Here is a 112,625-nt window from a genome sequence, read left to right as displayed (position 1 = left end):
TCATCAGGTGCGCGGCGGGGGAGTCCTCCGGCAGCGCGCCGACCAGGTACCAGCGTCCGGCGGTGTTCGTCATGGAACTGTCCTCCCGATACAGGTGGTCCAGCTCGAGATTTCCTTCCACGGGACAGTGTCAAGCAGACACGCGGCGATAGCCGGTATTCGCCGCCGTTCGGCGTGTCAGTCTTGATTCAATCCTGGATGAATCGGAGGACGCGCAGCATTCCCCGCTCGTCGACGACCGCGGGATCGTCGGCGACGCACTCATTGAGGCGTGCGGTGACGGTCTCGGTGTCGATTCCTGAACCGATCAGCACCAGTTCGCTCCGCCGCGCCTGGCCCGACGGCCACGCCGACCGCTCCAGCTGGATGAACGAGCCCACGGTGTGCAGGCCGAACCGGGACCGCGGGCCGTTCGGGCCGAAATCGAGGAAACCCTTGATCCGGTAGAGCCCGCCGGGGCGCTGTTCGAGGAAGTCCATCAGCCGCCGCGGGTCCAGCGGCCGCTCGGCGGTGAAGGCGACGCTGTCGTAAGCCGTGTGGAAATGGTGCTCGTGGTCGTGCTCCTCCTCGCGGAGGTCGTCGAACGACAGCTGACCCACCCGGTCGCGTGGCCGGGCGTCGAAGAACAGCGTGGGGTCGATCCGGCCGTGTGAGGTCGCGATCACCGGGGTGCCGGGCGCGATCTCGTCGATCGTGCCGCGCAGCTTGGCCAGGGCTTCTTCGTCGGCCCGGTCGGTCTTGTTGAGCACGACCAAGTCGGCGAATCCGAGGTGCTCGTCCAGTTCCGGATGCCGCTTCCTGGTCGCCTCGAACTCGGCCGCGTCGACGAGTTCGACGAGACCGCCGTACGCGATGACGGGATTCTCACTGGCGATCATCAGGCGGATGAGGTCGCGTGGCTCGGCGAGCCCGCTGGCTTCGATCACGATGACGTCGATGCCGGCCTCGGCCTCGGAAAGCTTGGCGAGCATGGCGTCGAGGCCGCTCGCGTCGACGGCGCAGCACAGGCAGCCGTTGCCGAACGCCATCATGGTGTCGACCTGGCCGGAGACGGCCATCGCGTCGACCGCGATGCTCCCGAAGTCGTTGACCACGACACCGATCCGCGCACCTTGGCGGTTGGCCAGCAGATGATTCAGCAGTGTGGTCTTGCCGGAGCCGAGGAAGCCCGCGACCAGGATGACCGGAATCCGCCTGTCGACCACGATTTTCCTTTCCGCCGGGATGCCCGCACTCTAGCGATGGCCCCCGCGGGTCAATACACCGGCATGGGGAAAGAACAGAAGAGCAGGCGGATGAATACGCTCGAAAGAGTGACGAATGACGATCATAAAACTGATCTTGGGTAAGCGTGATCATTTTGCCCGGCGCAATTCGGTGAATATCACGCGAAGTGGTAATCGACTCCAAATATTGTCGTCGGCGAGCACGCTGCCTGCGGAAATGTCATCGAGGCGGTGGCTTCTGCCATTTGGAGGATAGTGCTCGTCTTTCCGTGAGGTATCCTCTTTCGTCTGGTCCGGACCCGGCCGTCTCGCCGATCAGGCATGATCCTCCGGGCATTCCCGAGTGCAGGAGGAATGGTGATCGTTCCCGCCGCCGGAGCCGGCGTCGAATTCGGAGAGTGGGAGGCGGAGGTATCGACGGCCTCCATGCAGGTGACGGATATCCCTCGCTTGCCTCCGGAGGTGGGGCCGCGGGAACGGAGCGTGGACGTGGCCGAGGCGGAGGACTTCCTCCGGCTCTTTCACGCCGAGGCGGACGGAGGCGCCGAACCACTACGCGAGCGGCTCGACCACGTTCGCGCCGAGATCCACGAGACCGGCACCTACCGGCACACCACGGCCGAGGTCGAGTTCGGCGCCCGGGTGGCCTGGCGGAACTCCGCGCGGTGCATCGGGAGGCTGTATTGGCAGGGGCTGAAGGTGCGGGATCGTCGTGACGTCGAAGGCGCGGAAGCCATCGCCGGCGAGTGCGTCACGCATCTGCGCGAGGCGACCCGGGACGGCCGGATCCGCTCGACCATCACCGTGTTCGCGCCGGACGGCCCGGCGGGGCCGGGGCCGAAGATCCACAACGACCAGCTCATCCGGTACGCCGGCTACCGGCTCGGCGACGGATCGGTACTGGGCGATCCACGCCACGCCGACTTCACCGAGACCGTCCAGGAGCACGGTTGGCGCCCGCCCGAACGCAAAGGCTCCTTCGACGTCCTCCCGCTGCTCATCGAGGCCGAACAAGGGGACCGGCGGCTGTTCGGGCTGCCCGCGGACGCCGTGCTGGAGGTCCCGTTGTCGCATCCCGACCACCGATGGTTCGCCGGGCTCGGGCTGCGCTGGCACGCGGTGCCGGCGATCAGCAACATGCGCCTGGTCATCGGCGGGATCACCTACCCCGCGGCGCCGTTCAACGGCTGGTATCTCGCCACCGAGGTCGGCGCGCGCAACCTGGCCGACGCCGACCGCTACGACCTGCTCCCGGTGATCGCGGACCTGATGGGGCTGTCGACGAAATCGGACCGCACCCTGTGGCGTGACCGCACGCTGGTCGAACTGACGCTGGCGGTCCAGCATTCCTTCGACGCGGCGGGCGTGACCGTCGCCGACCACCACACCGAATCGCGGCGGTTCCTCACGCACATCGCCAAGGAAGAGCGCGCCGGCCGCCGTTGCCAGGCGGAGTGGAGCTGGATCGTCCCGCCGTTGTCCGGTGGGCAGACGGCGGTGTTCCACCGCTACTACGACGAACCCGATCCGGCCGCGAGACCGGCGTTTCTGCCTCCCGGGTAGGGCACAGACGGGTGAAGAGGTGAGCGGAATGCGGCGTGTCGATAGGCCGGACGGTGGCGTGGGTTGCGGCCGCGCGGACAATGGGGGCATGACCGCAGTGCTCGTCGCCCACGCCGGCCGGTCCGGCGGGACAAGGGAGATCGCCGAGGTGATCGCCGCCGAACTGCGGGAAAGCGGGCTCACGACCGATCTGCTGGACGCCGCCGAGGTCGAGGACGTCGAACCGTATGGCGCGGTGATCGTCGGGAGCGCCCTGCACCACCGGCGATGGCGTCCGGAAGCGGTGCGCCTGCTCACCGAGCACGAGGAAGCACTGCGGAGCCGTCCGGTGTGGTTGTTCCACAGCGGGCCCTGCGGGCCGTCCGCCGCGGGCAAACGCGTCAGCCTGCCCGCCGGAGTCGCTTTGCTGGCAGCACGGATCGACGCCGAGCGCACGGCCACCTTCGGCGGCAGGCTCACCCCGGCCACCGCGCGCGGCCTGTACTGGAAGATCATGGCCCTCGGTCCCTGGGCGGGCGACTTCCGCGACTGGCCGTCGATCCGGGCCTGGGCGCGCGACGTCGGCCGCCGCGTCCGCATCCGCGTCGCCCTCTGAAGTCCCGGTTTCGTCGGTGCCCTGTCGTAGGGTGCCGGTATGGACAAACGGTTCACCGCGACGCTGCTCAAGAGCCCCGAGAAGGGCGGCTGGACGTATGTGGTCATGCCCGGCTCCGCCGAGTTCTTCGGCACGAAGGGGCTGGTGAAGGTGCGCGGGACCATCGACGGACATCCGTTCCGGAGTTCGTTCATGGCCCTCGGCGACGGCACCCACAAGCTCCCGGTGAAGGCCGACGTGCGCAAGGCGATCGGCAAGGAAGAGGGCGACACCGTGGACGTCGTCCTGCTCGAAAGGCTGGAGGGCTGAATGGCCGCGGACTGGAAGCCGTCGCCGGTCATCAAGATCTACGAGGCGCTCGGCGCGGTGGCCGACGGGCGGGTGGAGGTCGACGGTGACACGGCGCGCGTCGCGTCGTCGGACAAAGCGAAGACGTACGACGTCCGCCACGATCCCGCCGCGGGTTCGATCACGGCCAACGACAACGGGTCCTACTGGCAGGGGTACCTCGGTTACCCGGGCATCGCGTACCTGATGGCGCGGGGCGTGATCGGCTACGACAGCGGGCTCGCCGAAGAACTGGCGGGCGTGCCGTGGAAGGAACTCGCGACGAAGTACCGCAACGACTGGGCGAAGGTCGAGAAGCACGTCCGCGACGACCTGTCCGGCCGAGGCGTGGATCTGGACCGGTTCGACGCCGGGCTCGCGGAGATCGCGGGACAGCTGGAGAAACTGGGGCTCACGAAGCTTCCCCCGCGGTTGCGGCCGCCCAAGTGAGCGTGAAGGCCTCCTTGCCTACCCTGAAGGTAGTGAAGGAGGCCTTCACGGACACCGGATCGCCGACGCCTGTCCCGATCGCACCAGTAGTTACAGCGCCACCGAGCCTGTTTTCGCAACATCGCTTTCCCGTCAGGCCGCATCGGGCCGAGAGGGGCGTGTGAGGCAGGGCAAGGGTGTCGTGTTCGGGCGAGACGGGCGATCATTCGTGATCAGGCGGCGATCTCGCGTGATCAGAGACGGATCTCGCGTGATCAGACGACGTTCACCGCTCAGCCGCAGTGCCCGGACGGGCTGTCGTACTTGACCCCGCCCGCGGAACCGCCCCACTTCACGCACTTGTCCGCCGCGGCCGCCTTCACCGGTCCGGCGAACCACGAGTACGACCCGGAGTCGGTGAGCCGGGACGATCCCGCGACCTCGAGGTAGGCCGACGTCGCGGTCGCGGTGCCCGCCGACGCGCTCTTCATCGTGCTGACACAGTTCTGCCCGTTGGAAGCGTTGTAGGACAGGTAAACCGTGCCCGCGGTCCCGAGCGGAGCCGAGTCGATCACGCCGTAGCCGCTGCCGCAGACCGGGGCGCCGAGGGTCGTCTCGGTGACGGTCGAGAAGCGGATGGTCTCGTTGGCGTTCCCCGCCGGGCCGGCCTCGTACAGCACGCCGACCGAGCCCGAGGACAACTGGACCATGTCGGAGTAGGCGGCGTCACCGCTCCACACCAGCGTTCCGGCGGAGTTGCCCTGCCAGTTCGCGCCCTCGTCGAACGAAGACCGCACGACGAGCTCCTTGCGGCGGTCGCAGACCGACGGCGCGGCGAACAGGATCCGGTTGTACTTGCCCGCCTTGTCGGTCGCGGTCATCCGCGCGGTCGAGGCCTGCACCACCGGGGTGATCAGGTCCTCTTCGAAGGTGAACTTGGTGGAGAAGCTGGCCCCGCCGTCGGAACTGATGGCGAACGCGCGGTTCTTCGCGCCGCCGCTGAGGCATTTGTTGCCGTTGTTGGCCTGGTTGCGTGCCGCCACGTAGATCCGGCCGTCGAGCAGTTCGGTGACGCTGATCTCCTGCGGGTTCAGCGTGGCCGACGTCGCCCGGCTGTCGGTGGCGCCGCGCTTCCACGTGACACCTTGGTCGTCGCTGTAGACGAGCGCGCCGCTGTTCTCGCCATCGTCGGTGTAGCTCATCCCGGCGACGATGCGGCCGGCGTGCGCGCCGCGCGTCAGCACGATGCCGTGCGACGGGCCGGTCGCGAGCCAGCCCGGCGCGGCGTCGAACCCGAGCTGCGTGGTGAGCACCTTCGGCGCGGTCCAGGTCTTGCCGTGATCGTCGCTGATCGAAACGCGTGGAATCCGGTTGCAGCCGGGGTTCTTGACGCATTCCATCACCGACAGCAGCACGATCCGCCCGGTGGACGGGACGACGATCGGCGTCGGGTTTCCTTTGGTGTCCCCGAAACCTTCGATGACGATCTTCGGCGCGGTCCAGGTCTTGCCGTTGTCGGCCGAGCGCTTCACGACGAGATCGATGTCGCCGCTGTCGTTGCAGAAGCTGGCGCCGCCTCGGCGGCCTTCGGCGAAGGCGAGCAGTTCGCCGTTGTTCGCCTTGACGATGGCGGGGATTCTGAAGCAGTCGTAACCTTCTGTTTTCTCTTTGTACACCAACGTGTTCCCGACTGCGGCCGCCGAGATCTGGTCGCCGGTGGCCGGGGTGGCGAGGGAAGTGGCCGGGGATGCGCCGACCGCCGCGGTGGCGACGAGGGCCGCGAAAAGGCCCTGTGCGACGCGGGAGATCTTCACGGGATTGCTCCGTCCTGGATTCGGTTCCGGGTGACGGGGCATCAGAGTCCTTCCGGCTCGTACAGCCGTCGTACAAGGCGCGTACAACCCGGTTTCGTCTTTTGTGTCAGGTGACGCAGAACGCCGGCGTCATCCCTGCCAAGCTCGGTCCCGCCGGACACGGTGCGAGATCGGGAGGGGAGGGCCGATGAAGGTGATCGATCCGGAGGGGCGCGAATGGGCGGTCGATCGCCGGTTCGCACCGTGGCGCCGGTGGGTCCAGCCGTTCGCTGGACTCACCGGCGGTTACCGGCACTACAAGCTCACCGCTGACTGGCGGATCCACCTCGACGACGGGCCCGTGGCCCGTGACGGCGAACCGGAAGCCGGTGCCAGCGGACCGGTGGCCAAGGCCGCGATGGGTCTGGTCGGGGTGCTGTTCGCGGTGGAGGCGCTCGCGATGGTGCCGGTGTACCTGCTGCTGGGGCTCCTCCTGTTGCCGTGCCTGCTGCTGGAACTGCTGTGCCAGGGAGTCTCGGGATCCGTCTCCATGGCCGTCCGGCGGTTCCGGAGAGCGCCGGTGCGGGTGGACGTCCTCGGCTGGCACAAGCGACAGAGCGGCCTGGCCTCGCTGACGATCCTCAAGGTCCACGACGACCTGGCGGAGCCCTTGATGATCGAGTTGTGCGGCCTGCTCCGCGATCGCGTGATGTTCGACCCCGGTGACCCGGCCGTGCGCGAGGCGCTCGCCCGGTTCGGCGCGCGCGTGGAACGGCACCGGACCCTGCTTCGTCGGAGAGCTGTGTCAAGATCCGCTCACCGATGACGGGGGAACGCGATGCGGGTGACCGATGCCGACGGCGGCGAATGGCTGATCGTGCGCCGGTTCGCGCCATGGCTGCGCCGGGTCCGCCCGTTCGCCATCGTCGCCGAACGCGAGCGCTACCGGGAAGTGTCGTTCACCCGGCACCGAGGCCTTCCCGGCGGCAAGGAACGGCTGAGCTTCGAGGATCTGCTGGTGCTGGGGATCGTGGTCGCGTACACGGCCTGGCTGACGCTGCTCCTGTCTCCATTCCTCCTGACGGAACTCCTGGCCTGGACGGTGACCGGTGCCGTCCTCTGGCTGGCCAGGCTGACCGGACTGGCCCGTGCCCGGATCGACCTCGTAGCGCCGCCCCCGGTCGTGCGCAGCCTCGCGCCGGTGCGCGTCCTGCTGGTGCCGAGGGCGGCCGCGGCCAGGCTCACCCGCGAACTCGCGGCGCTGATCGAGACCACGCCCGGCTTCGATCCGGAGAACGAACCACGGGTGCGGAAACTGTTCTCCGCCACCGGAGCACGCGTGGAGCGGCACTTCGGCCTGCCGTGGCGGCTCAGTGGTCGTCGGGCGCGAGCTGTTTGAGGTCGCGCAGGCTCCGGACGACCAGCCGCTGGCGCCCGGTGCTGAGTAGCCCGTCGGAGCGCAGGGTCCGCAGGGTCCGCGCGACGGCTTCCCGTGACGCGGACGCGAGTCCCGCCAGATCGCGCTGGCTGATCCGCAGGGCGATCAGAGTGCCGTCGGGGACGGGCACGCCGTACCGTTCGGCGAGGTCGACCAGGATCGCGGCGATGCGTTCGGCGGCCGTGCTGTCCCCGAATTCGGTCCGCCGCGAGTTGGCGTAGCGCAGCCGCGAGGTGATGATCCGGAGCAGGACCACGGAGATGCCGGGCTGTTCGCGGAGCACGGTGTTGAACGACCGCGCGGACAGCCACAGGCCGGTGACCGGTTCGACGGCGATCGCCGTGGCCGAGCGCAGGCTGCCGTCCATCGACGCCATCTCGCCGATGATGTCGCCCGGATCGCGGACGGCCAGCACGGCGTCGTAGCCGCCGGTGGACACCGATGTGATCTTCACCCGTCCGGTCATCAGGATCAGCACCCAGTCCGACCGGTCACCCTCGCGGATTATCACCGTCCCGGCCGGGTACCGGCGCAGTTCGGCCTCGGCGCGCAGCGCCTTGCGCTGGCCGTCGTCGAGCAGCTCCCAAAGCCTGCCGGGTGAATCCTGCGGCTCGGCCGCCGGTTGTGTCATTCCTTTTCGTCGCCTCCGTGCGCGATGGTACGAGCAAACCGCGCCAGGGGTTAACCGGGGATCTCTTGGTACGCCTGGGAAAGGCGCCGGATGCCGTCCCGGAGCTGCGTGCCCGTCGCGGCGCTGACGTAGCTCAGGCGCAGATAGGGGCCCGGCGCCTCGGCCGCGAAGTAGAGCCTGCCGGGGGTGACCGCTACTCCGGCCCGGAAAGCAGCGCTGGTCAACGCGATTTCGTCGGCGAAGGCGGGGAGCGGCTGCCACAGGTGATACCCGCCGGTCGGGACCGGGACGGTGCTCCACGACGGCAGGAACTCCCGCAGCGCCGAGACGGCGACGTCGCGGCGCTCCCGCAGCGAGGCGGCGAGGGTCCGCAGATGACGTGCCCAGGCCGGGGAGCTCACCAGCTCGAGCGCGGTTTCCTGCAGCGGACGCGGGACGAAGAAGCTCTCGACGGCGTGGAGGCCGCGCAGCCGTTCCAGCGCCGGGCCGCGGGCGGCCAGCGCGCTGATCCGCAGGCTCGGCGACGCCGGTTTGGTGAGCGACCGGATGTGCACCACGACGCCGTCCGGATCGTCGGCCACGAGCGGCGGCGGGGGAGCCGGGCTGCCGGGATGCGCCATCAGCCGCGCGAAATCGTCCTCGATGACGAAAGCGCCCGCGTCGCGCGCGATCCGCAGGACCTCGGCCCGGCGTTCGGCGCACAGCACCGCGCCGGTCGGGTTCTGGAACGCCGGCTGGCAGACGAACAGCCGGGCGCCGGTGTCGCGGAAGGCGTCGGCGAGCAGTTCGGGCCGGACGCCGTCGCGGTCCATCGGCACCGGGACCGGGCGCAGCCCCGAAGCCCTCGCAATGGCCAGCATCCCCGGGTACGTCGGGGATTCCACCAGCACCGGCGCGCCGGGGGCGCCGAGCGCGCGCAACGCCGTGGTCAGCGCGCTCTGCCCACCGGAGGTGACCAGCACGTTCTCGACGTTCACCGGGCTGCCGATGTCGCGGGCGAACCAGGCCCGCAGTTCGGGCAGACCGCAGATCGGCGGCCGCGTCCACGCGCCGGGACGGCGGCCGGCGCGAGCCGAAGCCGCCGCCAGTTCCCGTTCCGGCTGCAGGCTCGGATGCGTGTAGCCGCCGTTGAGGTCGATGACACCCGACGGCGGGTCGCTCAATGCGGCGAGCACGCCGGTCGCGTCGATCGCGCGGGTGCCGGACTGCGAGCTCAGCGCCACCTCCTGCCAGGACACGTCGCCGTTCACCACGACCTCGCGCGGCGGCGGGGCACGGAAGACCCCGGCACCGGGACGGGTGATCACCAGGCCTTCGGCGACCAGCGCGGAGATGGCGCGCGAGACCGTCACCGGGCTCACCTTCAGCTGCCGGACGAGCTCCCGGCTGGACGGGAGCTTTCCTTCGATCGGATAGCGCTCAAGCTCGGACCGCAGCTGTGTTACCAGGCTGGTGACGCTGCTACCATCGGACATGAGACTGGATGATAGCGCTATCGCGGACCGCGCAGTAGCGGTCCGCTCCGGGACCTTGCTGGCGGCGCTGGGTGTCCTCGCCTTCTCGTTCACGTTCCCCGCCACCGTGTGGGCGCTCAAGGGCTTCGACGCCTGGACCGCCACAGGCCTGCGAAGCGTCCTCGCCGCGCTGGTCGCCGGCACCTGTCTTCGCGTCTTCCGGGTCCCGTTGCCGAGGCGTGACCAGTGGCGCGGCCTGGCCGTGGTCTCCCTCGGCTGTGTCCTCGCGTTCCCGATCCTGACCACGCTCGCGCTCAAGACGTCGTCGACGGCGCATTCCGCGGTCGTCATCGGGCTGCTGCCGATGGCCACCGCCGTCATCTCGTCCAGGCTCACCGGGCATCGTCCGGCCCGCCGGTTCTGGCTCGCCGCCGCGGTCGGCGCGAGCGCGGTGGTCGTGTTCACCGTCGGCCAGAGCGGCGGCGGACTGTCCACAGCGGACCTGTTCCTGTTCGGCGCGCTCGTGCTGTGCGCGTTCGGGTACGCCGAGGGCGGCAGGCTGGCCAGGGAGATGGCAGGCTGGCACGTCATCGGGTGGGCGCTGGTCATCGCCCTGCCGTTCACCGCCGGGTTCGCCGTCTTCGGGCTGGTGACCGAGCCGCTGCACGTCACCGGCGAGGGGATCGCCGGTCTGCTCTACGTCGCGCTCATCTCGCAGTTCGGCGGATTCTTCGCCTGGTACCGGGGAATGGCCGAGATCGGCGTCGCGCGGGCGAGTCAGCTGCAGCTCGCCCAGCCATTGCTGACCCTGGTCTGGGCGGTCGTGCTGCTCGGCGAACACCTCCCGGCGGCCGCGCCGGTGACCGCGCTGATCGTCGTCGCCTGCATCGTCGTGACCCAGCGGTCCAAGAGCTAGATCAACGTCGCGAATCCGCCAGACCGCGGTGTCCGCGTGGTGATGGGCTGAAGCACATGACCGCTTCGACCCTCGACACCTCCGCACGGACCCCGCTGAAGGGATGGCTCGCCGTCCTCGCGGTGACGCTCGGGATCTTCTCCCTCGTCACCACGGAGATCCTGCCGATCGGCCTCCTGACCCCGATCGGCGAGGACTTCCGGATCACGCCGGGGACGGCGGGCCTGACCATGACCCTGCCCGGTTTCCTCGCCGCGCTCGCCGCCCCGGCCGTCACCGTCGCCGCCGGGCGGCTCGACCGCCGGATCCTGCTGTGCGCGCTGATGGCGGTGCTGGCACTGGCCGACGTCGTCGCGGCGACCTCGCAGGCCTACTGGGTGATGCTGGTCTCGCGCGTCCTGGTCGGACTGGTGATCGGCGCTTTCTGGGCGATCGGCTCCGGGCTCGCCGCGCGGCTCGTCGGACCGGGGCACGCGGGCCGCGCGACCGCGGTGATCTTCTCCGCCGTTCCGCTCGGTTCGGTGCTGGGCGTTCCCGCCGGGACGTTCGTCGGTGAGCTGTTCGGCTGGCGGGCGGCCTTCGCCGCGATGGCGGTCTTCACGATCGGCGTGCTCGCCGCACTGGCGTGGACGCTGCCGACACTGCCGTCGGCGACCGAGACCCGGCTCGGCGTCCTTCGCGCGATGACCCGCGGTCGGGCGACGCGGCTCGGCCTGCTCGTCACGGTGCTGGTCGTCCTCGCCCACTTCGGGACCTACACCTACGTCACGCCGCTCCTGCGGCAGGTGACACAGGTGAGCCCGGAGCTGATCACCGTCTTCCTGCTGGTCTACGGCACGGCCGGGATCGCGGGCAACTTCGTCGCCGGAGCGGCCATCGCGCGCGACCTCCGGCTGACCTTCCTCACCGCCGCCGGGCTGATCGGCGTCGCCACGTGCGCGCTGCCGTTCCTCGGCGAGTCGGAAGCCGGAGCGCTCGCGCTGCTGGTGATCTGGGGTTTCGCCTACGGGGCCGTCCCGGTCTGCTCGGGGACGTGGTTCGCGCGGGCCGCGCCGCAGGCGCCCGAGGCGGCGTCGGTGCTGTTCACCTCGTCGTTCCAGGCGACCCTTTCGGCGGGCGCGCTGCTCGGCGGGTTCGTCGTCGACGCGACCTCCGTCTCGGTGGTGATGGTCGCGGGCGCCGTGCTCGCGGTGCTCGCGGCAGGCGTGCTCAGCCGAGCGCGGTCAGCGTGACCAGCGCGGTGGTCCCGACCAGCAGGGTGGAGAGCAGGCCGAGCAGCAGGGCGCGGCCGCCGGTGCGGACGAGGGTGCCGATCCGGACCGCGCAGCCCAGCCCGAACAGCGCCCCGGCCAGCAGCAGCGTGCAGGCGACCTTGGCGACGTCGAGCGCGAGTCCCGGCACGACCCCGGTGCTGCGCACGGCGGCCATCGCCAGGAAACCGAGCACGAACAGCGGGACCAGCGGCGGCCGCTTGCCGTCGGCGGGGCGGTGGCGTTCGGCCACGCCGACCGCGGCGACCATCGGGGCCAGCAGGACCACCCGGCTGAGCTTGATCACGATGGCGACCGCGATGGCGGCGCTTCCTGCCGGGGTGGCCGCGGCGACGACCTGCGCGACCTCGTGCACGGACAGGCCGGCCCATTCACCGATCCGGGCCGTGTCCAGGTGCAGCCAGCCGCCGATCAGCGGCACGGCCGCGATGGCGAGCCCGCCGTAGAAGGTGACCAGCGCGACCGCGGTCGCGACGTCGGAGTCCTCGCGTTTCACGACGCCTTCCATGGCGGCGATGGCGGACGCCCCGCAGATCGAGAACCCGGTCGCGACCAGCATCGCCAGGCCGCGCGGCACGCCGAGGAGCCTGCCGAGACCGATCGTCCCGAGGAACGTGATCCCGACCGTGAGCACGACGGCGAGCAGCGTCCCGGGCCCCAGCGCCAGGACCGACGGCAGCGAGAGCTGCAGGCCCAGCAGCACGACACCGGCGCGAAGCAGCTTCTTGGTGACCCCGGAGATCGCCTTCCGGGTCTCGTCCGACAACGACGGCAGCGAGCCGGTGAGGATGCCGAGCACCACGGCGATGGTGAGCGCGCTGACGACCGGGAACGCGGTGCCGACCAGGTACGCGGCGGCCACTCCGGCGCCGGTGACGGCCAAAGCGGTCAGGTAGGGCTTCGTCGGCCGCGCGTGCGTGGTGCTCATGGTTCGAGCCTCGCCCGGAAGGGGTGGCCTCGGTAGCCGGGAATACCAGGGGTAGGTCATACACTTGGGCTATGACCGCACCCGACCTGGACTCCCTGCGCCTGCTGGTACTCGTCGACGAGCTCGGCAGTATCGGACAGGCCGCGGCCAGCCTCGGGATCGCGCAGCCGTCGGCGAGCAAACGACTGTCCACAGTCGAGCGACGGCTCGGGCTCGTCCTGGTCGACCGTACGCGGCGCGGGTCCGCGCTCACCCCCGACGGCCGGGTCATCGCGGGCTGGGCGAACCGGGTGCTGTCCGAACTCGACGGTCTGCTCGACGGGGCCGAAGCGCTGCGCACCCAGCACGAGGCGCAGCTGCGGGTCGCCGCGAGCATGACGCTGGCCGAGTATCTGGTGCCGGGCTGGATCGGCGAGCTCAAACGCGGCGACCCCGGGCTGTATCTCGGCCTGGAGGTCACGAATTCCGATCAAGCGGCCGAACTGGCGCGGGAGGGCAAGGTCGACCTCGGGTTCGTCGAGTCGCCCGGCTCACTGCCCGGCCTTTCGACGAGGCGCGTGGCCACCGATCGCCTGGTCCTCGTCGTGCCCGGAAGCCATCCGTGGGCGCGCAAGCGCAGGCCCGTGACCGCGGCCGAACTGGCGATCACGCCGCTCGTGGTCCGCGAACCGGGTTCCGGGACCAGGGAGACCGTGGACGCCGCGCTGCGCAAGGCCGGGGTCGGACCGGCGAAACCATTGCTGGAACTGGGTTCCGCCTCCGCGGTCTGCAACGCGGTGATCGCGGGCGCCGGTCCGGCGGTGATCAGTGAACTCGCCATCGTCCGGGACGTCGCCGAAAGCAGGCTCGTCCCGGTCGCCGTCGAGGGTGTCGACTTCGGCCGGGAACTGCGCGCGGTGTGGCCCGCCGGGCGACGCCTCGCCGGACCGGCGGCGGCGTTGCTGGCCATCGCGGTCCGGAATGCGAAATCCCGCTGAGTCCTTTCACGTTCTTCTGTGAACGGGCCGTTAAGCGCGCGTGATACCGAAAGTCCCAGCGGCGTGGATACCGACGATAGGGCGAATCGGTCGCAATTCCCCGGAATGGGCGCGGACCACTATTTCCGGTGGTACTGGCGAAAGCGGATCGGCGAACCCCGGGTAACAGGCCGGATGGCGTATCGGCTGTTGGGACACCTGGTCGTTGACGACACTTCCCTGGTACTGCGGGAAAACACGACGTCTTCGATGTCCTCCGTGTATCCGGGACGCTAATTTTCCGAGCCGGTCCCCGCGTTTCGCAGGTCGGCGTACCGCCATCCGGTTCCTGTGACCGGAAACCCTACTGTCGAGTATTGACGGGAAGCCCCGCCTGCGTTTAAGTACGGCCGGTAACCAATTCACTCTTCCGTGTGCTCGGAGGCTTCCCGTGGGTAAGTCGCTTCGTGGCTCCGACACTTCTACCGCCTCATCGCTGACCGGTACGGCGGATCTGCTCATCGCGGTGCATCCCTTCGGTGTGCCTTCCGCGCGGTTCGCCGCGGCGGCGGCGCGGGCCGGCGCGCTCGGCGTCCTGGACCTGACCAGCGGAAATCGGGCCGCCCGTGAGGAACTCGACCTGGCGGGGGATTGGCTCGAAGCCGGCTTCGCCGTCCGCGTCGCGGGGCCCGTCGAGCTTCCTTCTGCGGTGCACACGGTACTGATTGCCGCGGGAACCCCAGTGTCCACTGTGGAATTCGCAGGGCGGAGGGTCCTCGCGGAGGTCACCAGCCGGGACGAAGCGGCCGAAGCCGTGGCCGCCGGTGCGGACGGCCTGATCGCGCGTGGCCACGAGTCGGGTGGCAGGGCAGGCGAACTCGGCACGTTCGTCTTCCTGCAACAGTTGCTGGCCGATCCGGTGATCGATATCCCGGTCTGGGCGTACGGCGGGATCGGCACGCATACGGCGGCCGCCGCGGTGGCCGGAGGCGCCGCCGGTGTCGTGCTCGACACGGCGTTCGCACTGCTCCCCGAGGCGGAACTGGCTTCGGACGTCACGATGGCGTTGGAAGGCCTCGACGGCTCCGAGACCATTGTGGACGGCGGTGTACGGGCGCTCCGGCGCCATCGGGCGGTGGAAGTGGGACAGGACGCGTTCCTGCCTCAGCGTTTCCGCGACACCTGGGGCACGCTCCCGGCCGCGATCCGGGGTATCCGCGCGTCGATCGCGGAAGGCCTCGGCGCTTCCGGTGACGCGTTGCCGCTCGCGCAGGGCCCGATGACCAGGGTCAGCGACCGGCCCGGGTTCGCCGTGGCCGTCGCCGCCGGGGGAGCGCTGCCGTTCCTGGCACTGGCGTTGTCCGGGCCCGCGCAGACCCGTGAGATGCTCGAAAAGACCAAGGCGGCGTTGGGAGACAGGCCCTGGGGCGTCGGGGTGCTCGGGTTCGCCGCCGAGGACGTCCGCGCCGCGCAGCTCGACGTGATCCGCGAGATCCGGCCGAGTCACGCGATCATCGCCGGTGGCCGTCCGGCGCAGGCGAAAGCGCTGGAGGACGTCGGCGTCTCGACGTTCCTGCATGTTCCGTCGCCGGGACTGCTGCGCCAGTTCCTCGAAGCGGGAGCGCGTAAATTCGTCTTCGAGGGCTCCGAATGCGGCGGTCACGTCGGCCCGAGGGCGAGTTTTCCGTTGTGGGAAGCGCAGATCGACGTGCTCCGGGACTACGCGGCCGACGTCGAGGTGTACTTCGCCGGGGGAGTGCACGACGAGCGATCGGCCGCGATGGTCACCGCCGCCGCGGCGCCGCTGACCCGGCTCGGCGCGACCGTCGGCCTGCTCATGGGCACCGCGTACCTGTTCACCGAGGAAGCCGTCCGCGCGGGCGCCGTCCTGCCGGTGTTCCAGCGCCAGGTCGTGGAAGCCACGCGCACCGACCTGCTGGAGACCGCGCCCGGGCACGCGACGCGGTGCGTGCGTTCGGCCTTCACGAGCGAGTACGCGGAGCTCAAACGCGTGCTGAAGGACCAGGAGGTCCCGGATCGCGAGGCCTGGGAGCGCTTGGAGAAGCTCAACGTCGGACGGCTTCGCCTGGCCAGCAAGGGAATCGAGCGGATCGGGGACGCGCTCAGCCAGGTCCCGGAGGACCGGCAGCTCCTCGAAGGCATGTTCATGGCGGGTGACGTCGCCGTCCTCCGGTCCGAGGTCACGACGATCGAGCGGCTGCACGAGGCCGTGGGGCCGGGAGCGAAGGCGTTCCTCGAAGCGCGCGCGGCCGACCTGCTGGAGTCACGGCCCGAGGAGCCCGCGCCGGAACCGCTCGACATCGCCATCGTGGGGATGGCGTGTGTCTTCCCGCAGGCGGGGGATCTCCCGGCGTTCTGGTCGAACATCCTGTCCGGAGCGGATTCCGTCACCGAGGTGCCGGAACGGCGCTGGGATCCGGCGCTCTACTACGCGCCCGACGGCGACGGCGAGAAGACACCGTCGCGCTGGGGCGGTTTCCTGCCCGAGATCCCGTTCGACCCGCTCGACCACGGGATCCCACCCGCGTCGCTCGCCAGTATCGAACCCGTCCAGCTGCTGGCTCTGGAGGTGTCGCGGCGGGCGCTCGCGGACGCCGGATACGCCGAACGCGCCTTCGACCGCTCCCGCACGTCGGTGGTCTTCGGCGCGGAAGCCGGGAGCGACCTGTCCAACGCGATGACCCTGCGGACCGTGCTCCCGTCCTACCTCGGCGAGCTCCCGGCCGAGCTCGACCGCCGGCTGCCGCGGCTGACCGAGGACTCGTTCCCCGGCGTGCTCGCCAACGTCATCGCCGGCCGGATCGCGAACCGGCTCGACCTCGGCGGCGCGAACTACACGGTCGACGCGGCGTGCGCGTCCTCGCTGACCGCCGTCGACGCGGCCTGCAAGGAACTCGTCACCGGCACCAGCGACCTCGTCCTGTGCGGCGGCGCCGACCTGCACAACGGCATCAACGACTACCTGCTGTTCTCCTCGGTCCACGCGCTCTCGCCGTCCGGCCGCTCGGCCACTTTCGACAACGACGCCGACGGGATCGCGCTGGGCGAGGGCGTCGCGTGCGTCGTCCTCAAGCGGCTGGCGGACGCCGAACGCGACGGCGACCGGGTGTACGCCGTCATCAAGGGCGTCGGCAGCGCCAGCGACGGGCGGGCGCTCGGGCTCACCGCGCCGCGGCCGGAAGGTCAGCACAGCGCGTTGACCAGGGCTTATCGCAACGCCGGGATCTCGCCGTCGCGGGTCGGGCTCGTCGAAGCGCACGGCACCGGCACCGTCGTCGGCGACCGCACCGAACTCGGCACCCTGACCCAGGTGTTCACCGAGGCGGGCGCCGAACCCGGCCGGTGCGTGCTCGGTTCGGTGAAATCCCAGATCGGGCACACGAAATGCGCCGCCGGGCTGGCCGGGTTGATCAAGGCGAGCCTCGCGCTGCACACCGGCGTCAAACCACCGACGCTGCACCTGAGCAAGCCGAATCCCGCGTGGGACCCGGAGACCAGCCCGTTCGCGTTCCATACCGAAGCCCGGCCGTGGGCCGAGGACGAACGGGTCGCCGGGGTGAGCGCGTTCGGCTTCGGCGGCACCAACTTCCACGTCGTCCTCACGTCCCACGAAGGCGCCGTCCCGCCCGCGCAGACTCTCGACGCATGGCCCGCCGAGCTCTTCCTGTTCGCGGGCAAGGACGACAGGGACGCCGAGGATCTGCTTTCCGCCACAGGACAGGGCCGGCGGCTGCGCGACCTGGCGCTGGCCGCGTCCCGCCGGGCGGAGGCGCGGGGCGGCCAGGTCAGGTTCGCGATCCTCGCGTCCACTGTGGACGAGCTCGCCGCCTTGCTCCGGCGGGCCATCGCGGGTGAGCGCGACGAGAACGCGGGCATCTTCGCCGCCGACGGCGAGCCGCTCGGCGAGGTCGCGTTCCTGTTCCCCGGACAAGGCAGCCAGCGGCCCGGGATGTTCGCGGACCTGTTCGTCGCGTTCCCCGAGTTGCGGCGCTACCTCGCGCGCGCCGGGAGCACCGTCGACGTCCTGTTCCCACCCGCCGCCTTCGACGAGGCCGGACGCGAAGGACAACTCGCCCGGCTGACCGACACCCGCGCCGCGCAACCCGCGCTCGGGATCGTGGGACTCGCCGCGCATCATCTGCTCGGGAAGGCCGGGATCCGGCCCGCGATGGTGGCGGGTCACAGCTACGGCGAGCTCGTCGCGCTGACCGCCGCCGGGGCGCTGAGCTCGGCTTCGCTGCTCGCCATCAGCCGGGCTCGGGCGGAGGCGATCCTCGGCGCGACGGGCTCCGGTGACCCGGGAAGGATGGCGGCCGTCGCCGCCAACGCCGCCGACGTCAGTGCCGCGCTCTCAGCCGAAGGGCTCGACGGGGCCGTCGTCACCGCCAACCGGAATTCGCCGAAGCAGACGGTGATCTCGGGGCCGACCGACGCCGTCGCCTTGGCGGTGGAACGGTTGCGGGGTCGCGGGCTCGGTGTGAAGACCATCCCGGTCGCCTGCGCGTTCCACAGTCCGCTGGTGGCCCCGGCGGAGGCGGAGTTCGCGCGCGTGCTCGACGACGTCCCGGTGCGCGAACCGGAGTTCCCGGTGTGGGCCAACCGGACCGCCGCGGCCTACCCGGCGGACCCGGACGAGATCCGCGCCGGACTGGCCGCGCAGATCGGCGCGCCGGTGCTGTTCGCGGACCAGATCGAAGCCATGTACGAGGCGGGTGCCCGGACGTTCGTCGAAGCGGGCCCGGGATCCGTCCTCACCCGGCTCGTCGGCGCCGTGCTCGACGGACGTCCACATCGGACGGTCACCTTCGAGAGCGGCCGCCGCGCCGGGATCCCCGGTTTCCTCGCCGCGTTGGCCAGGCTCGCGGTCGCGGGTGCGGACGTCCGCACCGGCCGCCTGTTCACCGGCCGCGCGTGCACGGACGCGCTGTCCGCGCGGCCGCCGAAGAAAGCGGGCTGGACCGTCGACGGCCAGCTCGTCCGCACCGCCGACGGCGAGATCCCCGCCGCCGCCCTGCACCCAGCCCAGCGAATCCCCACGGAGGCGATCGTGACATCCCGGCCCGGCACCGACGGCGGTGAGGCGCTCATCTCGGAGTTCCTCCGCACCAGCCGCGAGATGATCGCCGCGCAACGGGACGTCCTGCTCGGCTACTTCGGCACCGACCCCGGCGCTCGCCCGCCCGCGCCCGTCGTCCTTCCCCCGGTGCCCGAGCCGGTGTTCGAGCCCGAGCCGGTGCGTGCCGAGGTCGCCCCCGAACGTTCGGTGTTCGACGTCGTCGTCGAGGTGATCGGGGAGCGGACCGGCTATCCGGCCGACATGATCGAGCCCGATCTGGACCTGGAAGCGGATCTGAGCGTCGACTCGATCAAACGCGCCGAGATCGCGGGCGAGCTGGCGACCCGCTTGGGTATCACCGGAGGCGATCCCGAGGTGCTGGCCAAGGCCCGGACCGCGGCCGCGCTGGCGGATCTGATCACCGGCAGCGGAACCGAAGCCGAGCCCGCCGCCGACGAGACCGAGGCCGTCGTGGTGGCGCCGAAGCGGTACCTGATGCGGGAGTTCGACCTCGCCGACGCCGTCCCCACGGACGAGGAACTCGCCGGGCTCCGCTTCGCCGTCGTCGGCGAGGGCCAGGTCGCCGAGATGCTCGTCGCCCGGCTCGCCGAGTACGGTGCCGAAGCCGAGCTGGTCCAAGGAGTGCCGGGACGCGGCGCGGACGGCGTGTTCCACCTGTCGCCGTCGTTCCCCGACGATTTCCCGCTGTACCAGGCGGTTCTGGCGAGCGGCCCCCGCTGGCTCATCGCGAACGGCCCCGCCGACGGCGCCCGCGGCTTCTTCCGGACGGTGGCCAGGGAGTATCCGGACACGGTCGCCCGCGTCGTCGAGCAACACCCCGAATCCACCGTGGACGAACAGGTGGAGACGCTGCTCGCGGAGCTGTCCGCCGGGGACTGGGAGCCGGTCGTCGTCCGCCGCGACGGCGCGCGGCGAGGGCTGCGGATGACCGAGGAGAGCCTCGGCCTGCTCGGCACCACGGGTGCCGGTCCGGCCGGAGACGGGACCGCCGAGGCCGAAGCGCTCGGCCTGGACCGGGATTCGGTCGTCCTCCTGGTCGGCGGGGCGAAGGGCATCACCGCCCGGCTCGCCACCACGCTGGCGTCGGCGTCGCGCTGCCGCATCGAGCTGTTCGGCCGTACCGCCGTGCCCATCGACGGCGAGGAACCCGAGATCGCCACCGCGACGACGACGGCCGAACTGCGCGCGGCCCTCATCGAGAGCGGGCTGACCAAACCGGCCGAGATCGAGCGGACCCTCCGGCTCATCGAGGCCGAACGCGAGGTCCACGGCACGCTGCGGCGGATCAGCGCCCTCGGCAGCCCGGTGCGCTACCACTCGGTGGACATGCTCGACGCCGAGGCGGTGCACCGCGCCGTCAAGGAGATCCACGCCGAGCACGGCCGGATCGACGGCATCGTCTACGCGGCGGGTGTCATCGAGGACAAGCTGATCGCGGAGAAGGACCCGGTGTCGTTCGACCGCGTCTTCGCCACCAAGGTCGAAGGGGCGAGCACCCTGCTCGCGGCGGCGGGCGAACTGCCGGAGGCCCCGAGGTTCGCCGTCCTGTTCGGCAGCGTCGCGGCGACACTGGGCAACCGGGGACAGTCCGACTACGCGGCCGCGAACGACGCGCTGGAGGCGCTCGGCCACCGATGGTCCACCGTGTACGGTCGTCGCGGGCTCACCGTCCACTGGGGACCGTGGGCGCCGACCGGGGTCAACAACGGGATGGTCACCCCGGAACTGATGCGGGACTACGCCCGGCGCGGGATCGAACTGATCGATCCCGAAGAAGGCACGTTGAGCCTGCTGCGCGAGCTGGCGTGGGGCGACGAGGGCCTCGCGGCCGTCACCTACACCGCGTCGAGGTGGTGACCGGTGGCGGAAACACCCCCGATCGCGATCGTCGGGATGTCGGTGCTGTTCCCCGGCGCCCCCGACCTCGAAACCTACTGGCGCAACATCGTCGACGGGGTCGACGCGATCACCGAGGTCCCGGCGGACCGCTGGGATCCGGGCTTCTACCAGCCCGACGCGGAACCGCGGGCGGACCGGCTCTACTGCCGTCGCGGAGGTTTCGTCGGTGAACTGGCCGACGTGGACGTCACCGGCTTCGGCGTGATGCCGTCGTCGGTCCCGGGCACCGAACCCGATCAGCTGATCGCGCTGCGGGTGGCGGCGCAGGCCATCGCCGACGCCGGCGGCGAGCACCGGCTGCCCGCGACCGGCAGCGGACCGGCGTGATCCTCGGCCGCGGCGGGTATCTCACGCCCGGTCTGGTGCGGCTCGACCAGCGGGTCCGCACGGCCGCCCAGGTCGTCCGCACGCTCGGCGAACTGATGCCCGAACTCGGTGGCGAGCGGCTGGAGGAACTCCGCCAGGCCTTCACTGACCGGCTCGGACCCGAAGCCCCCGACGCCGCGATCGGGCTCGTGCCCAACCTCGCCGCTTCCCGGCTGGCGAACCGCCTCGACCTGCGCGGTCCCGCTTACACGGTGGACGCCGCCTGCGCCTCTTCGCTCGTCGCCGTCGACCACGCCGTACGCGAACTGGCGACCGGACGGTGCGACGTGGTGCTGGCCGGCGGTGTCCACCATTGCCACGACGTCACCTTCTGGAGTGTGTTCTCCCAGCTCGGCGCGCTGTCGCGGAGCCAGCGGATCCGGCCGTTCCACCAGGACGCGGACGGGGTGCTGATCGGCGAGGGCACCGGCGTCGTCGTGCTGAAGCGGCTGGAGGACGCCGAACGCGACGGCGACCGGGTCTACGCCGTCGTCACCGGGACCGGTGTGGCCAGCGACGGCCGGGCCGCCGGACTGTCCACTCCGGACACCGCCGGGCAGGTCCGCGCGGTCCGGCAGGCTTGGGACGTCGCAGGGGTCGACCCCGCCGCGATCGGGCTGCTCGAAGCGCACGGGACCGCGACACCGGCGGGCGACGCCGCCGAACTGGCGACGATCGCGGAGGTCTTCGGACACGCGGACTCGCCGACGGCGGTGCTCGGCTCGGTCAAGTCGATGATCGGGCACACCATGCCCGCGGCGGGCGTCGCCGGTCTGGTCAAGGCCGCTTTGGCCGTGTACCACGGGGTTCTCCCGCCGACCCTGCACTGCGACGAACCGCATCCGGCGCTGGCCGCGACCCGGTTCGAGACGCTCGCCACCGCGAAGGTCTGGGAGACCGACGACCGGCGTCCGGTGCGCCGCGCCGGGATCAACGCCTTCGGTTTCGGCGGGATCAACGCCCACGTCGTGCTGGAACAGGCCGCGACGCGCGGGCCGGTCGTGGTCTCCGAACCGGAACGCGTCCTGCGGCTGTCCGCGCCGACCGTCGCGGAGATGGGCTGCCTGCTCGACCGGGACGACCTGCTGAACGCCGGTGACACCGGTCGTGGCCGGATCCGGCTCGGTCTCGTCGATCCGACGCCCAAACGGCTCAACCTGGCCAGGAAGGTGGTCGCGAAGGGCCGAGCCTGGCGCGGCCGCAACGACCTCTGGTTCGTCCCGGAACCGTTGCTCGGCGCGGGCGGCGGCAAGCTCGCGTTCGTCTTCCCCGGGCTGGAGAACGAATTCGAGGCCCAGGCCGGCGACATCGCCCGGCACTTCGGTCTTCGCTGGGACTCGCCGGACGTCACCGTCGGCGATGTCGGCAGGCACGGCAAGGGCGTGTTCCAGCTCGGCAGGCTTCTCGACACGGCGTTGCGACGGCTTCGCGTGACCCCGGACGCGCTCGCCGGGCACAGCCTGGGGGAGTGGACCGCGATGGCCGTCGCCGGGATCCACGCCGACGCGGAGGTCGACGCGTTCCTGGCGGGCTTCGATCCCGACGCGCTCAAGGTGCCGGGGCTGGCTTTCGCGGTGGTCGGCGCGGACGCGTGCGCCGTCACGAAAGTCCTCCAAGGACAGTCCGAAGTGGTCCTCTCGCACGACAACGCGCCCAACCAGTCGATGATCTGCGGCCCCTCGGAAGCCGTCGACGACTTCGTGCGCGCGTTCCGCGCCGACGGCGTGATCTCGCAGGTGCTGCCGTTCCGGTCCGGGTTCCACACCCCGATGCTCGCGCCGTACCTCGGCCCGATCCGCGAAGCCGCCGAGCGCTACACCCTGCGTCCGGCGAAACTCCCGGTCTGGTCGGCCACGACCGGGATCCACTATCCGTCGTCGGCCGCGGAGGTCCGGGCGCTGTTCGTCCGGCATCTCCTGGAGCCGGTGCGGTTCCGCGGTCTCGTCGAGAACATGTACGCGGCCGGGTTCCGCGCGTTCGTGCAGACGGGCTCCGGTCAGCTCGGCTCCCTGATCGGGAACACCCTGCACGACCGCGAGCACCTCGTCGTCGCCGCGCATTCCGCGCATCGCCCGGGCCTTCCGCAACTGCTACGCGTCGCCACCGCTTTGTGGGCCGACGGCGGCGATCCGGCGTTCGAGCTCCTGCCGGGTCAGAGCGGCGGGAAGCGCGGCCGGTCGATCCGGCTCGATCTCGGCGGTCCGCTGGTGTCGCTCGACGAGAGCGTCTGGCGCGGCTTCCGTCCCCGCGCGGCCAGGACGTCCACTTTGGACCGGATCGGGGAGCGCAACCCGCTGGCCGCCGAACTTTCCGGGCTGCTGGCCGACACCGCCGGTCTGGCGGCTGAACTGTTCGCCGCCAGGCGGGCGCCCCGCCTGCAGCCGTTGCGCACCGAACTCCGGGTCTCCGTCGAGACGATGCCGTATCTGCTCGACCATTGCTTCTTCAAACAGCCGTCCGGCGCGGATCCCGCCGACGCGTGGCCGGTCGTGCCCGCGACGACGGTGATCGGGCACCTGATGGACTTCGCCGAACAGGCGGCGCCGGGCAGACGCGCGGTCGCGCTGGAGGACGTCCGGCTGAACCAGTGGATCGCCGCGACACCCGCGCTGGACGTGCCGGTGAACGTGGTGCCCCAGGGGCCGTCCCGGGCCGGGGTGTCGCTCGGCGACTACTCCCGGGCCGTCGTCGAACTGGAGGCCGGATTCCCCGCCGACAGGCCTCGGCCGTGGACGTTTCCGGCCGGGAGCGAACAGAAGCCGGACCTGCTCGCGGAGCAGCTCTACACCGAGCGCTGGATGTTCCACGGACCGAAGTTCCGGGGCGTCGAGGAACTGGTCGCGGTAGGGGAGCGGCACGTGCGCGGGGTGCTGCGGGCACCGGAGGCACCGGGGGCGCTGCTGGACAACGCCGGTCAGCTGCTCGGGTACTGGATCATGTCCCGGCTGACCGAGCGCACCACGGTGTTCCCGGTGGGGATGCGGCGGATCCGGTTCTACGGTGAGCATCCTTTGCCGGGGGAGCGGCTCGACTGTGTCGTCCGCGTCGTTTCGGTCACCGACAAGGAACTCGAAGCGGACGTCCAGCTGATCCACGGCGGCCGGGTCTGGGCGGCGATCGAAGGCTGGCGCGATCGCCGGTTCGACAGCAACCCGGTGATCCGCGCGGTGGATCGGCGGCCCGAACGCACCACGCTGTCCGAGGGACACCCGGGTCGCTGGGCCCTGGTCCGTGAGCAATGGCCGGATCTGGCGACCCGTGAGCTGATCATGCGGAACATGCTGGCGGGTGCGGAAAGACAGGCGTACGCCGATCAGCCGCCGCGCCGGAGACGGGCTTGGCTGCTCGGGCGGATCGCGGCGAAGGACGCCGTCCGCCGTCTCCTCTGGCGAGACGGCGAAGGCGACATCTTCCCGGCCGAACTCCGGATCGGGAACGAGGTTTCGGGTGCGCCGGCGGTCTCGGGCGCCTACGGGCGGGAGCTGCCCCGGCTCACCGTCTCGATCGCCCACCGGGACGCGCTCGGCGTCGCCATCGCCCGCCGGGGGCCGTGCGGAATCGACGTCGAAGCCGTCGAAGACCGTCCGGAGAGCACGCTCGCCGCCGCGCTCGGTGAAGCCGAACGAGCACTGCTCGGCGCTCCGGAAGCGTTGTGGTTCGCCAGGTTCTGGGCCGCGAAGGAGGCCGTCGCGAAACGGCTCCGCACCGGCCTGCGCGGTGACCCGCACGCTTTCACCGTCGTCGCGGCGGACGACGCGCGGCTCACCGTCGAGACGGGCGGTGTCCGGTATCCGGTGTGGCACACCACGATCACCACCCCCGCGAAGAAGTACGTCGTGGCTTGGACGGAGAACGAAGATGACCACTGAAACCGCATCCGCCGCGACGGTCCTGGCCGACATCGCCGTGATGCTGCGTGAACTGCTCGAGGAATACGGGCTGGACGACGCCGAGATCGGCCGGGGCACGAAGTTCCACGACGATCTGGAACTGGAGAGCGTCGACCTCGTGACGTTGTCCGGCCGGCTGCGCGACCACTACGGCGACAAGGTCAACTTCGCCGAGTTCATCGCGGAACGCGAACTGGACGAGATCATCGCGCTGACCGTCGGCGAGCTGGTCGACCACGTCGTCAAGTCCCTCGGGAAGGCCTGAGCATGGCGAGGATCCGAGTCGGCGACCTCGACGTCCACGTCCAGCGCCTCGGGCCGGCGGACGACGCCGCGCCGGTCGTGGTGTTCGTCCACGGCCTGCTCACCGACAGCCTGGCGAGCTACTACTTCACCCTCGGAACGGCCTTTGCCGAGCAGGGGATCGACGTCGTCATGTACGACCTTCGCGGACACGGGCGTACCACGCGGCCCGCCACCGGCTACCGGCTGGAGGAGTTCGTCGGCGACCTCGACGGCCTGCTCACGGAGCTCGGGATCGACCGGCCGGCGCACGTGGTCGGGAACTCGTTCGGCGGCTCGGTCGCCTTCGGTCTCGCGGCTTCGCGTCCCGAACGCGTCGCCAGCGTGATCGCCATCGAGGCGGAACCGCCGGTGCGGGCCTGGATCGGGCACATGGCCGAAGGACTGGCCGACGCGAAGAACCGGCTCGCGCACGACGAGGTGATCGGCTGGATCGCCGAGAACCACGGCGCGCACACCGCCCGGCTGTCGAAAGCGGCGTACCGGATCCTGGCGGCCACCACGCTGGCCGAGGACATCCCGCTGAGCCGGACCATCGACGACGACCTCGCGGCGGTGCGCTGCCCGGTGTTCGCGCTGTTCGGCGACCAGTCCGGGCTCGCGGCCCAGGTCCCGGACCTGGAGGCGAACCTGGTCCGCTGTCGCACGGTCGTCCTGCCGGACCAGGGACATTCCGTGCTCGTCGAGCGCACCGCGGAGACGTCGGAGCTGATCCTGGGCTGGGTCCGCGAACACCCGTGCGAAACGGCGGCTTAGGTGGGCAGATTCCTCTTCGTCACCCCGCCGCTGACCGGGCACGTGAACCCGGCGGTGGGGGTCGCGGCCGCCCTGACCGCGCGCGGGCACCAGATCGCCTGGGCCGGGCAGCCGGAGGTCATCCGGCGGCTCGCCGGCGACGGCGCCGACGTGTTCCCCTGCGCCGTGCCGCGCGACCTGCCCGAACGCGACGCGAGCCTCAAAGGACCGGCGGCGTTCCGGTTCCTGTGGGAGGAGTTCCTGATCCCGCTGGCCGAGGCGATGGCGCCCGGGATCCACGCGGCGATCGCCCGGTTCCGCCCGCAGGTGGTGGTCGCCGACCAGCAGGCCATCGCGGGCGGTCTCGTCGCCGACGGGCTCGGCCTGCCGTGGGTCACCTCCGCGACGACGTCCGCCGAGCTCGTCGACCCGCTGGCCGGGATGCCGAAGGTGGCGGCCTGGCTCGACGACCTCCTCGACGGCCTGCGCTCGCGGATCGACGGCGGTCCCGCCGACCCCAGGATGTCCCCGCACGGCGTGCTCGCGTTCACCACCCGGGAACTGCTCGGCCCGGCCTCGCTGCCGAAGCGGGTCCGGCTCGTCGGACCGTCGATCGGCGGTCGCGCGTCCACCGGTGACTTCCCGTGGGACCGGCTCGACCCGGAGGTCCCGACGGTGTTCGTCACCCTCGGGACGGCCAACGCCGACGCCGCCGGCGGCTTCCTCGGCGCGGCCGCCCGGGGACTGTCGCGGGTGGACGGGATCCGGACGGTCATCGCCGACCCGGGCGGTGCCGTGGGGCCGGTGGGGGACAGGGTGCTCGTGGTGCCGCGGGTGCCGCAGATGGCGTTGCTGGCGCGAGTCGACGCCGTCGTCTGCCACGGCGGGCACAACACCGTCTGCGAAAGCCTGTGGCACGGGGTGCCGCTCGTGGTCGCGCCGATCCGGGACGACCAGCCGATCGTCGCCGGGCAGGTCGTCGACGCGGGCGCCGGTGTCCGGCTGCGGTTCGGCCGCGCGAAACCCGACCGGATCGCGACCGCGGTGACCAAGGTGCTGGACGATCCGGCGTATCGCTCGGCGGCCGAAAAGGTGGGTGCCTCGTTCCGCGAAGCGGGCGGGGCCGCGACGGCGGCCGATCACCTGGAGGCTCTACTCTCCTAGCCCTTGAAAAGCCCACGTGTAGGGACTCTCCTGGAGGGGTACCAGCTTTCCGAAGGTGTGTCCTCGTGCTGGGAGTCGCCGTGACCACAGTGAAGACATCGCCCCGACCGGAGGCCGTTCGCTTGGGCGGGCGGCCCCGTGCCCCCAAAGGTTCCGCGTTCCTCGGTGTCGTCCGCACCACCGATCACAAGACGATCGGCCTGCTCTACCTCGGCACCTCGTTCGCGTTCTTCCTCGCCGGCGGGTTCATGGCGCTGCTGATGCGCGCCGAACTCGGCAGGCCGGGGTTGCAGTTCCTTTCGCAGGAGCAGTACAACCAGCTGTTCACCATGCACGGCACGATCATGCTGCTGCTGTACGCGACGCCGAATCTTTTCGCTTTCGCCAACTACATCCTCCCGCTGCAGATCGGGTCGCCCGACGTCGCGTTCCCCCGGCTGAACGCGTTCTCCTACTGGCTTTACCTTTTCGGCGGCACGATGACGCTGACGTCGTTCGTCACCCCGGGCGGCGCACCCGACTTCGGCTGGACGGCCTACACGCCGCTCTCGGAAGCCGCGCACGCGCCGGGCGTCGGCGCTGATCTGTGGATCATGGGCCTGATCGTTTCCGGGCTCGGCACCATCCTCGGCGCGGTCAACATGATCACGACGATCCTCTGCCTGCGCGGACCGGGGATGACCATGTTCCGGCTGCCGCTGTTCACCTGGAACATCCTCTTCACCACGATCCTGATCCTGATCGCGTTCCCGATCCTCACCGCCGCGCTGTTCGCGCTAGAAGCGGACAGACGGCTGGGCGCGCACGTCTTCGACCCGGCCAACGGCGGTGTGATCCTGTGGCAGCACCTGTTCTGGTTCTTCGGCCACCCCGAGGTCTACATCGTCGCGTTGCCGTATTTCGGCATCGTGACCGAGATCGTCCCGGTGTTCAGCCGGAAACCGTTGTTCGGCTACAAGACCATGGTGTTCGCGACGATCTCGATCACCGCGCTGTCGATCGCGGTGTGGGCGCACCACATGTTCGCGACCGGCGCGGTGCTGCTGCCGTTCTTCTCGATCATGACATTCCTCATCGCGGTGCCGACCGGGATCAAGTTCTTCACCTGGATCGGCACGATGTGGAAAGGGCAGCTGACCTTCGAGTCGCCGATGCTGTGGTCCGTCGGGTTCATGGTGACGTTCCTGCTCGGCGGGCTGACCGGGATCATCCTCGCCTCCCCGCCGCTCGATTTCCATGTGCACGACACCTATTTCGTGGTCGCGCACTTCCACTACGTGCTGTTCGGCACCATCGTGTTCGCCACCTTCGCCGGGATCTACTTCTGGTTCCCCAAGATGACCGGCCGGATGCTCGACGAGCGGCTCGCGAAATGGCATTTCTGGACCACGTTCATCGGCTTCCACACGACGTTCCTCGTCCAGCACTGGCTCGGCAACGAAGGCATGCCACGCCGCTACGCCGACTACCTGACCTCCGACGGATTCACCACGCTCAACACGATTTCCACGATCGGCGCGTTCCTGCTCGGCGCGTCGGTGCTGCCGTTCCTCTGGAACGTCGTCCGCAGCCATCGGTTCGGGGAGGTCGTCGAAGTCGACGACCCGTGGGGACACGGGAACTCCCTGGAATGGGCGACGACCTGCCCGCCTCCCCGGCACAACTTCTTCGATCTGCCGAAGATCCGGTCCGAACGACCGGCTTTCGAACTCCACTATCCGCACATGGTTCCCCGGCTGCGCGCCGAGGGACATTCCGGCCGACCGAAGGAATGAGGTACCGCACATGATCCCGATGGACGTCGAGGGGATGGCAGTCCTGGCTCCGGAAGCGGCACCGGTGATGCTGCTGCGGGAGCGCGAGGGCGAACGCCGCTGGCTGGCGATCACGATCGGCGGCCCCGAGGCGAGCGCGGTGGCGCTCGCGCAGGAGAAGATCCGGCTGCCCCGGCCCGGCACGATCGAACTGATCGGCAAGGTGGTCGAGTCGTTCGGGCACCGCGTCATCGGCGTGGAGGTCACCGCGCTGCGGGACGGCATCTTCTTCGCCGACCTGGTGCTCGATTCCGGCATCCGCATCTCGGCCCGGCCCAGCGACGCGGTCGCCATCGGGCTGCGCGCCGGCGTCGTGATCGAGGTGGCGGACTCGGTACTGGAGGTCGCTTCGGTGCGGGTCGAGATCGTGGGAACCGGGCCCGACGCGGAGCTTCCTTCGGTGCCGCGGGATCCGGCCGCGCAGGAGCGGGAGGTCGAGGAGTTCCGGGCGGCGCTGGACAAGATCGCGCCGGAGGACTTCGGGGACCTGCCGCCCGACTCGCCTGATCATTAGGTCTTATCCCGATGTCATGAAAGGGTCGTTCAGGACATTTTTCGTCCTGAACGACCCTTTCATGACATTCCGGCAGGGGAGGACTACTGCTTCGCCAGGCCCCGTTCGATCGCCTCGATGATGCGCGGCCGCATCTCGGCGGCGCCGATGATCGCGTCCACCGAACCGACCTTCACCGCACGCTCGATGCTGTGCACGCCGTCGAACTCCGAAGCGACCGCGCCCAGCTTCTCGGCCCGCACCGAGGACTGCACCTCGGCCAGTTCCGCGGCCAGCGCGGCACGTTCGGCACCGGTCGCCCCGCTGAGCTTCTCCGACAGCGACCGTACCCGCTGATCCGCCGCGGTCCGCGCGTTGACCTCACCGGAGAACACGACCGCCGCGGCGGGCGCGCCACCGAGCACGGAGGCGAACGAGCCTTCCAGCGCCAGCACGGTCATGTTCGGGTTCAGGGCCTTCGAGAAGACCACGAACGCGCCGCCGTGGTACCGCGAGATCACGGTGAACACGATCGGGCCCTCGAAGTTGACGATCGCGCGGCCGATCTCGGCGCCGTACTCCAGCTGGAGTTTCCGCATCGACTCCGGCGAGCCGTCGAAGCCGGACAGGTTCGCCAGCACCACCAGCGGCCGGTTGCCGCTGGCCGCGTTGATCGCCCGCGCCGCCTTCTTCGACGACCGCGGGAACAGTGTGCCCGCGGTGTAGGTGTCCGGACCGTCGGTGGGAGGGAAGCCGCGGCGCGGCACCGAACGCGACTCGATGCCGAGCAGGCACACCGGCCGCCCGCCGAGGTGCACGTCCTGCACGGCCGCGGTCTCCGCGTCGGCCATGCCCGGCCAGCGCTCCAGCACCGGGTGGTCCTGGTCGGACAGCGCGCGCATCACGGTGCGGATGTCGAACGGCTTCTTGCGGTCCGGGTTGGCTTCCCGCGAGAAGATCTGGCCGACCGTGGTGAAGTCGCTGTCGACGGCCGCGTGCGGGAACGGCGAGATGTCCCGGTCGATCGGGTCGTTCGTGACCGCCTTGCGCGGGCCGGTCTCCTCCGGCGCCACGTAAGTGTGGTCGTAGTGCGACATCAGCACGTCACGGGCCGCGGTGAGGTTCGGCGCCCAGTACTGCGCCTGGCCGTTCGGGCCCATGACGCGGTCGTAGCCGCCGATGCCGAAGTTGTCCTCGGCCGAGACACCACCGGAGAAGTCGAGCGACTGCTTGCCGGTCAGCACCATCGCGGAATCCGGCGTCATCACCAGGATTCCCTTGGTGTGCATGAGCATCGTCGCTTCGGCGTTCCAGTACGGCTGGGCGCCGACGTTGATCCCGGCGACGACGATGTTGATCTCGCCGCCGTCCTGGGTGAAGTGCACGATCCGCTTGAGCGCGGCCGCGACCCAGTCCATGTTCTCGGTACCGGACTCCATCGAGATCCGGGCGCCCGCCGAGAGCGCGTACCACTCCAGCGGGACCCGCAGCTCCTCGGCGAGGTCCAGCGCGGCGATCACCCGCGAGCACTCCGGCTCCGACAGCGCGCCGAGCGCCTTCGTCGGGTCGCCCAGCAGCACGACGCGCTTGACGCCCTCCGGGTGACGCTCGGTCGGCGTGGTGACCACACCGGCGACGATCGCCGCCTTGTTGCGCCCCTTCTTCCGCTCGACCGGGACGAGCTTGTTGGCGTCGTCCATGTCGTACTCGGTGAACGAGCCGAGCATCTCGGTCAGCTCATACGGGTACACCGTGTCGCGACGGCGAGCGCGCAGCACGTTCTGGCGGTAGTCGTCAAGCGGGAGGATCGGCTCGGTGATCGGCTCGGACAGCGACATCTGCACGCCGCCGCTGACGTCGTAGCCGATGCGCACGGCGACCTCGGCGACGTCGCCGGTCACCCGGTCGCGCTGCCTGCCGAGGAACTGGACCTCTTCGAGACCCGCACCCGCCGTCGACGGCTGCACGCGCTGCGCGACCGTGTTCAGCTCTTCGCCGGTGAGCTCACTGGTCGGCCAGACGTAGAGCATGACCCTGTTGGTGTCGAAGCGCTTCTTCGGCGGAAGCTTCGCCTGCACCTCGCGGATCGCGTCGAGACAGCCCGCCAGCGTGCCTTCGACGGCGGGCAGGGCCAGCAGCTTGCCGTCGTTGTCCCGCAACGGGGTCAGGTCACGGACCTGGGCGAGCGCGACCAGCCGCTGATCCGACGGGTTCATCGGCGAGACGCACTTGAACAGGTAGACGTCCTCGTCACCGGACGGCAGCCGGGTGAGGTCGAAGGTCGCCAGCCGCTGCAGCTGCATCCGCTGGGCGATCAGCGGGTGCAGACCGCGGATCAGCCGTTCCTCGCTGAAACCGGTCGAGGACGGGCGGAAGGTGAAGTGGTGGTGCATCACCGCGCCGCCGTGCCCGGCGACCGTGGTGGTGACGCGCCGGATCCGGCTCGGCAGCGACTCGGCCGTGAGGATCTCACGCAGGCCGGCCGCCATCGCGTCGTCGTCGGCCGACTCGTCGTCCCACGTCAGGTAGATGTCCGCCTCGACGTCGGTGTCGGCGGGCAGCTGGGCGGCGAGATCGGCGACCGCCTTGATCGCGCCGGGCAGCCCGGCGCGATCGACGGCGGTGGTGGCCATGTGGAACCGCTCGTTCTCGTCGGCGTAGTCACCGGCGACGAAGGTGCAGCCGCCGACGGTGACCTGCTCGACACCGGTGAGCGCGCGGTTGCCGTAGTAGCGGCGGCTCAGTACTTCGAGCAGCGGGGTGTGATCGGTGCCGGGGCGCCCGATCCGCTGTCCGAGCAGGCGCACCAGCGGTTGCGCGCTGGCCTGCATGCTCGCGATCCGCTCGGCGCGATCCGGCGAGTCCGGGTGCTGGTCGAGGTGACGCAGGTGTTTGCGGACCTCGCTGTACACCTCGGCGCGGGTACGGCGGAGCAGCGGCTGGGCGAACCAGCGGAACACCACGCTGCGGGCCAGGTCGCCGACCACCGGGAAACGGAGCTGGGTGGCGGCGATGAGCGCCTCCAGCGCCTTGCCCGCCGGCTCGCGCATCGACTCGAACGGCTGCGCCTCGGTGAGCCACTGCCGCAGCAGAGCGGTGACGACCGCTACGTCGGACGAGGTCCGCTGCTGGGCGAGGAAGATGCGGAAGACCGCCTCCTCCAGCTCCGGCGTCCGCTCCAGGTCGGTGATGCCGTAGTGCTCCAGGACCTTCGTGAGCTTGTTCTGGAACGACTCCGACAGCCCGGCGCGTTCGACGTCGAGGCTCTGCAGGTAGGTGTGGAAGAACTCGCGGGAGCTGTGCACCGGCGTGTCCGACTTGGCCTCTTCGCTCGCCGGCTTGTTGCGCATCAGCTCGGACAGGTCGGCGAACACGGTCAGCAGTTCGACCTCGCCCTCCAGCGGGCGATCGCCGTTGTCCTCCAGCTCGGCGCGGGCGGCCAGGTACGCGCTGAGCGTGCGGCGCTCGTCGTGCGGGTCGACGTCGAAGCCGAGCAGGAGGCTGCGCAGGTCCTGCTGTCCGCGCGCGATCCGCTGCGCCGCCGACGTGCCGTCCGGCTCCGCGGGCAGCTCGATCTCGACGCTGCCAGTGTCCTCGGCGGCCTCTTCGCCTTCCTCCGCCACCGGTTCGAGCCGCAGCAGGGGAGCGCCGGTCTCGACCTGGCTGCCGACCGAAACCACGCACTCACGCAGCTTCGCGCGGAACGGTGCGCGGAGCACCGTCTCCATCTTCATGCTTTCCAGCACCAGCACGGGCGCTCCGGCTTCGACCTCGGCGCCGACCTCCAGCGGCGTCGCGACGACGAGCGCGGGCGCGGGCGAGCGGACGACGCCGCCCTCGTCGCGGCTGATGCGGTGGGTGACGCCGTCGACCTCGACCAGGTGGATCGGCCCGTGCGTGCCGGTGACCAGGCGGAACCGGGTGCCGTTGACGGTGATCTGGCCGGTGTGCTCGTCGAACCGGTCGACCTCGACGTCGGCGGGGTGGATGTCGCCGCCGCCCGCGGAGACGCCGACGCGGAACCGGCGGTGGCCGATCCGGGCCACGCTCACGCGGTACGCGGCGCCGCGCAGTTTGAGGTCGAGCGGACGACCGCTCTCGTGCTGGACCTGCGGGCGGCCACCGTGCGCGGTGGACAGAAGCCGTTGGCGCTCGACGGCTTCCTCGTCCTCGTAGGCCTCGATCGCGGCGGCCGCGAGCGCGATCGCCGAATGGCGGTGGGTGACCAGCTTGCCTTCGCCGCGGACGCGGTCGATCCAGCCGGTGTCGGCGCTGCCGTCGATCACCTCGGGCTGGTCGAGCAGGTCGAGGACGAAGCTCTTGTTGGTCGCGCCGCCCTCGATGATGACGGTGGTCTGCGCCATCGCGCGGCGCAGACGGCCGAGCGCCTCGTCACGGTCGCGGCCGTAGGCGATGATCTTCGCGATCATCGAGTCGAAGTCGGCCGGGATCGTGTCGCCTTCGCTGACGCCGGTGTCGACCCGGATGCCGGGTCCGGCGGGCAGGTCCAGGCGGGCGATGCGGCCGGGCGACGGGGCGAAGTCGCGGTCCGGGTCCTCGGCGTTGAGCCGCGCCTCGACGGCGTGCCCGAACTCGGCGGGCTGAACGCCGTCGAGCTTGCCGCCGGAAGCGACGTGCAACTGGGCCTTGACCAGGTCCATGCCGGTGGTCAGCTCGGTGATCGGGTGCTCGACCTGCAAGCGGGTGTTGACCTCGAGGAAGGCGAACAGCTTGTCGCCCGGGTGGTAGAGGAACTCGACCGTGCCGGCGCCCCGGTAGTCGACCGCGAGCGCGAGCCGCTCGGCGGACCGCTTGAGCTCGTCGGCCTGCTCGGGGCTGAGCACCGGGGAGGCGGACTCCTCGATGATCTTCTGGTTGCGGCGCTGGACGGAACAGTCGCGGACGCCGAGCGCCCAGGCTGTGCCCTGGCCGTCGGCGATGACCTGGACCTCGACGTGCCGGGCGCCGGTGACCAGGCGCTCCAGGAACACGACGCCGCTGCCGAAGGCGCGCTCGGCCTCCAAGCTGGTGCGCTCGTAGGCGTCCTTGAGCTCGTCGGCGGAGGTGATGACGCGGATACCGCGACCGCCACCGCCGGCGGTGGCCTTGAGCATCAGCGGGTAGCCGATCTCGTCGGCCGCGCGGATGGCTTCGTCGAGGTCCGCGACGGCGCCGCGGCTCCACGGCGCCACGGGCACGCCGACCTCTTCGGCGATCAGCTTCGCGCCGATCTTGTCGCCGAGCTTGCGCATCGCGTCCGCGCTCGGACCGATGAAGGTGACACCGAGCCGTTCACACAGCTCGGCGAAGGCCGGGTCCTCGGCCACGAAGCCCCAACCGACCCAGGCCGCGTCGGCCCCGGTCTCGGTCAGCGCCCGCTCCAGCACGGCGAAGTCCAGATACGGACGAGCCGACGCGGGACCCAGGTTGTGGCTGATGTCGGCTTCCCGCACGAACGTCGCCGACCGGTCCGCGTCCGTGTAGAGAGCGACGGTCTCGATCCGCTGTCCGGTCTCCGCCGACAGCTCGCGGACGGCATGGATGAGCCGCATCGCGGCTTCTCCGCGGTTGACGATGGCGACACGACTGAACACCGACTGAGCCTCCCAAGTACGCAGCACAACAGGGTGGACATCCCGCCGGATCACACGCGGGACAGTCTCCTGTACCTGTCTAACAGCCTGCCTCTTACCGGCCGGTACGAGAATGTCGTCGGTGGCGCATGCCGAGGGCCGGGTCTTGTAGGAACCCGCCAAAAAGTGTCCTGGAACACCTAGTACAGGGCCCTGATGACGTGATGAAGTGGACAATCGGGGGCCGGACTTGCTAGCCGGGTTCGTGAGGTGTCACCAGGTGTTCACGCCGGTTTCATCGGGGTGGCAGGGTGACTGTTCCAGCGAGGCGGTGTGCCCGTTCTCGGCGGCGGCCACGTGGATCCCGTGTGGAGGTATCGACGCTACCGGCTTTCGATCATGGCTCAGAACGAGGGTGGCTCGTCGTCGGGGGATGTCGCGGGGCGGGGCTCGTGCAGGGGAGGCGGCTTGCTGTCGTAACTCTGACCGGTCGGGGTGGTGATGGTGAGGGTGCCGTCCGGGTCGAGGGTGTAGGTCCAGCCGGGTTCGTCTTTCAAACGATGGTCGCGACGGCAGAACGCGGCGAGGTCGGCGACGTCGGTGTGGCCGCCGAAGTGCCACGGCACCGAATGATCCAGGTCGCAGGCTTGGGCGACGCGGTGGCAGCCGGGTCTTCGGCATTCACGGTCCCGGACCCGGACGAATTCGTCGAGCCCGGCGGTGGGCCGATACCGTTCCCGTCCCAGATCCAGCACTTGTCCGGACAGCGGGTCGGTGATGATCCGCCGCAGCACCGTGTTCGCGCCGGTGGCGATCTCCCGTGCCAGCGGCGCCGGGATGTGACCATGCCCGGCCAGCTCCGCCGGATCCTCGTTGAGACCGAGGTAGGTGGTCAGGTCCATGTAGAGGAACACCTCCGACCGTTCCCGGGAACCACCCTGCCCGCCCAGCAAGAGATCGAGGGCGACATCGGCGCGGAGCTGGTCGAGGGTGCGGGTTTCGCCGCCGGCCTTGAGCGCCCGGGCCTCCCGGTCGATCCGCGCGTAGGCGGCCGTCACCTTCTCGACCGGGCCGTCCTCGACCTCGATCGAAGCGACGCCCGTGTCACCATGGCGCAGTCTCAGGCGACGACCGGCACGGTTGCGCTCGGCCCGCCGGGACGCGCCCTCGCGATCGATGGTCGTCGCCGCGTAGTTCGCCGCCCGCCGGATCTGAGTCGTGTTCCTTCCCACGAGTCTGTCCTCCAGCACGGCGTCGGCTGTGCGGGCGTTGTCATCGGACAGCCATGCGGTCGCGGCGGCGACCTTCATCGCCCCGGCGCCGGCGAGCAGTCCTCGGTCCATCAAGTCCAGCGTCCGGGGTAGCCGGGTGGTCAGCGCCTTCGCCGTGGAGACCAGTGCTCCGGCGTGACTGTCCATGACGGACAGCGCGAACGCTACTTCCTGCACGACGCTGGAGGCCCCGTCACGGTGCCGGGCCAACTGTGCGATCGCGCGGAACCGGATCGCTTCCAGCCGCGCGATATCCGCCGACGTCGCCTGCGCGAGCGCCACGCATGCCTCGGCGTCGAGGCTGCGATGATCGATGTTTTCCTTGGGGGAAGCCAAAAAGGCTGTGTTTGTGTCCACGAGCGAAACCGTACGGGCACCCACCGACAATTCCGTCCACGAAGACCGTGGCCGATTTCGGCAACGGCCCGTTCAGTGGTAATGACGCAAGTCGCCCACAGTGAAGACCAAGGCCGAGAAGTGCTGGTACACAAGGAAATCCTGACTCCTTGCTCGTTGTTCTCCAGCCCGAGCCCATTGTCGTGAACGGTAACCTCACGACATCCGGCGAACCACTCCGGAGAATACGGGCCCACCACCACGACGGGACCGACGGCGCTGTCCACAGGTGGTCCCCAATCCGCAGAGGACATATGGCCCGAGTGCACCGAAGGAAGCCCGTAATGCTCCAAGGCTCCCGCTTGCCCGTAGTTCCGCGTGAAGATCACCGGCGTTGCCGTGAGGGATCCGGTCCCAAACCCGGGTGACCGTGGAAGCGAACTCCGGCCAGCCCGCCTTGCTCCTTGTTGACCGCCAGACCAGGAGCCAGCGCGGACACCGGCAGCAGCGGCAGTCCGACGATCAAGGAGGACGCCGCGCCGAACACGGCCCAGATCACCGGCAGAACGCGGCGCGAGGTCCTGCCGAGCCAACGCAGACAGGGTTCCGCGCTCGCGGACGCGAGCAGCGACAAGAACGGCGCCGAGTAATACGGTTTTCCGCCCAGTGCCAGCAGGATCACGCACAACATTGGATAGGCCGGGGCGAACGAATGAGCCCAGCGCAGGTCCGGATCCCGCCAAAGCCGTAAACCCCGGCGATCCAGACCGGCACGAGCGCGGGGGACAGGTAGAGGAGTTGCATCGGCACGAAAAAGATCCGGTTCTCCGCGCCGCCGTCCTCGCTGATCCCGGAAGCCACGGTCAGCAAAGGGAAATCGTGGGTCGCCTGCCAGGTCAGCCCCGGCGCCGCCAGTGCCGGCGCGAGCAGGATCCCGGCGGGCAGCCACCAGGTGCGGAACACCGTCCGCGGGCCGGCGGTGAGCACCGCGACGCCGATGACGGCGCCGACCGCGAGTCACCAGCGTCTGTAATAGCCCTACGCGAGCCTTTTGCCCACCGCGAGGAAGTACAGCTCGTCCCGATGAAATCCGTGTCTTCCGGACGACAAGGTCAGGACCGAGACCTGTATCGCGACAACCAGACCGACCGGACCCCAAGCGAATCGCCTCTTCGTACCCCCCCCGGACGACGCGAAGCCTACTGCGCGGGAGGGGCCAGTTCGACGCGATTGCGACCGCCCTGCTTCGCCCGGTAGAGCGCGGTGTCGGTGGCGACGAGCAGGTCGTCGACGCTGGTGATGTTGGCGGCCGGGTACAACGCCCCGCCGATCGACACCGTCAGATCGGTCAGCACGGTGTCCCGATCGGGCAGCGCGACCGAGACCACCGCGACCTGATGCCGGATCCGCTCGGCCACCTGGCGCAGCGTCTCTTCGCCGTGGATGTCCGGGATGACGATCGCGAACTCCTCGCCGCCCCACCGCCCGCAGACGTCCTGCTCGCGGATCTCTGCGCGCAGCGCGTCACCGACCGCCCGCAGGACGAGGTCGCCGTTGGGATGCCCGTAGGTGTCGTTGATCGTCTTGAAGTTGTCGAGGTCCAGGAACAGCACGCCGAGTTTCCGCCCGGCCCGTGTCCGGCCCAGGAGTTCCTCGGCCAGCTGACGCCAGCGGCGTTTCGTGACGAGCCCGGTGGTGGCGTCGGTGTGCGCGTCGCGCCGGTACTGCGTCAGCAACAGCCCGCGGTGCAGCGCGACCAGCGCGATGACGACCCCGACCAGGACCAGCGGGTTGGCCTGCACGAGGACGACTGCGGTCACGAGGCCGAGGCCGAGCGCGCCCGCTTCGAGGATCTGGTCGCCGAACCCGGAGAACAGCTCGCCGATCGACTTCGGGGGCGACGAGAGCGCGATCGCGATCATCACCAGCACGGTGTTGATCGCCCAGCGCAGGGCCGCGGCCACGATGATGACGGCGAGGTCGCCCAGTCCCGCGAGCAGCCCGGAGTCGGGCGAACCGGGGTAATGACGCATGCCGAGGCTGAGGACGACGACGGCGGCCTGCGTGCCGCAGAGCACCGTCGCGGCGGAAAAGATCCACCGATGGGGGAGCACCGGCCGCTGGTGCGGCCAGATCCGCAGCCATGCGATGGTGTAGGTCACCACGACCATCGCGGCGGCGAGTACCGGCGGCAGCGCGATGACGGCGGCGACGCTCCACACCGCCTTGGTGTCGACGTAGGCGACCGACGGTGCTCGGTCGTACTCCCGTTGGCGTTCGATCTGCCGGGTGCCCTCGATCGCGATGGCCGCGCACAGCGTCAAGACGCCGAAGCGGACCAGGTCTGTTCCGGTCACCGGGACCAGCCAGGCCGTGGCGGCGGTCGAGAGGACCGCGATGAGATTCACGACCAGGACGTAGGTACGCACAGGTCGCGGCAGGCTCCACAGGTGCCAGGCCTTGAGCCGCCGCCGCGCGCCGCCGAGTCGTCCGTCCACGCACCCTCTTCCGTCGGTGATCTACACCGTAATCGAACCGGGACTGCGACGACCGTCGTTGTCCGGACGATAAGAAACGCGGCCTCGAATTCCCCCGGACAGCCCAACCGGAAAGAGGGAGGTGCACCGATGCAGGACAACAACTGGTGAATGTTTTGCCTGATGTATCGCTATTTCGAGGGAGGTGAACGACATGCGGGACAACAACTGGACCACTCGGCGTGACAACAACTGGACGTGAGTGATCTCGCCCACGAGCGTGCGGCTTCGCGAAGGGAGGTGAACGCGGTGCGTGACAATAACTGGACGACCCGTCGTGACAACAACTGGACGTGATGAACCGATCGAGTCAGGAACCATGTTCGCCAACGGGTGTCGTCCCGCCGGCCGGCCCCACGGGATCCCTGGGGTCGCGGTGGGACGACACCGCCCGTGACCAGCCCACCCCGGCGACGCAGGCGACCACGACGCCCGCGGCCGCGGCGACGGTGACCACGGTGGTCGGCGCGACGACCTGGACCAGCAGCCCGGCGGCCGCGATCCCCGCCGCCTGAGCCGCCCGCAGCGCCGCGATCGCGACCCCGATCACCTGGCCGCGATGCGCCGACGGTGCGGCCAGGCTGTACTGCGTCTGGGTGATCATGTCGTGCGCGGAGAACACACCCGAGAGTGTCCACAGCACGACGATCGTGACCAGGCCGGACGTCCAGCCGGTCGGGATCAGCGCCAGGCTGCTCGCCACCGTCAGCGCGCCCAGTACCCGGACCTGCCGTTCGCGCGGGATCCTGCTCAGCAGGATCCCGCCGAGCACCGAGCCGACCGGGTTCGCGGCCAGCAGCCATCCGAGCGCGCCCGCGCCGCCCAGTTCGGCGGCGACCGGGACGGCGAGACCCTCGGGTACGACGTAGAAACCGCAGCAGCAGGCGATGAGCAGCAGCCAGCGCAGCTTGCGGTCGCGGGCGACCAGACGGCAGCCCGCGAGCAGGGAAGGGCGCTTGTGGCGGCTCGGCGCCGAAGGCGGGTAGCGATCGAGCCCGAAGCGGAGCATGACGGCCGACAGCGCGAACGTTCCGGCGTCGATCAGCAGCGCCCCGGGAACGCCGAGACCGGCGACGACGGCTGCGCCCGCGCCGAAGCCCACCACGAGCCCGGCCTGATAGGTGGACGAGATGATCGCCTGGCCGACGACCAGCCGGTCCGGATCGAGCAGGTCCGGCAGCGTCGCCTGCCGGGCCGCTTGGAACGGCCCGGCCAGCAGTTGCACGACGAACAGCAGTGCCGCCGCGACGGGCAGCGGCAGGCCGGGCACCGCCATCAGCGCGATCAGGACCGCGCGGCCGAGGTCGGTCACCACCATCACGGTGCGGCGCGAGCACCGGTCCGCGATGCCGCCCAGCGCACCGCCGAGAAGGTCGGGGACGAAGGTGAGCGCGTACGCCGCCGCAGCCCAGCCCGCCGACGACGTCCGATCGAACACCAGCACCGTGAGCGCGACCCTGGCCAGCTGGTCACCGGCGACCGAGAGCAGATGCGCGAGCCAGATCCGGCGGAACCCGGCGACCGCGAACACGCTGCGGAACGACGCCGCTCGGGCTGGCATGCGCTTCAGGCTGTCGTGAAGCGACCACTTCGCGCAACCCCGAGGATCTTCGAAAAATATCCGCCGCCGTGTCGAACCGCCGAGGGCCCGTTCGACGTGTCAGTAAGAGAAGGAACGGAGAATCCGATGTCGCATTCACTGGGCCCGCTGGCGAACAACCTCGCCGCCTACGCCATCTACTCGACCGCGCAGACCGAGATGCGCCACGCCTACAAGCTGATCGAGGCCGGCGACTATCTCGGCGCCGCCGCGGAGATCGATTCCGCCGCGCACGCCGCCGAGGTCCTCGCCCGCGCCACCTCCGAACTGGACGCCGAGCGTTCGGAACGATGGCTCAGAGTGGTCGCCGCACGACGGCGGTTCGCCGAACAGGCCCGGGTGCGGGCCTCGGACACCGCCCTGTCGCTCGTCGCGTGACTCAGCCCGCCGGATAGGCCGAGCCGATCCAGGCCTCGTCCACCCGCAGCCGGTCGGTGCCCTGGCTGTCGACCTTCTCGACCCGCACATGCCGCGCTGTCGTCACGGGCAGGTCGATGAACTGCACACCCCGGTGGTTCGGCAGTGTGCGGTCTTCACCGGCGAACCCCAGTCCTTCCCGTCCGCGCTGACGTAGACCCGGTAGTTCTTGATCCGCGCCGAATTCGACGCCGGGTACGTGGTCGAGTCCTCACGCTGGTTGATCCCGATGTACTGGATCCGTTTCGGCGTTCCGAGGTCGAACCGCAGCGACACCGGCTTCGCGGACGTCGCGTCCCAAAAGGTCGAGTAGTCGCCGTCCGCCGCGGCCTGCGCCGGATGCCCGCTGCCGGAGGCACTGGCGCTCATCGTGTACGACGACGGCGGATAGACGCCTTCGCGTCCGCTGGTCTCCACCGCGAACACGGTGTCGTACTGGTCCCACGACGAGACGCCCGACAAGGTGAGCTTGCCACCCGATTGGCTGTGCGCGACCATGGCGCTGGTGCGCGGGTTCGTCACCCGCTTGACCTTGTAGCCGTTGTCCCGCAAAGAAAGCGTCCTTCCGGACGGGGGCGTGAGCACGTGGAGATAGTGCTTGTCCGGGTCCGTTTTGGACACCGTCGTGACGCCGTGCGCGCCGTCGTTCCAGAAGCCGGGAGCGAACCCGCCGTGGTCGTAACCGCCGCCGTAGGTGCCTTCGATGGACGGCCAGATCTTGTCGAAGTATCCGGCGGCGAAGTCGTTGAACGCCTCCTGGTTCGAGGGGAACCGCCCGTTGACCATGGCGGTTTCGGCCATCAGCGCCTTGACGTCCGAGCCCTTGTTGGCCAGGTATCGGCCGAGGGTGCGCTTGTAGTCGACAGCCGAGTTCGAGCCGCTGTACCACCACGCGCCGGACGTGGGGAGCTTGAAACACGCCTCGATCAGCCGCGGCGCGGCGGTGTAGACCGCCTGCGGGTAGTCGTAGGCCGGGGTCATGCCGGTCTTCTGCTCGTTGCTGATCGTGTCCATGATCGGCGTGTCTTCGTTGTTGTTGCTCAGCAGGTAGTCCGGTCGCTCCCGGCGCACGCGTTCGTAGAGGCCGTTGCGCTCCCAGTACGCGTTGTCGTTGTCGATCCAGAACCCGGCGAGATCGGGATAGCGCCGCATGATCTCGACGAAGTTGTCGTAGCCGAACTCGCCGAAACCGTCGCGGGTGCGCAGATCGACCTGCTTGCCCTTGTACTTCGAGTACGCGGACGAGTTCAGCCAGCTCTTGCCGGAGCCGAGACCTTCGTCCTACCACTGCGGATCGTCGGTCATGCAGGTGATGACCTTGACGCCGCCCGCCTTGCCCGCGGCGATCAGCTCGCCGAGGAAGTCCCTTTTGGTGGAACAACTTCCCGGGATCGTGGACGGCCACGCCCGGCCGTAGCCGAGCCTGCTGTGGAACGACGCCAGCACGACGTACTGCGCGTGCAGCTTCTTCGCTTCGCCGATCCAGTATTTCGCGTTCCAGCCGCCGTCGGTGACGGCCTTTTCCCAGTCGCCGCACTCGGTGTACCCCGGTGACGTGCGCATTCCCCAGTGCAGGAACAGCCCCGCGGTCGAGGCGCGCAGCCACTCCTGGCGGGGGTGCCGCACTTCCGCGTTCGCGGGTGTGATCCCGGTGAAAAGGAGAATGAGGGCGAGCAGGACGATCGGCTTCTTGCCCAGCACGAGCTTGCCTCCTGACGACGTCCCCTACGGCGGGCGAAGACGTGCTCGATGATGTGTAGGGCCATGGTCGCCGGGAAGCCGGGTTACCGGCAAGAGGCGTTCCCGCTCAACGGAAAGCGCGTCGATAGGTGACCGGGCTGACGCCGGTCGTGCGCTTGAACCGGTCGCGGAACGAGGTGGGCGAACCGAAACCGACTTCGGCGCCGATCCGTTCGACGGCGTACTGGGTGGTCTCCAGCAGATGCTGCGCCTGCCGGATCCGTGTCCGGTGCAGCCATTGCAACGGAGTCGTCCCGGTCTGTTCGCGGAAGTGCCGGATGAGCGTGCGGGTGCTCATCCCGGCGCGGGCGGCGATGTCGGCGAGGCTGAGGTCGCTCGCGAGGTTCTCCTGCATCCAGAGCAAGGTGGGTTCCAGCGCCGCGCCACGGGGAGCCGGGGGATGCCGCAACGCGATGAACTGCGCCTGGCCGCCCTCGCGTTCCAGCGCCATCACCGAAAGGCGGGCGGCGTCGGCCGCGATCGCGGCGCCGTGGTCGCGCCGGATCAGGTGCAGGCACAGGTCCATGCCCGCGGCGGCGCCCGCCGAGGTGAGGATCTGCCCGTTGTCGACGTAGAGGACGTCCGGGTCGACGTCGATCTCCGGGTATGCGGCGGCCAGCGCCTCCGCGGCGATCCAGTGCGTGGTGGCGCGGAGGCCGTCGAGCAGGCCCGCGGTGGCGAGGATGAACGTGCCGGAACAGATCGACGCGATCCGGGTGCCCTTCGCGGCGGCCGAGGTGAGCGCGTCGCGGACGATTTCCGGCAACGGCCCCGCCGGATCGGCCGTGCCCGGGACGATGATCGTGTCGGCCTCGCGCAGCGCCTCCAGCCCCCACGGTGCGCGCAGAGTGAAGTGCCCGGCGTCGACGTCCGGACGCTCGGCACAGATGAGAACCCGATAGCCGGCGCTCCCGTCGGCGAGCCGGGTCCTGGCGAAGACCTCGATCGGTGTCGAGAGGTCGAAGGGGATCACCTTGTCCAGCGCGAGGACGGCGACGGTGTGCATGACCGCAACCTACCTGCCGATGGCGAGATCCCGGTGGAAGACGGCATTCGCGCCACTGGGAGCGGACGCCGTCCGGTTCTAGCGTCGAGCCATGATGATCATCGCGCCGATTCTCGTCGGCCTCGTCTACGTCGTGCTGATGTCGCTGATCCGCGAGCCGCACCGCCGCCGCTTCAACGCGGTCATGGTGGCGGGCGCCGGCGCCGCGTACCTGAGCGGTGGCGGCCTCGGGATCTGGGAGTTCGCGTTCACCGCCGTCGTCACCTATGTGGCGTACCGCGGCTTGGAGTCCTGGACGTTCATCGGCGTCGCCTGGCTGCTGCACACCGGCTGGGACGTCGTGCACCATCTCAAGGGGGCCCCGATCATCCCGTTCGCGGAACACTCCTCGTTCGGCTGCGCGATCTGCGACCCGGTGATCGCGATCTGGTGTTTCACGGGCGGGCGATCAGTGGCGGATCTCTTCCGCGCGCGTGTTGGCCGCTCGGCCGTTTGATGCGAACATATGTTCTATGACGACCGAGGGTCCCATCCTGCACGCCGACCTGGACTCGTTCTACGCGTCGGTCGAGCAGCGTGACGACCCGAGCCTGCGCGGGCGGCCGGTCATCGTCGGCGGGGGCGTCGTGCTGGCGGCCAGTTACGAGGCCAAGGCGTACGGCGTCCGCACCGCGATGGGAGGCGGGCAGGCGCGGCGGTTGTGCCCGGACGCGATCGTCGTCCCGCCTCGGATGCACGCGTATTCGGAGGCGAGCAAGGCGGTCTTCGAGGTCTTCGGCAACACGACGCCGCTGGTGGAGGGCATCTCGATCGACGAGGCCTTTCTCGACGTCGGCGGCCTGCTGAAGATCGCGGGCACGCCGAGCCGGATCGCCGCGAACCTGCGGAAGGACGTCCTGGACCAGGTCGGTCTGCCGATCACGGTCGGCGTCGCCAGGACGAAGTTCCTCGCGAAGGTGGCCAGCGGGGTCGCGAAACCCGACGGTCTGCTCGTCGTGCCGCACGACAAGGAGATGGAGTTCCTGCACCCGCTGCCCGTCGAGCGGTTGTGGGGCGTGGGCAAGGTGACCGCGCAGAAGCTGCGCGAGCGCGGCGTGAGGACGGTCGGTCAGATGGAGGGATTCGGGGAAAAGGAACTCGTCCGGATGCTCGGCCGCGGCGTCGGCGCTCACCTGCACGCCCTCGCCCACAACGACGACCCGCGGCGGGTGCAGAGCGGCCGCCGTCGCCGTTCGATCGGGGCGCAGCGGGCGCTCGGCAGCAGACCGCGTACGCCCGCCGAACTCGACGCGATGCTGCTGACCCTGGCCGATCGCCTGGCCCGGAGGCTGCGCGCGGCGCACCGGGTGTGCCGGACGGTGGTGCTGCGCCTGCGGTTCGCCGACTTCACCAAGGCGACCCGCTCGCACACCCTGCTGGAGGCGACCGAGCGGACCGGCGCGATCGTGGCGGCGGCGCGCGAACTGCTCGCGGCGGCGAGACCCTTGATCGACGAACGCGGGCTCACGCTGATCGGCCTCGCGCTCACGAACCTGACGAAAGACGACTCGATCCAGCTGGCCCTGCCTTTCGACGCCAAGCCGAGGGACGCGCTCGACGCGACACTCGACACCGTCCGGGACCGCTTCGGCTCGAAGTCCATCACCCGGGCGGTGCACCTCGGCCAGACCGAGGAGCCGTGGGTGCCACTGCTGCCGGACTGACCTTGTTCATTAAGGTGTCCCGGTGGCGGAAGTCGAGATCTACACCGATGGCGCGTGCAGTGGCAACCCCGGCCCCGGCGGCTGGGGCGCGGTGCTGCGATACGGCACGGTCGAGAAGGAGATCTACGGCGGGGACGCCGGGCCGACCACGAACAACCGGATGGAGCTGACCGCGCCCATCGAAGCGCTGGAAAGCCTCAAGCGCCGGGTGACCGTGGACATCTACACCGACAGCACGTACGTCCGGAACGGCATCACCAGCTGGGTCCGGAACTGGAAGAACAACGGCTGGATGACCTCGGCCAAGACGCCGGTCAAGAACGCCGACCTGTGGCGCCGTCTCGACGAAGCCGCTTCACGGCACGAGGTCGAATGGCATTGGGTCAAGGGGCACGCCGGGCATCCGGAGAACGAGCGAGCGGACCGGCTCGCCGTCAAAGGCGTGGAAGAGGTCGTGGGACGACCGGTCGTCCAGCCCGGCGAGCGGTCCGCTCGGCGTCGTTAGAGGACATCGTCAGCAGCTGACGCTGACCTTCGCGCTCTTGGCGAAGGAGACGTGGACGTGGTCCATGTGGTTGGCGGTCGCGCCGCCGCGGTCCTCCATGGTGTCCCAGCCGCCGCCGTCGTTGTAGCGCTGGCGCCAGATGACGTAGGTGACGCCGAAGTCCTTCTGGTTGGCCAGGATGTAGTCGGCGATGGCGTTGCCGGTGGCGGTGTCCACCATGAAGTCCAGCGCGAGGCCGGAGGGGTGGTCGCTGGCGTTCGAACGGCCCGCGACGCCGCCGACGGTCTTGACGCCGAATTTCGCCTTGACGTGGTTGCCGACCTGGGCGACGTGCGGTTTGGTGCCGGCGAGGCTGGTCGAACACGCCGTCGTGGCGGGCACGGTCTTCTTGACCGGGGCGGGGGCCTTGGTCGACGTCGTCGGCTTCGGGGGAGCCGAGGAGGTCGACGGGGGCGGGGTGGTCGTCGTGCTGGAGGGCGGGGTGCTGCTGGGCGACGGCGGGGGAGTCACGCTGGAGACCGGGGGAGCCTGCAACGCGAGCGCGGCGCTGGCCGCTTCGACGTCAGGGGAACCTGCGGTGGTCAGCCACATCGACGCCGGGAGCGCCGTGGCGACCGCTGCCGCGATACCTGCGGGGAGCTTCCACTGCGGAGCCTTGTTCTTGCGATGTCTGCCGGCCATTTCTCTGATCACTCACCACTTCGGGGACGGGAACTCGCGTCGGGGGCCGCGAGCTCCGCGCAACATTACGAAAAGGACACGGCAATGTCACGCGCGAGTGTGCTCGCCCACAGTCACCTTGATTCGTGAACCAAAAGGGGCTCACGTCCGTACAGGTACAAGAAGTGCTTTTATGTGAGCACTGTGAGTGACGAATTCAGTCGGCTTTGCACGACTGGAAGTACACGTTCTCGTTCGGCGAGATCACGTTCACTCCCGGGGAGTGCAGGCTCCGCCCGTTGGCCGTCGAGGCCGCGATCACGGTGCAGATCAGCTGATTGATGGCCTGGTCGGACAATTTGTGCACCGAGAACGGCAGCGCGACGCTCGACGGGTCGCCCGGGTACACCGCGACCCGGCCGAGCCCCGGGGGCACGAACGTGGTGAGCCCCTGCGCGGCCTCCCGCTCCGTCGGCCCCTTCAACAGCAGCGTGACCGCGCCTTCGGGGGAGATGAAGCCTTCGCTGGGCCTGGTCACGGGGATGACACGCCCTTCGGAGACGAAGTACAGCGTCAGACCGCCGAGCACATAAGTCCCCTCGGTGTTGCGGATCGACGGTCCCGGACCGGCCGGGACGACACCGGTCGGCTGCACGCCGCAGGCCGCCACCAGTGTCGCGGCCGCGAGCGCGAGCAGAGCCCTGGTCCTCCTCATCGCGTCCCTCCTTCGGTCCGGTGCGGCAGGCGCAGGACGAACCGGGTGCCGTGCCCGGTGTTGGCGGCCGTGATGTCGCCACCGTGCAGCCTCGCGTTCTCCAGCGCGATCGCCAGGCCCAGGCCGCTGCCCTCCGAGCGGGCGCGGGACGTGTCGGCTTTGGTGAAGCGGTCGAACACGTGCGGCAGGACCCCGGGATCGATCCCGGGTCCGTGGTCGTCGACCACCAGCGTGACGCCGTCGACGGCGGAGCGCAGCCGGACTTCGACCGGGGGCGCGCCGTGCCGGAACGCGTTGCCGACGAGGTTGGCCACGATCAGGTCGAGCCGCCGCCGGTCGACGCGGGCGAGCACGCCCTCCGGCAGGTCGACGGTCAGGTCTTCGCCGTCGCGCCAGCCGCGGGCATCGAGACTGTCCCGGATCGCCGTCGCGAGATCCCACTCGTCGAGCACGAGTTCGGCGCGGCCCGCGTCGAACCGGGAGATCTCGACCAGATCCTGGACGAGCCGGGTCAGCCTGCGGGTCTCGCCCGAGACCAGCCGCGCCGCGACGGCGGTGTCCGGCGGCAGCTCCTCCGCGTCCTCGTCCAGGACGTCGGTGACCGCGTTCATCGCCGCGAGCGGTGTGCGGAGTTCGTGCGAGACGTCGGCGACGAACCGGCGAGCGTCGGCCTCCATGGCTCTCAGCTCGCCGACCGTGCGCTCCAGCTCGGCGGCGGTGTTGTTGAAGGTCGTGACCAGTTCGGCGAGTTCGTCTGACCCCTTCGCGGGCAGGCGGACGTCGAGCCTTCCTTCGCCGAGCTGGGCGGCGGCGGTGTTGAGCGCGCGGACGGGCCGCAGCACCTGTCTCGCCGCGAGCAGGGCGAGCGCGGCGGCCAGCGGCAGCGCGAGCGCGGCTGTCTGCCAGGCGTACTTCGCCAGTTCGTCGATGGCCTGTTGCTGCTGGACGAGCGACGTGAGCGAGTACACCTCGACGCCGCTGGACCGCATCGAGCCGTCCGGCTGCCGGGCCAGCACCGGCAGGCCGACCAGCAGTTCCGGGGTGGTGTCGCGATCCACGCGCTGGAACTGGATGCGGATGTCGTTCGCGACGGTCTGCCGCAGCTCGGGGGAGAACGTGGTCAGGTCCGGGCCGTTGACCGACCGCAGGTTCCGGTAGACCGCGACGGCGTTCAACCGCAGGCTGCCCGCGAAGTCGTTGAGCTGCTCCTGGGTCGGTGGCGTGGACAACGGACGGCCGTAGGCGCCGACCCGGTCCTTGAGCTGGTTCATCGCCGCGTCCTGGACCGCTTCGAGGATCGCGTTGCGGGCCGAGACGTAACTGGCCCCCGCCGCGGCCGCCGCGCCGATGATCGTCATCGCCGCGAACGCCAGGATGAGCCGGGGCCGCAGCCCGGAGAGCAGCCTCATGAACGGCCGAACCGGTACCCGAAGCCGCGGACGGTCTGGACGTGGTCGGGTTTCGCGGGAACGTCCTCGATCTTGGCGCGAAGCCGCTGGACACAGGCGTCGACCAGCCGGGAGTCGCCGAGGTAGTCGTGGTCCCAGACGGCGGAGAGGATCTGCTGGCGGCTGTAGACCTGACCGGGCGTGCGCGACAGCTCCAGCAGCAGTTTCAGCTCGGTCGGCGTGAGCGAGACCGGTTCGCCGTTCTTCGTGACCACCAGCCCGGCCCGGTCGATGACCAGGTGGCCGTGCCGCTCGACGGCCGGGTCTTCCTCGCTCGACGGCTTCTCGCTCACCGCGCGCCGCAGCACCGCCCGGATCCGGGCGTCGAGCACGCGGGGTTCGATCGGCTTGGTCACGTAGTCGTCGGCGCCCGCCTCCAGCCCGGCCACGATGTCGAAGTCGTCGCTGCGGGCGGTGAGCATGATGATCGGCACCTCGCCCGCCGCGCGGATGCGGCGGCAGGTCTCGAAGCCGTCGATCCCGGGCAGCATCAGGTCCAGCACGACGATGTCGGGCTGGAAGACCCGCAGTTTCTCCAGGCCGAGCTCACCGCTCTCGGCGGTGTGGACGGTGTGCGCCTGCCGGCGCAGCGCGAGTTCCAGTCCCTCCCGGACGGACGCGTCGTCTTCGATCACTAGGACACTTGCCACGTCGCCATTATTCGGATGTCGACGCGCGTGTGCGACTCGGCTCGATCTTGTAGCAGAACCATGACATTGTCCGGACCTCATGGCGAAACGGCCTGGGGACAGTGGGACCCATGGCCGTTCTCACCCCCGAAGCGAAACCGACCCCCGCCCACCGTCCGCTGCCCGGACGGCACGCCGAGACCAGGCGCACCCTGTCCAGGGCCGTGTTCCAGCTCGCCACCGGGCTGGGACTGGCCGCCGCGTTCGTCGTGACGTTCGTGCTCTTCGTGCACACGTCGGCGGGCCAGCTCGCGGAGAACGGCGTCGTCCGCAGCGCGCAGTCCGGCCAGTGGTCCACAATGGACTGGGCCGGGCCGCTGCGGGACCAGGACATGGTGCTCGTGATCGGCGCCGCCGGGATCGTGCTGATCGGCCTGGCGCTCCTTCGCCGCAAACCCGGCCTCATCGTCCCCGCGTTGATCGTCCTCGTGTTCCCGCTCGTCGCCGCGCAACTGCTCAAGCTGTACGTCCTCGAACGCCCCGACCTGCCCGACGGCGGTCGCGGACCGGGCCACAACAGCTTCCCGAGCGGGCACGTCAGCGCCGCCATGGCGATCCTGATGGCATTCGCTTTCGTTCTGCCCCAGCGGTTCCGTCCGGTGATCATCGGGCTGGGCGGTGTCGCCGTCGCCTGGGTCGCGTCGTCCACCATCGCGCTGGGCTGGCACCGGCTGAGCGACACGGCGGGCGCCTGCCTGCTGGGGGCGTCGTTCGCCTGCCTGCTCGCCGCCTGGCTGACCACGCGGCGCCGGGACCTGCGCCGCACGCCCGCCGCGCTGGTCGTGCTGGCCGCGGTGCTGCCCACCGCGATCGTGCTGATCGGGTTCGCGGTGCTGAGCACGGCGACCGACGGCGCCGCCCAGTTCGTCGCCGCGCTGGTGCTGGCCGCGCTGTCCGCGGTGGGGATCGTGCTGGTCACACTGTGGCCGTTGCGCGGTTCGATGTTCGAGCGGCGGGCCGGCGTCGAGACCCGGGTGGTCGACGACCTCCTCGAGACCCGCCTCGTGACCCGCCGCTGACGCGGGTCTTCGGAGGTGCTCCGGAATGTCACGTATGGGGCCGGGGTTGGGCCCCATACGTGACATCGTGCTCATGACACAACGCGGTCCCGGACCCCCGAGCGCATTCAGAGGACTGAACGCGTCAGTCCCGGCGTGCGTCCACGGCCCGGCTCAACGGCGACATCGGCGCCCGCGGCGAAGGAGGAACGGTGGAAGGCGCCAGGACCACCCGGTTCCGTCCGCTCCGCTTCGCTTGGTACATGGCCGTGTCCGCCGCGCGGAAGAGCTCGCCGTAGTCCGTCGAGTGCTCGGGCGAGAGCCCGACACCGATCGACACGGTGCAGCCGTGGATCGGCCCCACCGCGCGGGGTTCGTTGGTGGCGTGGCCGCTGGCGAGTTCGGTCAGCCCGGTGATGGCGGTCCTCGCGACGGCCTCCCGGATCCGCTCGGCGATCCGCATCGCCTCTTCGCGGGTCGTGTCCGGCAGCAGGACCGAGAACTCCTCGCCGCCCCACCGCCCGACGACGTCCGTCGCGCGAGTGTTCTGCCGGAGCACGGCGCTGACACAGCCGAGCACGATGTCGCCGCCGGAATGGCCGTACTTGTCGTTCCACTGCTTGAAGTGGTCGAGGTCCAGCATCAGGAACGCGGTCGGCCGCCGGTCGGTCTGGTCTTCGAGCAGCCGCAAGGCGGCCGGGGCGTGGAAGGAGTCCTCGGTCAGCAGCCCGGTCTTCCGGTCGCGCTGGCTGCGCGCGATCGTGTCCGCCAGCGTCTGCGACAGCCGGGTCGAGCGCAGCGCGACGCCGATCATCACCAGCGGCACGAGCGCGATGTTGACCGCGCCGAGGATCGTGGTGCACGCGGCGAGCTGCAGCGCGTAGACGAAGTCCGCGTTGTCGGCCCAGCTGCCGATCAGCTTCTGCCGTCGCCAGCCGCCCCACGCCAGGCCGCGCGCGATGCTGATCAGGAGCGTTTGGGACGCGAAGTACCAGAGCGCGGCGCCCACCAGGGCGACGGCGGCGATCGCGATGTCGCCGGCCCGCTGGGGGAGCGTTCCCGATTCGAGCCAGGTGTGCAGGGGCGTCAGCTGGGTGATCACGTGCACGCCGAGGATGGAGGCGGCGTGCGCGGCGGTCGTGAACAGGAACGTCGTCATGGCCTTGTGCGCGATGGAGTAGCGCTGCACGCGCACCATCAGCAACAGCGCCAGCGACAAGGCGGGCGGCAGGAGGACGGCCGCGCTGCCCAGCCAGACGGCGGTCTGGTCGATGTGCTCGCCCTGCCGGTCGTCGGCGCGGCGCTGCTCCTCGGGATGCTGCGTCTGGATGAGGTACCAGATCGCGCAGCCCGCGATCACGCCGAAGCGGACGAGGTCCGTGGTCGTGGCGGTGGCCTTGAAACCGCTGTACAGAGCCCAGAACGCGACCGCGATCTCGGTGCCGAGCATCCAGAAGACCGCCGCGGGCGGCAGTCGCCACAGTTCCCACCCCGCCGGATGCCGCAGGGTGTTCCAGGCGCGACCACGCAGCCGCCAGACGCGGGCGGCGGCGAGGCCGACGGTGTCGGCGAAACCCCGGAGCGAACCGGGCGGCCGCTCCGAAACCGCGTCACGGTCGTGCTTGCCGAACTCGCTGACGGGGTCCACCTCCATTCGTCACGCACCGCACCCGCTTCGATCTTGCTGGGTCACCGCAAGGGGGTGACAGGGGGACCGCGTTGACGATCGCGTGAGACACGGCAATACCTGCGTTCGCCGGATCCGGGGCCGCCCTCAGCTGGCAGGGTGGCCCGTATGCCTGATGCCGCATATGACGCCGCCGCGGTCCCTGTGATGTTCGGTCCGGAATTCGACAGAAATCCCTCTCCCGCTTACGAATGGCTTCGTACGAACGCTCCGGCGTTCCGGCTTCCGTTGCCCGGCGACACCTGGACCTGGCTGCTGACCCGGCACGCGGACGTCGTTTCCGCGATGGCCGACCCGCGGTTGTCCAAATGCCCGTCCATCGCCGCGGACCACTGGCGCAAGGCGAACCTCGGCCTGCCCGCCGACCACCGGCCGACACTCATCGGGCACATGAACAACGTCGAGGGCGAGGAGCACGCGCGGCTGCGCAAGGCCTGCGCCGGCGCGTTCGGCCCGCGCCGCCTGCAGCACATGCGGGACCGCACGCATCAGCTCGCGAACGAACTGCTGGACCCGATCCTGGACCGGGGCGAGGGCGACCTCGTCGAGGATTTCGCGTACCCGCTGGGAATCCGGTCGATCTGCGAGCTGATCGGCATCCCGGACAGCCTGCTGGACGAGGTCCGCCCGCCCGCGCTGGTGGTCGCCGCCGGCGACGTCACCGACATGGCGTCGATGCTCAAGGCGACCGACGACCTGGACGCGCTGCTCGCCGACGTCGTCGCGCGCAAACGCGCCGAACCCGGCGCGGACCTGATCAGCGACCTGCTCACCCAGGAGGCCGACGGCAGGCTGACCGACGACGAGGTCGCCGCGACGGCGTTCCTCTCCCTGATCGCCGGGCACGAGACGACGATCAGCCTCATCGCGTCCACCGCGCTGACCCTCATCACGCATCCGGAGGAAGCGGCCCGCGCCCGCGCCGACGGCTCGTACCTGACGCTCGTCGTCGAGGAGGTCCTGCGCCGCGACACCCCGCTGCAGAACACCAGCTGGCGGTTCGTCACCGAGCCGATGGAACTCGCCGGGCAGCGGATGGAGACGGGCGACCCGATCCTGTTGTCGTTGCTGGCGGCCAATCGCGATCCGGAGGTCCACCCGGAGCCGCTGGCTTTCCGGCCGGGCGAACGGCCGGTGCGGCACGTGGCGTTCGGCGTCGGCCCGCACATCTGCATCGGCGCCGCGCTCGCGCGGATGCAGGCGTCCGCGGCGCTGGAGACGCTGTTCGGCCGCGCGCCGTCGATGACGCTGACCGTGCCCGAGGACCGGCTCGTGTGGTGGCCGAGCGCGATCACCCGCGGCCTGCACAACCTCCCGGTGCGGCTCTAGACGGCGCCTTCGAGGCGGCCGCGCAGCACGTTCGCCTTGCGGTCGTCGAGATCCATGACGAGCTGGAGCGCGTCGCGCCAGACCGTCATGGCCTCTTCGGCGTGACCTTGCGCGGCCAGCGCGCAGCCGCGTTCGTCGAGCGCGTCGGCCTGTCCCCAGACGTCACCGCAGTTCCGGTAGGCGGTCAGCGCCTGCTCGCAGTATCCGAGCGCCTGCTCCGGATCGCCGAACCGGCGGCAGGTCCGGGCGAGCGGCACCAGCGCGAAGCCCATGCCGTGCTGGTCGGCGTCCTTCGCGTAGGCCTCGTAGGCGCGGCGACCGTGATCGAGGGCGAGGTCCCGTTCGCCGAGATCGCGGTAGGCGCGGCCGAGGTGGACCCGCGAGGTCGCTTCGCCGAGCTGGTACCCGATCCGCGTGTTCACCGCCACGCTCTCTTCGACGAGCCGCACGGCCTCGGGGTAGTCCTCGCGTTCGTGCGCGATGTTCCCGAGCCCCACCAGCGCCCAGCCGAGGCTCGGGTTCTCGCCGATCTCCTTCGAGATCTCGACGGCCCGGCCGAACAGTTCGTGTGCGCGGCCGAGGTCCCCGCGCCGCCGGTGCGCCTCGGCGAGATTGATCGCCGACCACGCCAGCCCGCCGAGGTCGCCGCCCGTCTCGGCGGATTCGATCGCGACCTCGTGGCTGGAGATCCACGTCTGCCACGGCCTGCCGAGCAGGTGGTAGTCGAACAGTTCGACCGGCAGCCGCCACCCGGTCTCGTACAGCCGGTAGTCCAGTGCCAGCCGCGCGATGCCGGTGATGCTCGGCATCTCCGACGCGCACCAGATGTAGGCCTCGTCGAACGTGGCGAAGCGGAGCGGCTCGACGCCTTCGGGCGCGGGACCCAGGTCGATGTGGTGGTCGCGGGCCGGGGTCAGCGTCCAGCTCGCCGCGTTGGCGCCGTAGAGGTACCACTGCGTCAGCCGGGTGACCGCCGCCTGCCGCTCGTCCCGCCATTGCTCGGCGGTGGCCTCCTCGGCGGCGTAGACGCGGAGCAGGTCGTGGAAGCGGTAGTACCGCGCGCCGACCTGCTGCACGAGATGCGCCTGCGCGAGCTTGTCGAGCAGCCGCCGCGCGTCGGGTTCGGGCAGTCCGGCGAGCGCCGCCGCCGCGCCGGCGGGGAAACGCGGGCCGGGGTGGAGACCGAGGAGCCGGAACATGCGGGCGGTGTCGGCTTCGAGCGCGCGGTAGGACCAGCTGAAGGCGGCCCGGACCCCGACGGCGTCGTCGTCGACCGCGAGCAGCTCCAGGCGCCGGCCCTCGGCGACGAGTTCGCGGGCGAGGTCGCCGACGCTCTGGTGCGGATGCGTGGCGACCCGTTCGGCGGCGATGTTCACCGCCAGCGGCAGCGCCGCGCACAACCGGACGAGCCTCCCGACGCCTTCGGGGTCGCCCGCCGCGCGTTCGTCGCCGATGAGCTCGGCCATGAGCCGCGTCGCTTCGAGATCTTCCAACGGTTCCACGGAAACCTGGACCGCGCCGCTGCCGACGACGAGTCCGGAGAGTCGCCGCCTGCTGGTGATCAGCACGGTGGTGTCCGGGGTGCCGGGCAGCACCGGCCGCACCTGGTGTGAGTCGAGCGCGTTGTCCAGCACCACGAGGGTGCGCTGGCCGCGCAACAGCCCGCGCAGGAGCGCGAGCCGCATGTGCTCCTCGGCGGGGACGCGGTCGGGGCGGACGCCGACGCACCGGAGAAGGTCGTCGAGGATGTCGGCGGGTTGCGCGGGGGAGCCCGCCGCGTACCCGCGCAGATCCGACCAGAGGACGGCGTCGAACTCCTCCTGGCGCCGGTTCGCCCAATTCAGCACGAGCGCGGTCTTCCCGACCCCGGGCGGCCCGGCCACGAACACCACTTTGTCCTGTCCGGTGAACACTTTTTCGTCGAGCAGGGCGAAGTGTTCTTCGCGGCCGACGAAATGGCTCGGTGGCGGGGGAAGGTGAACGTACGGTTCCGCGCGGGCGGCCTCGGCGAGGACGATCAGGGTCCCGCCCGCCTCCAGCGCGCGATCGCAGGATTCGGCGAATTCCGCGCTCGGCGGGGTGAGCCCGCGTTCGACCCGGCTGATGAGGCTTTTGTCGACATAGGCCAGTTTCTGGAGTTCGCGCAGCGCGAGGCCTTTGGCCTGCCGTCGCTGCCGCAGCGCGCGCCCGAACGCCAGCGCCGCCGTCGAAACCGGCCGAGGTTCCGCGCGTGCTTTCCCGGTTTCCCCGGAGCTGACCGAACCGGAATTCTCGGTCACCAGAAGCACCTTTCTTCCCGCACCGCGGCAGATCGTGCCACAACCTTCCCATTACCTGGGTCACAACACGGCCACTGGGTGTGCGGAGCCGTGAAGAGAGCCCCCAAACTGTGCGAGAACGCGCCCGTTCCCCACCGGTGCGCCGGGCGAAAGGGAGGTGGATCATGCGCGACCGCGAAATGTGAGCAGGCCCTGTTCCGCTTGCGAACAACCCGGCGAGTACTGATCTCCTCGGAAACCGGCCGTGGCCGCTCTACGCGGCGGCCACGGCCGGGACCCTTTCGGAACATGTAGGACCGCTTAACGTCGGTGTAGATCTTTTCACTTGTCCTGACGAATCGCGCGAGGCAGCTTGGAGAGGTATCGAGCGGCCCGGCGAAAGGAACGAAGTGAGCATCGGCGCACCGGGAACCCTGGCCCGGATGGGCGTTCTCGCCCTGTTGTGGGGATCGGGGTTCCTGTGGATCAAGCTGGCGCTGACCGGGCTGCCGCCCGTTCAGCTCACCGTCGTCCGCTGCGCTCTCGGCGCGGCGGTCCTTCTCGTGCTGAGCCGGCGGGCCGGGCAACGCCTGCCGCGCGGCCGCCGGATCTGGGGCAGGCTCCTCGTCGCCGCCTTCTTCTGCAACGCGTTGCCGTTCGCGTTGTTCGGCATCGGTGAGCTGACCGTCGATTCCGGTATCGCGGGGGTGATGAACGCGACGACCCCGCTGTGGTCGTTGCTGATCGGCATCGGGATCGGCGCCGAACGCCGGGTCACCGCTCTCCGGGTGGGCGGGCTGATCCTCGGGTTCGCCGGCATCCTGCTGATCTTCGCGCCCTGGCAGAAGAGTGGCCTGCTCGGCTGGGGGACGCTGGCCCTGCTCGGCGCTGGCCTCAGTTACGCCGTCGCTTTCGCTTACATGGGGCGGAAACTCGTCGGCCAGGGCGGGCCGATCGCGATCTCCGCCGCGCAGCTGCTGACCGCGACCGGGCTGAGCGCGCTCGCGCTGCCGTTCGACGCGGCGCCCGCCGGGCCGCTGAACCTGACCGCGGTGATCGCCGTCGTCGTCCTCGGGATCTTCGGCACCGGCGTCACCTTCTACCTCAACTACCGGCTCATCGCGGACGAAGGCGCGACCTCCGCGGCGACCGTCGGCTACCTGCTGCCCGTCGTCTCGGTCGCGCTGGGCGCGATCGTGCTCGGCGAGGACCTCGGTCCGCGGGTGCTCGCCGGGATGGCGGTCGTACTGCTCGGAGTCGCGCTGACGCGCTACGTGAGATCTTCGGCGAGCAAATCCATCAGCAGTCCGTCGTGCCAGCCGTCGCCCTCGGTGTCGCGTTCGTAGCGGCGCATCACCCCGACCTCGCGGAACCCGACGGCCTTGTAGCAGCGGACGGCGGCGTCGTTGTCGGCGGCGGGGTCGATCACCAGCCGGTGGTGCCCGCGATCGTGCAGGAGATGGCGCGCCATCGTGCGGACCGTGTCCGTCCCCAAGCCCCGGCCGTGCGCGGCCGGGTCGAGGAAGAGGTCGACCGACGCGTGCCGGTACATCGGGTCGTCCTCTTCGCCGTACTGCACGAAGCCGCGGACTACGCCGTCCTCCAGCACGGTGAAGCGGGCCGTCGAGGGATCGTCGAACGGCCAGGTGGGGGAGTCCTCGACCGAACCCCAGCGGGCTCTCACCCCGTCCGTGCCGCGGATCCGCCGCAGTTCCGGGACGTGGGCCTCGGTGACGGGGGTCAAGGTCACGATCTTCCCGCGCAACTCGGTGGTCAGGTCCTGCTCCGTCCGCTCGTCCGAATGAGACCAGTCTAGGGAGAAATCCGTGTGACCGCCGCCGGAACAGCAAGAAGGCAGGGGGCCTTCCCGGCCGGGATCGGGTATCAACGAAAGGGAACACGGAGGTGGGTCATGGGGAACCTGTTCGAGGAACTGCGTCCGGCCGGGGAGCTCGTCGACGGTGGGGCTACGACCGTGCGGGCGGCCGTGCTGCGCAAGGCGACCGAAGCGGTGGTCGCGAACGCCCGCGACGCGACGGACTGCCGGATGCTGCTGGAAATGCTGGGGCTGCATTCCGAGCGAGCCGCTCGCACCGGCGAGGCCGCTTAGCGGGTCGTGAGTGGTGAGGCTGGTGAGAACGGACTCGTATTCATCTGCCTGCGCCTGACCTGCGAGGGCGGATGTCCGGATCGACGGTGAAGGATGTGGGACGTCGAACGTCCCACATCCTGTCTTCACGGACTGGACCTGAGGCCAGCCGGCACCACTCACGAGTCTTCAGCGGCGTGGCAGCACGCAGAACTCGTTGTCCTCCGGGTCGCTCATGACCACCCACGGGTCCGACTCCGGATCTTCGACGACCTTGGCGCCGAGCGACACGAGCCTGGCGACTTCTTCGCGCTGCTCGAGTTCGATGGGGGCGACGTCGAGGTGCAGCCGGTTCTTGACCGACTTCCGCTCGGGCACCGGCTGGAAGAGCAGGCTCGGGGCGTCCGGGCCCTTCAACTCGACATAGGTCACGCCGTGACCGTCGGTCCACCGTTCGGTTTCGGGGTAGCCGAGCGCTTCCTTCCAGAACGCGGCCAGTGCCTCGGCCTCACGGCAGTCGACGGTGACGGCGAGCATCCGGGTTCGCATCCGTCCACGGTGGCACGGACCGGCGAGGTTTGCCGGACGCACGGTGCCCCGGTCGGCGCGAAGATCACCGAGAAGGCCGCCGTCGGCCGGCTCAGCGTCGTGTACGCGGCCATCGACTACGTCCGGCACTGGATCGACGACGTCATGCCGCTCATCACCGACAGCGCCGGCCTGCTGGAGATCTTCCAGAAGAAGCAGGACGGCGCGGTCAAGATCCGCGCTGGAGCCGTCGGCGGCCTGAGCCGCGGGGCATACTCACCGGGTGGCTTTCTTCGACATCGAGGGTTATGAACCCGTGTGGCTCTCCGGACTCGGGAAGATCCGGGGAGAACACGGCGATCGGCTCGTCTCCCTGGTGGGCAAACGGCTCCAACACGTCCACCTGACGTGGTTCGTCCAGTACGACGAATGGCTCGAGGACGCGCCTGTCGTGGTGGACTTCGGCGACGAGCGGCTGGAGATCACGCACTGGAAGTTCGACGAGGTCTCCCTGACCTGGAACACGATCGACCCGTACGGGAAGTCCGAATGGGACTGGGGCGACCCGGCGGAACCCAGCCCGCTGCGGTGGCGGCGGGACGTCTGCCCCGAACTGTCCGCTTTGGAGGGTCAGGTGCTCCAGGACGTGGAGCTTCTGCAATCCGTGAGCCACGACGTGGCGGGGCGCATGGTCGCACTCGGCTTCGTCTTCCCGAGTGGCCGCTTCACCGTCTTCAACGCCATGGACGAGAACGGGATCGAGTTCACCGAGCCGGACTCCTCGTACCGGGCGTATTCGCTGACGGCCTGAAAACGGGATGCGGCGGCCGTCGATCTTGGCGATACTTCCCGGCATGTCCCCGATCAAACTGGCCGAAGCGCTCGCACTGCGCGCCGACGCGACGAAGAAGGTGGAGGCACTGCGTTCCCGGATCGTCGACAACGCGCGGCACCAGGAAGGCGAGGAGCCGTCGGAAGACGCCGCCGCCCTGCTCGTCGACGTCGAAACCGCGCTGGGCGAACTGGAATCGTTGATCCAGCGGATCAACCGCACCAACGCCGCCACCCCGCTCGGGGAAGGCACGATCACCGACGCGATCGCGCGCCGCGACGTCCTCCGGCTCCGGCACGGCGTCCTCACCGCGGCCGCCGACGCCGCGGCCGGGCGCAACCAGGGTGGCTACGGCCGTCAGCTCCGCTCGGAACTCCGGTATCTGTCCGCGCTTCCGGTCGCGGAACTGCGATCCCGCGCGGATCGGGTCGCGGGGGAGATCCGGGTGGTCGACGTCGAGATCCAGCGCACCAACTGGGAGACCGATCTCCTGGACTGACCGTGGAAAGCAAGTAGCCCTCCGGGAAGCGGGCACGAGCCGAGGACCGGCGGTACTCCGGTCCACCTCCTGGCACGTGGCGGGCAGCGTGGGGTTCGACTCCCCGATCACAACTCCGCCCAGCACGATGCACAGGTGACGGCGCAGGCGGCACAGTTCATCACCAGGTGCCGGTCCTGGAAGGTGAGGGCGGGTACGGGGCCTTTCCACGGTCCGCGGTCACGCATTCCCTTTGGCGGAGTGGTGTTCCCGACACATCGAGGGATGGGCGAACCTGATCGACTCTGTGCCAAGGTGAAGAGCGGAACAACCCAAGAGCCCAGGTGGTGACCCCGGATGGCACTGAAGATCGGTTACAAGGCGTCGGCCGAGCAGTTCGGCCCGCGCGACCTCGTCGAGTACTCCGTGCTCGCCGAGCAGGTCGGGCTGGACAGTGTGATGGTCAGCGACCATTTCCAGCCCTGGCGGCACCAGGGCGGGCACGCGCCGTTCTCGTTCGCCTGGATGGCGGCGGTCGGCGAGCGCACCGAGCGGGTGGTTCTCGGCACCAGCGTGCTGACGGCGACCTTCCGCTACAACCCGGCCGTGGTCGCGCAGGCGTTCGGCACCCTCGGCAGCCTGTACCCCGGACGCGTGCTGCTCGGCGTCGGCAGCGGTGAGGCCCTCAACGAGGTCGCGGTCGCCCGGATCGAGTGGCCCGCGTTCAAGGAGCGGTTCGCCCGGCTGCGCGAGGCGATCGACCTGATGCGCAAGCTGTGGTCCGAAGAGCGCGTCACGTTCGAGGGCGAGTACTACCAGACCACCGACGCCACCGTGTACGACCGTCCCGAGGGCGGCGTCCCGATCTACATCGCGGCCGGCGGCCCGGTGATGGCGAAGTACGTCGGCAAGCAGGGCGACGGTTTCATCTGCACCAGCGGCAAGGGGATGGACCTCTACACCGAGAAGCTGCTGCCCGCGGTCGCGGAAGGCGCGGAGCAGGCCGGCCGCAGCACCGGCGACATCGACAAGATGATCGAGATCAAGCTGTCCTACGACCCGGATCCGGAGCAGGCGCTGGAGAACACCCGGTTCTGGGCGCCGCTGTCGCTGACGCCGGAGCAGAAGGCGGGCATCGAGGACCCGGCGGAGATGGAGAAGGCCGCGGACGCGCTGCCGATCGACCAGGTCGCGCGCCGCTGGATCGTCACCTCGGACCCGGCCGACGCCGTCGAGCAGATCAAGCCGTACGTCGAGGCGGGCTTCAACCACCTCGTGTTCCACGGCCCTGGCCACGACCAGGAGCGGTTCCTGCGCTCGTTCTCCGAGCAGGTCGTCCCGGGGCTCCGCGAACTCGGCTGACCCGGCGCGGGTGGTGGCGTCGCACGGCCGGTGCCGCCACCCGTCTTTCGCGTTTCGTCCTCTGAATGCGTTCCCGCGTCCGTCAGGACTCGGTGACGAGCTTGGCCATCTCCTGGTCGAAGTCGAACCACTCCTGCTCGGACCCGGCGGGAACCGCGTCGTACGTGCGGTCGAGGAACTCGGCCAGTTCCTGCGCCGAGGCTTCGAGGACCGCGCAGCCGTCGGGCGCGCTGAGCGCGAAGATCACGATCGAGGTGTCGTCGGCCGGGCTGATGATCACGTCGCCTTCACCCGATGGGGTGAGGAGGCCGTCCGCCAGGAGGTCACGGCCGAACATCCACCGGACCGTTCCGCCGCCCGAGTGGTAGGCCACTACGACGGCGTACGGGTCTTCGGGGTCGTATTCGAGATCGGCCTGGACGGGCAGGGGGTCCGCACCGAAAGTGCGCAGGCCGAAGACGATCGTCCCCCGGATGAGGTCGCTTTCCTTGTCCAACGGTTCAGCCCCTTACGTTCGGTTGCTGTTGATCTTCAATCATTGATAACGCAATGTGAAGCGTTTTCGTGACCCGAGACGACAACTTTCACACGTTCGGCTGAGAGCTGCGTCTCAGACGCTCACGCACGGTCCGCTTCGAGTACGCGCGGTGAGCGGTCCGGGAATGGCGATCATTCGTGCAAAGGAAAGAGATTCCGCACGTGCATATTCCGGTGAATGGAAATGGCCAACCATTCGGCGGAGTGAATCGATATTTCCCGCGGTTAGCATAATCGTTGCGTCGTTCAAGTGTTTCCAGGAGATCGGCGTGGCTCCGTCCTGGACCTCGGCGAGCTCGATCGTTGTGGATCTGGAGGGGAGCAGCAATGGGTGTGCGAATCACCATCGTCATTCCCAAGGAAGACCGAACGCGACGGGACGCGGGTTACGGACCGCGCAGACGGTGGGTCGAGACCCCGTCCCGGTTCGGATCCGGGACCGAGCCTGCCCGGTCGCGGGCCCAGGGGCGCCGCCGTGATTGAGCGGCTCCCGATGCGGGTCGGGCAGGCCGACATCGACCGGCTGGAGGGCGTCATCGCCGCGCTCCGGGCGCGTGACTATCGAGAGGGTGGCGGATCCTGCCGGGAACTGCTGCGCGTGCTGGAGCCATACGGCGCGGCACTGCGGCGGGGGATGATGTCCGAAGCGCAGGCCCGGCGGCTGGCGGGTGTGGTCGCGGATCTGCACAACCTCAAGGGCTGGACGGAATTCGACTCCGGCCGCCCGGTCAGGGCGGAGCGGCACTTCCGCCGCGCGCTCGATCTCGCGGGGCGGTCCGGCAACGACGATCTCGTCGCCAACATCCGCTACCGGCTCGGCCGGATGTATCTTCACCACCGTTCCCCGGCGGAGGCGCTGGAGCAGTTCGGTCGCGGCCAGCTCGCGGCGCGCCGGGCGGGAAGGCCGTTGTCGCAGGCGATCCTGTCGGCGAACGAGGCATGGGCCTACGCGCTGCTCGGTGAGGTCCGGCAGGCGCTGGACAAGATTTCCCTTGCCTCGGAACAGTTCGCCGGTTCGCTCGGGGACACTGTGCCGTCCTGGTCTGCTTTCTTCACCGTCAACGACATGGCCGCGATGATCGGCACGGTGCGCACCGAGCTCGCCAGAATCGTCGACGTCCGTCACAGTCGTGAGGCCATTCCCGCGCTTGTGGAGGCCATCGACGGCTACGGCCCGGACATGGTGCGCAGCCGGTCGCTGACGATGATCTGGCTGGCGGTGGACCACGCGCTGGAAGGCGATCTCGACCAGGCGGCGGAGGTCGGCCTCGCCGCGATGGAGATCGCGTACGGAATCCGTTCCGCGCGGACGCGGGATCGTTTGCGGCCGCTGTCGGAATGCGTGAGGAAGAGAGTGGGTGATATTAATGCGCGGGATCTTCTTGATCGGATCGCAACATTTCGTGCCGCTGCATGAGTATCGCGGAATGGGTGGAGCAATGACCGGATCAATTTCGTCGGGCGTAGGCTCGCAGGTATGAAACGGACTTCGTTCGCGCAGTGGCCGTGCTCGATCGCGCGCACCATGGACCTGCTCGGTGACTGGTGGACGCCGCTGGTCCTGCGGGAGGCGTTCTACGGGATCCGCAGGTTCGACGAGTTCCAGCAGGAACTCGGCATCGCGCGGAACACCCTCGCCGACCGGCTGCGCCGCCTCGTCGGTGAAGGGCTGCTGGAAAAGCGCGCCTACCAGGCCGAACCGGTCCGTTACGACTACGTGCTGACCGAGAAGGGCGCGGATTTCTACGGCGTGCTCGCCGCGATGTCGCGCTGGGGTGACCGCTGGCTCGCCGAAGAGGCCGGGCCGCCGATCACGCTTCATCACGACACGTGCGGCCACGACACGCACGCCGAGGTCGTCTGCGCGCACTGCGCCGGGCCGCTCACCGCCGGGAACACGCGGGCGCGGCTCGGGGCGGGCTACCCGCCGAAGCTCGCGAGCCGGCCCGACGTCCTGCGCCGCTTCGCCGCGCAGGACGGTTTGACAAGCTAAGTCTATCTACGAAACTATCGAGGTCACGAGCACGGGAGGCGGGATCACGATGGAGTGGACGGGCGCCAAGTACGCCGACAAACCGACGGTCGAGGTCCAGGCGTGGGTCGACGCGGATCCGGAGCGGGTCTGGGCGATCGTCTCCGACGTCCGGCTGATGCCGGAGATGAGCCAGGAACTCCAGGCGGCCGAATGGTGCGACGGCGCCGACGGCGGGGCCGCGGTCGGCAGGCGGTTCGTCGGCCGCAACAGGCACGACGCGCTCGGCGAGTGGGAAACCACCTCGCACGTCGTTGAATGCGACGAGCCGCGGGTCTTCACCTGGGCCGTGATGGATCCCGAAACCCCCACCGCCCTGTGGCGCTTCACGCTGGAGCCCGAGAACGGCGGGACGAAGCTGCGGCAATGGATGCAGCTGGGGCCCGGGCGGTCGGGACTCTCGCTGGCCATCGACCAGATGCCGGACAAGGAGGAGAAGATCGTCTTCGTCCGGCTGCGCGAGTTCGAAAAGGCGATGACCGGGACCCTCGCGGCGATCAAGGAGCGGGCCGAGGCGGGCCGCGCGTGATGCGGGCGGCGACCACGGTCGAGGCTTCGCGCGGCTGGCGGGAGACGCTGGATTTCGTGCTGGAGGCGGAAAAACTCGGTCTCGACGACTGCTGGGTCGCCGAGGCGTGGGGTTCCGACGCGCCGTCCGTGCTCGGCTATCTCGCCGCGCGCACCGAGCGCATCCGGCTCGGCTCGGGCATCATCCAGCTCGGCACGCGGACCCCGGTGGCGATCGCGCAGGCCGCGCTGACGCTTTCGGAGCTTTCCGGCGGCCGGTTCGCCCTCGGGCTCGGCGCCTCGGGGCCGCAGGTGATCGAGGGCCTGCACGGCGTTTCGTTCGCCCGGCCCCTGACGCGGATGCGGGAAACGGTCACGATCATCCGCCAGGCGTTCGCGGGCGAGAAGATCTCGTTCTCCGGCGCGGAGTTCGAGATCCCGCTGCCGGGTGAGAGCAGGCCGATGCGGCTGTCGACGACGCCGAATCCGGGCATCCCGATCCATCTGGCCACGCTGTCGCCGAAGTTGCTGGAGCTGACCGGGGAGATCGCGGACGGCTGGTTGGGCACGAGTTTCGTCCCGGAAGGGGCGCAAGCCTACTTCTCGCATCTCGACGCCGGCCTCGCGAAGGCGGGCCGGTCTCGGGCGGACCTCGAAGTCTGCCAAGGCGCGGAGGTCGCTTTCGCCCGGGACGAGGACGAGCTGCGCGGGATGGTCGCCGGCCGCAAGGCCGAACTCGCGTTCAGTCTCGGCGGGATGGGTTCGGCGAAGACGAACTTCTACAACAACGCCTACAGCCGGCAAGGCTGGGCGGAGGTCGCCGCGGCGGTGCGGGAGCGCTGGCAGGCGGGCGACCGCGAAGGCGCGGCCGGGCTGGTGACCGACGAGATGGTGCTCGGCACGACGCTGATCGGCACCGAACCGATGGTGGCCGAACGGCTGCGCGTCTGGCGTGCCGCCGGGGTCGGCACGGTCCGGCTGTACCCGGCGGGCGAGACGGTCGCCGATCGGCTCGCCACCCTCGGCCGCGCGCTGGACCTGGTTCGCGCGCAGGACTGAACGGTTCGCCCGAATGTCCGTGCCGGTTGAGGTGACCGGCCGAGCCCGACTGTCGGCGCCTGCTCCAAGCGGGTAGAACTTGTTTCACTTTGGCCTTCGTCCGGAGAACATGACCTCGCTCGATCGCCACGCGAGGAGGACTCATGGAGCCCGAGAACCGCTTGTCCCGGCGGCAGATCCTGCGTGGTACCGCAGCGGGCGCCGGAATCGCGCTCGCTGCGGGCCTGCCGTTCGCCGGGACGGCTTCGGCCGACGCCGCGGTGCTCGGCGAGTACGACGTCGTCGTGGTCGGCGCGGGCGCGGCGGGGATGACCGCGGCGCTGACGGCGGCCAAGCGCGGGCTCAGCTGCGTCGTGCTGGAGAAGGCGGCGAAGTTCGGTGGCTCGGCCGCCCGGTCGGGGGCGGGGATCTGGATTCCGTGCAACCCGGTGCTGGCCGAGGCCGGCGTCCGTGACACCCCGGAACAGGCCGCACGGTACTTGGCCGCCGTGGTCGGCCCGTCGATCCCCGCCTCGCGGCAGCAGGCGTTCCTCGCCAACGGCCCGGCGATGCTGTCGTTCGTGATGGCGAACAGCCCGCTGCGGTTCCGGTGGATGGAGGGCTACAGCGACTACTACCCGGAACTGCCCGGCGGGATGCCGGACGGCCGCTCGATCGAGCCCGATCAGCTCGATGGGAACGTCCTCGGCGCCGAACTGGCCAACCTGAACCCGCCTTATCTCGCGACGCCCGCGGGGATGGTCGTGTTCAGCGCCGACTACAAATGGCTCGCGCTGGCCGCGGTCAACCCGAAGGGCGCCGCGGTGGCCGCCGCCTGCCTCGCCCGCGGGACGGCGGCCGCGCTCGCCGGGCAGAAACCGCTCACCATGGGGCAGTCGCTGGCCGCCGGACTGCGGGCCGGGCTCCAGCGCGCCGGTGTCCCGGTCCGGCTGAACACGCCGTTGACCGATCTCGTCATCGAGAACGGGAAGGTCACCGGGGTGACCGTCGCCGCGGGCGTGGTGAAGGCCCGGCGCGGCGTCATCGTCGGGTCCGGCGGATTCGAGCACAACGCCGCCATGCGGGCGGAGTACCAGCGCCAGCCGATCGGTACACAATGGACTGTCGGCGCCCGGTCGAACACCGGGGACGCGATCCTCGCGGGCAAGCGCGCCGGAGCGGCGCTGGACCTGATGGACGACGCGTGGTGGGGACCGGCGATCCCGCTCCCGGGCGAGCCGTACTTCTGCCTCGCCGAGCGGACACTGCCCGGCGGGCTGATGGTCGACGCGGCGGGGAAGCGGTTCGTCAACGAAGCGGCGCCGTACAGCGACGTCGTGCACACGATGTACGACCGGAACCCGGCGTCGCCCACCATCCCGGCGTGGCTGGTCGTCGACCAGCACTACCGCAACCGATACCTCTTCCGCGACGTCGCGCCGCTGCTGCCGCTTCCCGATGAGTGGTACGCGGCGGGCGCGGTCAAGAAGGCGTGGACCGTGGAGGCGCTCGGCTCCGCGATCGGCGTGCCGCCGCAGGCGTTGCGCGCCACGGTCAACCGGTTCAACGGTCAGGCACTGTCCGGTGTGGACGGTGACTTTCATCGTGGTGCCAGCGTCTACGACCACTACTACACCGATCCGCACGTCCTGCCGAACTCGTGTCTCGCCGCGCTCTGGGAACCGCCGTTCTACGCGTTCAAGATCGTCCCTGGCGATCTCGGCACCAAGGGCGGGATGCGCACCGACGCGCGGGCGCGGGTCTTGCGGGCCGACGGGTCGGTCATCCCCGGCCTGTACGCGGCCGGGAACGCCAGCGCGGCGGTGATGGGCCCCAGTTACGCGGGCGCGGGATCGACGATCGGCCCGGCGATGACCTTCGGGTACGTCGCGGCGAACGACCTCGCGGATCATCCGGTGTCGTGAGTGATTCGGGTCGTTCTAGATACCCCGGCGGCCGTGTCGCGAAAGCCACCACGGACGTCGTGGCCGATCTGGCGAACACGTGACAGCGGTGATCGGATCTCCGGCTCCACCGGAGCGTTTCCTCCGCTAGGGTGAGGCGTTCGCGTGGCAGCAAGGGCTGGGGGGTCCGCCATGGTCGTCAAACGTTCCTATCACCACGGGGACCTTCGTCGTGCGCTCGTCATGGCCGCACGGGAGGTGCTCGTCGAGCGAGGTCCCGAGGGGGTGAGCCTGCGCGGTACGGTCGCGAAGGTGGGCGCGTCCACCGCGGCGCCGTACCGGCATTTCCGCGACAAGGACGCGTTGCTGGTGGCTGTCGCGCTGGAGGGGCACGCCGAATTGCACGATCGCCTGCGTGGCTGCGGCGCCGGGACGGTGACCGCGCTCGGGCATTCCTACCTCGGCTTCGCGCTGGAGAATCCCGCGCTGTACCGGCTGATGGTGGGCGCCGGGATCGGTGACCGTGCCGCGTATCCGGAGCTCGCCGAGGCACACCGCGAGACCTGTGCGCTGCTGGCGGACCGGGTGGGCGAGCGGAACGACCCGGGCGGTTTCGCCGTCACGCTGTGGTGCCTGCTACACGGGCTGGCCACGCTCGTGATCGACGGTCACGTCGAGCGCGACTGCGCAGTCGCGGAGGCCGAACGCAGCCTCGCCTACCTGGGCCACGCTCGTCCGTGAAGGCCTCCTTGAGGGACCCAGAGTCCCTCAAGGAGGCCTTCACGGACAGGGCTCAGCCGATGGACGGGATGAAGGCCGGGAGGCGACGGACCTTCGTGTCCTGCTCGAAGGCGTACGCGATGGCCAGCAGTGATGGTTCGCTGAACCGCCCGCCCATGATCGACAGCCCCAGCGGCAGCGGTCCGGAATACGCCATCGGGACGGTCATGTTGGCGTAGCCCGACACCGCCGCCGGGCCCGACGAATCGATGAGCAGCGCGCCGTCGCCGACACCGAGCTGTGTCTTCCACGCGGCGTTGTTGGTCGGCGCCACGATCGCGTCCAGCTTGTTGCCGCGCAGCGTCTCGTCGAGGCCACGCCGGGCCGCGTTCGTCGCCGCTTCACGCATCGCGCGGTAGGCCGGATCGTTCAGATCGCCGGTGGTGGCCTGCGACCGGTCCCACAGATTGTGCGTCCAGTACGGCATCTCGACCGCCGCGTGGTCCAGGTTGTACTGGATCAGCCCGGCCAGGTCGGCGGGGTGCTCGCCGCCGGTGGACGCGAGATAGGCGTTCATGTCGTGCTTGAACTCGGTCCTGATCGCGGGGAACTCGTTCGCCGCGATGACGTCCAGATAGGGGATGGTGATCTCCACCGTGGTCGCGCCGAGCTTCCGCAGCTTGCCCAGCGCCTGCTCGAACGCCGCCTTCGTCGTGTCGTCCGGGGTGAAGACCTCACGCCAGACGCCGATCCGCTTGCCGCGCAAGGCGTTGGGGCGCAGGAACTTCGTGTAGTCGTCGAGGGACTGCCGGGCAGCGTCGACGGTGATCGGGTCACGGCGGTCGGCGCCGTTGAGGGCCGCGAGGAGGATCGCGGCGTCGACCACGTTGCGCGCCATCGGGCCAGCGGTGTCCTGCTGCTTCGACACCGGCACGATCCCGCTGCGGCTGACCAGCCCGAGGCTCGGTTTGACGCCGACGATGCCGTTGGCGCCGGACGGGCAGCTGATCGAGCCGTCCGTTTCGGTCCCGACGGCGACGGTCGCCAGATGCGCCGCGACGGCGACCCCGGGACCGGACGACGAGCCGCACGGGTTGCGGTCGAGGACGTAGGGGTTGGCGGTCTGGCCCGCGAGCGGGCTCCAGCCGTTCGACGAACTGGTGGACCGGTAGCTCGACCATTCCGACAGATTGGCCTTGCCGAGGATGACCGCCCCGGCCTCGCGCAGGTTCTGGACGACGCCGGCGTCACGGTACGGACGGGATTTCAGCAGCGCCGTCGAGCCCGCCGTGGTCGGCTGCCGGTCCGCGGTGTCGATGTTGTCCTTGAGCAGCACCGGAATACCGTCCATCGGTCCCTTCGACCGGTGCCGGTGCCGCCTCGCGTCGCTTTCCGCGGCGAGCCGCAGCGCGTCCGGGTTCGTGGTGAGCACCGCGTGCAGCGTCGGATTCAGTTTGCGGATCCGCTGCAGGTAGAAGGTGGTCAGTTCGACCGAGGAGAGCCGTCCGGAGCGCATCGCCCGCTGCAGGTCCGGGATCGTCGCCCGCTCCAGGTCGATGCCCGCCACGACCGGGCGGCCGGAGAAGTCCGCTGCCTGCGCCGGGACGGCCGTGGCGGAGGAGGCCACGAACATCATGACGAGAAGAGCGGCGGCGCTCCGTTTTTTCGAAGAGCGCCTTTTCAGAAAGTGCCTTTTCAAGGAATTCCCTCCTTGGTCGAAAGAATTCCTGCACCGTACGTGCGGCGCTTCTGTCTGGAAAACGCCGAACGGGACGGAAAAACGGTGATTCAATTCCCGTTCGGACGGTCGCCGGGTAGGCGATCGGTCACGGAAACGTTCTGACGAGGGCGATCCGGTGCGGTTTCGGTACGCGGAGCTGTCGGGCGGGGACGCTGGGTGAGACGATTCCGGCGATTTTCGTCGGAAAAATTCCGTCCTATTTCGGCGGTGTGCCGGTTTTCGGGTTGTTCGGGGTTTGTTCGGGGTTCGTCGATCATCCGGCCCGTTTCGGCGGTGCGTGCTCGGCGAGCGCGGCGCCGAAGGAACGCGCGGTGCCCCGCCAGTCCGGCGACCACCAAAACCGGGTCGCGCCGGGCGGGCAGGACGGCGGCGAGGGCCGCGCCGATCCGGCCGTCCGGTGTCCTCACGCCGACGGCGGCGCAGCCGAGCCCCGCGGTGACGGTCTCCGACTCGGTCGCGTACCCGGTCGCGCGGATGTCCAGCGCGCCGGTGTCCGGTTCCGCCAGTGCGGGATGGTGGGCGGCGAGCAACCATCCGGCGGCGGTCCCCGGCGGCAGAGGGGTGCCCGGCCACACGGGGACGTCGTCGGCGGGCAGCACCGCTCCGGCCGCGACCAGCGCGTGGCCCTCTCGCGGCACCACGAGCACCAGGCTCGCGCGCATCCGCGCCGAAAGCACCGGCAGCCATTCCTTGGCCAGGTCCCGTAGCTCGGGCTGCCAGTGCCTGCCGAGCCGGAACACCCGCGAGCCGATCCGGTAGCCGCGCCCCGACCGCTCGACGGCGCCGAGGTCGGCCAGCTGGTCGAGGAGCCGGTGCACGGTGGTCTTCGGGAGCCCCGTGGCCCGCACGAGCTGTGCCAGCCCGGCCTGCCCGCCGTGCTCGTCGAGTGCGTCGAGCACCGTGAACGCGCCTTCGAGCACGCCGCGTCCGCCGATGGGTTCCCGCATCGCCGCCCTTTCCCGAAGTCAGGCCACATCGGAGGCGGGGTTCCGCTGAACGGTCCGATCACCGACGTGACCGACACCGCGTCGGAAACCACCGTGCCGGGTCCGGTGTCCCGGCGAGTTCCTGGCATGCTGGCAAGGTTCGCGCGAACACCACAGCTCCAGGGGGACGTCGACAATGGAGGAGATCCGCCGCCTCGCCGACCGGTTCGATCTCATCGAGCCCGTCGGCGGTGGCTCCATGGGCACCGTGTGGCGGGCGCGCGACGACAACCTGGAGCGCACGGTCGCGGTCAAGGAACTCCTGCTGCCGCACGGGCAGGGGGAGCAGAAGGCCGACGAGGCCAAGAACCGCGCGCTGCGCGAGGCCAGGATCGCCGCGCGGCTGGTGCATCCGCACGCCATCACCGTCTTCGGGGTGATCGACGAGCAGGACCGCCCGTGGATCATCATGGAGTACCTGCCCTCGACCAGCCTCGCGGACAAACTGCGTGACGGGCCGATGGAGGTCGACGACGTCATCCGGCTCGCCATCCAGCTGTGCTCGGCGCTGGCCGCCGCGCACCGGGCGGGCATCGTCCACCGCGACATCAAGCCCGGGAACGTCCTGCTCGGCGACGACGACACCGTCAAGATCACCGACTTCGGCATCTCGCGGGCGATGGGCGACGTCCAGCTCACCGCGACCGGCGAGATCTCCGGGACGCCGGCCTTCCTGGCGCCCGAGGTCGCTCGCGGCGAGGACGCCACGTCCGCTTCCGACGTGTTCTCGCTGGGCGCGACGCTGTACACCGCGCTCGAAGGCGGCACGCCGTACGGCACGGCGGAGAACCCGATCGCGCTGCTGTACCGCGCGTCGAGCGGTGAGATCACTCCGCCGACCAAGTCGGGGATCCTGACGCCGCTGCTGAACCGCCTTCTCGACGTCCGCCCGGACAGCAGGCCGACGATGAGCGAGACCGAACGCGAGCTGCGGGCTCTGGCGGCGGGGGAGCCGACGACGCTCGTCGCCGAGGAACCGCCGCCGAAGGCGCGCAAGGGGATGCTGGTCGGCGTCATCGTCGTGTTCCTCGTGCTCGCGGCGGCGGCCGCCGCGGCCGTGGTCGTGGTGCTCAACCGCGGTGAGGACACCCCGTCCGGCTCGGCGCCGCCGGCCTCGCAGTCGCAGAGCGCCACGCCGCCGCCGTCTTCGGAGTCGGCCGCCCCGCCGCCTTCGTCGTCTTCGGTGCCCCCGTCGTCACCACCGCCTACGACGCCGCCGTCCTCTTCCTCGCCTCCTCCGGCGCAGACGCCGGGGCAGGCACTGTCGGCTTACTACACGCTCATCCCGGGGAACCTGCAGGCCGGGTTCGCGGGGTTGTCCGACAATTTCAAGCGCACCAGGAACCAGAGCTTCGAACGGTATTCGAGCTACTGGAAGGGGTACCGCTCGGTGACCGTGGCGGACGTGTCCGAATCCGGCAACACCGTGTCGGCGAGGCTCACCTACGTCAAGGCGTCCGGCGAGACCACGTCCGGGCGGGAGACCTTCAACCTGGTCCAGCAGGACGGCCGCTGGCTCATCGACTCGCAGCGGGCAGGCTGAGCTTCCCGGCGAGGCGGCCGAGCCAGGCCTCGACCTCGTCGGGGGAGCGATCCGGGAGGCCGAAGATCGTCTCGGTGACGCCTGCAGCTTCGAGCTTCGCCAGGTTCTCCGGATCCGGGCGGACGCCGAGCGCCGAGATCTCCGGCTCGCCGGCACGCCCGGCTTCGTGCCAGATCTCGCGCAGCCGCCGGGCCTTGTCCTCGATGTCCGTGTCGCCGGGGGTGGTGAGCCAGCCGTCGGCCGACTTCGCGATCCAGCGGAACGTCTTCTCCGTCCCGCCCGCGCCGACGATCACCGGGATGTGGGCCTGAGCCGGTTTCGGCCACGCCCAGCTCGCGCCGAACGAGACGAACTCGCCCGCGTACGAGGCTTCGTCGTCCGTCCAGAGCGCGCGCATCGCCTCGACGTACTCGCGCAGGACCGTGCGCCGTTTGTTCGCCGGGACGCCGTGATCGGCCAGTTCGTCGACGTTCCAGCCGAAGCCGACGCCGAGGGTGACCCGCCCGGCCGAGAGATGATCGAGGCTGGCGATCGTCTTCGCCAGCGTGATCGGGTCGCTCTCGACCGGGAGGGCCACCGCCGTCGCGAGCCTGATCCGCGTGGTCACCGAGGCCGCCGTCGCCAGCGCGACCCACGGGTCCAGCGTGCGCAGGTAGCGGTCGTCGGGCAGCGACGAGTCGCCGGTGCGCGGATGCGGAGCCTCCCGTTTGACCGGGATGTGCGTGTGTTCGGGGACGTGGAAGGTGTCGAAGCCCGCGGCTTCCGCCGCCCGTGCGGCGGCCGCCGGGGTGATGCCCCGGTCACTGGTGAACAGTACGATCCCGTGTTTCACCGATCGCACATTATTAGAACGTGTTTCAGTTTGCAACCGTCGCGTGCAGCCTGACCGGCAGCGCGTTCAGCCGCCAGGTGCCCGGGTCCGGGATCCGCAGCAGGCCGTCGGCGAGCGCGAGATCGGGGAACCGGCGCAGCAGCGCGGTGAGCGCGACTTCGGTCTGCACCCTGGCCAGCGAGGCGCCGAGGCAGAAATGCGGGCCGTGGGCGAACGCCAGGTGCCAGGCGGGGCCCGCCGCACGGCGGATGTCGAGGACGTCCGGGTCTCCGAACGCCCTCGGGTCCCGGTTGGCCGCGGCGATCGCGACGGTAACGGGTTCTCCTTCTGGGATCGTGACGTCGCCGATCCGGACCTCTGTCGTGGTGATCCGGGGGACCGTCAGCAACTGCGGGCTGCACCAGCGCATCAGCTCCTCGACCGCCCCGGGCATCAGAGTGGGGTCTTCGCGGAGCTCGGCCAGCTGTCCGGGGTGGGAGAGCAGGACCTCGACGGCGTTGGCGATGAGGATGCCGGGCACCTGGCCGCCGAGGACGAGCTGCCAGACCAGTGAGACGAGTTCCGTTTCGCTGAGCCTGTCGCCGTCTTCGGCGTGGATCAGGAGCAGCTGGGAGACGATGTCGTCGCCCGCGCCGGCCTTCCGGTCCGCGATGGCGGCGAGTGAGTCTTCGACGATGCCCGGGACCGCGTTCGCGAGTCCCGCTCCGTCGCCGGCCGCGACCATCGCGCCGTACTCGCGCCAGCGCGGGCGGCCGGCTTCGGGGATGCCGACCAGTGCGCAGATCACGTCCATCGGCAACGGCCGCGCGAAGGCCGTGACCAGGTCGATCTCACTTCGCCCGGCGAAACCGTCGAGGAGGTCGTCCACGAGCCGCTCGATCCCCGGGCGGAGCGCGGCGGCCTTGCGCGGGGTGAACGCGGGGGTGACCAGGCGCCGGAGCCGGAGGTGCTCCGGACCCTCGACCGTCTGCATGGACCGCATGTACGGACGGCAGTGCTCGGGGATGTCCATCGGCTGGTAGCTGCTCGGGCTCAGCGCGAAGCGCGGGTCGCTCAGCATCTTCCGTGCCTCTTCGTGGCGCAGGACCGCCCACATCGAGAACCCCGGCGCGGCGAGCTTGGCGATCGGGGAGCGCTCGCGGGCCGGGCCGTACGCGGTGAACGGATCGCGCAGGACCTCGGGGTCGGTCAGCTGGATCTCGGGAACTTCGGACAAGGCGGCTCTCCCAGTTCGGATGTTCAAAACAGATGTTCTCATCATCTGAATGGCCAAGGTATCTTGAACTGGGTCCGAGGGCAATCGCGCGGGGTGACGGGAGGCCGATGGTCCGGCTGAGCAGGGCGGAGACGCAGGAGCGCAATCGCGCGAAGGTGCTGGCCGCCGCGCGTGACGAGTTCGCGGACCAGGGTTTCCGGGACGCCAAGATCGACGTCATCGCCGAACGCGCGGAGCTCACCCGCGGCGCGGTCTACTCGAACTTCCCCGGAAAACGCGCGCTGTACCTCGCCGTCCTGGCCGAGCTGGCGGAACAGTCGGCCGGAGCGCCGCACGCCACGCCGGGCAAGACGCTCCGGGACGCGCTGGGCGCGTTGGCCAGGGCGCGGGTCGCGGCGCTTCCCCTGGACGACGGGCAGGCGGGTCTCACACGCGACCTGATGCCGGAGGTGCTCGCGGACGAGCGGATCCGGCGCCCGTTCGCGCAGCTGGTGAAGCTCAACGGGCTGCTGCTCGGACTCGCGCTGGAGCGGCTCGACCCGCCGGATCGTCCCGCGGGAGCGCCGATCCCGCGCCGGGTCCGGCTCGCGGAGACCGTGCTGACCACGGTGCACGGGGCCGGTCAGCTGGCGGCCGTCGCTCCGGGGCTCGTCGAACCGTTCGACATCGTGAGCGCCTGCGAACGGCTGGCGGGGCTGGCCTTCAACGACTGGTGGGCGACACCGGTGATCGCTCCCGCCGCGCAGGCCGAGGACCGGCCGTGGTCACCGCCCGAGGCGCTGGATCTGCTGCGGGCCGAACCGTTCGTGCCCGCCGACGGGGTGGTCGTCGTCCTGGGCAGCCATCGGCTGGCCGCCGCGGAAGAGGCCGTGCGCGCGTTCGGTGGTGAGGTCACCGTCGTCGCGGTGACCAGCGAGCCCGACGAACTGGTGCCGTTGACCCGGCTGATCGTCGCGGAGCTCTGCGGCGGTCTGCGGCAGGCTTTCCCCGAGTCGTCGTGGCCGGGAGTACGGGTGGTGTGTGACGTGACCGGGACGCTGGCGGCGGCCGCGGGGGTGCTCGCGGTCAGCGACGAGACCGAGGCCGCGGTCCGGGTCGAGCGGGGACGGATCGTCGCCACGGCGGACGGGCGCGGCGCGGGGCACGCGGTCTCGACGACGGGCGAAGTGTCCCGAGTGGACTAGACGATGTCCGTGTGCCGGATCCGGTACACCTGCAGGCGAAGTCCGTAGTACTTCTCGGTTTCCCCGACCCAGACCATCCCGAGCCGTTTCGCGGTCGCGATCGCGCGTTCGTTGGCCGGCCGCGCGACGGCGAAGAGTTCGTCGGTGTCCTGGGTGAACGCCCAGCCGATCAGGGCGCGGGCGGCTTCGGACGCGTACCCCTCGCCCCAGGCGTCCGGATGCAGCTGCCAGCTGACTTCCAGGTCCTCTTCGTACGGTGGCAGCAGGTGGATGCCCAGCCCGCCGACGACCGCGCCGTCCGCCTTGCGCTGGATCGCCCATCTTCCGCGCGGTGGCACGAGATTGGGCTGCGCCTGTTGCCAGGCCTGCAGAACCGAACGCATGGCCGCGGCGTCGGTCACGCGGTCCATCGCCGGGGTGAGCCAGCGGGTCACGTCGGTGGTGCCGTAGATCGCCAGCGCGGCTTCGGCGTCGTCCTCGGACCAGGCACGGACGATGAGCCTTTCGGTGGTCAAGTCCATAACAGAACGTTACGCGCATTGGTGGGGTGATTGGGTGTCTGGATCATGACAACTCCGCAACCCGCGTACCTTGGCTTCATGCGCGCCGATGCCCTGACGACACCTGAGCAGGCCTGCCCGATCGCCCCGGTGGTCGACCTCGTCTTCAGTCGCTGGACCACGCCGATCCTGTGGACGCTCAACGAATTCGGCAGGCAGCGGTTCGTCGAACTCGAGCGGCGCATCGGCTCGATCACGCCGAAGGTGCTGACCCAGCGGCTCCGGCAACTGGAACGCGACGGTCTCCTCACACGGACCTATCACGCCGAGGTGCCGCCCCGGGTCGAGTACGAGATCAGTGAGCTGGGCCGGAGCCTGGCGCCGCTGTTCGCGACTCTCGCGGACTGGTCCGCGGAGAACCTGCCGAAGGTGGAAGAGGCCCGGTCGGCCTACGACTCCGGGTCCTGAAGGCTCTGCCCGGAAAGCGTTGCGAAAGCCGCTTTCGCAGCACCGGCTTCTCGTGAGGCCGCGCCAGGCCGCGTGCGCGTGTCGTCCATCCAGTCACGCGTGTCGTCCGCCGGATCACACGTGACGTCCGCCCAGTCACGCGAAACTTCCGTTCTCGCTTATTTGACCGATCGGTCCAGATGTGGCTAAGCTTCTGTCATGTCCCGGGTGAAGGAATTCGACGTCGACGCGGCCTGCGAAGCGGCGTTGGAGCTGTTCTGGCGGAAGGGGTACGAGGCCACCTCGGTCAGCGACCTCGTCGCCGAACTCGGCATCGGCAAGGCGAGTCTCTACGCGACGTTCGGCACCAAGCGCGAGCTGTACCTGACCGTGCTGAACCGCTACATCGCCCGGGGCAACGAGCGGTTCGTCGAAGACTTCGCCGGGCCGGGGCCCGCGGTCGCGGGGGTGCGAAGGCTCATCGACCGCTATCTCGCCGAAATCCTCGGCGAGTCAGGGCGGAAAGGCTGTTTCGTGGTCACCGCGGCCATGGAGATGATGCCGGGGGATCCCGAGGTCGTCCGCGCGGTCGAGCGCAGCTGGGACGCGCTCGAGATGGCCCTGCGGATGGCGTTGAGCCGGGCCAAGGCGCAGGGGGAGCTCGACGACGCCGTCGATCCGGAGGAGCTCGCCGGCTTCCTGCTCACCGTCCTCCAGGGGATGCGCGTGCTGAGCAAGGGGCCGGATCCCGCGGCGCGGGCCAAGGCGACGGCGAAGCAGGCCATCGCTGTCGTCGAAGCCGCTCGCAAACGTTGATAATGGAACGATCGGACTAGAAAGTTGAGTACAGTGTCCACTGTGGGGAAGCGATTCAGCGGCAAGGTCGTCCTGGTCACCGGGGGAGGTTCCGGGATCGGCCGCGCCACGGCGGCGGCCTTCGCAGGCGAAGGCGCTCAGGTCGTCGTTTCCGGCCGGGACGGCGAGAAACTGCGTCAGACGGTGAAGGAGATCGAGGCCGACGGCGGCGTGGCCGACGCGGTGACAGCGGACGTGAGCGTCGGCGCCGAAGTCGAGCGCCTGGTCGCCGAAACCGTGCGGCGGCACGGCAAACTCGACATCGCGTTCAACAACGCCGGGGTCCTCGGCAGTCCCGCACCGACCGCGGATCTCGACGAAGACGGTTTCACGGCCGTCGTGCAGACGAACCTCACGGGCACCTGGCTGTCCATGAAGCACGAGATCGCGCAGATGCGGACCGGTGGCGGGGGAGTCATCGTCAACATGTCGTCCAACATCGGCTCGCACAGCCGGCTTCCGGGAATGGCCGCGTACGCCGCTTCGAAGGCCGCCGTCGACGTGCTGACCCGGACCGCCGCGCGTGACCACATCGCCGAGGGGATCCGGATCAACGCGGTCAGCCCGGGCGCCACCGACACCGGTATGTCGTTCCGGCCCGGCGAGACCGAGGCCGACCGCGCCGAACGGCTCGGCGCGGTCATCCCGCTCGGCCGGATCGGCGCGGTCGAGGAGATCGCCGCGGCGGTGCTCTGGCTGGCTTCCGACGAGTCCGCGTACGTCGTGGGGCACGACATCGTCCTGGACGGCGGCGCGAGCGCCTGACCCTCGGCCGCGCCCGCCCTCCCTGACATCGCTACCGGCGTGAAGGCAGCGGCGGCGGGATCCGGTTGTACGGTTCGCCGGTGCTGTGGGGGAGTACCTCCACCATGGTCCCGGCGGAACGCACCCGCTCGGCCAGTTCCGACGACTCGTCCGGCACCGGGTCGATCAGCAGGACGTGCGACGCGGCGCCCGGATGACGTTCGGCCAGCCGCAGGGCGTCTCCGGCCGATTCACCGGCGGCCACGACGTCGCTCGGCGGGTCGCCGGCTTCCGTGTCCCCGAGCAGGTCGTCGGCCTGGCCGAGGGCGCCGTCGACCGGCAGCCTGCACCAGATGATCCGGCGCCGGGCCGCGAGCGGGCGCCAGGTCGCCGGGAGTTCGCCGTTCTTGCCCTCGCCCGCGGGGTCGAGGACCAGGAGCCTTCGCCCGTTCGTCCTCGCCGTCGTTCACCACCGGCGGGCCCTCGGCGCGGACGGGATCGGGTTCGGCGGGCATGGTCCCTCCTCAGCGGTACGTGCGCGGAAGTTCCGGGGAATCGGTGTCCAGCGGCACCGAAGCCGACCGGACGAGTCCTAATTGGACGGTCTGGCGTTTCGTGATCGCCTCCAGCGCCCAGTCGGTGACGGTGCGCACCCGGTTGCCCGGCATGGCCAGCAGATGGTAGCCGCGCGTGACCGCCTTGGCGGCGAGCCCGGAAAGCGGGATGTGCAAGGGATTCGCCGCCGCCTGATGGGCACCGAGGTCGACGACGAAGCCGAGATCGTTGTGCCGGTAGATGCGATGAGAGCCGTGCCCGAGAGACGCGGCCACGTTCCGTCCGGCGAGCTTGCCCTGGCGTTCGGCGTGCTGGGCGGTCATCGGCGTGTATTCGCCGGGCCTGGTCAGATCCGGGACGGCGGCCGCGTCCCCGCAGGCGTAGACGTCGCGTCGCCCCGGGACGTTCAGCTGCGCCGTCACGACGAGCCTGCCCTTGGCCGTCTTCAGCCCCAGGGCCTCGACCAGCGGATCCGGCCGGACCCCGACGCACCACACCAGCGTGTGCGTCGGCACGGATTCGCCGGAGGTCAGCGTGACCCCCTTCGCGCCGGCGTTGTCGATCGACGTCTTCATCAGCACCTCGACGCCGCGGGCCCGCAACACCTCGTCCGCGGTGGCGCCGAGCCGCTTGTCGAGCTCCGGCAGGACCCGGTCGGCGACGTCGAGCAGCAGCCAGCGGATCTTCTGGCCGTTCAGCTCGGGATGGCGGGCGGCGAGGGCGGCGGTGAACGCCGGACCCTGCGCGGCGACCTCGGTGCCGGTGTACCCGGCGCCGACCACGACGAACGTGCAGCGCGCGTCGCGTTCGGCCGGATCCTTCGCGGAGGCGGCGAGTTCAATCTGCCGGGTGACGTGGTCCCGCAGGTAGAGCGCCTCGGGCAGCCCCCGGAAGCCATGGGCGTACTCGGGCACGCCGGGGATCGGGAGCAGCTTGTTGACGCTGCCGGCGGCGAGCACGAGACGGTCGTAGCCGATCGAGTGCTCTCGGTCCTCGGGGTCGGTGTAGCTCACACTGCGGCCGCCGAAGTCCACCGCCGTCGCGGTGCCGAGCACCAGGCGCACCCCGCGCAACGTGGCGGGGATGGACACCGAGATCCGCCGCGGTTCGAGGATCCCGGCGGCCACTTCGGGCAGCAAGGGGAGATAGAGGAAGTAGTCGGTCGGATTCAGCACGACGATCTCGGTGTCTTCGCCCACCGACTTGAGCAGGGTCTTGGCGGCGTTGTAGCCGGCGAACCCGCCCCCGATGATCACTACGCGCATCGTCAGTCCTTTGTGGGCCAGTCGCCGGTCGCCTTGCGGTAGCCGACCGCGCCCGCCCGTTCGGTGGCCGCCTTCACCGCGCCGAAGATCGCGCCTTGTGCGGCCGCCGCGATGATCACCTGGGTCCAGGTGAAATCCCGGTCCGTGGCGTTCGGTGCGTCTTCCTCACCGCTCACGCGTTTCCAGATCTGCTTGAACGCGATCCCGGCGAGGACACCGCCCGCGGCGCTCACGGCCATGTTGAGCGGTTTGTAGAGAACCTTGTTCACGACGACCTCTTTCGCAGGATCAGCCGGATCGCCACCAGCAGGGCGAGCACTCCGGCGAAGACGGGAAGGGGATTCGCGCGGACGACTTCGGTGCCCTGACGGAACTTGTCCGCCGCGGGCTCGGAAACCTTCTCGGAGATCTTGGCGCTGGCTTCGTCCACTTTGGCGTCGAGGGTGTCGTTGACCCTCGACTTCACGTCCATTTTCTTGCCCAGCGCGTCGAGTGTTTCGGTGAGCTCCTCGCGGGTCACGTCGCGATCGGTCCGGGCTTCTTCGGCGTTCTTGGGGAAATCTGTCATGAGCGCACTCCTTGTTTGACGGTGTCCACATCCTCGCGGACGCCCTCGATGGCCTCCTCCGGCACCGGTGGCGTCGCGCTCGCGACTTCCTTCTTGCCGACGAGGGCCGCGAGGCCGCCGATCAGGAGCAGCGCCGCGCCGGTCACCACGGCCGCCAGCCACGCGGGCATGACCAGGGCGAGCGCCAGCACCACCGCGGCGATCAAGGTCGCCAGGCCGAAGAGCGCGAAGATCCCGGCCGCGCCGAACAGCCCGGCGCCGAGTCCCATCCGCTTCCCTTTGCCCCGCAGTTCGAACACAGCCAGCCGCATTTCGTCCCGCACCAGGCGTTTGACCTCGTCGCCCAGGTCGGAGACCAGTTCGCCGACCGACCGTTCCCCGGACGGCTTCCGGTGGGCTTCTTCGATCATGGAGCACCTCCTTGCAGCGTTCTGCCCGCCGTGTACCCGGCGGTGCGCGGGATCAATCACGGTGTGTTTTGCGGCGCCGAGCGTCGGGTAGCCGGGGATTGCCCGCCCGAAAAGCACCCAACCGACGGGAGGATGCATGAGCACGATCACCGAAATGGTGGACGTCGAAGTCCCGGTGAAGACCGCGTACAACCAGTGGACCCAGTTCGAGACCTTCCCGAACTTCATGGAGGGTGTCGAGGAGATTCGTCAGATCGACGCGACCCACACCCACTGGGTGACCAAGTTCGGTGGTGTGAGCCGGGAATTCGACGCGACCATCACCGAACAGCATCCCGAAGAACGGGTCGCGTGGACGTCGGACTCCGGTCCCGACCACGCGGGCGTCATCACTTTCCATCGCCTGGACGACAACAAGACCCGTGTCACGGCGCAGATGGACATCGATCCGGAGGGCTTCGCCGAGAACGTCGCCGACAAACTCGGCGTGCTCGACCGCCGGATCAAGGGAGACATGAAGCGGTTCAAGGAGTTCATCGAGAGCCGCGGCCACGAATCCGGCGCGTGGCGCGGTGACGTGGACCGCCCCGGCAGCTGACCCGGGTATCTCATGGGGTGAGGTCCACAACGAAGGGAGCGTTTCGGCATGACTACCAACGCGTACGTGGCCTTCCTCGTCATCGGGGTGGCCCTGGTCATGCTCGACGGTCTGATCATCTACCAGAGTGGCAAGCGCTACCTGCGGGGTTCCTACGGGGATCCCGCCGCCGGGGCGTCCATGACGTGGCTCGTGACGGTGCTGTTCCACCTCGCGACACTGGGCGTGCTGGCGCTGCTGTCGACCATCGACCTCGGAGGCAGCGACCTTCCGGGTGTGGTGGGCAGGCTGGGTGTGCTGCTGCTGGTCCTGGCCATCGCGCACGCGATCACGCTCAGCGTGCTTTCGCGGATCCGCGGCGAGCAGGAGGCCGAAGCGGTCATCAACCGCCCCAAGCAGCGTGTCGAGCCCGAACAGCAGGGCACGACGGTGACGCCGGTACCCGGTCAGGAAGGCCGTTACCCGGCCGCGAGCCCGTCGATCGAGCAGCAGGCGCCGTACACGACGCCGTAGGTGGCACCTTCCCGGATGCGGCTGCCGCCCGGGATGCGCGTGAAGGCCTCCTTTCCCTCCGCTGAGCCGAGGGAAAGGAGGCCTTCACATGCTTGGGGTCCGTAGTAGGCCTACTCGGAGAGCTTTCCCCGTAGCTGCTCCAGCGTCTGCGAGAGAAGCCGCGAAACGTGCATCTGCGAGATGCCGACCCGCTCCGCGATCTGCGTCTGCGTGTATCCGCCGAAGAACCGCATCACGAGGATCGCGCGTTCCCGTTTCGGGAGTTCCCGCAGCAGCGGCTGCAGCGCCTCGTGGTTCTCCACCAGGGCCATCTCGTGGTCTTCCTCGCCGATCGTGTCGGCGAGCGAGAGGGCTTCGGTGGCGTCGTCGTGCACCGGCTTGTCGACCGACAACGTCTGGTACGCCTGGCCGGCGAGCAGCCCTTCGCGTACTTCGTTGACCTCGAGTCCCAGGTACTCCGCGAGCTCGGTCGGTGTCGGAGCGCGGCCGAGCCGCTGAGACAGCGCCGCCGTGCCCTGGCTGAGCGAGACGTGCAGCTCCTTGAGCCGCCTCGGTACCCGGACCGACCATCCGGTGTCCCGGAAATGCCGCCGGACCTCGCCCATGATCGTGGGCACGGCGAACGAGAGGAAGTCGTGCCCACGGCCGGGATCGAAGCGGTCGACGGCGTTGATCAGGCCGATCCGGGCCACCTGCACCAGATCTTCGCGGGGCTCGCCCCGGCCGGAGAACCTGGTGGCGATGTGCTCGGCGAGCGGCAGCAGCTCGGTGACCAGGCGGGCCCGCAGGGCCGGGCGGCGCCGGGAGTCCTCTGGCAGGGAGACCATCTCTTGGAAGAGCGGCTCGCAGTGCGCGTAGTCGTCCGCTTGCCGGGTGGGAGTCTTGCGCCCGCCACTCACCCGTCGCTCGTTCCCGGGGCCAGGACGAGCTCGATCGTCGTCGTACCCCCCAGCTCCCCGGGGATCGGCTCGCAGTGCGCCGTCACCGAGCCGGTCAAGGTGGTCAGGACGTGCCAGCCGAACGTCGTCTCGCTCGGCAGGAAAGGCTTCGCCGTCCGTGTCGAGATCGAGACGGCTATCCCGTCCGATACCTCGTGAAAGACACAGCAGAGAACAGCTCCCAGTTCGGCGGGCTGGACGAGCTGGGAACAAGCCTCGTCGACAGCCATCTTCGCGTCCGAAATGGCGTCCAGGCCGAAGTCCGCACGCGAGACCACACCGTGGGTGAGCGTGCGGACGAGCGGGATCTGTTCCGCCTCGGCGGGCAGGCAAAGCTCGACCCGGTCGGACAGAGCGTCCGACAGGGGCCGGGTTTGAGGGGTCAGGCTTCCCCGTCCGTGTGCATCCATTACGAAACCTATCCGTCCGTGGCCGTGAAATATCCGCGGCGGGGTTCCGCCGCGGGAGGCGTGATCAACGGCCGAGGGCGCGCTGAAGCTCCTTCTTGGACATCTTCGACCTGCCCTTGACGTTGCGTTTCTTCGCTTCGTTGTAAAGCTGGTCTTTGGTAGGGCCATTCGGGCCCTGACGGTTGCCGGATCGTTTTCCTCCCCGCCGTTGCGGCGACATGTCCTGCGTGGACGTCCGGCTCGCCTCGCGGGACTCGCCCGCCTGCGCGCGGTTCTTGTTGACCGTGCGCGCGGCGATCTCCTCGGCCCGGTCGGTGCTCGCACCCCGGTCCTTCGCCGAATCCTTGATGTGTTCGTACTGACGTTCTCGTTTGTCGCTCCAACTCTGCTGGGGCATCGCGGCTCCTCTCTTCCCGGGTCAAGTACCCCGTTCGATTCGCCGGATAAACGTCCGGTTGATCCCGGGAGCGGCCGGGTATGCGGAGGTCAGACGCGAAGGAGGAGTCGATGCGCATCGGCTACACGCTCATGACCGAACAGGCCGGGCCGAAGAGCCTGGTGGAGTACGCCGCCGGAGCCGAGAGGGCCGGGTTCGACTTCGAGGTGATGAGCGACCATTACTCGCCGTGGCTGAATGAGCAGGGCCATTCGCCGTACGCGTGGAGCGTGCTGGGAGCGGTCACCCAGAGCACCGACCGGGTCGAGCTGATGACCTTCGTCACGTGCCCGACCATGCGCTATCACCCGGCGGTGGTGGCGCAGAAGGCGGCGACCGTCCAGGCGCTGTCGGACGGCCGGTTCACCCTCGGCCTCGGCGCGGGGGAGAACCTGAACGAGCACGTCGTCGGCCGCGGCTGGCCGCCGGCGAACGTCCGCCACGAGATGCTCGCCGAAGCGGTCCAGATCATCGGCGGACTGTTCGACGGCGGGTACTTCAACTACGCGGGTGACCACTTCCGGGTGGACTCGGCGAAACTCTGGGACCTCCCGGAACAGCGCGTCCCGATCGCCGTCGCGGTGTCCGGCTCGCAGTCGGTGACCCGGTTCGCGCCGCTCGCCGACGCGATGATCGCGGTGGAGGCGGACGCCTCACTGGGCCGCGAATGGGACGCCACCAAACTCGGCGGCGCGCCGTCCAGGAAGATCGCCCAGTTGCCGGTGTCCTGGGGCGAGGATCGCGACGCCGCGATCCGGCGGGCGCACGAGCAGTTCCGCTGGTTCGCCGGTGGCTGGAAGGTCAACGCCGAACTGCCTGGGCCCGCGGGATTCGCCGGCGCCACCCAGTTCGTCAAGCCGGAGGACGTCGCGGAGGCGATTCCCTGCGGACCGGACGTCGACCGGATCGTCAAGCAGGTCGGCGAGTTCGAGGCGGCCGGGTTCACCGACCTCGCCCTGATCCAGATCGGCGGCGACCAGCAGGAACCCTTCCTTCGGTTCGCTGAGGAGACGCTACTCCCGGCGTTGCGAGGCTGAATCACACGGACGGAGTAAGGCTGTTGTGTCTCTGTGCACCCGAACAGGGACACCTGTGTTCAACCCCGCGATCGCGGGTATCAGAAGGATACGTCGTCCTTTACACAAGGGGGAACCGATGAACAACGAACTGGGCTTGCACCCGGTGCCCGACCTGATGCCGGAAGGCCAGGACACGCCCGAGCAGGAGGCGGTACGCCGCAAAGCGGCCCTCGCCGTCGCTTCGCGGGCGACGAGCGCCGAGGACTGCGCGACGCTACTGGACATGCTCGGCCTGCACGACGGTGGCCGCAGTTCCGAGGTGGCCTGACTCAGCGATCGCGCGCTGCCACGAGATCCGCGACGAAGACCCGATATGCCTCGTCGCGGTCCGGCGCGCGCAGCACCGCCGATGGATGAACAGTGGCGACCGCGGTGGTGGAGAACTCGGCGAGGTCGATCCGCTCGCCACGGCTTCGGGTGATGCGGAAATCGTCTCCCAGCAGCGACTTCGCCGCCGTCGCGCCGAGGAAAATCAGCAGATCGGGGCGGACCGCCGTGCGTTCCGCGTGCAACCAGGGGCGGCACGCGACGATCTCGGTCTTCGACGGCGTCTTGTGGATGCGCCGCTTGCCGCGTTCGTCGCGCTGGAACTTGAAATGCTTGACCGCGTTGGTGACATAGATCTTCCGGCGGTCGAAACCCGCTTCCTCGAGAGCCCTGTCGAGCAACCGTCCGGCCGGCCCGACGAAAGGGGCGCCCGCACGATCCTCTTGATCGCCGGGCAGTCTCGCCGAGGCCATCGCGTCGGCCGGGCCGTCCGGCGAGCGCGCCAAGGAGGTCATCGCCGACCAGGTCGCGCATTGGCTCTTCGCCTTCGACGCCGCCGGGATCGTCACTTTCCGCGCGCTCGCGCTGCTCGCCACCCACCCCGTCGCCCTGGAGCGTGCCACCGAAGAGGTCGACGCCGCCGGCCCGGACGCGCCAAACCAGCTTCCGTACCTGCGGGCCTGCGCCCTCGAATCGGTCCGGCTGTGGCCGACCACGCCGGCGCTGCTGCGTGAGAGCACGGCCGAGACCGCCTGGGGCCCGGCGGGGACGACGGTCCTGATCTTCACCCCGTTCTTCCACTGCGACCCGGAACGCCTGCCTTACGCCGATCGCTTCGAGCCCGCGATCTGGCTGGACGGCAGCGCGGCGGCCAATCCCGCGCTGGTTCCTTTCAGCGCCGGCCCGGCCATCTGCCCGGGCCGGGATCTGGTGCTGTTCTGCGCGAGCACGATGCTGGCACACCTGATCCGTGATCGCCGCTTCGAGCTGGTTTCCGGCGCGGTCCCTCGCACCGGAGCGGCCATTGCCCGCGACGCTGGACAATTTCCGCCTGAAGTTCGCGGCACTCGCCTGAGCGGAGCGCGTTGGGGAAATCGCTCACCGCATTCGGTGAACGGGGTTGAATTTCCGATACGCGAAAGAATTCACCCGGCCGTAGTTCAGGCGTTGTCGCGCTCGGTGGTGTCTGCCAGGATGCTCGTGACCCCGAGCCGAAGGAGCGTTCAAGTGGCCACCCGCCTCAACCCTTACATCAGCTTCGCCGGTGACGCCCGGCAGGCCATGGAGTTCTACAAGTCGGTGTTCGGCGGAGAGCTGACGCTGAATACGTTCGGTGAGTCCGGTATGGCGGGTTCGCCGGTGGAGGACCAGATCATGCACAGCCAGCTCGAATCCCCGGGTGGCTACACGATCATGGCTTCGGACACGCCGCCGGGAATGGAACACAAGCCCGGTACGAACATTTCGGTCAGCCTCAGCGGTGATGACGGCGAGGAATTGCGCGGATACTGGGAGAAACTGTCCGCGGAAGGCACTGTTTCGGTACCGTTCGAAAAGCAGATGTGGGGCGACGAATTCGGCGCCTGTACCGACAAGTTCGGCATCTCGTGGATGGTGAACGTCACGCAGTCCTAGGGTATTCCGGCCCTGCCCGATCGGGGCCGAAGCTCCCGACTTCCAGGGACTTGCGGCTCCGATCGCGCGAAAGTTGTGATGCCGCCGGTGAAACCGCCGTTCTCCTCTCGTGAGGACACGGCGGTTCCATCGGGAGGCGAGAACATGAACAGGATGGTCGCGGCACTGCTGGCGTCGGCGGGTGCCGCCGCGGTACTGGGCGGCTGCGGGACGACGACCGCCGGGACACCGGTCACCGTCGTGCGGGAGGTCGTGCCGCCGTCGACGACCACCGCTGTCGTCGCGCCGCCCGCCACTTCGACGGTCGTGGTGGAACCACCGGTGACGGTCACGCGGGGGTCTTCGCTCACGTCGTGCCAGCGTCTGTTCGCCCAAGGGTTCTCGTACACGTACGCGTTCGACGCCTGGGTGAACGCCGGGCGCCCGCTCAGCTGGGACGCCGACCGCGACGGGTATCCCTGCGAGCAGTCCTACGGCAACCGGAACTAGACAAACCTCGTCAGTGGCCGAGGTTGACGTGTGCCCGGTGGTGCTCGCCCTTCTCGATCAGGTCTGCGGAACCGAGGGCGTGGTCCGGTGCGGAAGACCGCGCCGTCTTCCGGGTCGACCGCGACGTCGTCGCCGAGCCGGTACCGGCCGGGTTGCCCGCCGGGCCTCCGGGCGCCGAACCTGAGCGCCGGACTCACGAAAACCCAGTCGAGCGACGAGGGCGTGCCAGGAGATCTTCGAGAACGAGCGCCGGCTGGTCGATCGCGCGGAGCGTGCGCCAGGAGCCGCATACGGGTCGTGAGTGGCTTGAGGGACAAAGCAAATATGGCGTGGACGTCAAGGCCGTGGCCTTGACGATATGGTTCCGGACTGGCCGGTGAGGTCGATCCCGTCTGATGTCCGTATCGACGGTGAAGGATTCCGGACGTTCAACGTCCGGAATCCTCCCCGCTCGACCGCGCCGGCATCCGGCACAAGCGTCACACGAGTCCGCCAAAACCTCTTCGACCCTCACGATCGCATCCACAGATTCGCGCAAAGCGCCCAAAACGGGCGCATTGGCGAGGGTGGCTGTACCTTGTGGTCAGTCAAGACGCGGCTGACTACGGCATGTCAGTCCAGATCCGTACGCCGTGAAGGCTTCCCCTCTTGAAGCAGGGCGAAGAAGGTCCTTATGGCAGAGACCCGATCATGACAAGTTTGCCCTATCCCTCGATGGAAACGAACCTGCATTCACATACCCACGGGATCCTGCCCCCGTCGGTGCCTGTCTTCACCGTCGATCCCGACACCCGTCGAACCACCACCCACGCAGGTCAGGCGTAGGTACCTGAATACGAGTACGCCCCAACCCGAAACGCCACTCACGACCAACCCGTCCCTAGAGCGGCCGGAACCGGACATCGACGGACGCGAAAGGATCCTCGGTGCCGACCCCGCGCAGCCGGATCGGCGGCCCGCCCGGATTGGCGTACAGCCGGACGCCGTCGCCGAGCAGGACCGGCGCGACGTGCAGGTCGATCTCGTCGATCAACCCGAGTTCGAGCAGCTGGCGGCCGATGTCCGGCGAGAAGACCTCCAGGTTCTTCCCGCCCGCCGCTTCCAGTCCGATACGGACCGCTTCGGCCGGGCCGCAGTCCAGGAACGTGACGCCGTCCGTGGGCGTCGCGTCTTCGGGATGGTGCGTGAGGACGAACAACGGGCCCTTCCACGCGCCGCCGTAGATCCCGCTCGGATCGGGGTAGGCGTCCCAGCCGTCGCGTCCACCGAGGACGGCGCCGGTGGTCGAGGTGTACTCCTCGATCAGGCCCGGCCGGAACGTCGTGCCGGTCATCCAGTCCATGCTGTGCCCCGGTCCGGCGACGAAGCCGTCCAGGGACATCGTGAAGTGCCAGAGCACCTTCCCGCCGGCTGTCTGTGGTTCGAACATCCTGCCTCCTGTCGGTCTTGACGACGGAGCATCCCCATAACACCCGCGGCCCCGTCACGCATCTCGTTGATTGTTCTGCCCGAATCAAGGGTTCCGGTCAACCAATCCCCGGGATGTAGTAGCCCGCGACGAAGCGACGGGCTGGTGGGGAGAGGGAATGAGCTCAGCGGAGGGTGTTGTCCTGGTGATCGGCTGCGGGATGCGGCCGTACCGGGAGTACCTGTTGGCGTCGGCCGGGCACCGGCATCCCTTGTGGCTGTTCAACGGGACGGAGCCGACCTGGCAGGAGCGGTACGTCGTCGGCGGCACGGTGCTGGACCTGCAGGACCGCGACGCCGTACTGGCCGCGGCCCGCGCGGTCGACGCGAAGACGCCGGTGCTCGGCGTGGTGTCGTGGGACGAGGCGCTGATCGTGACCGCGGCGCACGTCGCGGACGAACTCGGTCTGCCGGGCGCGGGGATCTCCGCGATCGAGGGCTGCCGGGACAAGTGGCTCAACCGCCGGACGCTCACCGCGGCCGGGGTGGCGCAACCGGACTTCGGTTTCGTGCAGGACGAAGAGCAGGCGGTCCGCGTGGCCGACCGGATCGGGTACCCGGTCGTGGTCAAGCCGCGCGGGGGCGGGGCCAGCATCGGCGTCAGCTTCGCGGAGGACGCGGAGGCGGTCCGCAAGGCGTTCCGGACCGCGGAGGACGCCAGCTTCGGCGGCTCTCCCGCGTACCGGGGCGGCGCGCTGGTCGAGGAGTACCTGACCGGCCCCGAGATCAGTGTGGACGGTGCCGTCGTGGACGGTGAGTACACGCCGATGTTCGTGGCGCACAAGACGGTCGGCATGCACCCGTACTTCGAGGAGCTCGGCCATCTGGTCAGCTCCGCGGACGAGCTGCTCGCCGACCCGGCGCTCCGTTCGACGCTGGCCCGCGCGCACACCGCGATCGACTTCCGGTACGGCATCACCCACACCGAACTCAAGCTCACCGAGCGGGGGCCGGTGATCGTGGAGATCAACGGCAGGCTCGGCGGGGACCTGATCCCGTTGCTCGCCCGGTTCGCGACCGGGATCGACCCGGGCGCCGCCGCGGTCGACGTCGCGCTCGGCATGCGCCCCCACATCCCGCACGAGGCCGAGCCCCGGTGGGTCGGGGTGCGGTTCGGTTACCCCAAACAGGACTGTGTCGTCGAGTCGGTGTCCGTCCCGGGTTCCATGCGGGACAACGGGGTCCTCACCGCCGACGCGCTCGTCGAGCCGGGCGCGCGGATGCGGCTGCCGCCGGCGGAGTTCATCTCGCGGCACGCGTACGTGATCTGCGCGGGCAGCGACCCCGACGACTGTGAAGTGGTGCTGGACAAGGCCATGGCCCAGGTCCGGCTGACCGCGCACCCCCTGCTGCCCTCGGTGGCGGCCGGTGGCTGACCGCGCACGGACACCGCAGAACACCTTCCAAGCACTCACAACGATGGCGGAGCAAACAATGGCGAACCGTGATGTCGAGCTTCTCGCAGTCGGAGCAGGACCGTCCAACCTGGCACTCGCCGTGGCGCTGGAGGAACTCGCGCCCGGCCTGGCCCGCGAGTCGGTCCTGCTCGAACGCGACGAGGAGGTCTCCTGGCAGCGGGGCATGCTCCTGCCGGAGGCGCTGTCGCAGGTCTCGTTCCTCAAGGACCTGGTGACCCTGCGCAACCCGCGCAGCCGTTTCTCGTTCCTCAACTACCTGCACGCCACCAACCGGCTCAACGAGTTCGTGAACATGGGCAGCTTCGTCCCGTACCGGGTCGAACTCGCCGACTATCTCAAGTGGACGGCCGAATCGCTCGCCCTGGTGGACCTCCAGCGCGGCCGTGAATGCCTCGACATCACTCCCGTGTGGACGGACGGCGTGCTGACCGGCTGGGACACCCGCGTCGCCGACGGCGAGATCATCCGCAGCCGGTACCTGGTGGTCGGCGCCGGCCGGGACGCGCGGATCCCCGACCTGCTGCGGGCGGTGAACCAGGACCGCGTCATCCACAGCACGCAGTACCTGCCGAGGATCGCCAAGCTGCGCAAGGATCTCCCGTACCGGGTCGCGGTGATCGGCGCGGGCCAGAGCGCCGCGGAACTGTTCAGCACCGTCCAGCAGGACCTGCCCGAATGCAAGCCGACCATGGTGATGCGCTCGATCGGCCTGAACTACTACGAAAGCAGCAAGTTCAACAACGAACTGTTCTTTCCCGCCCAGGTGGACACGTTCTTCGGTGCCCGGCCCGAGGCGCGCCAGCAGATGCTCAAGGAGATGCACCACACGAACTACTCCGGGCTGGCGCCGGGCACGATGGACGCGCTCTACCGGTCGATCTACCTGGACCGCCTCTCCGGCCGGTCGCGGCTGAACATGATCACGATGAGCGACATCACCGACGCGCGCGACGAGGGCGACGAGATCGTACTGGAGCTGACCGACCGGCGGACCGGGATGACCCAGGAACTGCGTACCGACCTGGTCCTGCTCGGCACCGGTTTCTCCCCGGAGATGCCGAGGATGGTCCAGGAGATCGCGAAGGCGATCGGCCTCTCGGAGATCAAGGTGACCCGCGACTACCGGCTGGAGATCGACCAGCCCGCCACCGCGGCCGTCTACCTCCAAGGCGTCAACGAGGCGACGCACGGGATCGCGGACTCGCTGCTCAGCGTCCTCGCCCCGCGCGCCAACGACATCTTGCAGGACATCCTCGCCCATCGCGGGGAAACCCCCGAGGTGCCGCCGCAGCCGACGCAGGACACCGACACCGTCGTCGCCACCCGCTGATCATCGAGAAGAAAGAGAACGTCATGGAGATCCGGCCGCTGGAGCGGGAAAAGATGGTCTTCGAGAACGGCGCCTACGGCCAGCGGCTCCTGCCGTGGGCGGCGCTGAACGCGCCGTTCGAGGGCGCCTGGGTCACGGTGCCCGCGCACGGCGCGACGGGCGCGCACTCCCATCACGAGTACGAGCTCTTCATCGCCGTCAGCGGCGAGGCGGTCATCGAGTCCGGGGGAGAGCGCCGTCCCTTCCGCCCCGGCGACCTCGAGTTCCACAAGCCCGGCACCGAGCACCGGATCCTCAACGACGGCGCCGGGGACTTCGAGATGTACGCGATCTGGTGGGACACCGACATGACGGCGAAGTTCGCCGCCCGGCACGAGGAGCTGGCGTGACCATGGCCGACACGAGACCGGTGGTGATCATCGGCGGGCCCCCGACGTCCAACGGGGATCTGCACATCGGGCACATCGCGGGCCCGTACCTCGGCGCCGACGTGCACCGGCGGTATCTGCGCGCGGCGGGCCGCGAGGCCGTGTTCGCCTCCTGCACCGACGACAGTCAGACCTATCTCGTCACCAGCGCGGCCCGGGTCGGGCTGACGCCGCCCGAGCTGGTGGAGCAGTCGACCGAGAACATCCAGAGCACGTTCAAGGCGATGGGCGTCGAAGTCGACGGTTTCTCGCCGACCGACGACGGCTACAAGGCACTCGTCCACGACTACGTGAAGCGCCTGTACGACAAGGGAAAGCTTCGCCTGCGCAAGGTGCGGCTGCCCTACAGCGAGAGCAAGGGCGAGTTCCTGGTCGAGGGCTTCGTCGGCGGCGGCTGCCCGACCTGTCTCGCGGACAGCCGCGGCGGTTTCTGCGAGGGCTGCGGGCATCCGATCGACTTCGACGCGCTCATCGAGCCGTACTCGGTGCTCGATCCGGCCGACGAGGTGACCTACCGCGAGACGGAGATCATGGTCTTCCCCGTCTCGGAGTACCGCGAACAGCTCCTCGCCTACTACGAGGAACGCGGCCCCTCGTGGCGGCCGCACGTGCTCGGCCTGATGCGGGAACTGCTGGCCGGGCCGTTGCCGGACTTCGCGATCACGTACCCGGTCAAGTGGGGGCTGCCGGCACCGTTCCTGCAGACGCCGGGACAGCGGCTCAACGCGTGGGTCGAGGGAATGCCCGCCTCGATGTACTGCACCGAGTACGCGTTGCGGCGCAACGGGAAGCCGAAGGCGGGCGACGACGACGCCTGGCTGGCGGAGAACGACGCGCGGGTCGTCGTGTTCATGGGGTTCGACCCACTGTTCACCTGGGGCGTCGTCCACGTCGCCGAGCTGATCGCCCTGGGGGACCGCTACGTCCTCCCGGACACCCTGCTCGTCAACGAGTTCTACGAACTGGAGAACGAGAAGTTCTCCACCAGCAAGGGACACGTGGTCTGGGCCCGTGAGCTCGCGGCCGAGGTGCCCCGCGACATCGCGCGGTTCCACCTCAACCTCACCGCCCCCGAGTTCGCCCGCACCAACTTCTCCCGCGCGGCGCTGGAGAAGGTCGCGGGGGAGCGGCTCGTCGCGCCCTGGAACGAACTCGGCGAGACGCTGGCCAAACTCACCGCCGAAATCGGCGGCGAGAACGACTCGCTCCCGGTGTCGGCCGAGGCCACGGAACGCGCGGCGGCGATGGTCTCCCGGTTCGCCCTGAACTACGAACTCGAGGATTTCAGCCTCAGCCGGGCCGCCGACCTGATCGTGCAGCACGTCGGGCGCCTGCGCGCGGCGACGGAACGCACGCTGGCGGGCAACCTCGACCAGGAGGTGCTCCGCGGCGCGCTGGGTGACCTCTTCCTCGAACTGCGGGCCTTGATCGGCTGCGCCTCGCCGATCCTGATCGACCTCGCCGCGCGTGCCGCCGAAGCGGGCGGGTTCGACCTCCGGATCGACGCGGACGCCTTCGACGTCACGCACACCACGGCGTTCGCCGTGCCACCACTGGAATTCCCCCCGACGAGCGAGGTCTGAGACCCCATGTCACTCGACAGCACCCTTTCCCCCGACGTCGTCCGGAGTTCCCGGCTCGCCGAACGCCTGCTGGTCCCGGCGGGTTTCGTCACCACGGCGGGCAACGCGTTCCAGATCACCGCCGCCGCGATCCTGGTCTTCCATGCCGAGCAGACCACCCTCGCCGTCGGCTGGCTGTTCATCGCGGTGTCGATCCCGCAGGTCGCGCTCGCGCTGCTGTTCGGCAAGCTGGTCGACAAGGTCGACCGGCGGATGCTGTGCATCGCCGCGGACCTGGTCAGCGCGATGACCGCGTTCGCCCTGCCGGTCTGGCTGTGGATCGGGGGCCCGGCGAACCTGGGGTCCTACATAGCGAACTTCATGCTCGCCTGCACCGCCGCGTTGTTCATGCCCGCGAGCAACGGCCTGATCAAGGAACGCATCCGCGACGAGCGGCTCGGGAAGTTCAACTCGCACTTCGAGATGGCGAGCAACGCCGGCATGCTGATGGCGTCCTCGCTCGCCGGGTTCCTGGTGATCTGGTTCGGCGCCACCCCGCTGTTCGTGTTCAACTCGCTGAGCTTCATCCTCTCGGCCGTCCTCGTCTACGCGATCGGCCGCAAACCCGCCAAGCCCCAGGTGGTCGCGGAGACCGTGACGGCCGACCCGGCGGAGCCGGTCGAGGCGCCCGCGCACCAGCCGATCAAGCGGCTCGCGCTGTTGTACGCCAACGGGAACATCGGCCTGATGGTCGCCAACGTCATCCTGACGACACTCGTCCTGCAGACGTTCGGCCAGGGCGCGTGGATGATCGGTGTCGTCGACGCGCTGGCAGGCGTCGGGTTCATCGTCGGCGCCGCCGCGTACGGCAAGGTGAGCAAGCGGTTCAAGGGCATCCACCTGGCCGTGCTCGGCACGCTCGGGAACCTGATCTGCCTCGCGATCCAGCCGTTGCACTACATCGCGCTGATGGTGGCGATCCCGTTCGCCGGGTTCTGCTTCGCCCAGGGCCGGATCGCCGCGCGCACCCTGCTGATGCGGGCGAGCCCGGAAGACCGGGTCGGCCGGATCTTCGGTGGCACGCAGGCGGTCGGCCTCGGCCTCGGTGTCGGAGCGACGGTCGGGCTGTCCGCGCTGGCGGACGCGACCACCGTGCCCTACGCCTTCTGGGGGCTGGCGATCCTGCAGGGCGCGATCGTGATCGGCACCTACTTCAGTCTGGCGAAACCGCTGTCGGCGCAGGAGAAGAAGCAGCCGGCCGAGGTTCTCGAGGCGACCGCCGCCTGAGCGCGGCCGAAATTCGGAGGAAGCGAAAGTCATGACGGACAAGCCGATCAAGGGTGGCGTCGCCACCTGGGCCTGCCTGCCCGGGTTCCCGCCCGCGGTGATCTTCCCCTTCACCCCGGGCGAGCGCTTCGGCGTGCGGAGCCTCTACGAGTTCCAGATGCTGATGTACCGGCCGCTGTACTGGCTGGGCCGCGACGGCGCGCCGGAGATCGACTGGGACCTCAGCGTCGGCGAAGAGCCGGTGTGGGACGAGACGGGCCGCACCTGCACGGTCCGGATCAAACCGTGGAAGTGGTCCAACGGCGAGACGGTCTGCGCGGACAACGTCGTCTTCTGGATGAACATGCTGAAGGTGAAGGGGCCGAGGTTCGGCGCCTACTCCGAGGGCTACTTCCCGGACAACCTCGTGTCGTTCGAGAAGGTCGACGACGACAAGGTCAGCTTCACCTTCGACAAGGCGTACTCGAAGAACTGGGTGCTGCTGAACCAGCTCACCATGATCACGCCGATGCCGAAGGCGTGGGACCGCACCGCGGACGGCCCCGCCGACGCGACGCACGACATCGAGCAGGCCGAAGCGGTCTACGAGTTCCTGATGGCGGAGAACGGCGACGTCGTCGAGGAGGACAACTCGCACCGCACGCGCTGGGCCGACAGTCCTGTGTGGAGTGTCGTCAACGGCCCGTGGCGCCTCAAGAGTTACACCGAGGAAGGCGTCGTCACCTTCGTCCCGAACGAGCACTACAGCGGGCCCAACCCGGCGCATCTCGACGAGCTGCGCCAGGTCTCGACGACGTCGGACGAGCAGCAGTACGAGCTGCTGCGATCCGGCGACGTCCAGGTCGGCTTCCTGCCGCCGGGGATGGGCGTCCAGCCGGACGGCGACCCGACCAAGGGCGGGCCGAACCCGCTCGGCGACGGCTTCCAGCTGGAACCGCAGATCCTGTTCAACATCAACTTCATGGCCGTCAACTTCAGCAACCCGACGGTGGCCGGGCACATGATCCGGCAGCCGTACGTCCGGCAGGCGCTCCAGAGCTGCTTCGACCAGGAGTACGGCGCCCGCGAGGTCTACCAGGGCTACGGGTGGAGCCAGACCGGGTCGATCCCGGTGCTGCCGAAGAGCGACCTGGTCTCGCCGAAGATCGCCGAGCGCGGCGGGTTCTGGCCGTTCGACCTGGAGAAGGCGCGGCAGCTGCTCGCCGACAACGGCTGGGACGTCAGCGCGTCCCCGGCGGTCTGCGTGCGGCCCGAGTTGGCGGGCGAGGGCATCCCGGTCGGCACCGAGCTGAGTTTCTCCCTGCGCTACTGGGAAGGACGACCTTCGCTGGCGCGGCTCATGGCGCAGTTCCGGGACGACGCGGCCAAGGCCGGGATCGAGATCCGGCTCGAAGAGGTGATGGGTTCGGTCCTGGTGGCGGAGGACGGTCCGGGTGAGAAGCGGATGTGGCAGCTGTCCTGCTGGGGCGGCGGCTGGGTCTACAACTACCCGACCGGCGAGAACCTCTTCCAGAGCGGCGCCGCCTGCAACTTCAGCAACTGGCGCGACGCCAAGGCGGACGAGCTGATCGCGAAGACCGTCACCACCGACTCCCTCGAAGCGCTGTACGAGTACCAGGAGTACATCGCCGAGCAGGCGCCGGTGATCTTCATGCCGACGTTCCCGCGGCGGCTGTTCGAGGTCGCGGGCAACCTGCGCGGGTTCTCGCCGATCAACCCGTACGGCCTGATCAACCCCGAGAACTGGTACTACATCGACGACACAGCGGATGGTCAGTCATGACGCGCCCGGTGGTGCTGGTCGGGTTCGTGGCCGCCGCGCTGGGGTCGTCCATCAAGGACTTCCAGCCGGACGGTTCGATCATCTTCGTCGAGGAGCCCGACGTCGTCCGCAAGCGCAACGCGCGGGAGACGGTTTCCGGTTCGGCGCTGGTGCGGGAACTGATCGAATGGGAGTTCCACCTGCCCGGCAAGGCGGACGAGTTCTTCCACGTCCACCGCGACCTCGATCCGGCGGCGGTGGTGCCGCTGACCGAGTACGCGACGCCGTTCGCGGCCCGGCTCGCGGAGCGCTACGGCCTGCCGGGGGCGGGGTTCGGGGCGGCGCAGATCCTGCGGGACAAGGCGGTGCTGCGCCTGGTCAGCCGGGCGGCGGGGATCGCGAACCCGGCGTCGGCGCGCGTCGAAGGCCCGGAGCAGGTGCGCGAGTTCATGGCGCGGCATCCCGGGAAGATCGTGCTCAAGCCCGCGAACCGGCAGGCGTCGGTGGGGACGCAGGTGCTCACCGACCCGGCCGAGGCCGAGCAGGCGTGGGAGAACTGCGTCGTGCAGGACGAGGGCATCTTCGTCCCGGACCGCGCGATGGAACTGAAGATGCTCGCCGAGAGCTTCGTCGAGGGTGACGAGTACAGCGTCGAGATGCTGCTACGGGACGGCGAGCCGTTGTTCGCCAACGTGACCGGGAAGCGGCTGTTCCCCGGGCCGCGCCCGGTGGAGCTCGCGCACATCGTCCCCGCCGACATCCCGGACGAGCTCACCACGACGCTGAACGAGGAGACGCGGCGGCTCACCGGCGCGGCCGGTTTCCGCACCGGGATCGTCCACTGTGAATGGATCGTCTCCGACGGGGTCCCGTACCTGGTCGAATGCGCCGGCCGGTTCGCGGGCGACGGCATCATCGAGCTGATCCAGCGCGCCTACCCGGTGGAGCTGAACCGCGCCTACTTCTCGGTGATGAAGGACGAGCCGGTCGTGGACGTGCTGCCGCGGCGGGCCGAACGCGGGGCCGCGGTCCGGTTCGTGTCCATCGAGCCGGGTCGCATCGAGGACGTGCGCGGGGTGGAGAAGGCGTCGCAGGCGGAGGGTGTCTTCCTGTGCGACGTGAGCGTTTCGGCCGGTGACCGGTTCGACGGGCTGCGCAGTTCGTGGGACCGCGTCGGCGATCTGATGGTGACCGCGGACAGCCCGGCGGAGGCGCTGCGCCTCGCCGAGGAGGCGGTCGCGCTGATCGAGATCGACGTGCGGCCGGACGGCGAAGAGAGGGAGAAAGCCGCACGATGAGTATCGAAGCCGTCCAGCCCGCGCTCCCGGACACCGGTCTCGACGTGGTCGTCACCGGGCTCTCGTCCGACGCGCACACCTGGAACCTGGTGTACCTGGAGCTGCTGCTGGAGGAACTGGGCTGCCGGGTGACCAATCTCGGCGCCTGCGTCCCGGACGCGACGATCGTGCGCGAATGCGCGATCCGGCGGCCGGACCTGGTGGTGATCAGCAGCCTCAACGGGCACGGCCGTCAGGACGGCGTCCGGCTGATGGACACCTTCCGCGCGCACGCGGACCTGGTCACGACGCCGGTCGTCATCGGAGGGAAGCTCGACGTCGTCGGCGGCAGCAACGCGGCACGGCTGCTGGAGGCGGGTTTCGACGCGGTGTTCGAGGACTCGGGCGGGCTGACCCCGTTCCGCACCTTCCTCCGCACGTTGTCCGTGCGCGCCTCCGGTGTCCCGCTGGGTGCCGGATGAGCGTGCTCGCCCCCCGGCGGGGACTTTCGTTCGGCGAGGTGGTCGCGCGCCATCACGCCGAGGGGGATCTGGTCGTCCAGCCCCGGATGGGGTTCGCCGATCCGGGGCGGATGACCAGGGGGCTGCTGGCGACCAGGGCGGCGCGGGCGGCGACGGTCGGGACCATCACGATCGACAGCTACACCAGGGTCGGCGACCACGAGGCGGCCCGCGCGGCACTGGCGGCCGACGCGGATCTCAACGGCTACCCGCTCGTCGACCACGACCCCGTGACGACGACGGCGTTGCTCGACGGCGTGCTGACCAGGGACTTCCCGGTGCAGATCCGGCACGGTTCGGCGGACCCCCGCCGGATCGTGCGGACGCTGCTGGACTTCGGGCTGCACGCGACCGAGGGCGGGCCGGTGTCCTACTGCCTGCCCTACAGCCGGATGCCGCTGTCGGCGGCCGTCGACAACTGGCGGCGTTCGTGCGAAACGCTGGCCGAGGCCCGGGGACCCGAACTGGAGCCGCATCTGGAGACGTTCGGTGGCTGCATGATGGGCCAGCTGTGCCCGCCCGCGCTGCTGGTCGCGCTGAGCGTGCTGGAGGGGATGTTCTTCTGGCGGCACGGGATCCGCTGCCTGTCCTTCAGCTACGCGCAGCAGACCCACGCCGGGCAGGACGAGGAGGCGGTCGCCGCGCTGCACGCGCTGATCAGGGAATACGTGCCGCACGCGCGCACGCATGTGGTGATCTACGGCTACATGGGCGTCTACCCGAGGACTCCCGGCGGCGCGCTGGCGCTGCTCGCGGAGTCCGCGCGGCTGGCCGCCCGCACCGGGGCGAGCAGGCTGATCGTCAAGACCACCGCCGAGGCGCACCGGCTGCCGACCGTGGCGGAGAACGTGACCGCGCTGGAGCACGCCGCCGAGGCCGCCGGTGGTGTCTCGCGGATCGGCCACCTCGGTGACACCGGGATCCACGCGCAGGCGAAAGCGTTGGTGGACAACGTTCTTTCGCTCGACAGCGATCTCGGGCGGGCTTTGGTCACCGCGTTCGCGCGGGGGCAGCTGGACGTCCCGTTCTGCCTGCATCCGGACAACGCCGGCCGCGCGCGCGGGCGGCTGGACGCGAACGGACGCCTGGAATGGCAGCGGATCGGCGCGATGCCCCTCGGGGATCTCGTCGACCTGCCCGCGGACCGGCGGATGACCTCGGGCGACCTGCTGGACGCGCTCCGGTACGTCGAGCGGACGTTCGACGAGAAGCACGGGATGCCGGGAATCGAGACCACGCAACTGATACAGGGGAGTAGAGCATGACCGGAACATCGGAGGCGGCGCTGCCGCCGGGCACCCGCGAACACCTGACGTCGCCGGTGACGCAGGCGGCGTTGCGCATCCAGAACAGCATCACCGCGGGCACTCGCGAGTACCTCGGCATGAACGGGTTCGTGGAGCTCCAGCCGCCGCTGATCGGGCCGGTCACCGACCCGGGCTGCCGCGGTGCCAAACAGGTCGACGTCGACTACTACGGGCACAAGTACAAGATGATGACCAGCGTCATCCTGTACAAGCAGGCGTCGCTGCTCGCGTTCGACAAGATCTTCTACGTCGCGCCGAACGTGCGGCTGGAGCCGCTGGAGACCTCGACCACCGGACGGCATCTGGTGGAGTTCACCCAGATCGACGTCGAGGTCGCGCGGGCGAGCCGCGAGGACGTCCTCGACCTGGCGCAGGGCCTGCTCCGGCACGTGGTCACGTACACGCTGCGAGAGTCCAAAGTGGACCTCGCGACGCTCGGCCGGGACCAGGCGGCGTTCACCGCGTTGCTGGACGAGGACTTCGAGCGGATGACGCATCGCGAGGCGGTGTCGCGGCTGCAGGGGCTGCTGCACGGGCAGAGCGCCGACGCGGAGATCGACTGGCAGGGCGAGCGGATCATCTCCGAGCAGACGAACCGGCCGTTCTTCATCGTCGACTACCCCAAGGGGTCACGCGGGTTCACCGACGGCGAGTCGAGCACCGAACCGGGCGTGCTGCGGAACTTCGACCTCATCGCCGCGGAGGGGTTCGGCGAGCTCTGCAGCGGCGGTGAGCGCACGCACGAGTACCGGCGGCTGATCGAACGGATGCGGGAGACGGGGGAGAACCCGGCGAAGTACGCCTGGTACCTCGACCTCGCGCGCGAAGGCCTGCCGCCGAGCGCGGGCTTCGGGATGGGGCTGGAACGGGTGACGCGCTACCTCGCCGGGCTGGACGCGATCTGGCAGGCCAACGCGTACCCGAAGCTGCCCGGGATCGCGACGCCGTGATCACCGCGCGGCAGCTCCCCGAAGACGCGATCCGCGCCCGGGCGCGGGAAGGCAGCGCGGCGATCTTCCCCGACGTCGGAGGGTACGGCCGGTCGTTGTTCGGCGCGGACGTCGACTCGGGTGGTGACGAACTCGACCGCGCGCGGATCGTGCCGCCGGTGTTCGTCCCGCGGCGCCTGGAGAAGATGTTCGACCTCGCGCGCGAGCCGGTCTACGGCGATGTCGGTCTCTCGACGGTTCTGGGCGGCTTCACCGCGCCGTCGCCGGTGTTCCTGTGCGCGTTCGGGTCCACGCAGGTGGCGGGCAGCGGGCTCGGCATCGCCGCGAGCGAGCAGGCGGGCAGGCTCGGGATGCCGATGGTGATCGGCGAGAACGTCGTGCCCATGCACGGATACGGCCGGATGGGTGAGAGCGCCGAGGACGGCCTGCTCGGCCGGATCCGCGCGTACGCCGGCGCGGTGCCGGACGGGCTGGGCGGCGTCGTGGTGCAGCAAAGCACCGAAGACGCCGACGCGGAGGTCTGGAACCTCGTCTACAGCGACCCGTCCGCGACGAAACTGCTGGAAACCGGGCGGCTGGCGTTCGAGCTCAAGGTCGGTCAGGGCGCGAAGCCGGGCCTCGGCGGCATGACCGTGCTCTCACGCACGGCCGCCGGCGAGATCGCCGAACAGTACACAGTGGACGAAGCCTTCGGCACGGACACGGCCATGGTGCTGCGGTCGAGCAGCCCGGGCACGTTCACCGGCGAGATCCTGCGCCAGCAGATCCACTTGATGCGCAACAACTACCCGCGCGCCCGGGCCTGGGTGAAGCTGCATCCGGGTCGCGACGTCAGCGAAGCGGCGCGGGTCGCCTGGGCGGCCGGTGCGGACGCCGTCACGGTGGACGGCGCCGAGGGCGGCACCGGCTGGGCGCCCTCCGTCTTCCTCGACCAGGTCGGGTTGCCGCTGGTGGAGTGCCTGCGCCGGGTCGGCAAGCACGACGCGTCGCTGCTGGTGTCGGGGCGGGTCTGGGAAGGGGCCCGCGCGCTGAAGTGCCTGGCCATGGGCGCCTCCGCGGTCGGCCTCGGCCGGGCGGCGCTGCTCGCCGTCGACGAGGACGCGACCGAAGGGCTCGTGCGCCTGGTGCGGTGTCTCGAACTCGAACTGCGGCTGCTCGCCAGCGCGCTCGGGAAGTACGACCTCGCGGAACTCACCTCGGACGACCTCTGGTTCCCCGGCTCTCCCGGACGAATGGAGCAGGACGGATGATCAACTACGACGGCAAGCGGTTCCGCAAGGTCAGCACCGACCCGAACGCGCCGGTCACCCTGTACCGGCAGAAGGACGACCTGGTGTGGGCCGAGCTCACCGGCGGCGGCGTGCGGCTCGGGTCGCTGACCGGGAAGTGCGGCGAGGACGGCACGATCGACATGGCCTACACGATGGTGCTGGCCGGCGGCCAGGTGATCGCGGGACACAGCACGAACACCCCGGAGTTCCTGCCGGACGGGCGGATCCGGCTGAACGAGGTGTGGGAGCGGTACGGGCCCCATGGTTCTCGTGGTACTTCGGCGATCGAGGAGGTCGCCGAGTAGGCCCGCTCCCGAAGTACGTGAAGGCCCCCTTCACCGCGCTAGACGCGGTGAAGGGGGCCTTCACGTACTGCCCGTCGGTGGGCGTTCGGTCCGGATGGTCGTGACCGCTTGGGCCGACCCGGTGGTTTCGCGTGACCGGGCGGACGGCGCGTGTGATCAGACGGACGACACGCGTGACGGGATGGACGACACGCTCGCGGCTGGGTCCCGTCGCGTGTCGTCCATCGGATCACACGCGCCGTCCATCCCGTCACGGCCGGCCCTGACCCGAATCGCCACTCACGACACCTTGCCCCTGCGCGAACCCGCCAGCCTGACTTCACGGACTTCGAGCCGGCCGAGCGGCACACGAACTGTGGGAGCGGCACCGTATTTCTGCCCTTTTCGATCGCCCGAATGGGAATTCACGGGACCGAAAAGGGCAGTCCATGGGGCTGAACGGCGCACTCCGAAAGGAGTAGCTCAGTGCGGGTTCTTTTCCAGGTATTCCGTCCAGACCTTCTTCGGCACGCACATTCGCCACGAGTCGACGATCAGTTCCCGTAACTCCTCGTAATCGATCGCGGACAGCCGGACGCGGACCCACTGATAGCGCATATCGGACGGAATCGGCATCATGAACTTGTCCGGCTCGCCCGCCACCAGTGCTTCCCGCTCCTCTTTGGGATAGCCGAATCCCAGCACGGTTTCGTCGGGCGAGAGCGAAAGGAACACGATTCGGCCCACGCGGAACTTCGCCCGGTCTCGTACCAGCGCCTCGTACGCGCGCGGCAGCTCCGAAGCGATCCGTCTGACGTCATCCCCGGTTACCATTTTTCCACCATTCTCCGCTGTCTGTTCCCCAGTCACCCGTGGCGCCCATGGTGAAGGCGACGTAAAGGTATTCGTCGAGGATCTTCGCCAGTGACACGGGCCTGCCCACAAGGGCGGGGATCTTGTCCCCGTCGTTCCCCGCCTCCGCGATCACCGCGGCGGACCACTCGCGGCCGAACCGCAGATGCCTGCCGAACGCGTCGCCGTCGCGATCACCGTGGAGAGCGGCCGCGATGGCGGCGTCCCACGGCATGATCGTGTTGGGCCGCAACGCATACAGCGCCTTGGCCGCGGCGGTCGGGCCCAGCGTACGCCTGGTCCGTCCCGCTGAGACGACGACTCCCGAGAGATCCGCGTATGCCTTCGCGGCCGTTTCGATCCCCGCGTCCGTCAAGTGGACGAGATCGACTGCGGGCAGGGTGGAGCCCCAGGTCTCCCACCAGGCCCGCACCCCGTCGTCGAACGGGGCGGGCTCACCTTCCCGGGGATACCGGATACGGCATCCCCACGAGTTCAGCCAGCGCAGAAGAATCGTGCGGTGTGCGGCCTGTGACAGGTCGATCGCTGACTGCGTTTCTTTGATGAACCGGAGCCAAGAGGTGTCGGCATTCGCGAAGCCGTTGAACACTTCGGCGGCTCGCCGGAGTTCGGCGAGTGGGGGTAGGGGGCCACGCATGGGCGAACCCTATCCGGTGCCACCAAGGGGGTGAATTTCCGCGTCCAACTATTGGACTTTGTACATTGAGTCACCTATTTGTATCTGCTGCAGCGTTCATTGGTCCTTTAGGGTTGTGGCCAGGAAGGCTGCGAGGATGGCGGTCACGCAGAGCGATCGCGTTGCCTCATCCAGGGGAGGAGTAAGGCATGGGCAGACCCGAGCGACCGTTGGACGGCTCCACTGGTCCGATCGCCGCATTCGCTCATGATCTGCGCGTTTTGAGGAACCGGGCGGGAAACCCGAGTTACCGGGAACTCGCCAGGACGGCGCTGTTCGCACCTTCCGTACTGTCCAGCGCGGCGAGCGGCCACCGGCTGCCGACCCTCGCCGTGACACTGGCGTTCGTCTCCGCGTGCGGGGGAGACCGCGCGGCGTGGGAACGGCGGTGGCGGAGTCTCGCCGGTCAAACCGGTGGCGGCGTCGAGGTCCGGGAGGAGCGCGTGCCCGCGCCGGCGCAGGCGGAGATCCCGGCGGACGGCGCGCACGTGCTGGCATCCGGCGTCATCCATCTCGCCCGTCCGGCCCAGCTGCCCATGGGATCGAGGACTTTCGTCGGCAGGGAGGGGGATCTGGCCGACGCCGCCGAGATGATCGGGGCGACCGGTCCGATCAAGGTGCCGCTGCTCGTCAGTGGTCCGATCGGGGTGGGCAAGACCGCCTTCGCGTTGCGGCTGGCCGAAGAAGTGGCGGCGGACTTCCCGGACGGGCAGCTCTACGCCGACCTGAGCAACAGCGGAACCGGTGGCCGGTCGGCCAACGGGATCGTGCGCGGTTTCCTGCGCGCGCTCGGCGTGCCGGCGCATCTCGTGCCCGACGACCCGATGCAGCGGATCGGGTTGTACCGCTCCCTGCTGGCGGAACGCAGGTTGTTCGTTCTCCTGGCGGGCGTCAGCGACGAGGGACAGGTGCGGCCGTTGCTGGGCCAGGCCCCGCACAGTCAGGTCGTGGTGACCAGCCGCGCCCGGCTGCTCGGGCTGGAGGACACGAACCGTGTCGAGCTGGACACGTTCTCCCGTAAGGAATCGCTGGCGTTGATCGGCCGGATCGCCGGCCCCGGCCGGGTGCGGGCCGAACACGACGCCACCGACTCGATCGCCGAACTGTGCGGGGATCTCCCGCTGGCGGTCAACATCGTCGGCCGCAAGATCGCCGCGCGCCCGGAATGGGCGATCGCGTACACGGCGGGCCAGCTCGCCGATCGCGAACGGCTCATGGACAGCCTCAGCGTGGGGGACGTCAACGTCCGCGACCGGTTCACCGCGGCGTACGACCATCTGTCGCCCGCCGAACGCGAAGCCATTCACCACTTCGGGCAGAGCGGGGCGGGCTGGACGACGTCGATCGGCGTCGCCGCGGCGATGGGCGTCATGATCGAGACCGCCGACGAACTCCTCGAGTCCGTCGTGGACGCGGGACTTCTCCAGCGCGCCAACGTCGCCGGCCGGTACGCGGTCTCCCGGCTGGTCAGCGCGTTCGCCGCCGAGCGGCAACGGGACCCGGATTCGGTCGCCGCCGCCGTCCCGCTGGTCGGCCGCAGGGCACGGAAGAACGCGTTCGAATCGCTGCGCCACGACGCCGTGCGCACCCTGCCGGGTGGCTCGTCCGAAGGTTGATTGTTCTCCCCGCGCGGCGCTTCCGGTCAACGGGCCGCGCGGTTTGAATGAGTCGACGAATGAAGGCGAGCGAAATTCGGTGACACAATGCTGATTCTGTCGATGAAAGAGGGCCACGATGGCGGGATCGTGGCCATCGAGGACGGCAAGCTGCTGTTCGCGCTGGAGTCGGAAAAGGACAACTACCCGCGCTACGACCGGATCACCGGCGAGCTGATGGCCCGTGCGGCGGGCATGCTCGACAAGCAGCCCGACGTGGTCGCGCTCGGGGGCTGGGTCAAAGGCGAGTTCTCGGTGGAACCCCCGTCCCGCACGGGATACTTCGGTGTCGGCGAAGGCGCGATCTCCGACGAGGCGGGCAAGTTCTTCGGCAAGGACGTGCGCTACTTCTCCTCCACCCACGAGCGCTCGCACATCTACACCTCCCTCGGGATGGCCCCGGCGGCCCCCGGCCAGGCGTACTACTCGCTGGTGTGGGAAGGGAACATCGGGGACTTCTACCGGATCGACGAGCGCGGTGAGGCCACTCACCTGCAGCACGTGCTGACCGACCCGGGTGCGAAGTACGCGTATCTTTTCGCGCTGGCGGACCCGGGTTTCCCGCTGGGCAAGGGGAAGTTCCGGTTCAACGACGCCGGCAAGCAGATGGCGCTGACCGGATTCGCCGAACCGGGTCCGCTCACCCCCGACGAGCAGAAGACCATCGACTTCATCCTCGACCGCGACGGCATCATCCTCGGCCTGTCCAAAGAGGAGATGTCCTGGTCCCATCTGTACAACGCGGGCGTCTGGTCGCAGGAGTACCGCAACGCCGCGGCGAAGCACTCGCAGGCGATCTTCGACCGGTTCCACGATTACGCGGAGAAGAACCTGACCGAAGGCCTGCCGTTGCTGATCTCCGGCGGCTGCGGCCTGAACTGCGACTGGAACCGGTTGTGGCGTGAAAGCGGCCTGTTCTCCTCGGTGTTCGTGCCGCCGTGCCCCAACGACAGCGGTTCCGCGCTGGGCACGGCGATCGACGCGCAGTGGTTCTACACCGGACAGGCGACCATCGACTGGGACGTCTACGCGGGGGAGAACTTCGTCGAGGACGTCGTCCCCGACCCGGCCAAGTACGAGACCCGGCCGCTCGTGGCGAGCGAGGTCGCCAAGTACATCAAGGACGGCAACATCATCGGCTGGGCACGCGGCCGGTACGAAATGGGTCCGCGGGCGCTGGGCAACCGGTCCATCCTCGCCGCGCCGTTCACCGTGGACACCACCGTGCGGCTCAACAAGATCAAGCGCCGCGAGGACTACCGTCCGATCGCGCCGATCGCGCTGGAATCCGACGCGCCCCAGTGGTTCGTCGGCTCGGTGCAGGACCCGTACATGCTGTACTTCAACCACGTCACCTCCGACGAGCTGAAGGCCATCACGCACGTGGACGGGACGGCGCGCACGCAGACGGTGACGCGGGAACGCAACGCCGGCATCACCGACCTGCTCGAAGCGTTCCGCGAGCAGACCGGTTTCAGCGTGCTGTGCAACACCTCGCTGAACAACAACGGGCGCGGTTTCCTCAACCGCACCAGCGATCTCATCGAGTACGGGGAGACGTACGGCCTCGACGGCTACGTCATCAACGACACGTTCGTGACCCCGCGCAACTCCTGATTCCTTGCCCATCGGGGGTAAGGCCCGGATGCCACGTCCCCAGCCGTGGCGTCCGGGACCCCGTTGCGCCCACTCGAACTTTCGCCCGGAGGGGGAAGGCCATGCGAGTCGTGCTCGCGGGCGGCGGTGTCATCGCGCTGCTGACCGCCGTGGAGTGCGTGTCGGCCGGGCACGAAGTGGTGATCGCCGACCAGGCGGACATTCCCTTCACCGGTGCCACGTCGTTCGACCGGCATCGTGTGCTGCGCGCGTTGCACCCCGGTGATCCCGCCACGACGGCGGCCGCGGTCGGCGCGCATCACGCGTGGATCGAACTGGAGCACTTGCTGTCCACGGGGTTCTACGAGCAATCCGGCGCGCTCACCGCGGTCGGGGCGGGCGAGGCGACGGCCGCGCGGGACCTGCTGAACGCGGCCGGGTCCAAAGCGGAGGTGTTCGGCGCGGACGAGCTCGCCGCGGAATTCCCGCACGCCGGGTTCGTTCCCGGGACGGGCGCGGTCTTCGAGTCGCACGCCGGGGTCCTGCTCGCCGACCGGGTCTTGGCGGCGTGCGCGGGCTGGCTGCGCTGGAACGCGAGCGCGGAACTCCACCCGCACCGCAAGGTGGTCGGGGTCGACGCCGACCGGGCCGAGGTCTGGCTGGCCGACGGCGGGATCCTCCGCGGTGACGCGGTCCTGCTGGCGGCCGGCCCGTGGTCCCGGGACCTGCTGGCCCCCGAGCTGGCCAGGGAACTCGTGCTGCACCGGCAGACGATGCTGTACTGCGACGTCCCGCCCGAAGACGCCGCCGCCTGGGCCGCGACACCGGCGATCACCTCGCTCGGTTCCGCCGGTGGCGCGTGGCTGGTGCCGCCGGTCGCCGGGACGCCGTTGAAACTCAGTGCCGCGAGCGCCTGCCGGGTCGTCGACGAGATCGGCGGTGCCGTCACGCCTTCGTGGTGGCGTGAGCATCTGATCGACACGTTCGCCGAGCTGATCCCGGGCTTCCGCCGGGACTGGCTGATCGACACCCGGGACTGCCACTACCTGGCCCGGCGCTCCACCCTCGGCCCGATGCTCGCCGTCCTCGGCGACCGGGTCCTGTCCTACGCGGCGTGCGGCGGCTCGTCCTTCAAGTTCGCCCCGCTGATCGCCCGGTCGCTGACCGCGCGCCTGACCGGCGCCGATCCGGCCCCGACCGGACTCGAACCGCTCGACCGGCCGCTCGTCCGCGCGTCCGGCGTCCACCCAACCCGTCTTGCCCTGCGAGGTGTGTCGTGAAACTGCTCGCGCTGGAAGCCAGCCAGAACTCCTACTACTACCTGCCCCGGTATCAGCAGATCGAGGACTTCGGCGGGGTGCTGTACGTGCTCAACGGGGTCGGGACCGAGGATCTCTGGCCGTCCGAGCGCTACCGGATCGCCGGCAGCAACCGCCTCGACGACCTGATCGAGCACGCGAAGGCCTGGCACGCGGAGGAGTCGTTCGACGGCGTGCTCACCTTCTCCGAGTCCGGTGTCGTCCTGGTCGCGGCGGTGGCCGAGGCGCTCGGCCTGCCCGGCATCGGGGTGGACGCGGCCCGGACGAGCCGGAACAAGCTGATCATGCGGCAGGCGCATGAGAAGGGCGGCGCCGCGCATCCGGACTACCGGTTCGTCGAGGACCTCGATTCGGCTCTTCAAGCGGCCGAGGACTTCGGCTATCCGGTGATCCTGAAGCCGACGCTCGGCGCCGCCAGCAACTTCGTCTTCCGTGTCGACGACGAGGAGAAGATGCGGGAACGCTACGCGCAGGCACGCCAAGGCATCGACCGGATGACCTGGTACAACATGGAGGCCGAAGGGCTGGACCTCGGTCCGCACGGTCTGCTCGTCGAGTCCTTCCTGGACGGTCACGAACATCTCATCGAGGCGCTCGCCTGGGACGACGACGTCTACTTGGGGTCCATTGTGGACAGGGTGACGTCGGAAGGCGAGACCTTCGACGACGACGTGCACCACGCGCCGACGTCGCTGACCCCGGACCAGGTGGCCGAGGTGCACGCCGTGGTGACCGCGGGGGTGCGGGCACAGGGCATCACCCGCGGCGCGCTGCACGCCGAGGTCCGGTTCCACCAGGGCAAACCGTTCCTGCTGGAGATCGCCGTCCGCCCCGGCGGCGGGGGACTCGACCACATGGCGCGGCTTTCGGCGGGCTACGACCCGATCAGGGGACTGATGGACGTCTCCCGCGGCGTGCGGCCGGACGTCCACCACTTCAGCCCGACCGGGCTGCACACGGCCGCGATGTGCCTGATCTGTCCCGGCGGCGTCATCGCCTCGATCGAGGTCCCGCCGGCCGTGAGCGAGTCGGAAGCCTTGTACTACCTCAAGATCTTCGCGAAGCCAGGTGACCTGATCAAGCGCCCGCCGCTCGGCAACAACATCTTCGGCGGCATCGGAGCGCTCGGCGCGTCGTTCGACGAAGCCATGCGCAACGCGAACGACCTGGCAGGGAAGATCGAGGTCAAGCTCAGCGAAACCCAGAAGTAGCACCGGATCCTGGTGGAGGAAGCGTGTCACGGACAGCCACTCGACGGCATTACCTGATGGTCAGACCGACGTACTTCGACGTCGAGTACTCGATCAATCCCTGGATGGACCCGAAGAAGCCCACCTACACCGAGCTGGCGCTCGCCCAGTGGGAGTGGCTGCACGATCTCTATGTCGATCTGGGGCACCGGGTGGACCTTCTCGAACCGGTGCCGGGTCTGCCCGACATGGTGTTCGCGGCCAACGGCGCCACCGTGGTCAACGGGCAGGTCCTCGTCGCGCGCTTCCACCACATGCAGCGGGCCGGCGAGTCCGACGCGTACCTGGAGTGGTTCCGGGCCAACGGCTATCGCTACGTGCGGCAGGCGCAGTGGGTCAACGAGGGGGAGGGCGACTACCTCGTCGCCGGGAAGAAGATCCTCGCCGGGACCGGATTCCGTACCAATCCCGAGGCGCACAACGAATCCCGCGAGTTCTTCGGCTGCCCGGTGATCGGGCTGACCCTGATCGACCCGCGGTACTACCACCTCGACACCGCGCTCGCCGTCCTCGACGACGACACGGTGATGTACTACCCGGAGGCGTTCTCCGAGGACAGTCGCCTGGTGCTCAAGGAGATGTACCCCGACGCGATCCTGGCCTCGGAGCGCGACGCCGCCGTCTTCGGGCTCAACGCCGTGTCGGACGGCAAGCACGTCGTGCTCCCGCAAGCGGCCACCGGGCTGACCGCGCAATTGCGGGAACACGGTTTCGAACCCATCGGCGCCGATCTGTCCGAACTGCTGAAGGCGGGCGGCAGCGTCAAATGCTGCACGCTGGAATTGCGCGCCGGTTAAGGAGAACTCCATGGAGTCAGCTGTGCGGGAACGGGGCGGGCGCACCACGCTGCGCCGGATCCTCGTCGGGACGGTGCTGATCGCGGTACCGGCGGCGGTGGTCGTCGTGGTGCTCGGTCTCGGTTCGGCCTACGAACCGGTGACGGGCACGGCGGCCAAGGCGCCGGCCGGTGGTCCCGACACCTACGCGCGCCTGCTGGTCGCGCTGCCGTTGATCCTGGGCGCCTGTTATCTGGCCGGTGTGCTGGCCAAGCGTCTCGGCCAGCCCCCGGTGATCGGCGAGATCGTCGCGGGCATCCTCCTGGGACCGTCGCTGTTCGGGCTCGTCTGGCCCGGCGCGTTCGGGTGGCTGTTCCCCAGCGGGGTGGTCTCGGCGATCAACATCCTGTCGCAGCTGGGCCTGATCTTCTTCATGTACCTGGTCGGTTCCGAGATCGACCTCGACGCGGTGCGCAAACGCGGGTTCACCGCGGTGACGGTCAGCCAGGTCAGCATCGCGCTGCCGATGGTCTCCGGCATCGTGCTCGCGCTCGGCATGTACCCGGTCTTCGGCGGTGACGTCGGGTTCCTCGCGTTCGGGCTGTTCATCGCGGTCTCCATGAGCGTGACGGCCTTCCCGGTGCTGGCGCGGATCCTGACCGACCGCGGGATCTCGAAGACCCCGCTGGGCGCGCTCGCGCTCACCTGCGCCGCCGTCGACGACGTCGCCGCGTGGTGCCTGCTGGCCGTCGTGGTCGCCGTCAGCCAGGGCGGCACGCCGTCGGAGGTGTTCCTGACCGTCGGGCTCACCCTGGTCTTCGTCGCGGTCATGCTGTACGTCGTGCGGCCGCTGCTGGCCAAGGTGCTCGCCCGGGTGCCGGAGCCCGCGGTCCTCGCGATCCTGCTCGGCGGGATCATGCTGTCGGCCCTGGCCACCAACGAGATCGGCATCCACGCGCTGTTCGGCGCGTTCCTGTTCGGCGTGATCGCGCCGAGGAGGGACCCGGTCGTCGCCCGCGCCGCCGGGAAGCTCGGCAGCGTCACGCTGACCTTGCTGCTGCCGCTGTTCTTCGCCTACACCGGGCTGCACACCGAGTTCAGCCTGCTCGGCTCCGGATCGATGTGGCTGTGGACCCTGGCCGTCACGGCGGTGGCGGTGTTCGGGAAGTGGGCGGGCAGCACCACGGCGGCTCGCCTGACCGGTGTCGGCTGGCGTGAGTCGCTGTCGCTCGGGGCACTGATGAACTGCCGCGGGCTGACCGAACTGGTGGTGCTCAACGTCGGCCTCCAGCTGAAGGTGATCAGCCCGGCGGTGTTCGCGATGCTCGTGATCATGACGCTGATCTCGACGATCGCCACCGCCCCCGCGCTCACCCTGATCGCCAAATTCGGGAAGAAGTCCGAAAAGGACTCGGAGAAGACCGCCGGTCCAGCGGCGGCGGAAAGTAGATAGGACACCATGACCAGCAAGCAGGAAACTCTAGTCGGCACGTTCGCCGAGGTCGTGCTCCCCGACGAGGTCCGGGACATCATCGGGAACGACCTGCGGTCCTTCGCGAACCCCGTCGAGGACATCGACCGGTCGCTGGCGATGCTCCGGGTCACGTTCTCGAAGCTGCCCATCGACCAGTTGCAGACGATCCTGGACTTCGGCAGGCACGTCGACACTCCCGGCGTCGCGCTCGTGCGCAACCTGCCGGTGGACCCGGAGCTCCCGGAGACGCCGATCGACGGGGAACCCAGCAAGGACAAGGAGACTTTCGTTGCCGAGACCGTCCTTTTGGGACTGAGTCAGCTGCTCGGCGAGCCCGTCGGGTTCACCACCGAGAAGAGTGGCCGGCTCGTGCACGACGTCGTCCCGGTCTCGGCCGGCGCGCGGAGCCAGACCAACCAGAGCTCGCACGTGTTCCTGAACTTCCACAACGACATCGTGCACGATGCCCTCGGCCGCTACGACGTGTCCAATCCGGACTTCCTGGTGCTGAACTGCGTCCGCCAGGACGGGAACAAGGAAGCCGTCACCTATTACGCCGACGGCAGGGACATTTCCGCCGCCCTGGACCCGGAGGTGCTCGACGTCCTGCGCCGTCCGCTGTTCCGGCTCAACGCGCCCGGCAGCTACGTGCGCGACGTGGCCAAGGGGGCCGACGTGTTGTCCGACCTCGTGCCGGTGATCTCCGGTCCGGCGGACTCGCCTGAGGTGGCGGTCTCGGCCAACGGTGTGGTGGGGGAGACCGTCGAGGCGGAGCAGGCGCTGGAGGAGCTGCAGCGGGTCTGCCGCGAGGTCGCGCACCAGGTCAAGCTGGAGCCGGGGACGGCGCTGCTGATCAACAACCGGAAGGGACTGCACGCGCGGTCGCAGTTCTTCGCGCGGCACAACGGGCGTGACCGGTGGCTGCAGCGCACCTACATCCGGCGCAGCCTGTGGACGATCCGGTACCGCGGCACGGCCGAGGACCGGCGGGTGCACTGAGTTCCGCGGGTGCCCAGGTGGGTCGTGAGTGGCGAATCGTGTTCTAACCCGAATCGCCACACAACACCACCACCCCCCCCCACACCACCCACCACCACCCCCCACCCCCCCGCACGCCGGGGCCGGCGGGTGTTTTAATTATTT

At 69.5% G+C, this 112,625-nt stretch carries 104 protein-coding genes and 2 pseudogenes (1 of these 106 running past the window's edge); 65 read left to right on the top strand and 41 right to left on the bottom strand.

What is annotated here, in order from left to right:
- Both AB0N89_RS05095 and AB0N89_RS05090 read right to left on the bottom strand, forming a co-directional pair.
- On the bottom strand, positions 1–73 hold the start of the coding sequence (locus tag AB0N89_RS05095; protein ID WP_364200337.1) for a hypothetical protein. It extends 194 nt beyond the left edge of the window; only the first 73 of its 267 coding nucleotides appear in the window; it begins with the start codon at positions 71–73; its stop codon lies off the left edge, out of view.
- Positions 74–188: 115 nt separating this feature from the next.
- Positions 189–1,205, bottom strand: a complete 1,017-nt coding sequence (locus tag AB0N89_RS05090; RefSeq protein WP_364200335.1) for a GTP-binding protein — start codon at positions 1,203–1,205, stop codon at positions 189–191.
- 375 nt (positions 1,206–1,580) lie between these two features.
- On the opposite strand from AB0N89_RS05090, the gene AB0N89_RS05085 reads away from it, so the two are divergent.
- The 4 genes from AB0N89_RS05085 to AB0N89_RS05070 all read left to right on the top strand — a co-directional run bounded on the left by AB0N89_RS05085 (position 1,581) and on the right by AB0N89_RS05070 (position 4,161).
- Entirely contained in the window at positions 1,581–2,789 is a 1,209-nt protein-coding gene (locus AB0N89_RS05085) for a nitric oxide synthase oxygenase (protein ID WP_364200334.1), read from the top strand.
- A gap of 88 nt (positions 2,790–2,877) precedes the next feature.
- Positions 2,878–3,384: a flavodoxin domain-containing protein gene (locus tag AB0N89_RS05080; protein ID WP_364200332.1), complete on the top strand. Its 507-nt coding sequence runs from the start codon at positions 2,878–2,880 to the stop codon at positions 3,382–3,384.
- A 39-nt stretch (positions 3,385–3,423) separates the two neighbouring features.
- A complete protein-coding gene (locus tag AB0N89_RS05075; RefSeq protein WP_364200330.1) occupies positions 3,424–3,693 on the top strand; it encodes a DUF1905 domain-containing protein in 270 nt (89 codons plus the stop codon).
- Positions 3,694–4,161 (top strand): hypothetical protein, encoded by a 468-nt coding sequence (locus AB0N89_RS05070; RefSeq protein ID WP_364200328.1) that lies wholly within the window; start codon positions 3,694–3,696, stop codon positions 4,159–4,161.
- A gap of 272 nt (positions 4,162–4,433) precedes the next feature.
- Here the strand turns inward: AB0N89_RS05070 and AB0N89_RS05065 are convergent, their stop codons facing one another.
- Positions 4,434–5,954: a sialidase family protein gene (locus AB0N89_RS05065; protein ID WP_364200326.1), complete on the bottom strand. Its 1,521-nt coding sequence runs from the start codon at positions 5,952–5,954 to the stop codon at positions 4,434–4,436.
- Between the two features lie 187 nt (positions 5,955–6,141).
- Between AB0N89_RS05065 and AB0N89_RS05060 the strand changes: the two genes are divergently transcribed.
- Both AB0N89_RS05060 and AB0N89_RS05055 read left to right on the top strand, forming a co-directional pair.
- Positions 6,142–6,759 carry a hypothetical protein gene (locus AB0N89_RS05060; protein ID WP_364200324.1) on the top strand — a complete coding sequence of 206 codons (618 nt, stop codon included), beginning with the start codon at positions 6,142–6,144 and terminating at the stop codon, positions 6,757–6,759.
- Between the two features lie 12 nt (positions 6,760–6,771).
- Positions 6,772–7,332, top strand: coding sequence for a hypothetical protein (locus tag AB0N89_RS05055; protein WP_364200323.1), 561 nt, complete (start codon positions 6,772–6,774; stop codon positions 7,330–7,332).
- Here AB0N89_RS05055 and AB0N89_RS05050 read toward each other — a convergent pair.
- Entirely contained in the window at positions 7,304–8,002 is a 699-nt protein-coding gene (locus AB0N89_RS05050) for a Crp/Fnr family transcriptional regulator (protein ID WP_364200321.1), read from the bottom strand. The two genes, AB0N89_RS05055 and AB0N89_RS05050, sit on opposite strands and share 29 nt — an antisense overlap.
- A gap of 50 nt (positions 8,003–8,052) precedes the next feature.
- On the bottom strand, positions 8,053–9,477 hold the full coding sequence (locus AB0N89_RS05045; protein WP_364200320.1) for a PLP-dependent aminotransferase family protein: 1,425 nt from the start codon (positions 9,475–9,477) through the stop codon (positions 8,053–8,055).
- Between AB0N89_RS05045 and AB0N89_RS05040 the strand changes: the two genes are divergently transcribed.
- Positions 9,476–10,372 carry a DMT family transporter gene (locus AB0N89_RS05040; protein WP_364200318.1) on the top strand — a complete coding sequence of 299 codons (897 nt, stop codon included), beginning with the start codon at positions 9,476–9,478 and terminating at the stop codon, positions 10,370–10,372. The two genes, AB0N89_RS05045 and AB0N89_RS05040, sit on opposite strands and share 2 nt — an antisense overlap.
- 56 nt (positions 10,373–10,428) lie before the next feature.
- Positions 10,429–11,604 (top strand): MFS transporter, encoded by a 1,176-nt coding sequence (locus AB0N89_RS05035; RefSeq protein WP_364200316.1) that lies wholly within the window; start codon positions 10,429–10,431, stop codon positions 11,602–11,604.
- On the opposite strand, the gene AB0N89_RS05030 is transcribed toward AB0N89_RS05035, so the two are convergent.
- Positions 11,582–12,571 (bottom strand): putative sulfate exporter family transporter, encoded by a 990-nt coding sequence (locus AB0N89_RS05030; protein ID WP_364200314.1) that lies wholly within the window; start codon positions 12,569–12,571, stop codon positions 11,582–11,584. The two genes, AB0N89_RS05035 and AB0N89_RS05030, sit on opposite strands and share 23 nt — an antisense overlap.
- A gap of 71 nt (positions 12,572–12,642) precedes the next feature.
- Between AB0N89_RS05030 and AB0N89_RS05025 the strand changes: the two genes are divergently transcribed.
- The 8 genes and pseudogenes from AB0N89_RS05025 to AB0N89_RS04990 all read left to right on the top strand — a co-directional run bounded on the left by AB0N89_RS05025 (position 12,643) and on the right by AB0N89_RS04990 (position 29,310).
- On the top strand, positions 12,643–13,548 hold the full coding sequence (locus AB0N89_RS05025) for a LysR family transcriptional regulator (RefSeq protein WP_364200312.1): 906 nt from the start codon (positions 12,643–12,645) through the stop codon (positions 13,546–13,548).
- Between the two features lie 430 nt (positions 13,549–13,978).
- Entirely contained in the window at positions 13,979–20,482 is a 6,504-nt protein-coding gene (locus tag AB0N89_RS05020) for an SDR family NAD(P)-dependent oxidoreductase (protein WP_364200310.1), read from the top strand.
- A 36-nt stretch (positions 20,483–20,518) separates the two neighbouring features.
- A pseudogene (locus AB0N89_RS05015) lies at positions 20,519–24,759 on the top strand (beta-ketoacyl synthase N-terminal-like domain-containing protein).
- Positions 24,749–25,045, top strand: coding sequence for a phosphopantetheine-binding protein (locus tag AB0N89_RS05010; protein WP_364200308.1), 297 nt, complete (start codon positions 24,749–24,751; stop codon positions 25,043–25,045). Before AB0N89_RS05015 ends, AB0N89_RS05010 begins: the two are co-directional and overlap by 11 nt.
- Positions 25,046–25,047: 2 nt before the next feature.
- Complete coding sequence (locus AB0N89_RS05005) at positions 25,048–25,839, top strand: alpha/beta fold hydrolase (protein WP_364200306.1); 792 nt, start codon at positions 25,048–25,050, stop codon at positions 25,837–25,839.
- Positions 25,840–26,982, top strand: a complete 1,143-nt coding sequence (locus tag AB0N89_RS05000) for a glycosyltransferase (RefSeq protein ID WP_364200304.1) — start codon at positions 25,840–25,842, stop codon at positions 26,980–26,982. It begins immediately after the preceding gene.
- A gap of 89 nt (positions 26,983–27,071) precedes the next feature.
- Positions 27,072–28,757 (top strand): cytochrome c oxidase subunit I, encoded by a 1,686-nt coding sequence (gene ctaD / locus AB0N89_RS04995; RefSeq protein WP_364200465.1) that lies wholly within the window; start codon positions 27,072–27,074, stop codon positions 28,755–28,757.
- Positions 28,758–28,767: 10 nt separating this feature from the next.
- Entirely contained in the window at positions 28,768–29,310 is a 543-nt protein-coding gene (locus tag AB0N89_RS04990) for a bifunctional nuclease family protein (RefSeq protein ID WP_364200302.1), read from the top strand.
- 83 nt (positions 29,311–29,393) lie between these two features.
- On the opposite strand, the gene AB0N89_RS04985 is transcribed toward AB0N89_RS04990, so the two are convergent.
- The 6 genes from AB0N89_RS04985 to AB0N89_RS04960 form a co-directional block, all read right to left on the bottom strand.
- Complete coding sequence (locus AB0N89_RS04985; protein WP_364200300.1) at positions 29,394–34,883, bottom strand: carboxyl transferase domain-containing protein; 5,490 nt, start codon at positions 34,881–34,883, stop codon at positions 29,394–29,396.
- Between the two features lie 383 nt (positions 34,884–35,266).
- Complete coding sequence (locus tag AB0N89_RS04980; protein WP_364200298.1) at positions 35,267–36,490, bottom strand: DUF222 domain-containing protein; 1,224 nt, start codon at positions 36,488–36,490, stop codon at positions 35,267–35,269.
- 364 nt (positions 36,491–36,854) lie between these two features.
- Positions 36,855–37,151 (bottom strand): hypothetical protein, encoded by a 297-nt coding sequence (locus tag AB0N89_RS04975; RefSeq protein ID WP_364200296.1) that lies wholly within the window; start codon positions 37,149–37,151, stop codon positions 36,855–36,857.
- Entirely contained in the window at positions 37,148–37,456 is a 309-nt protein-coding gene (locus AB0N89_RS04970; protein WP_364200294.1) for a hypothetical protein, read from the bottom strand. The genes AB0N89_RS04975 and AB0N89_RS04970 overlap by 4 nt, the downstream gene beginning before the upstream one ends.
- Positions 37,457–37,668: 212 nt before the next feature.
- On the bottom strand, positions 37,669–38,898 hold the full coding sequence (locus AB0N89_RS04965) for a GGDEF domain-containing protein (RefSeq protein ID WP_364200463.1): 1,230 nt from the start codon (positions 38,896–38,898) through the stop codon (positions 37,669–37,671).
- Between the two features lie 418 nt (positions 38,899–39,316).
- On the bottom strand, positions 39,317–40,567 hold the full coding sequence (locus AB0N89_RS04960; RefSeq protein WP_364200292.1) for an MFS transporter: 1,251 nt from the start codon (positions 40,565–40,567) through the stop codon (positions 39,317–39,319).
- Positions 40,568–40,693: 126 nt separating this feature from the next.
- Between AB0N89_RS04960 and AB0N89_RS04955 the strand changes: the two genes are divergently transcribed.
- Positions 40,694–40,984: a hypothetical protein gene (locus tag AB0N89_RS04955; RefSeq protein WP_364200290.1), complete on the top strand. Its 291-nt coding sequence runs from the start codon at positions 40,694–40,696 to the stop codon at positions 40,982–40,984.
- Positions 40,985–41,086: 102 nt separating this feature from the next.
- On the opposite strand, the gene AB0N89_RS04950 is transcribed toward AB0N89_RS04955, so the two are convergent.
- The 3 genes from AB0N89_RS04950 to AB0N89_RS04940 form a co-directional block, all read right to left on the bottom strand.
- Positions 41,087–42,175, bottom strand: a complete 1,089-nt coding sequence (locus tag AB0N89_RS04950) for a discoidin domain-containing protein (RefSeq protein WP_364200288.1) — start codon at positions 42,173–42,175, stop codon at positions 41,087–41,089.
- A gap of 129 nt (positions 42,176–42,304) precedes the next feature.
- A complete protein-coding gene (locus AB0N89_RS04945; protein WP_364200287.1) occupies positions 42,305–42,724 on the bottom strand; it encodes a hypothetical protein in 420 nt (139 codons plus the stop codon).
- Between the two features lie 106 nt (positions 42,725–42,830).
- Positions 42,831–43,769: a helix-turn-helix domain-containing protein gene (locus tag AB0N89_RS04940; protein WP_364200285.1), complete on the bottom strand. Its 939-nt coding sequence runs from the start codon at positions 43,767–43,769 to the stop codon at positions 42,831–42,833.
- Positions 43,770–43,860: 91 nt separating this feature from the next.
- Here AB0N89_RS04940 and AB0N89_RS04935 point away from each other — a divergent pair, with 91 nt between their 5' ends.
- The 3 genes from AB0N89_RS04935 to rnhA are packed head-to-tail and all read left to right on the top strand — an operon-like array spanning position 43,861 to position 45,977.
- On the top strand, positions 43,861–44,265 hold the full coding sequence (locus tag AB0N89_RS04935; RefSeq protein WP_364200283.1) for a DUF6010 family protein: 405 nt from the start codon (positions 43,861–43,863) through the stop codon (positions 44,263–44,265).
- Positions 44,266–44,281: 16 nt separating this feature from the next.
- Positions 44,282–45,472, top strand: coding sequence for a DNA polymerase IV (gene dinB / locus AB0N89_RS04930; RefSeq protein ID WP_364200281.1), 1,191 nt, complete (start codon positions 44,282–44,284; stop codon positions 45,470–45,472).
- 22 nt (positions 45,473–45,494) lie between these two features.
- Positions 45,495–45,977 carry a ribonuclease HI gene (gene rnhA / locus AB0N89_RS04925; protein ID WP_364200279.1) on the top strand — a complete coding sequence of 161 codons (483 nt, stop codon included), beginning with the start codon at positions 45,495–45,497 and terminating at the stop codon, positions 45,975–45,977.
- Positions 45,978–45,986: 9 nt separating this feature from the next.
- Here rnhA and AB0N89_RS04920 read toward each other — a convergent pair whose 3' ends face one another.
- The 4 genes from AB0N89_RS04920 to AB0N89_RS04905 form a co-directional block, all read right to left on the bottom strand.
- Positions 45,987–46,658, bottom strand: coding sequence for a hypothetical protein (locus AB0N89_RS04920; protein WP_364200277.1), 672 nt, complete (start codon positions 46,656–46,658; stop codon positions 45,987–45,989).
- A 196-nt stretch (positions 46,659–46,854) separates the two neighbouring features.
- The gene (locus AB0N89_RS04915) at positions 46,855–47,352 is read right to left on the bottom strand and encodes a hypothetical protein (RefSeq protein WP_364200275.1); all 498 of its coding nucleotides are present in this window, start codon (positions 47,350–47,352) and stop codon (positions 46,855–46,857) included.
- Entirely contained in the window at positions 47,349–48,761 is a 1,413-nt protein-coding gene (locus AB0N89_RS04910) for a HAMP domain-containing sensor histidine kinase (protein WP_364200273.1), read from the bottom strand. The genes AB0N89_RS04915 and AB0N89_RS04910 overlap by 4 nt, the downstream gene beginning before the upstream one ends.
- Positions 48,758–49,450 carry a response regulator transcription factor gene (locus tag AB0N89_RS04905; RefSeq protein WP_364200271.1) on the bottom strand — a complete coding sequence of 231 codons (693 nt, stop codon included), beginning with the start codon at positions 49,448–49,450 and terminating at the stop codon, positions 48,758–48,760. Before AB0N89_RS04905 ends, AB0N89_RS04910 begins: the two co-directional genes overlap by 4 nt.
- 110 nt (positions 49,451–49,560) lie before the next feature.
- Here AB0N89_RS04905 and AB0N89_RS04900 point away from each other — a divergent pair, with 110 nt between their 5' ends.
- The gene (locus tag AB0N89_RS04900; RefSeq protein ID WP_364200269.1) at positions 49,561–50,508 is read left to right on the top strand and encodes a phosphatase PAP2 family protein; all 948 of its coding nucleotides are present in this window, start codon (positions 49,561–49,563) and stop codon (positions 50,506–50,508) included.
- Positions 50,509–50,632: 124 nt separating this feature from the next.
- Here AB0N89_RS04900 and AB0N89_RS04895 read toward each other — a convergent pair whose 3' ends face one another.
- On the bottom strand, positions 50,633–52,141 hold the full coding sequence (locus tag AB0N89_RS04895) for a GGDEF domain-containing protein (RefSeq protein WP_364200267.1): 1,509 nt from the start codon (positions 52,139–52,141) through the stop codon (positions 50,633–50,635).
- A 141-nt stretch (positions 52,142–52,282) separates the two neighbouring features.
- On the opposite strand from AB0N89_RS04895, the gene AB0N89_RS04890 reads away from it, so the two are divergent.
- A complete protein-coding gene (locus tag AB0N89_RS04890; RefSeq protein ID WP_364200265.1) occupies positions 52,283–53,503 on the top strand; it encodes a cytochrome P450 in 1,221 nt (406 codons plus the stop codon).
- Here AB0N89_RS04890 and AB0N89_RS04885 read toward each other — a convergent pair.
- A complete protein-coding gene (locus AB0N89_RS04885; protein ID WP_364200263.1) occupies positions 53,500–55,782 on the bottom strand; it encodes a tetratricopeptide repeat protein in 2,283 nt (760 codons plus the stop codon). The genes AB0N89_RS04890 and AB0N89_RS04885 overlap by 4 nt on opposite strands.
- Before the next feature lie 389 nt (positions 55,783–56,171).
- On the opposite strand from AB0N89_RS04885, the gene AB0N89_RS04880 reads away from it, so the two are divergent.
- Positions 56,172–57,107, top strand: a complete 936-nt coding sequence (locus AB0N89_RS04880) for a DMT family transporter (RefSeq protein ID WP_364200261.1) — start codon at positions 56,172–56,174, stop codon at positions 57,105–57,107.
- Here the strand turns inward: AB0N89_RS04880 and AB0N89_RS04875 are convergent.
- Positions 57,032–57,511 (bottom strand): GNAT family protein, encoded by a 480-nt coding sequence (locus AB0N89_RS04875; protein WP_364200259.1) that lies wholly within the window; start codon positions 57,509–57,511, stop codon positions 57,032–57,034. The genes AB0N89_RS04880 and AB0N89_RS04875 overlap by 76 nt on opposite strands.
- Positions 57,512–57,673: 162 nt before the next feature.
- Between AB0N89_RS04875 and AB0N89_RS04870 the strand changes: the two genes are divergently transcribed.
- Complete coding sequence (locus AB0N89_RS04870) at positions 57,674–57,871, top strand: hypothetical protein (RefSeq protein WP_364200258.1); 198 nt, start codon at positions 57,674–57,676, stop codon at positions 57,869–57,871.
- 168 nt (positions 57,872–58,039) lie between these two features.
- Here the strand turns inward: AB0N89_RS04870 and AB0N89_RS04865 are convergent, their stop codons facing one another.
- A complete protein-coding gene (locus tag AB0N89_RS04865; RefSeq protein WP_364200256.1) occupies positions 58,040–58,399 on the bottom strand; it encodes a VOC family protein in 360 nt (119 codons plus the stop codon).
- Between the two features lie 9 nt (positions 58,400–58,408).
- On the opposite strand from AB0N89_RS04865, the gene AB0N89_RS04860 reads away from it, so the two are divergent.
- The 4 genes from AB0N89_RS04860 (at position 58,409) to fgd (ending at position 61,050) form a co-directional block, all read left to right on the top strand.
- Entirely contained in the window at positions 58,409–58,690 is a 282-nt protein-coding gene (locus tag AB0N89_RS04860) for a hypothetical protein (protein ID WP_364200254.1), read from the top strand.
- On the top strand, positions 58,662–59,189 hold the full coding sequence (locus AB0N89_RS04855; protein WP_364200252.1) for a hypothetical protein: 528 nt from the start codon (positions 58,662–58,664) through the stop codon (positions 59,187–59,189). The genes AB0N89_RS04860 and AB0N89_RS04855 overlap by 29 nt, the downstream gene beginning before the upstream one ends.
- Positions 59,190–59,232: 43 nt before the next feature.
- Complete coding sequence (locus AB0N89_RS04850) at positions 59,233–59,709, top strand: DIP1984 family protein (protein ID WP_364200250.1); 477 nt, start codon at positions 59,233–59,235, stop codon at positions 59,707–59,709.
- Positions 59,710–60,045: 336 nt separating this feature from the next.
- On the top strand, positions 60,046–61,050 hold the full coding sequence (gene fgd, locus AB0N89_RS04845) for a glucose-6-phosphate dehydrogenase (coenzyme-F420) (protein ID WP_364200248.1): 1,005 nt from the start codon (positions 60,046–60,048) through the stop codon (positions 61,048–61,050).
- Between the two features lie 82 nt (positions 61,051–61,132).
- Here fgd and AB0N89_RS04840 read toward each other — a convergent pair whose 3' ends face one another.
- The gene (locus AB0N89_RS04840) at positions 61,133–61,546 is read right to left on the bottom strand and encodes an SsgA family sporulation/cell division regulator (protein ID WP_364200246.1); all 414 of its coding nucleotides are present in this window, start codon (positions 61,544–61,546) and stop codon (positions 61,133–61,135) included.
- Between the two features lie 534 nt (positions 61,547–62,080).
- On the opposite strand from AB0N89_RS04840, the gene AB0N89_RS04835 reads away from it, so the two are divergent.
- The 6 genes from AB0N89_RS04835 to AB0N89_RS04810 all read left to right on the top strand — a co-directional run bounded on the left by AB0N89_RS04835 (position 62,081) and on the right by AB0N89_RS04810 (position 67,809).
- Positions 62,081–63,004, top strand: a complete 924-nt coding sequence (locus AB0N89_RS04835; RefSeq protein WP_364200461.1) for a hypothetical protein — start codon at positions 62,081–62,083, stop codon at positions 63,002–63,004.
- A 60-nt stretch (positions 63,005–63,064) separates the two neighbouring features.
- Positions 63,065–63,580 (top strand): helix-turn-helix domain-containing protein, encoded by a 516-nt coding sequence (locus AB0N89_RS04830; protein WP_364200244.1) that lies wholly within the window; start codon positions 63,065–63,067, stop codon positions 63,578–63,580.
- Positions 63,581–63,629: 49 nt separating this feature from the next.
- The gene (locus tag AB0N89_RS04825; protein WP_364200242.1) at positions 63,630–64,148 is read left to right on the top strand and encodes an SRPBCC family protein; all 519 of its coding nucleotides are present in this window, start codon (positions 63,630–63,632) and stop codon (positions 64,146–64,148) included.
- The gene (locus AB0N89_RS04820) at positions 64,148–65,185 is read left to right on the top strand and encodes an LLM class flavin-dependent oxidoreductase (protein ID WP_364200459.1); all 1,038 of its coding nucleotides are present in this window, start codon (positions 64,148–64,150) and stop codon (positions 65,183–65,185) included. The genes AB0N89_RS04825 and AB0N89_RS04820 overlap by 1 nt, the downstream gene beginning before the upstream one ends.
- Before the next feature lie 143 nt (positions 65,186–65,328).
- On the top strand, positions 65,329–67,089 hold the full coding sequence (gene kstD, locus AB0N89_RS04815; RefSeq protein ID WP_364200240.1) for a 3-oxosteroid 1-dehydrogenase: 1,761 nt from the start codon (positions 65,329–65,331) through the stop codon (positions 67,087–67,089).
- Between the two features lie 171 nt (positions 67,090–67,260).
- Positions 67,261–67,809: a TetR/AcrR family transcriptional regulator gene (locus AB0N89_RS04810; protein ID WP_364200238.1), complete on the top strand. Its 549-nt coding sequence runs from the start codon at positions 67,261–67,263 to the stop codon at positions 67,807–67,809.
- A 52-nt stretch (positions 67,810–67,861) separates the two neighbouring features.
- On the opposite strand, the gene AB0N89_RS04805 is transcribed toward AB0N89_RS04810, so the two are convergent.
- Both AB0N89_RS04805 and AB0N89_RS04800 read right to left on the bottom strand, forming a co-directional pair.
- Entirely contained in the window at positions 67,862–69,424 is a 1,563-nt protein-coding gene (locus tag AB0N89_RS04805) for an amidase (RefSeq protein ID WP_364200236.1), read from the bottom strand.
- 152 nt (positions 69,425–69,576) lie between these two features.
- Positions 69,577–70,476 carry a helix-turn-helix domain-containing protein gene (locus AB0N89_RS04800; protein WP_364200234.1) on the bottom strand — a complete coding sequence of 300 codons (900 nt, stop codon included), beginning with the start codon at positions 70,474–70,476 and terminating at the stop codon, positions 69,577–69,579.
- A 175-nt stretch (positions 70,477–70,651) separates the two neighbouring features.
- Between AB0N89_RS04800 and AB0N89_RS04795 the strand changes: the two genes are divergently transcribed.
- Positions 70,652–72,058, top strand: coding sequence for a serine/threonine-protein kinase (locus AB0N89_RS04795; protein WP_364200232.1), 1,407 nt, complete (start codon positions 70,652–70,654; stop codon positions 72,056–72,058).
- On the opposite strand, the gene AB0N89_RS04790 is transcribed toward AB0N89_RS04795, so the two are convergent.
- Both AB0N89_RS04790 and AB0N89_RS04785 read right to left on the bottom strand, forming a co-directional pair.
- Complete coding sequence (locus AB0N89_RS04790) at positions 72,033–72,890, bottom strand: LLM class F420-dependent oxidoreductase (protein WP_364200230.1); 858 nt, start codon at positions 72,888–72,890, stop codon at positions 72,033–72,035. The genes AB0N89_RS04795 and AB0N89_RS04790 overlap by 26 nt on opposite strands.
- A 25-nt stretch (positions 72,891–72,915) precedes the next feature.
- Entirely contained in the window at positions 72,916–74,106 is a 1,191-nt protein-coding gene (locus AB0N89_RS04785; protein ID WP_364200228.1) for a cytochrome P450, read from the bottom strand.
- 107 nt (positions 74,107–74,213) lie between these two features.
- Between AB0N89_RS04785 and AB0N89_RS04780 the strand changes: the two genes are divergently transcribed.
- Positions 74,214–75,290: a TetR/AcrR family transcriptional regulator gene (locus AB0N89_RS04780; protein WP_364200226.1), complete on the top strand. Its 1,077-nt coding sequence runs from the start codon at positions 74,214–74,216 to the stop codon at positions 75,288–75,290.
- Here AB0N89_RS04780 and AB0N89_RS04775 read toward each other — a convergent pair.
- Positions 75,287–75,811, bottom strand: a complete 525-nt coding sequence (locus AB0N89_RS04775) for a GNAT family N-acetyltransferase (protein ID WP_364200224.1) — start codon at positions 75,809–75,811, stop codon at positions 75,287–75,289. The two genes, AB0N89_RS04780 and AB0N89_RS04775, sit on opposite strands and share 4 nt — an antisense overlap.
- A gap of 78 nt (positions 75,812–75,889) precedes the next feature.
- Here AB0N89_RS04775 and AB0N89_RS04770 point away from each other — a divergent pair, with 78 nt between their 5' ends.
- The 3 genes from AB0N89_RS04770 to AB0N89_RS04760 all read left to right on the top strand — a co-directional run bounded on the left by AB0N89_RS04770 (position 75,890) and on the right by AB0N89_RS04760 (position 77,857).
- A complete protein-coding gene (locus tag AB0N89_RS04770; protein WP_364200222.1) occupies positions 75,890–76,258 on the top strand; it encodes a helix-turn-helix domain-containing protein in 369 nt (122 codons plus the stop codon).
- A 198-nt stretch (positions 76,259–76,456) separates the two neighbouring features.
- Positions 76,457–77,053, top strand: a complete 597-nt coding sequence (locus tag AB0N89_RS04765; protein ID WP_364200220.1) for a TetR/AcrR family transcriptional regulator — start codon at positions 76,457–76,459, stop codon at positions 77,051–77,053.
- A gap of 42 nt (positions 77,054–77,095) precedes the next feature.
- Entirely contained in the window at positions 77,096–77,857 is a 762-nt protein-coding gene (locus AB0N89_RS04760; protein WP_364200218.1) for a glucose 1-dehydrogenase, read from the top strand.
- A 31-nt stretch (positions 77,858–77,888) separates the two neighbouring features.
- Here AB0N89_RS04760 and AB0N89_RS04755 read toward each other — a convergent pair whose 3' ends face one another.
- The 5 genes from AB0N89_RS04755 to AB0N89_RS04735 form a co-directional block, all read right to left on the bottom strand.
- The gene (locus AB0N89_RS04755; RefSeq protein ID WP_364200216.1) at positions 77,889–78,101 is read right to left on the bottom strand and encodes a hypothetical protein; all 213 of its coding nucleotides are present in this window, start codon (positions 78,099–78,101) and stop codon (positions 77,889–77,891) included.
- A 259-nt stretch (positions 78,102–78,360) separates the two neighbouring features.
- The gene (locus tag AB0N89_RS04750; protein WP_364200214.1) at positions 78,361–79,656 is read right to left on the bottom strand and encodes an NAD(P)/FAD-dependent oxidoreductase; all 1,296 of its coding nucleotides are present in this window, start codon (positions 79,654–79,656) and stop codon (positions 78,361–78,363) included.
- Between the two features lie 2 nt (positions 79,657–79,658).
- Positions 79,659–79,925, bottom strand: coding sequence for a DUF4235 domain-containing protein (locus tag AB0N89_RS04745; RefSeq protein ID WP_364200212.1), 267 nt, complete (start codon positions 79,923–79,925; stop codon positions 79,659–79,661).
- Complete coding sequence (locus AB0N89_RS04740; protein ID WP_364200210.1) at positions 79,922–80,224, bottom strand: DUF3618 domain-containing protein; 303 nt, start codon at positions 80,222–80,224, stop codon at positions 79,922–79,924. Before AB0N89_RS04740 ends, AB0N89_RS04745 begins: the two co-directional genes overlap by 4 nt.
- The gene (locus AB0N89_RS04735) at positions 80,221–80,634 is read right to left on the bottom strand and encodes a phage holin family protein (protein ID WP_364200208.1); all 414 of its coding nucleotides are present in this window, start codon (positions 80,632–80,634) and stop codon (positions 80,221–80,223) included. The genes AB0N89_RS04740 and AB0N89_RS04735 overlap by 4 nt, the downstream gene beginning before the upstream one ends.
- A 136-nt stretch (positions 80,635–80,770) precedes the next feature.
- On the opposite strand from AB0N89_RS04735, the gene AB0N89_RS04730 reads away from it, so the two are divergent.
- Together AB0N89_RS04730 and AB0N89_RS04725 are read left to right on the top strand one after the other, a co-directional pair.
- The gene (locus AB0N89_RS04730; RefSeq protein ID WP_364200206.1) at positions 80,771–81,232 is read left to right on the top strand and encodes an SRPBCC family protein; all 462 of its coding nucleotides are present in this window, start codon (positions 80,771–80,773) and stop codon (positions 81,230–81,232) included.
- Between the two features lie 48 nt (positions 81,233–81,280).
- Positions 81,281–81,745 carry a hypothetical protein gene (locus AB0N89_RS04725; RefSeq protein ID WP_364200204.1) on the top strand — a complete coding sequence of 155 codons (465 nt, stop codon included), beginning with the start codon at positions 81,281–81,283 and terminating at the stop codon, positions 81,743–81,745.
- A 110-nt stretch (positions 81,746–81,855) separates the two neighbouring features.
- Here the strand turns inward: AB0N89_RS04725 and AB0N89_RS04720 are convergent, their stop codons facing one another.
- From AB0N89_RS04720 to AB0N89_RS04710, 3 genes are all read right to left on the bottom strand, one after another.
- On the bottom strand, positions 81,856–82,644 hold the full coding sequence (locus tag AB0N89_RS04720) for a SigB/SigF/SigG family RNA polymerase sigma factor (RefSeq protein WP_364200202.1): 789 nt from the start codon (positions 82,642–82,644) through the stop codon (positions 81,856–81,858).
- Positions 82,641–83,093, bottom strand: coding sequence for an anti-sigma factor (locus tag AB0N89_RS04715; RefSeq protein ID WP_364200200.1), 453 nt, complete (start codon positions 83,091–83,093; stop codon positions 82,641–82,643). Before AB0N89_RS04715 ends, AB0N89_RS04720 begins: the two co-directional genes overlap by 4 nt.
- 64 nt (positions 83,094–83,157) lie before the next feature.
- The gene (locus AB0N89_RS04710) at positions 83,158–83,490 is read right to left on the bottom strand and encodes a plasmid stabilization protein (RefSeq protein ID WP_364200198.1); all 333 of its coding nucleotides are present in this window, start codon (positions 83,488–83,490) and stop codon (positions 83,158–83,160) included.
- A gap of 110 nt (positions 83,491–83,600) precedes the next feature.
- On the opposite strand from AB0N89_RS04710, the gene AB0N89_RS04705 reads away from it, so the two are divergent.
- Both AB0N89_RS04705 and AB0N89_RS04700 read left to right on the top strand, forming a co-directional pair.
- Positions 83,601–84,566 carry a TIGR03557 family F420-dependent LLM class oxidoreductase gene (locus tag AB0N89_RS04705; protein WP_364200196.1) on the top strand — a complete coding sequence of 322 codons (966 nt, stop codon included), beginning with the start codon at positions 83,601–83,603 and terminating at the stop codon, positions 84,564–84,566.
- 118 nt (positions 84,567–84,684) lie between these two features.
- A complete protein-coding gene (locus AB0N89_RS04700) occupies positions 84,685–84,876 on the top strand; it encodes a hypothetical protein (RefSeq protein ID WP_364200194.1) in 192 nt (63 codons plus the stop codon).
- A gap of 1 nt (position 84,877) precedes the next feature.
- Here the strand turns inward: AB0N89_RS04700 and AB0N89_RS04695 are convergent, their stop codons facing one another.
- Complete coding sequence (locus AB0N89_RS04695; protein WP_364200457.1) at positions 84,878–85,615, bottom strand: UdgX family uracil-DNA binding protein; 738 nt, start codon at positions 85,613–85,615, stop codon at positions 84,878–84,880.
- On the opposite strand from AB0N89_RS04695, the pseudogene AB0N89_RS04690 reads away from it, so the two are divergent.
- The 3 genes and pseudogenes from AB0N89_RS04690 to AB0N89_RS04680 all read left to right on the top strand — a co-directional run.
- Positions 85,503–85,811 (top strand): annotated as a pseudogene (locus AB0N89_RS04690) (cytochrome P450); the annotation flags it as partial. The gene AB0N89_RS04695 and the pseudogene AB0N89_RS04690 overlap by 113 nt on opposite strands.
- Positions 85,812–86,102: 291 nt before the next feature.
- Positions 86,103–86,510 carry a VOC family protein gene (locus AB0N89_RS04685; protein WP_364200455.1) on the top strand — a complete coding sequence of 136 codons (408 nt, stop codon included), beginning with the start codon at positions 86,103–86,105 and terminating at the stop codon, positions 86,508–86,510.
- Positions 86,511–86,654: 144 nt separating this feature from the next.
- A complete protein-coding gene (locus AB0N89_RS04680) occupies positions 86,655–86,999 on the top strand; it encodes a hypothetical protein (RefSeq protein WP_364200192.1) in 345 nt (114 codons plus the stop codon).
- A gap of 880 nt (positions 87,000–87,879) precedes the next feature.
- On the opposite strand, the gene AB0N89_RS04675 is transcribed toward AB0N89_RS04680, so the two are convergent.
- The gene (locus tag AB0N89_RS04675) at positions 87,880–88,428 is read right to left on the bottom strand and encodes a dihydrofolate reductase family protein (protein ID WP_364200190.1); all 549 of its coding nucleotides are present in this window, start codon (positions 88,426–88,428) and stop codon (positions 87,880–87,882) included.
- Between the two features lie 157 nt (positions 88,429–88,585).
- On the opposite strand from AB0N89_RS04675, the gene AB0N89_RS04670 reads away from it, so the two are divergent.
- From AB0N89_RS04670 to AB0N89_RS04615, 12 genes are read left to right on the top strand one after another with little or no spacing between them, the layout of a single operon-like run.
- Complete coding sequence (locus AB0N89_RS04670) at positions 88,586–89,842, top strand: ATP-grasp domain-containing protein (RefSeq protein ID WP_364200188.1); 1,257 nt, start codon at positions 88,586–88,588, stop codon at positions 89,840–89,842.
- 58 nt (positions 89,843–89,900) lie between these two features.
- Positions 89,901–91,214 (top strand): SidA/IucD/PvdA family monooxygenase, encoded by a 1,314-nt coding sequence (locus AB0N89_RS04665; RefSeq protein WP_364200186.1) that lies wholly within the window; start codon positions 89,901–89,903, stop codon positions 91,212–91,214.
- Positions 91,215–91,237: 23 nt separating this feature from the next.
- Positions 91,238–91,603, top strand: coding sequence for a cupin domain-containing protein (locus AB0N89_RS04660; protein ID WP_364200184.1), 366 nt, complete (start codon positions 91,238–91,240; stop codon positions 91,601–91,603).
- 2 nt (positions 91,604–91,605) lie between these two features.
- A complete protein-coding gene (locus AB0N89_RS04655; RefSeq protein WP_364200182.1) occupies positions 91,606–93,225 on the top strand; it encodes a class I tRNA ligase family protein in 1,620 nt (539 codons plus the stop codon).
- A 6-nt stretch (positions 93,226–93,231) separates the two neighbouring features.
- Positions 93,232–94,491, top strand: a complete 1,260-nt coding sequence (locus AB0N89_RS04650) for an MFS transporter (RefSeq protein ID WP_364200180.1) — start codon at positions 93,232–93,234, stop codon at positions 94,489–94,491.
- Positions 94,492–94,522: 31 nt separating this feature from the next.
- Positions 94,523–96,274, top strand: a complete 1,752-nt coding sequence (locus AB0N89_RS04645; protein ID WP_364200178.1) for an ABC transporter substrate-binding protein — start codon at positions 94,523–94,525, stop codon at positions 96,272–96,274.
- Positions 96,271–97,551, top strand: coding sequence for an ATP-grasp domain-containing protein (locus AB0N89_RS04640; protein ID WP_364200176.1), 1,281 nt, complete (start codon positions 96,271–96,273; stop codon positions 97,549–97,551). The genes AB0N89_RS04645 and AB0N89_RS04640 overlap by 4 nt, the downstream gene beginning before the upstream one ends.
- Complete coding sequence (locus AB0N89_RS04635; protein ID WP_364200174.1) at positions 97,548–98,012, top strand: cobalamin-dependent protein; 465 nt, start codon at positions 97,548–97,550, stop codon at positions 98,010–98,012. The genes AB0N89_RS04640 and AB0N89_RS04635 overlap by 4 nt, the downstream gene beginning before the upstream one ends.
- Positions 98,009–99,316, top strand: coding sequence for a methylaspartate mutase (locus AB0N89_RS04630; protein WP_364200172.1), 1,308 nt, complete (start codon positions 98,009–98,011; stop codon positions 99,314–99,316). The genes AB0N89_RS04635 and AB0N89_RS04630 overlap by 4 nt, the downstream gene beginning before the upstream one ends.
- On the top strand, positions 99,313–100,308 hold the full coding sequence (locus AB0N89_RS04625) for an asparagine synthetase A (protein ID WP_364200170.1): 996 nt from the start codon (positions 99,313–99,315) through the stop codon (positions 100,306–100,308). The genes AB0N89_RS04630 and AB0N89_RS04625 overlap by 4 nt, the downstream gene beginning before the upstream one ends.
- Positions 100,305–101,558, top strand: coding sequence for a glutamate synthase-related protein (locus AB0N89_RS04620; RefSeq protein ID WP_364200168.1), 1,254 nt, complete (start codon positions 100,305–100,307; stop codon positions 101,556–101,558). Before AB0N89_RS04625 ends, AB0N89_RS04620 begins: the two co-directional genes overlap by 4 nt.
- On the top strand, positions 101,555–101,884 hold the full coding sequence (locus AB0N89_RS04615; RefSeq protein ID WP_364200166.1) for a hypothetical protein: 330 nt from the start codon (positions 101,555–101,557) through the stop codon (positions 101,882–101,884). Before AB0N89_RS04620 ends, AB0N89_RS04615 begins: the two co-directional genes overlap by 4 nt.
- Before the next feature lie 462 nt (positions 101,885–102,346).
- Here AB0N89_RS04615 and AB0N89_RS04610 read toward each other — a convergent pair whose 3' ends face one another.
- Positions 102,347–102,697: an MmcQ/YjbR family DNA-binding protein gene (locus AB0N89_RS04610; RefSeq protein WP_364200164.1), complete on the bottom strand. Its 351-nt coding sequence runs from the start codon at positions 102,695–102,697 to the stop codon at positions 102,347–102,349.
- Positions 102,681–103,373, bottom strand: coding sequence for a hypothetical protein (locus tag AB0N89_RS04605; RefSeq protein WP_364200162.1), 693 nt, complete (start codon positions 103,371–103,373; stop codon positions 102,681–102,683). Before AB0N89_RS04605 ends, AB0N89_RS04610 begins: the two co-directional genes overlap by 17 nt.
- 188 nt (positions 103,374–103,561) lie before the next feature.
- Between AB0N89_RS04605 and AB0N89_RS04600 the strand changes: the two genes are divergently transcribed.
- From AB0N89_RS04600 to AB0N89_RS04570, 7 genes are all read left to right on the top strand, one after another.
- Positions 103,562–105,028 carry an NB-ARC domain-containing protein gene (locus AB0N89_RS04600; protein ID WP_364200160.1) on the top strand — a complete coding sequence of 489 codons (1,467 nt, stop codon included), beginning with the start codon at positions 103,562–103,564 and terminating at the stop codon, positions 105,026–105,028.
- Positions 105,029–105,115: 87 nt separating this feature from the next.
- A complete protein-coding gene (locus tag AB0N89_RS04595) occupies positions 105,116–106,684 on the top strand; it encodes a carbamoyltransferase C-terminal domain-containing protein (protein WP_364200158.1) in 1,569 nt (522 codons plus the stop codon).
- 101 nt (positions 106,685–106,785) lie between these two features.
- Positions 106,786–107,943: an FAD-binding oxidoreductase gene (locus AB0N89_RS04590; protein WP_364200156.1), complete on the top strand. Its 1,158-nt coding sequence runs from the start codon at positions 106,786–106,788 to the stop codon at positions 107,941–107,943.
- A complete protein-coding gene (locus AB0N89_RS04585; protein ID WP_364200154.1) occupies positions 107,940–109,193 on the top strand; it encodes an ATP-grasp domain-containing protein in 1,254 nt (417 codons plus the stop codon). The genes AB0N89_RS04590 and AB0N89_RS04585 overlap by 4 nt, the downstream gene beginning before the upstream one ends.
- Positions 109,194–109,216: 23 nt before the next feature.
- Positions 109,217–110,029: a dimethylargininase gene (gene ddaH, locus AB0N89_RS04580; RefSeq protein ID WP_364200152.1), complete on the top strand. Its 813-nt coding sequence runs from the start codon at positions 109,217–109,219 to the stop codon at positions 110,027–110,029.
- A 10-nt stretch (positions 110,030–110,039) separates the two neighbouring features.
- Positions 110,040–111,461: a cation:proton antiporter gene (locus AB0N89_RS04575; protein ID WP_364200150.1), complete on the top strand. Its 1,422-nt coding sequence runs from the start codon at positions 110,040–110,042 to the stop codon at positions 111,459–111,461.
- A 6-nt stretch (positions 111,462–111,467) separates the two neighbouring features.
- Entirely contained in the window at positions 111,468–112,481 is a 1,014-nt protein-coding gene (locus AB0N89_RS04570; protein WP_364200148.1) for a TauD/TfdA family dioxygenase, read from the top strand.
- The last annotated feature ends 144 nt before the right edge of the window (positions 112,482–112,625 follow it).

The organism is Amycolatopsis sp. NPDC089917 (genome assembly GCF_040684635.1).
Lineage (GTDB): Bacteria > Actinomycetota > Actinomycetes > Mycobacteriales > Pseudonocardiaceae > Amycolatopsis.
The sequence above is the reverse complement of the archived record's forward strand: the minus strand, read 5'-3'. Positions and strand labels throughout refer to the sequence as shown.

Excerpts from the sequence above, each read along its gene's own strand:
- AB0N89_RS05085 (WP_364200334.1), top strand. The coding sequence starts at position 1,581 with ATGGTGATCGTTCCCGCCGCCGGAGCCGGCGTCGAATTCGGAGAGTGG.
- AB0N89_RS05080 (WP_364200332.1), top strand. The coding sequence starts at position 2,878 with ATGACCGCAGTGCTCGTCGCCCACGCCGGCCGGTCCGGCGGGACAAGG.
- AB0N89_RS05075 (WP_364200330.1), top strand. The coding sequence starts at position 3,424 with ATGGACAAACGGTTCACCGCGACGCTGCTCAAGAGCCCCGAGAAGGGC.
- AB0N89_RS05070 (WP_364200328.1), top strand. The coding sequence starts at position 3,694 with ATGGCCGCGGACTGGAAGCCGTCGCCGGTCATCAAGATCTACGAGGCG.
- AB0N89_RS05060 (WP_364200324.1), top strand. The coding sequence starts at position 6,142 with ATGAAGGTGATCGATCCGGAGGGGCGCGAATGGGCGGTCGATCGCCGG.
- AB0N89_RS05055 (WP_364200323.1), top strand. The coding sequence starts at position 6,772 with ATGCGGGTGACCGATGCCGACGGCGGCGAATGGCTGATCGTGCGCCGG.
- AB0N89_RS05050 (WP_364200321.1), bottom strand. The coding sequence starts at position 8,002 with ATGACACAACCGGCGGCCGAGCCGCAGGATTCACCCGGCAGGCTTTGG.
- AB0N89_RS05040 (WP_364200318.1), top strand. The coding sequence starts at position 9,476 with ATGAGACTGGATGATAGCGCTATCGCGGACCGCGCAGTAGCGGTCCGC.
- AB0N89_RS05045 (WP_364200320.1), bottom strand. The coding sequence starts at position 9,477 with ATGTCCGATGGTAGCAGCGTCACCAGCCTGGTAACACAGCTGCGGTCC.
- AB0N89_RS05035 (WP_364200316.1), top strand. The coding sequence starts at position 10,429 with ATGACCGCTTCGACCCTCGACACCTCCGCACGGACCCCGCTGAAGGGA.
- AB0N89_RS05030 (WP_364200314.1), bottom strand. The coding sequence starts at position 12,571 with ATGAGCACCACGCACGCGCGGCCGACGAAGCCCTACCTGACCGCTTTG.
- AB0N89_RS05025 (WP_364200312.1), top strand. The coding sequence starts at position 12,643 with ATGACCGCACCCGACCTGGACTCCCTGCGCCTGCTGGTACTCGTCGAC.
- AB0N89_RS05010 (WP_364200308.1), top strand. The coding sequence starts at position 24,749 with ATGACCACTGAAACCGCATCCGCCGCGACGGTCCTGGCCGACATCGCC.
- AB0N89_RS05005 (WP_364200306.1), top strand. The coding sequence starts at position 25,048 with ATGGCGAGGATCCGAGTCGGCGACCTCGACGTCCACGTCCAGCGCCTC.
- AB0N89_RS04990 (WP_364200302.1), top strand. The coding sequence starts at position 28,768 with ATGATCCCGATGGACGTCGAGGGGATGGCAGTCCTGGCTCCGGAAGCG.
- AB0N89_RS04960 (WP_364200292.1), bottom strand. The coding sequence starts at position 40,567 with ATGCCAGCCCGAGCGGCGTCGTTCCGCAGCGTGTTCGCGGTCGCCGGG.
- AB0N89_RS04955 (WP_364200290.1), top strand. The coding sequence starts at position 40,694 with ATGTCGCATTCACTGGGCCCGCTGGCGAACAACCTCGCCGCCTACGCC.
- AB0N89_RS04950 (WP_364200288.1), bottom strand. The coding sequence starts at position 42,175 with ATGCGGCGCTATCCCGATCTCGCCGGGTTCTGGATCGACAACGACAAC.
- AB0N89_RS04940 (WP_364200285.1), bottom strand. The coding sequence starts at position 43,769 with ATGCACACCGTCGCCGTCCTCGCGCTGGACAAGGTGATCCCCTTCGAC.
- AB0N89_RS04935 (WP_364200283.1), top strand. The coding sequence starts at position 43,861 with ATGATGATCATCGCGCCGATTCTCGTCGGCCTCGTCTACGTCGTGCTG.
- dinB (WP_364200281.1), top strand. The coding sequence starts at position 44,282 with ATGACGACCGAGGGTCCCATCCTGCACGCCGACCTGGACTCGTTCTAC.
- AB0N89_RS04920 (WP_364200277.1), bottom strand. The coding sequence starts at position 46,658 with ATGGCCGGCAGACATCGCAAGAACAAGGCTCCGCAGTGGAAGCTCCCC.
- AB0N89_RS04915 (WP_364200275.1), bottom strand. The coding sequence starts at position 47,352 with ATGAGGAGGACCAGGGCTCTGCTCGCGCTCGCGGCCGCGACACTGGTG.
- AB0N89_RS04910 (WP_364200273.1), bottom strand. The coding sequence starts at position 48,761 with ATGAGGCTGCTCTCCGGGCTGCGGCCCCGGCTCATCCTGGCGTTCGCG.
- AB0N89_RS04900 (WP_364200269.1), top strand. The coding sequence starts at position 49,561 with ATGGCCGTTCTCACCCCCGAAGCGAAACCGACCCCCGCCCACCGTCCG.
- AB0N89_RS04895 (WP_364200267.1), bottom strand. The coding sequence starts at position 52,141 with ATGGAGGTGGACCCCGTCAGCGAGTTCGGCAAGCACGACCGTGACGCG.
- AB0N89_RS04890 (WP_364200265.1), top strand. The coding sequence starts at position 52,283 with ATGCCTGATGCCGCATATGACGCCGCCGCGGTCCCTGTGATGTTCGGT.
- AB0N89_RS04870 (WP_364200258.1), top strand. The coding sequence starts at position 57,674 with ATGGGGAACCTGTTCGAGGAACTGCGTCCGGCCGGGGAGCTCGTCGAC.
- AB0N89_RS04865 (WP_364200256.1), bottom strand. The coding sequence starts at position 58,399 with ATGCGAACCCGGATGCTCGCCGTCACCGTCGACTGCCGTGAGGCCGAG.
- AB0N89_RS04850 (WP_364200250.1), top strand. The coding sequence starts at position 59,233 with ATGTCCCCGATCAAACTGGCCGAAGCGCTCGCACTGCGCGCCGACGCG.
- fgd (WP_364200248.1), top strand. The coding sequence starts at position 60,046 with ATGGCACTGAAGATCGGTTACAAGGCGTCGGCCGAGCAGTTCGGCCCG.
- AB0N89_RS04835 (WP_364200461.1), top strand. The coding sequence starts at position 62,081 with ATGCGGGTCGGGCAGGCCGACATCGACCGGCTGGAGGGCGTCATCGCC.
- AB0N89_RS04830 (WP_364200244.1), top strand. The coding sequence starts at position 63,065 with ATGAAACGGACTTCGTTCGCGCAGTGGCCGTGCTCGATCGCGCGCACC.
- AB0N89_RS04825 (WP_364200242.1), top strand. The coding sequence starts at position 63,630 with ATGGAGTGGACGGGCGCCAAGTACGCCGACAAACCGACGGTCGAGGTC.
- AB0N89_RS04820 (WP_364200459.1), top strand. The coding sequence starts at position 64,148 with ATGCGGGCGGCGACCACGGTCGAGGCTTCGCGCGGCTGGCGGGAGACG.
- kstD (WP_364200240.1), top strand. The coding sequence starts at position 65,329 with ATGGAGCCCGAGAACCGCTTGTCCCGGCGGCAGATCCTGCGTGGTACC.
- AB0N89_RS04810 (WP_364200238.1), top strand. The coding sequence starts at position 67,261 with ATGGTCGTCAAACGTTCCTATCACCACGGGGACCTTCGTCGTGCGCTC.
- AB0N89_RS04805 (WP_364200236.1), bottom strand. The coding sequence starts at position 69,424 with ATGATGTTCGTGGCCTCCTCCGCCACGGCCGTCCCGGCGCAGGCAGCG.
- AB0N89_RS04800 (WP_364200234.1), bottom strand. The coding sequence starts at position 70,476 with ATGCGGGAACCCATCGGCGGACGCGGCGTGCTCGAAGGCGCGTTCACG.
- AB0N89_RS04795 (WP_364200232.1), top strand. The coding sequence starts at position 70,652 with ATGGAGGAGATCCGCCGCCTCGCCGACCGGTTCGATCTCATCGAGCCC.
- AB0N89_RS04780 (WP_364200226.1), top strand. The coding sequence starts at position 74,214 with ATGGTCCGGCTGAGCAGGGCGGAGACGCAGGAGCGCAATCGCGCGAAG.
- AB0N89_RS04775 (WP_364200224.1), bottom strand. The coding sequence starts at position 75,811 with ATGGACTTGACCACCGAAAGGCTCATCGTCCGTGCCTGGTCCGAGGAC.
- AB0N89_RS04770 (WP_364200222.1), top strand. The coding sequence starts at position 75,890 with ATGCGCGCCGATGCCCTGACGACACCTGAGCAGGCCTGCCCGATCGCC.
- AB0N89_RS04765 (WP_364200220.1), top strand. The coding sequence starts at position 76,457 with ATGTCCCGGGTGAAGGAATTCGACGTCGACGCGGCCTGCGAAGCGGCG.
- AB0N89_RS04750 (WP_364200214.1), bottom strand. The coding sequence starts at position 79,656 with ATGCGCGTAGTGATCATCGGGGGCGGGTTCGCCGGCTACAACGCCGCC.
- AB0N89_RS04740 (WP_364200210.1), bottom strand. The coding sequence starts at position 80,224 with ATGACAGATTTCCCCAAGAACGCCGAAGAAGCCCGGACCGATCGCGAC.
- AB0N89_RS04735 (WP_364200208.1), bottom strand. The coding sequence starts at position 80,634 with ATGATCGAAGAAGCCCACCGGAAGCCGTCCGGGGAACGGTCGGTCGGC.
- AB0N89_RS04730 (WP_364200206.1), top strand. The coding sequence starts at position 80,771 with ATGAGCACGATCACCGAAATGGTGGACGTCGAAGTCCCGGTGAAGACC.
- AB0N89_RS04725 (WP_364200204.1), top strand. The coding sequence starts at position 81,281 with ATGACTACCAACGCGTACGTGGCCTTCCTCGTCATCGGGGTGGCCCTG.
- AB0N89_RS04715 (WP_364200200.1), bottom strand. The coding sequence starts at position 83,093 with ATGGATGCACACGGACGGGGAAGCCTGACCCCTCAAACCCGGCCCCTG.
- AB0N89_RS04710 (WP_364200198.1), bottom strand. The coding sequence starts at position 83,490 with ATGCCCCAGCAGAGTTGGAGCGACAAACGAGAACGTCAGTACGAACAC.
- AB0N89_RS04705 (WP_364200196.1), top strand. The coding sequence starts at position 83,601 with ATGCGCATCGGCTACACGCTCATGACCGAACAGGCCGGGCCGAAGAGC.
- AB0N89_RS04700 (WP_364200194.1), top strand. The coding sequence starts at position 84,685 with ATGAACAACGAACTGGGCTTGCACCCGGTGCCCGACCTGATGCCGGAA.
- AB0N89_RS04680 (WP_364200192.1), top strand. The coding sequence starts at position 86,655 with ATGAACAGGATGGTCGCGGCACTGCTGGCGTCGGCGGGTGCCGCCGCG.
- AB0N89_RS04675 (WP_364200190.1), bottom strand. The coding sequence starts at position 88,428 with ATGTTCGAACCACAGACAGCCGGCGGGAAGGTGCTCTGGCACTTCACG.
- AB0N89_RS04670 (WP_364200188.1), top strand. The coding sequence starts at position 88,586 with ATGAGCTCAGCGGAGGGTGTTGTCCTGGTGATCGGCTGCGGGATGCGG.
- AB0N89_RS04665 (WP_364200186.1), top strand. The coding sequence starts at position 89,901 with ATGGCGAACCGTGATGTCGAGCTTCTCGCAGTCGGAGCAGGACCGTCC.
- AB0N89_RS04660 (WP_364200184.1), top strand. The coding sequence starts at position 91,238 with ATGGAGATCCGGCCGCTGGAGCGGGAAAAGATGGTCTTCGAGAACGGC.
- AB0N89_RS04655 (WP_364200182.1), top strand. The coding sequence starts at position 91,606 with ATGGCCGACACGAGACCGGTGGTGATCATCGGCGGGCCCCCGACGTCC.
- AB0N89_RS04650 (WP_364200180.1), top strand. The coding sequence starts at position 93,232 with ATGTCACTCGACAGCACCCTTTCCCCCGACGTCGTCCGGAGTTCCCGG.
- AB0N89_RS04645 (WP_364200178.1), top strand. The coding sequence starts at position 94,523 with ATGACGGACAAGCCGATCAAGGGTGGCGTCGCCACCTGGGCCTGCCTG.
- AB0N89_RS04640 (WP_364200176.1), top strand. The coding sequence starts at position 96,271 with ATGACGCGCCCGGTGGTGCTGGTCGGGTTCGTGGCCGCCGCGCTGGGG.
- AB0N89_RS04635 (WP_364200174.1), top strand. The coding sequence starts at position 97,548 with ATGAGTATCGAAGCCGTCCAGCCCGCGCTCCCGGACACCGGTCTCGAC.
- AB0N89_RS04630 (WP_364200172.1), top strand. The coding sequence starts at position 98,009 with ATGAGCGTGCTCGCCCCCCGGCGGGGACTTTCGTTCGGCGAGGTGGTC.
- AB0N89_RS04625 (WP_364200170.1), top strand. The coding sequence starts at position 99,313 with ATGACCGGAACATCGGAGGCGGCGCTGCCGCCGGGCACCCGCGAACAC.
- AB0N89_RS04615 (WP_364200166.1), top strand. The coding sequence starts at position 101,555 with ATGATCAACTACGACGGCAAGCGGTTCCGCAAGGTCAGCACCGACCCG.
- AB0N89_RS04610 (WP_364200164.1), bottom strand. The coding sequence starts at position 102,697 with ATGGTAACCGGGGATGACGTCAGACGGATCGCTTCGGAGCTGCCGCGC.
- AB0N89_RS04605 (WP_364200162.1), bottom strand. The coding sequence starts at position 103,373 with ATGCGTGGCCCCCTACCCCCACTCGCCGAACTCCGGCGAGCCGCCGAA.
- AB0N89_RS04600 (WP_364200160.1), top strand. The coding sequence starts at position 103,562 with ATGGGCAGACCCGAGCGACCGTTGGACGGCTCCACTGGTCCGATCGCC.
- AB0N89_RS04595 (WP_364200158.1), top strand. The coding sequence starts at position 105,116 with ATGCTGATTCTGTCGATGAAAGAGGGCCACGATGGCGGGATCGTGGCC.
- AB0N89_RS04590 (WP_364200156.1), top strand. The coding sequence starts at position 106,786 with ATGCGAGTCGTGCTCGCGGGCGGCGGTGTCATCGCGCTGCTGACCGCC.
- AB0N89_RS04575 (WP_364200150.1), top strand. The coding sequence starts at position 110,040 with ATGGAGTCAGCTGTGCGGGAACGGGGCGGGCGCACCACGCTGCGCCGG.
- AB0N89_RS04570 (WP_364200148.1), top strand. The coding sequence starts at position 111,468 with ATGACCAGCAAGCAGGAAACTCTAGTCGGCACGTTCGCCGAGGTCGTG.